Annotated in this window: 107 protein-coding genes and 1 tRNA gene (2 of these 108 cut by a window edge); 68 read left to right on the top strand and 40 right to left on the bottom strand. The window is 58.1% G+C overall.

Annotated elements, in window-relative coordinates:
- A protein-coding gene (locus ACTG2U_RS09930; RefSeq protein WP_439974419.1) for a YggS family pyridoxal phosphate-dependent enzyme crosses the window boundary here: on the bottom strand, positions 1-479 show its 5' portion. 223 nt of this gene lie to the left of the window's left edge; only the first 479 of its 702 coding nucleotides appear in the window; the start codon lies at positions 477-479; its stop codon lies beyond the left edge, outside the window.
- A 39-nt stretch (positions 480-518) separates the two neighbouring features.
- Here ACTG2U_RS09930 and tapT point away from each other — a divergent pair, with 39 nt between their 5' ends.
- The 4 genes from tapT to ACTG2U_RS09910 all read left to right on the top strand — a co-directional run bounded on the left by tapT (position 519) and on the right by ACTG2U_RS09910 (position 4,131).
- Complete coding sequence (gene tapT / locus ACTG2U_RS09925) at positions 519-1,553, top strand: type IVa pilus ATPase TapT (RefSeq protein ID WP_005340354.1); 1,035 nt, start codon at positions 519-521, stop codon at positions 1,551-1,553.
- 28 nt (positions 1,554-1,581) lie between these two features.
- Positions 1,582-2,691, top strand: a complete 1,110-nt coding sequence (gene tapU / locus ACTG2U_RS09920) for a type IVa pilus ATPase TapU (RefSeq protein ID WP_005340356.1) — start codon at positions 1,582-1,584, stop codon at positions 2,689-2,691.
- Positions 2,692-2,737: 46 nt separating this feature from the next.
- On the top strand, positions 2,738-3,511 hold the full coding sequence (yaaA, locus tag ACTG2U_RS09915; protein ID WP_040067414.1) for a peroxide stress protein YaaA: 774 nt from the start codon (positions 2,738-2,740) through the stop codon (positions 3,509-3,511).
- 194 nt (positions 3,512-3,705) lie between these two features.
- Positions 3,706-4,131: a hypothetical protein gene (locus ACTG2U_RS09910; RefSeq protein WP_005340360.1), complete on the top strand. Its 426-nt coding sequence runs from the start codon at positions 3,706-3,708 to the stop codon at positions 4,129-4,131.
- A 359-nt stretch (positions 4,132-4,490) separates the two neighbouring features.
- On the opposite strand, the gene ACTG2U_RS09905 is transcribed toward ACTG2U_RS09910, so the two are convergent.
- Both ACTG2U_RS09905 and arfB read right to left on the bottom strand, forming a co-directional pair.
- Positions 4,491-4,982 carry a methylated-DNA--[protein]-cysteine S-methyltransferase gene (locus ACTG2U_RS09905; protein WP_042084317.1) on the bottom strand — a complete coding sequence of 164 codons (492 nt, stop codon included), beginning with the start codon at positions 4,980-4,982 and terminating at the stop codon, positions 4,491-4,493.
- Between the two features lie 25 nt (positions 4,983-5,007).
- A complete protein-coding gene (gene arfB, locus ACTG2U_RS09900; protein WP_139430011.1) occupies positions 5,008-5,424 on the bottom strand; it encodes an alternative ribosome rescue aminoacyl-tRNA hydrolase ArfB in 417 nt (138 codons plus the stop codon).
- Positions 5,425-5,625: 201 nt separating this feature from the next.
- On the opposite strand from arfB, the gene glnK reads away from it, so the two are divergent.
- Positions 5,626-5,964: a P-II family nitrogen regulator gene (glnK, locus tag ACTG2U_RS09895; RefSeq protein ID WP_005341406.1), complete on the top strand. Its 339-nt coding sequence runs from the start codon at positions 5,626-5,628 to the stop codon at positions 5,962-5,964.
- A 271-nt stretch (positions 5,965-6,235) separates the two neighbouring features.
- On the opposite strand, the gene ACTG2U_RS09890 is transcribed toward glnK, so the two are convergent.
- Positions 6,236-6,649, bottom strand: coding sequence for a hypothetical protein (locus tag ACTG2U_RS09890; protein ID WP_069554472.1), 414 nt, complete (start codon positions 6,647-6,649; stop codon positions 6,236-6,238).
- Positions 6,650-6,911: 262 nt separating this feature from the next.
- Between ACTG2U_RS09890 and pulA the strand changes: the two genes are divergently transcribed.
- Positions 6,912-10,946 (top strand): pullulanase-type alpha-1,6-glucosidase, encoded by a 4,035-nt coding sequence (gene pulA, locus ACTG2U_RS09885; protein WP_439974418.1) that lies wholly within the window; start codon positions 6,912-6,914, stop codon positions 10,944-10,946.
- Between the two features lie 201 nt (positions 10,947-11,147).
- On the opposite strand, the gene ACTG2U_RS09880 is transcribed toward pulA, so the two are convergent.
- Positions 11,148-13,601: a zinc/cadmium/mercury/lead-transporting ATPase gene (locus tag ACTG2U_RS09880; protein ID WP_439974417.1), complete on the bottom strand. Its 2,454-nt coding sequence runs from the start codon at positions 13,599-13,601 to the stop codon at positions 11,148-11,150.
- A gap of 184 nt (positions 13,602-13,785) precedes the next feature.
- Here ACTG2U_RS09880 and tpx point away from each other — a divergent pair, with 184 nt between their 5' ends.
- The 5 genes from tpx (at position 13,786) to ACTG2U_RS09855 (ending at position 17,535) form a co-directional block, all read left to right on the top strand.
- Positions 13,786-14,286: a thiol peroxidase gene (gene tpx, locus ACTG2U_RS09875; protein ID WP_270819828.1), complete on the top strand. Its 501-nt coding sequence runs from the start codon at positions 13,786-13,788 to the stop codon at positions 14,284-14,286.
- A gap of 381 nt (positions 14,287-14,667) precedes the next feature.
- Positions 14,668-15,858 carry a Na+/H+ antiporter NhaA gene (gene nhaA / locus ACTG2U_RS09870; RefSeq protein WP_439974416.1) on the top strand — a complete coding sequence of 397 codons (1,191 nt, stop codon included), beginning with the start codon at positions 14,668-14,670 and terminating at the stop codon, positions 15,856-15,858.
- On the top strand, positions 15,855-16,262 hold the full coding sequence (locus ACTG2U_RS09865) for a hypothetical protein (protein WP_005348920.1): 408 nt from the start codon (positions 15,855-15,857) through the stop codon (positions 16,260-16,262). Before nhaA ends, ACTG2U_RS09865 begins: the two co-directional genes overlap by 4 nt.
- On the top strand, positions 16,249-17,181 hold the full coding sequence (gene nhaR, locus ACTG2U_RS09860) for a transcriptional activator NhaR (protein WP_005340434.1): 933 nt from the start codon (positions 16,249-16,251) through the stop codon (positions 17,179-17,181). The genes ACTG2U_RS09865 and nhaR overlap by 14 nt, the downstream gene beginning before the upstream one ends.
- Positions 17,182-17,232: 51 nt before the next feature.
- Positions 17,233-17,535, top strand: a complete 303-nt coding sequence (locus tag ACTG2U_RS09855; protein WP_429011809.1) for an ArsR/SmtB family transcription factor — start codon at positions 17,233-17,235, stop codon at positions 17,533-17,535.
- Between the two features lie 49 nt (positions 17,536-17,584).
- On the opposite strand, the gene rpsT is transcribed toward ACTG2U_RS09855, so the two are convergent.
- The gene (gene rpsT / locus ACTG2U_RS09850) at positions 17,585-17,848 is read right to left on the bottom strand and encodes a 30S ribosomal protein S20 (RefSeq protein ID WP_005308808.1); all 264 of its coding nucleotides are present in this window, start codon (positions 17,846-17,848) and stop codon (positions 17,585-17,587) included.
- A 191-nt stretch (positions 17,849-18,039) separates the two neighbouring features.
- Here rpsT and murJ point away from each other — a divergent pair, with 191 nt between their 5' ends.
- From murJ to tapY2, 12 genes are all read left to right on the top strand, one after another.
- On the top strand, positions 18,040-19,608 hold the full coding sequence (gene murJ / locus ACTG2U_RS09845; RefSeq protein WP_335812311.1) for a murein biosynthesis integral membrane protein MurJ: 1,569 nt from the start codon (positions 18,040-18,042) through the stop codon (positions 19,606-19,608).
- 99 nt (positions 19,609-19,707) lie between these two features.
- A complete protein-coding gene (gene ribF, locus ACTG2U_RS09840) occupies positions 19,708-20,682 on the top strand; it encodes a bifunctional riboflavin kinase/FAD synthetase (protein WP_181223287.1) in 975 nt (324 codons plus the stop codon).
- Positions 20,682-23,543, top strand: coding sequence for an isoleucine--tRNA ligase (gene ileS, locus ACTG2U_RS09835; protein ID WP_429011810.1), 2,862 nt, complete (start codon positions 20,682-20,684; stop codon positions 23,541-23,543). The genes ribF and ileS overlap by 1 nt, the downstream gene beginning before the upstream one ends.
- Positions 23,543-24,040 carry a signal peptidase II gene (gene lspA / locus ACTG2U_RS09830; protein ID WP_005340447.1) on the top strand — a complete coding sequence of 166 codons (498 nt, stop codon included), beginning with the start codon at positions 23,543-23,545 and terminating at the stop codon, positions 24,038-24,040. Before ileS ends, lspA begins: the two co-directional genes overlap by 1 nt.
- The gene (gene fkpB, locus ACTG2U_RS09825; RefSeq protein ID WP_335812313.1) at positions 24,037-24,489 is read left to right on the top strand and encodes an FKBP-type peptidyl-prolyl cis-trans isomerase; all 453 of its coding nucleotides are present in this window, start codon (positions 24,037-24,039) and stop codon (positions 24,487-24,489) included. Before lspA ends, fkpB begins: the two co-directional genes overlap by 4 nt.
- A complete protein-coding gene (gene ispH / locus ACTG2U_RS09820; RefSeq protein ID WP_335812314.1) occupies positions 24,489-25,424 on the top strand; it encodes a 4-hydroxy-3-methylbut-2-enyl diphosphate reductase in 936 nt (311 codons plus the stop codon). The genes fkpB and ispH overlap by 1 nt, the downstream gene beginning before the upstream one ends.
- 110 nt (positions 25,425-25,534) lie before the next feature.
- Positions 25,535-25,960, top strand: a complete 426-nt coding sequence (locus ACTG2U_RS09815; RefSeq protein WP_255912262.1) for a type IV pilin protein — start codon at positions 25,535-25,537, stop codon at positions 25,958-25,960.
- A gap of 2 nt (positions 25,961-25,962) precedes the next feature.
- Entirely contained in the window at positions 25,963-26,529 is a 567-nt protein-coding gene (gene pilV / locus ACTG2U_RS09810) for a type IV pilus modification protein PilV (RefSeq protein WP_255912261.1), read from the top strand.
- Positions 26,526-27,521 (top strand): PilW family protein, encoded by a 996-nt coding sequence (locus ACTG2U_RS09805; protein WP_439974415.1) that lies wholly within the window; start codon positions 26,526-26,528, stop codon positions 27,519-27,521. Before pilV ends, ACTG2U_RS09805 begins: the two co-directional genes overlap by 4 nt.
- Positions 27,518-27,955 carry a type IVa pilus pseudopilin TppD gene (gene tppD, locus ACTG2U_RS09800; RefSeq protein ID WP_075113927.1) on the top strand — a complete coding sequence of 146 codons (438 nt, stop codon included), beginning with the start codon at positions 27,518-27,520 and terminating at the stop codon, positions 27,953-27,955. Before ACTG2U_RS09805 ends, tppD begins: the two co-directional genes overlap by 4 nt.
- 10 nt (positions 27,956-27,965) lie before the next feature.
- A complete protein-coding gene (locus ACTG2U_RS09795; protein WP_439974413.1) occupies positions 27,966-31,619 on the top strand; it encodes a pilus assembly protein in 3,654 nt (1,217 codons plus the stop codon).
- Positions 31,616-31,897, top strand: coding sequence for a type IVa secretion system protein TapY2 (gene tapY2, locus ACTG2U_RS09790; RefSeq protein ID WP_058053944.1), 282 nt, complete (start codon positions 31,616-31,618; stop codon positions 31,895-31,897). Before ACTG2U_RS09795 ends, tapY2 begins: the two co-directional genes overlap by 4 nt.
- Before the next feature lie 27 nt (positions 31,898-31,924).
- Here tapY2 and ACTG2U_RS09785 read toward each other — a convergent pair whose 3' ends face one another.
- Both ACTG2U_RS09785 and ACTG2U_RS09780 read right to left on the bottom strand, forming a co-directional pair.
- The gene (locus ACTG2U_RS09785) at positions 31,925-32,452 is read right to left on the bottom strand and encodes a GspH/FimT family protein (protein WP_075113929.1); all 528 of its coding nucleotides are present in this window, start codon (positions 32,450-32,452) and stop codon (positions 31,925-31,927) included.
- Between the two features lie 98 nt (positions 32,453-32,550).
- Positions 32,551-33,210 carry a GspH/FimT family pseudopilin gene (locus ACTG2U_RS09780; RefSeq protein WP_232254377.1) on the bottom strand — a complete coding sequence of 220 codons (660 nt, stop codon included), beginning with the start codon at positions 33,208-33,210 and terminating at the stop codon, positions 32,551-32,553.
- A gap of 23 nt (positions 33,211-33,233) precedes the next feature.
- On the opposite strand from ACTG2U_RS09780, the gene ACTG2U_RS09775 reads away from it, so the two are divergent.
- The 4 genes from ACTG2U_RS09775 to luxS are packed head-to-tail and all read left to right on the top strand — an operon-like array spanning position 33,234 to position 36,385.
- Positions 33,234-34,856 carry an NAD+ synthase gene (locus ACTG2U_RS09775; protein WP_182933465.1) on the top strand — a complete coding sequence of 541 codons (1,623 nt, stop codon included), beginning with the start codon at positions 33,234-33,236 and terminating at the stop codon, positions 34,854-34,856.
- A gap of 9 nt (positions 34,857-34,865) precedes the next feature.
- Positions 34,866-35,204, top strand: a complete 339-nt coding sequence (gene glnB / locus ACTG2U_RS09770; protein WP_005308848.1) for a nitrogen regulatory protein P-II — start codon at positions 34,866-34,868, stop codon at positions 35,202-35,204.
- A gap of 59 nt (positions 35,205-35,263) precedes the next feature.
- A complete protein-coding gene (locus tag ACTG2U_RS09765) occupies positions 35,264-35,857 on the top strand; it encodes a transglycosylase SLT domain-containing protein (RefSeq protein WP_272951253.1) in 594 nt (197 codons plus the stop codon).
- 18 nt (positions 35,858-35,875) lie between these two features.
- Positions 35,876-36,385 carry an S-ribosylhomocysteine lyase gene (gene luxS / locus ACTG2U_RS09760; protein WP_005340462.1) on the top strand — a complete coding sequence of 170 codons (510 nt, stop codon included), beginning with the start codon at positions 35,876-35,878 and terminating at the stop codon, positions 36,383-36,385.
- Between the two features lie 326 nt (positions 36,386-36,711).
- Here luxS and ACTG2U_RS09755 read toward each other — a convergent pair whose 3' ends face one another.
- Positions 36,712-37,350, bottom strand: coding sequence for a type II secretion system protein (locus ACTG2U_RS09755; protein WP_201958703.1), 639 nt, complete (start codon positions 37,348-37,350; stop codon positions 36,712-36,714).
- 41 nt (positions 37,351-37,391) lie between these two features.
- On the opposite strand from ACTG2U_RS09755, the gene ACTG2U_RS09750 reads away from it, so the two are divergent.
- From ACTG2U_RS09750 to deoD, 7 genes are all read left to right on the top strand, one after another.
- Positions 37,392-38,165, top strand: coding sequence for a TatD family hydrolase (locus tag ACTG2U_RS09750; RefSeq protein ID WP_429011813.1), 774 nt, complete (start codon positions 37,392-37,394; stop codon positions 38,163-38,165).
- Positions 38,166-38,387: 222 nt separating this feature from the next.
- A complete protein-coding gene (locus ACTG2U_RS09745) occupies positions 38,388-39,662 on the top strand; it encodes a NupC/NupG family nucleoside CNT transporter (protein ID WP_005340466.1) in 1,275 nt (424 codons plus the stop codon).
- 125 nt (positions 39,663-39,787) lie between these two features.
- Positions 39,788-39,958 (top strand): XapX domain-containing protein, encoded by a 171-nt coding sequence (locus ACTG2U_RS09740; RefSeq protein ID WP_005340467.1) that lies wholly within the window; start codon positions 39,788-39,790, stop codon positions 39,956-39,958.
- Positions 39,959-40,382: 424 nt separating this feature from the next.
- Positions 40,383-41,156: a deoxyribose-phosphate aldolase gene (deoC, locus tag ACTG2U_RS09735; protein ID WP_439974412.1), complete on the top strand. Its 774-nt coding sequence runs from the start codon at positions 40,383-40,385 to the stop codon at positions 41,154-41,156.
- Positions 41,157-41,265: 109 nt separating this feature from the next.
- Positions 41,266-42,597 (top strand): thymidine phosphorylase, encoded by a 1,332-nt coding sequence (gene deoA, locus ACTG2U_RS09730; protein ID WP_439974410.1) that lies wholly within the window; start codon positions 41,266-41,268, stop codon positions 42,595-42,597.
- Positions 42,598-42,611: 14 nt separating this feature from the next.
- The gene (locus ACTG2U_RS09725; RefSeq protein WP_439974409.1) at positions 42,612-43,820 is read left to right on the top strand and encodes a phosphopentomutase; all 1,209 of its coding nucleotides are present in this window, start codon (positions 42,612-42,614) and stop codon (positions 43,818-43,820) included.
- 76 nt (positions 43,821-43,896) lie between these two features.
- Positions 43,897-44,613 (top strand): purine-nucleoside phosphorylase, encoded by a 717-nt coding sequence (gene deoD, locus ACTG2U_RS09720; protein WP_005340471.1) that lies wholly within the window; start codon positions 43,897-43,899, stop codon positions 44,611-44,613.
- Positions 44,614-44,674: 61 nt separating this feature from the next.
- Here deoD and ACTG2U_RS09715 read toward each other — a convergent pair whose 3' ends face one another.
- Complete coding sequence (locus tag ACTG2U_RS09715) at positions 44,675-46,540, bottom strand: diguanylate cyclase domain-containing protein (RefSeq protein WP_439974408.1); 1,866 nt, start codon at positions 46,538-46,540, stop codon at positions 44,675-44,677.
- A 65-nt stretch (positions 46,541-46,605) separates the two neighbouring features.
- Positions 46,606-47,217, bottom strand: a complete 612-nt coding sequence (locus tag ACTG2U_RS09710; RefSeq protein WP_139472980.1) for an AhpA/YtjB family protein — start codon at positions 47,215-47,217, stop codon at positions 46,606-46,608.
- A 119-nt stretch (positions 47,218-47,336) separates the two neighbouring features.
- Between ACTG2U_RS09710 and serB the strand changes: the two genes are divergently transcribed.
- Positions 47,337-48,347, top strand: a complete 1,011-nt coding sequence (serB, locus tag ACTG2U_RS09705; RefSeq protein WP_439974407.1) for a phosphoserine phosphatase SerB — start codon at positions 47,337-47,339, stop codon at positions 48,345-48,347.
- A gap of 28 nt (positions 48,348-48,375) precedes the next feature.
- Positions 48,376-49,281 (top strand): alpha/beta hydrolase family protein, encoded by a 906-nt coding sequence (locus ACTG2U_RS09700; RefSeq protein ID WP_429011816.1) that lies wholly within the window; start codon positions 48,376-48,378, stop codon positions 49,279-49,281.
- 54 nt (positions 49,282-49,335) lie between these two features.
- Here ACTG2U_RS09700 and ACTG2U_RS09695 read toward each other — a convergent pair whose 3' ends face one another.
- Positions 49,336-51,714 carry a PilZ domain-containing protein gene (locus ACTG2U_RS09695; protein ID WP_439974406.1) on the bottom strand — a complete coding sequence of 793 codons (2,379 nt, stop codon included), beginning with the start codon at positions 51,712-51,714 and terminating at the stop codon, positions 49,336-49,338.
- A gap of 100 nt (positions 51,715-51,814) precedes the next feature.
- On the opposite strand from ACTG2U_RS09695, the gene radA reads away from it, so the two are divergent.
- Entirely contained in the window at positions 51,815-53,182 is a 1,368-nt protein-coding gene (gene radA, locus ACTG2U_RS09690) for a DNA repair protein RadA (protein WP_005340481.1), read from the top strand.
- Positions 53,183-53,263: 81 nt separating this feature from the next.
- Here radA and ACTG2U_RS09685 read toward each other — a convergent pair whose 3' ends face one another.
- Together ACTG2U_RS09685 and ACTG2U_RS09680 are read right to left on the bottom strand one after the other, a co-directional pair.
- Complete coding sequence (locus ACTG2U_RS09685; RefSeq protein ID WP_005340482.1) at positions 53,264-53,644, bottom strand: PilZ domain-containing protein; 381 nt, start codon at positions 53,642-53,644, stop codon at positions 53,264-53,266.
- Positions 53,645-53,744: 100 nt separating this feature from the next.
- Positions 53,745-54,227, bottom strand: coding sequence for an Rsd/AlgQ family anti-sigma factor (locus ACTG2U_RS09680; protein ID WP_005348975.1), 483 nt, complete (start codon positions 54,225-54,227; stop codon positions 53,745-53,747).
- A gap of 337 nt (positions 54,228-54,564) precedes the next feature.
- Here ACTG2U_RS09680 and hupA point away from each other — a divergent pair, with 337 nt between their 5' ends.
- Positions 54,565-54,837 (top strand): nucleoid-associated protein HU-alpha, encoded by a 273-nt coding sequence (gene hupA, locus ACTG2U_RS09675; protein ID WP_005340484.1) that lies wholly within the window; start codon positions 54,565-54,567, stop codon positions 54,835-54,837.
- Between the two features lie 127 nt (positions 54,838-54,964).
- On the opposite strand, the gene ACTG2U_RS09670 is transcribed toward hupA, so the two are convergent.
- The 3 genes from ACTG2U_RS09670 to ACTG2U_RS09660 form a co-directional block, all read right to left on the bottom strand.
- A complete protein-coding gene (locus tag ACTG2U_RS09670; RefSeq protein ID WP_005358045.1) occupies positions 54,965-55,408 on the bottom strand; it encodes a PACE efflux transporter in 444 nt (147 codons plus the stop codon).
- 162 nt (positions 55,409-55,570) lie between these two features.
- Entirely contained in the window at positions 55,571-56,428 is an 858-nt protein-coding gene (locus tag ACTG2U_RS09665; protein ID WP_201953772.1) for a hypothetical protein, read from the bottom strand.
- A gap of 111 nt (positions 56,429-56,539) precedes the next feature.
- Positions 56,540-57,763 carry an Nramp family divalent metal transporter gene (locus ACTG2U_RS09660; RefSeq protein ID WP_439974405.1) on the bottom strand — a complete coding sequence of 408 codons (1,224 nt, stop codon included), beginning with the start codon at positions 57,761-57,763 and terminating at the stop codon, positions 56,540-56,542.
- 237 nt (positions 57,764-58,000) lie between these two features.
- Between ACTG2U_RS09660 and rpsF the strand changes: the two genes are divergently transcribed.
- The 4 genes from rpsF (at position 58,001) to ACTG2U_RS09640 (ending at position 59,989) form a co-directional block, all read left to right on the top strand.
- The gene (gene rpsF, locus ACTG2U_RS09655) at positions 58,001-58,387 is read left to right on the top strand and encodes a 30S ribosomal protein S6 (protein ID WP_005308887.1); all 387 of its coding nucleotides are present in this window, start codon (positions 58,001-58,003) and stop codon (positions 58,385-58,387) included.
- A gap of 30 nt (positions 58,388-58,417) precedes the next feature.
- Positions 58,418-58,648: a 30S ribosomal protein S18 gene (gene rpsR, locus ACTG2U_RS09650; protein ID WP_005308890.1), complete on the top strand. Its 231-nt coding sequence runs from the start codon at positions 58,418-58,420 to the stop codon at positions 58,646-58,648.
- 52 nt (positions 58,649-58,700) lie between these two features.
- Positions 58,701-59,147 (top strand): 50S ribosomal protein L9, encoded by a 447-nt coding sequence (gene rplI, locus ACTG2U_RS09645; RefSeq protein ID WP_005340490.1) that lies wholly within the window; start codon positions 58,701-58,703, stop codon positions 59,145-59,147.
- 101 nt (positions 59,148-59,248) lie between these two features.
- Positions 59,249-59,989: a ferredoxin--NADP reductase gene (locus tag ACTG2U_RS09640; RefSeq protein WP_042084396.1), complete on the top strand. Its 741-nt coding sequence runs from the start codon at positions 59,249-59,251 to the stop codon at positions 59,987-59,989.
- A 48-nt stretch (positions 59,990-60,037) separates the two neighbouring features.
- On the opposite strand, the gene ACTG2U_RS09635 is transcribed toward ACTG2U_RS09640, so the two are convergent.
- Both ACTG2U_RS09635 and ACTG2U_RS09630 read right to left on the bottom strand, forming a co-directional pair.
- Positions 60,038-60,388 (bottom strand): hypothetical protein, encoded by a 351-nt coding sequence (locus tag ACTG2U_RS09635; RefSeq protein ID WP_439974404.1) that lies wholly within the window; start codon positions 60,386-60,388, stop codon positions 60,038-60,040.
- A gap of 19 nt (positions 60,389-60,407) precedes the next feature.
- Positions 60,408-60,704, bottom strand: a complete 297-nt coding sequence (locus ACTG2U_RS09630) for a hypothetical protein (protein WP_021229026.1) — start codon at positions 60,702-60,704, stop codon at positions 60,408-60,410.
- A gap of 255 nt (positions 60,705-60,959) precedes the next feature.
- Between ACTG2U_RS09630 and ACTG2U_RS09625 the strand changes: the two genes are divergently transcribed.
- Positions 60,960-61,970: a Preprotein translocase subunit SecY gene (locus ACTG2U_RS09625; protein ID WP_224968787.1), complete on the top strand. Its 1,011-nt coding sequence runs from the start codon at positions 60,960-60,962 to the stop codon at positions 61,968-61,970.
- 54 nt (positions 61,971-62,024) lie between these two features.
- Here ACTG2U_RS09625 and ACTG2U_RS09620 read toward each other — a convergent pair whose 3' ends face one another.
- Entirely contained in the window at positions 62,025-62,192 is a 168-nt protein-coding gene (locus tag ACTG2U_RS09620) for a hypothetical protein (RefSeq protein ID WP_005308905.1), read from the bottom strand.
- Between the two features lie 56 nt (positions 62,193-62,248).
- Here ACTG2U_RS09620 and ACTG2U_RS09615 point away from each other — a divergent pair, with 56 nt between their 5' ends.
- The 4 genes from ACTG2U_RS09615 to gshA all read left to right on the top strand — a co-directional run bounded on the left by ACTG2U_RS09615 (position 62,249) and on the right by gshA (position 68,161).
- Positions 62,249-63,226, top strand: a complete 978-nt coding sequence (locus tag ACTG2U_RS09615; protein ID WP_439974403.1) for an NADP-dependent oxidoreductase — start codon at positions 62,249-62,251, stop codon at positions 63,224-63,226.
- Positions 63,223-63,660 (top strand): YqaA family protein, encoded by a 438-nt coding sequence (locus ACTG2U_RS09610; RefSeq protein WP_058058683.1) that lies wholly within the window; start codon positions 63,223-63,225, stop codon positions 63,658-63,660. Before ACTG2U_RS09615 ends, ACTG2U_RS09610 begins: the two co-directional genes overlap by 4 nt.
- A 27-nt stretch (positions 63,661-63,687) precedes the next feature.
- Positions 63,688-66,501: a M16 family metallopeptidase gene (locus ACTG2U_RS09605; RefSeq protein ID WP_429077390.1), complete on the top strand. Its 2,814-nt coding sequence runs from the start codon at positions 63,688-63,690 to the stop codon at positions 66,499-66,501.
- Positions 66,502-66,562: 61 nt separating this feature from the next.
- Positions 66,563-68,161 (top strand): glutamate--cysteine ligase, encoded by a 1,599-nt coding sequence (gene gshA / locus ACTG2U_RS09600; protein WP_439974402.1) that lies wholly within the window; start codon positions 66,563-66,565, stop codon positions 68,159-68,161.
- A gap of 81 nt (positions 68,162-68,242) precedes the next feature.
- Here gshA and ACTG2U_RS09595 read toward each other — a convergent pair whose 3' ends face one another.
- Positions 68,243-70,033, bottom strand: coding sequence for an AMP-dependent synthetase/ligase (locus ACTG2U_RS09595; protein WP_069528041.1), 1,791 nt, complete (start codon positions 70,031-70,033; stop codon positions 68,243-68,245).
- A 227-nt stretch (positions 70,034-70,260) separates the two neighbouring features.
- Here ACTG2U_RS09595 and ACTG2U_RS09590 point away from each other — a divergent pair, with 227 nt between their 5' ends.
- Positions 70,261-70,764 (top strand): hypothetical protein, encoded by a 504-nt coding sequence (locus tag ACTG2U_RS09590; protein WP_371155262.1) that lies wholly within the window; start codon positions 70,261-70,263, stop codon positions 70,762-70,764.
- A 37-nt stretch (positions 70,765-70,801) separates the two neighbouring features.
- Here the strand turns inward: ACTG2U_RS09590 and rimI are convergent, their stop codons facing one another.
- Positions 70,802-71,251, bottom strand: coding sequence for a ribosomal protein S18-alanine N-acetyltransferase (gene rimI, locus ACTG2U_RS09585; protein WP_047436349.1), 450 nt, complete (start codon positions 71,249-71,251; stop codon positions 70,802-70,804).
- Positions 71,252-71,369: 118 nt separating this feature from the next.
- Positions 71,370-71,804 (bottom strand): DNA polymerase III subunit psi, encoded by a 435-nt coding sequence (locus ACTG2U_RS09580; protein ID WP_047436345.1) that lies wholly within the window; start codon positions 71,802-71,804, stop codon positions 71,370-71,372.
- 314 nt (positions 71,805-72,118) lie between these two features.
- Between ACTG2U_RS09580 and ACTG2U_RS09575 the strand changes: the two genes are divergently transcribed.
- From ACTG2U_RS09575 to ACTG2U_RS09565, 3 genes are all read left to right on the top strand, one after another.
- Complete coding sequence (locus tag ACTG2U_RS09575) at positions 72,119-73,732, top strand: ATPase RavA domain-containing protein (RefSeq protein ID WP_047436342.1); 1,614 nt, start codon at positions 72,119-72,121, stop codon at positions 73,730-73,732.
- 9 nt (positions 73,733-73,741) lie between these two features.
- Positions 73,742-75,196 (top strand): ATPase RavA stimulator ViaA, encoded by a 1,455-nt coding sequence (gene viaA / locus ACTG2U_RS09570; RefSeq protein WP_047436339.1) that lies wholly within the window; start codon positions 73,742-73,744, stop codon positions 75,194-75,196.
- A 217-nt stretch (positions 75,197-75,413) separates the two neighbouring features.
- Positions 75,414-77,261, top strand: coding sequence for a GGDEF domain-containing protein (locus ACTG2U_RS09565; protein ID WP_047436336.1), 1,848 nt, complete (start codon positions 75,414-75,416; stop codon positions 77,259-77,261).
- 141 nt (positions 77,262-77,402) lie between these two features.
- Here the strand turns inward: ACTG2U_RS09565 and ACTG2U_RS09560 are convergent, their stop codons facing one another.
- Positions 77,403-78,125 carry an SDR family oxidoreductase gene (locus ACTG2U_RS09560; RefSeq protein WP_040067517.1) on the bottom strand — a complete coding sequence of 241 codons (723 nt, stop codon included), beginning with the start codon at positions 78,123-78,125 and terminating at the stop codon, positions 77,403-77,405.
- Positions 78,126-78,554: 429 nt separating this feature from the next.
- On the opposite strand from ACTG2U_RS09560, the gene prfC reads away from it, so the two are divergent.
- Positions 78,555-80,144 (top strand): peptide chain release factor 3, encoded by a 1,590-nt coding sequence (gene prfC, locus ACTG2U_RS09555; RefSeq protein WP_085942070.1) that lies wholly within the window; start codon positions 78,555-78,557, stop codon positions 80,142-80,144.
- Between the two features lie 237 nt (positions 80,145-80,381).
- On the opposite strand, the gene ACTG2U_RS09550 is transcribed toward prfC, so the two are convergent.
- Together ACTG2U_RS09550 and mdtH are read right to left on the bottom strand one after the other, a co-directional pair.
- A complete protein-coding gene (locus tag ACTG2U_RS09550) occupies positions 80,382-81,293 on the bottom strand; it encodes a bifunctional helix-turn-helix transcriptional regulator/GNAT family N-acetyltransferase (RefSeq protein WP_047436333.1) in 912 nt (303 codons plus the stop codon).
- A 139-nt stretch (positions 81,294-81,432) separates the two neighbouring features.
- Complete coding sequence (gene mdtH, locus ACTG2U_RS09545) at positions 81,433-82,629, bottom strand: multidrug efflux MFS transporter MdtH (RefSeq protein WP_439974401.1); 1,197 nt, start codon at positions 82,627-82,629, stop codon at positions 81,433-81,435.
- A gap of 92 nt (positions 82,630-82,721) precedes the next feature.
- Here mdtH and ACTG2U_RS09540 point away from each other — a divergent pair, with 92 nt between their 5' ends.
- Positions 82,722-83,615, top strand: coding sequence for a LysR family transcriptional regulator (locus tag ACTG2U_RS09540; protein WP_144715049.1), 894 nt, complete (start codon positions 82,722-82,724; stop codon positions 83,613-83,615).
- Between the two features lie 32 nt (positions 83,616-83,647).
- Here ACTG2U_RS09540 and ACTG2U_RS09535 read toward each other — a convergent pair whose 3' ends face one another.
- Positions 83,648-85,423, bottom strand: coding sequence for a M4 family metallopeptidase (locus ACTG2U_RS09535; RefSeq protein ID WP_439974400.1), 1,776 nt, complete (start codon positions 85,421-85,423; stop codon positions 83,648-83,650).
- Positions 85,424-85,769: 346 nt separating this feature from the next.
- Here ACTG2U_RS09535 and ACTG2U_RS09530 point away from each other — a divergent pair, with 346 nt between their 5' ends.
- The gene (locus tag ACTG2U_RS09530; protein WP_139436561.1) at positions 85,770-86,324 is read left to right on the top strand and encodes a GNAT family N-acetyltransferase; all 555 of its coding nucleotides are present in this window, start codon (positions 85,770-85,772) and stop codon (positions 86,322-86,324) included.
- Positions 86,324-86,875, top strand: a complete 552-nt coding sequence (gene rimJ, locus ACTG2U_RS09525) for a ribosomal protein S5-alanine N-acetyltransferase (RefSeq protein WP_439974399.1) — start codon at positions 86,324-86,326, stop codon at positions 86,873-86,875. The genes ACTG2U_RS09530 and rimJ overlap by 1 nt, the downstream gene beginning before the upstream one ends.
- A 62-nt stretch (positions 86,876-86,937) precedes the next feature.
- Here rimJ and ACTG2U_RS09520 read toward each other — a convergent pair whose 3' ends face one another.
- The 3 genes from ACTG2U_RS09520 to ACTG2U_RS09510 form a co-directional block, all read right to left on the bottom strand.
- On the bottom strand, positions 86,938-87,183 hold the full coding sequence (locus ACTG2U_RS09520) for a hypothetical protein (RefSeq protein WP_193860654.1): 246 nt from the start codon (positions 87,181-87,183) through the stop codon (positions 86,938-86,940).
- A gap of 309 nt (positions 87,184-87,492) precedes the next feature.
- Positions 87,493-88,542 carry an oxidoreductase gene (locus tag ACTG2U_RS09515; protein ID WP_439974398.1) on the bottom strand — a complete coding sequence of 350 codons (1,050 nt, stop codon included), beginning with the start codon at positions 88,540-88,542 and terminating at the stop codon, positions 87,493-87,495.
- 135 nt (positions 88,543-88,677) lie between these two features.
- Positions 88,678-89,841: a multidrug effflux MFS transporter gene (locus tag ACTG2U_RS09510; RefSeq protein ID WP_005340537.1), complete on the bottom strand. Its 1,164-nt coding sequence runs from the start codon at positions 89,839-89,841 to the stop codon at positions 88,678-88,680.
- A gap of 238 nt (positions 89,842-90,079) precedes the next feature.
- Between ACTG2U_RS09510 and rdgB the strand changes: the two genes are divergently transcribed.
- The 3 genes from rdgB to ACTG2U_RS09495 all read left to right on the top strand — a co-directional run bounded on the left by rdgB (position 90,080) and on the right by ACTG2U_RS09495 (position 92,437).
- Positions 90,080-90,676, top strand: coding sequence for an RdgB/HAM1 family non-canonical purine NTP pyrophosphatase (rdgB, locus tag ACTG2U_RS09505; RefSeq protein WP_005340539.1), 597 nt, complete (start codon positions 90,080-90,082; stop codon positions 90,674-90,676).
- A 90-nt stretch (positions 90,677-90,766) separates the two neighbouring features.
- Positions 90,767-91,912, top strand: a complete 1,146-nt coding sequence (hemW, locus tag ACTG2U_RS09500; protein ID WP_439974397.1) for a radical SAM family heme chaperone HemW — start codon at positions 90,767-90,769, stop codon at positions 91,910-91,912.
- A 93-nt stretch (positions 91,913-92,005) separates the two neighbouring features.
- On the top strand, positions 92,006-92,437 hold the full coding sequence (locus ACTG2U_RS09495; RefSeq protein WP_139410266.1) for a hypothetical protein: 432 nt from the start codon (positions 92,006-92,008) through the stop codon (positions 92,435-92,437).
- Between the two features lie 89 nt (positions 92,438-92,526).
- Here the strand turns inward: ACTG2U_RS09495 and ACTG2U_RS09490 are convergent, their stop codons facing one another.
- Complete coding sequence (locus tag ACTG2U_RS09490; protein ID WP_100654533.1) at positions 92,527-92,766, bottom strand: alternative ribosome-rescue factor A; 240 nt, start codon at positions 92,764-92,766, stop codon at positions 92,527-92,529.
- 214 nt (positions 92,767-92,980) lie between these two features.
- Complete coding sequence (zntR, locus tag ACTG2U_RS09485) at positions 92,981-93,436, bottom strand: Zn(2+)-responsive transcriptional regulator (protein ID WP_005340544.1); 456 nt, start codon at positions 93,434-93,436, stop codon at positions 92,981-92,983.
- Positions 93,437-93,850: 414 nt separating this feature from the next.
- On the opposite strand from zntR, the gene purH reads away from it, so the two are divergent.
- The 4 genes from purH to ACTG2U_RS09465 all read left to right on the top strand — a co-directional run bounded on the left by purH (position 93,851) and on the right by ACTG2U_RS09465 (position 98,034).
- Entirely contained in the window at positions 93,851-95,443 is a 1,593-nt protein-coding gene (gene purH, locus ACTG2U_RS09480) for a bifunctional phosphoribosylaminoimidazolecarboxamide formyltransferase/IMP cyclohydrolase (RefSeq protein ID WP_368173935.1), read from the top strand.
- A gap of 114 nt (positions 95,444-95,557) precedes the next feature.
- Positions 95,558-96,844 carry a phosphoribosylamine--glycine ligase gene (purD, locus tag ACTG2U_RS09475; RefSeq protein WP_439974396.1) on the top strand — a complete coding sequence of 429 codons (1,287 nt, stop codon included), beginning with the start codon at positions 95,558-95,560 and terminating at the stop codon, positions 96,842-96,844.
- A gap of 277 nt (positions 96,845-97,121) precedes the next feature.
- On the top strand, positions 97,122-97,496 hold the full coding sequence (locus ACTG2U_RS09470) for a cytochrome b562 (RefSeq protein WP_005349056.1): 375 nt from the start codon (positions 97,122-97,124) through the stop codon (positions 97,494-97,496).
- Positions 97,477-98,034 carry a cytochrome b/b6 domain-containing protein gene (locus tag ACTG2U_RS09465; RefSeq protein ID WP_439845836.1) on the top strand — a complete coding sequence of 186 codons (558 nt, stop codon included), beginning with the start codon at positions 97,477-97,479 and terminating at the stop codon, positions 98,032-98,034. Before ACTG2U_RS09470 ends, ACTG2U_RS09465 begins: the two co-directional genes overlap by 20 nt.
- 163 nt (positions 98,035-98,197) lie before the next feature.
- Here the strand turns inward: ACTG2U_RS09465 and ACTG2U_RS09460 are convergent.
- The 5 genes from ACTG2U_RS09460 to rpsU form a co-directional block, all read right to left on the bottom strand.
- Positions 98,198-98,274 (bottom strand) — tRNA-Ile (locus tag ACTG2U_RS09460).
- 187 nt (positions 98,275-98,461) lie between these two features.
- Positions 98,462-100,357, bottom strand: coding sequence for an RNA polymerase sigma factor RpoD (gene rpoD / locus ACTG2U_RS09455; protein ID WP_439975118.1), 1,896 nt, complete (start codon positions 100,355-100,357; stop codon positions 98,462-98,464).
- A 183-nt stretch (positions 100,358-100,540) separates the two neighbouring features.
- On the bottom strand, positions 100,541-102,328 hold the full coding sequence (dnaG, locus tag ACTG2U_RS09450; protein WP_021229053.1) for a DNA primase: 1,788 nt from the start codon (positions 102,326-102,328) through the stop codon (positions 100,541-100,543).
- Positions 102,329-102,416: 88 nt separating this feature from the next.
- Complete coding sequence (locus tag ACTG2U_RS09445) at positions 102,417-102,860, bottom strand: GatB/YqeY domain-containing protein (RefSeq protein ID WP_005349081.1); 444 nt, start codon at positions 102,858-102,860, stop codon at positions 102,417-102,419.
- Between the two features lie 15 nt (positions 102,861-102,875).
- Positions 102,876-103,091 (bottom strand): 30S ribosomal protein S21, encoded by a 216-nt coding sequence (gene rpsU, locus ACTG2U_RS09440; RefSeq protein ID WP_005309452.1) that lies wholly within the window; start codon positions 103,089-103,091, stop codon positions 102,876-102,878.
- Between the two features lie 179 nt (positions 103,092-103,270).
- Here rpsU and tsaD point away from each other — a divergent pair, with 179 nt between their 5' ends.
- Positions 103,271-104,284: a tRNA (adenosine(37)-N6)-threonylcarbamoyltransferase complex transferase subunit TsaD gene (gene tsaD / locus ACTG2U_RS09435; protein WP_005349085.1), complete on the top strand. Its 1,014-nt coding sequence runs from the start codon at positions 103,271-103,273 to the stop codon at positions 104,282-104,284.
- Positions 104,285-104,526: 242 nt separating this feature from the next.
- Here tsaD and ACTG2U_RS09430 read toward each other — a convergent pair whose 3' ends face one another.
- Together ACTG2U_RS09430 and aspA are read right to left on the bottom strand one after the other, a co-directional pair.
- The gene (locus ACTG2U_RS09430) at positions 104,527-105,846 is read right to left on the bottom strand and encodes an anaerobic C4-dicarboxylate transporter (RefSeq protein ID WP_021229055.1); all 1,320 of its coding nucleotides are present in this window, start codon (positions 105,844-105,846) and stop codon (positions 104,527-104,529) included.
- A 125-nt stretch (positions 105,847-105,971) separates the two neighbouring features.
- A complete protein-coding gene (gene aspA / locus ACTG2U_RS09425) occupies positions 105,972-107,414 on the bottom strand; it encodes an aspartate ammonia-lyase (RefSeq protein ID WP_005340569.1) in 1,443 nt (480 codons plus the stop codon).
- Positions 107,415-107,856: 442 nt separating this feature from the next.
- Between aspA and ACTG2U_RS09420 the strand changes: the two genes are divergently transcribed.
- Positions 107,857-108,333: an FxsA family protein gene (locus tag ACTG2U_RS09420; RefSeq protein ID WP_439974395.1), complete on the top strand. Its 477-nt coding sequence runs from the start codon at positions 107,857-107,859 to the stop codon at positions 108,331-108,333.
- 34 nt (positions 108,334-108,367) lie between these two features.
- Here ACTG2U_RS09420 and ACTG2U_RS09415 read toward each other — a convergent pair whose 3' ends face one another.
- The gene (locus ACTG2U_RS09415) at positions 108,368-109,702 is read right to left on the bottom strand and encodes an MATE family efflux transporter (RefSeq protein ID WP_429011841.1); all 1,335 of its coding nucleotides are present in this window, start codon (positions 109,700-109,702) and stop codon (positions 108,368-108,370) included.
- Positions 109,703-109,962: 260 nt separating this feature from the next.
- Here ACTG2U_RS09415 and ACTG2U_RS09410 point away from each other — a divergent pair, with 260 nt between their 5' ends.
- The 4 genes from ACTG2U_RS09410 to ACTG2U_RS09395 all read left to right on the top strand — a co-directional run.
- Positions 109,963-110,256: a co-chaperone GroES gene (locus ACTG2U_RS09410; protein WP_005340573.1), complete on the top strand. Its 294-nt coding sequence runs from the start codon at positions 109,963-109,965 to the stop codon at positions 110,254-110,256.
- Between the two features lie 43 nt (positions 110,257-110,299).
- Positions 110,300-111,934, top strand: coding sequence for a chaperonin GroEL (gene groL / locus ACTG2U_RS09405; RefSeq protein ID WP_005340575.1), 1,635 nt, complete (start codon positions 110,300-110,302; stop codon positions 111,932-111,934).
- 102 nt (positions 111,935-112,036) lie between these two features.
- The gene (locus ACTG2U_RS09400) at positions 112,037-112,537 is read left to right on the top strand and encodes a molybdopterin-binding oxidoreductase (RefSeq protein WP_005358155.1); all 501 of its coding nucleotides are present in this window, start codon (positions 112,037-112,039) and stop codon (positions 112,535-112,537) included.
- 23 nt (positions 112,538-112,560) lie between these two features.
- Positions 112,561-112,731, top strand: partial view of a putative bifunctional diguanylate cyclase/phosphodiesterase gene (locus ACTG2U_RS09395; protein ID WP_005358159.1) — the 5' end (the start) only. The gene runs 1,761 nt beyond the window's last position; 171 of the gene's 1,932 nt are visible here — the first part of the coding sequence; its start codon is at positions 112,561-112,563; its stop codon lies off the right edge, out of view.

Here is a 112,731-nt window from a genome sequence, read left to right as displayed (position 1 = left end):
ACCAGTCGCTCACTTTGAGAGACCTGCTCGGCAAGGCGGAAAATCTCTTGTTCCGACGTTCCGGATTTGCTGCTCTCTCCGCTAATATTGATTTGCAGACAAACATTTAGCGGTGCCATTGTAGTTGGGCGCTGGTTGTTGAGGCGGTCGATCAGCTTGTCCCGATCCACGCTCTGCACCCAGTCAAACCGTTCGGCGACCAGTTTGGATTTGTTCGATTGCAAAGGGCCGATAAAGTGCCACTCTATGTCGCTATATTCCGGCTGCTGGCGCAAGGTATCGATCTTGGCCGCTGCTTCCTGAGCGTAGGATTCGCCAAAGCAGCGCTGACCTGCGGCATGGGCGGCCATGATGGCCTCGACAGGTTTGGTCTTGCTCACGGCCAGCAGGCGGATCTGCTGCTGGTTGCGGCTCGCCCGTTCGGCGGCCTGGGCAATACGTTCCTTTACCTGAAACAGGTGCTGGGCAATCTGGTTCATATTTCGTTAGTGATCTTGTGATGGGAGAATGACAAGTCTATGGATATCACAGAGTTATTGGCTTTCAGTGTAAAGCATAAAGCCTCGGATCTACACCTCTCGGCCGGGGTTCCCCCGATGATCAGGGTTGATGGTGAGGTTCGCAAGATCAATTTGCCCGCCCTGGAACACCGGGAAGTGCATGCCCTCATTTACGACATCATGAACGACCATCAGCGCAAGGAGCTGGAGGAGAACTTCGAGGTCGACTTCTCGTTCGAGGTACCCAATCTGGCCCGTTTTCGGGTTAACGCCTTCCAGCAGGCGCGCGGTTCTGGCGCGGTATTTCGTACCATCCCCAGCACTGTGCTGAGCCTCGAGGATCTCGATGCGCCGGAGATCTTTCGCAAGATCGCCGAGTTCCCGCGGGGTCTGGTACTGGTGACCGGCCCTACCGGCTCGGGTAAATCGACCACCCTGGCGGCCATGGTCAATTACATCAACGAGAACTTCCATCACCACATCCTCACCATCGAGGATCCCATCGAGTTCGTCCACGAGAACAAGCGCTGTCTGGTGAACCAGCGGGAAGTTCATCGGGATACCAAGAGCTTCAGCAACGCCCTGCGCTCGGCACTGCGGGAAGACCCGGACATCATTCTGGTGGGCGAGATGCGCGACCTTGAGACCATTCGTCTGGCCATGACCGCCGCCGAAACCGGCCACCTGGTGTTTGGCACCCTGCACACCTCGTCGGCGGCCAAGACCATCGACCGTATCATCGACGTCTTCCCAGGCGCGGAGAAGGACATGGTGCGCTCCATGCTCTCCGAATCCCTGCGAGCGGTCATCTCCCAGACCCTGCTCAAGCGCATTGGCGGCGGCCGGGTGGCGGCCCACGAGATCATGATGGGCATTCCGGCGGTGCGTAACCTGATCCGGGAGGACAAGATTGCCCAGCTCTACTCGGTGATCCAGACCGGGATGACCCACGGCATGCAGACCATGGATCAGAGCCTCAAGCAGCTGGTTAGTCGTGGCGTGGTGGCATCCCTTGATGCCAAGGCCAAGGCCGTGGATCCCAACAGCATTTAAGAGACTCGCACCCAGGGAGGGATAGATGATGAATCTGGATGATCTGCTGAGCGAGCTGGTCGAGCGAAAGGGATCGGATCTGTTTGTGACGGTGGGCTCGCCGCCCACCCTCAAGGTAAATGGCCATCTGGTGTCGCTGGGGGGTGAGGCGCTCGACAAGAAGGGGGCACTGACGCTGGTCAGGGATACCCTCAGCAGCGATCACTTCGAGCGCTATATCCGCACCAAGGAGGCCAACTACGCGATCTATCGCGAGGCGCTTGGCCGTTTTCGGGTCAGCGCCTTCTGGCAGCAGGAGCTGCCCGGCATGGTGGTGCGGCGTATCGAGACCCGCATTCCCACCTTTGAAGATCTGCAGCTACCCAAGATCCTGCAAGAGGTGGCGATGGCCAAGCGGGGGCTGGTGCTGTTTGTCGGCGCCACCGGGGCGGGCAAATCGACCACCCAGGCGGCGATGATCGGCTATCGCAACCAGCATGCCGATGGTCATATTCTGACGGTGGAAGATCCGGTGGAGTTCGTCCATCAGCATGGTCGCAGTCTGGTGACCCAGCGAGAGGTGGGGATCGACACCGAGTCGTTCGATGTGGCGCTGAAAAGTTCGCTGCGTCAGGCACCGGACGTGATCCTGATCGGTGAGATCCGCAGTCAGGAGACCATGGAGTTTGCCCTGCAGTTCGCCGAGACGGGCCATCTTTGTCTCGCCACTTTGCATGCCAACAATGCCAACCAGGCGCTGGATCGCATCCTCCATCTGGTACCGCAAGACAAACACCGCCAGTTCCTGTTCGATCTCTCTTTCAACCTCAAGGCCATCGTCGCTCAGCAGCTGGTGCCGAGTATGGATGGCAAGCGGCGCTGCGCTGCGTTCGAGATCCTGCTCAATACCCCGCTCATCACCGACATTATCCGCAAGGGAGAGATGCATCGCCTCAAGGAGGTGATGACCAAATCGACCGAGCTGGGTATGCAAACCTTCGATCAGGCGCTCTTCAGCCTGTTCTGCGCCGGCCAGATTGGCTACAGTGAGGCCCTCGCCCACGCCGACTCGGCCAACGACCTGCGATTGCTGATCAAGCTCTCCGGTCGCGAGCGGCTCGGCACCGGCACGCTGGACAATGTGACGCTGGATGAATGAATCATGGGGCCGCTCTGCCGTTCGGCCCTCGCCATAAAGGAACGTTATGCTGATTGTGGTTTCCCCGGCCAAGACGCTGGATTACGAGTCACCGCTGGTGACACCCCGTTTCACCCAACCCGAGCTGCTGGATCACTCCGCCGAACTGATTAGCCGGGCCCGCCAACTGAGCCCTGACCAGATCGCCACTCTGATGAAGATCAGCGACAAGCTGGCCGGTCTCAATGCCGCCCGTTTTGCCGAGTGGCAGCCAGATTTCACCCCCGCCAACGCCCGTCAGGCACTGCTGGCCTTCAAAGGGGATGTCTACACCGGATTGGCGGTGGAGGATTTCAGCGAGGCCGATTTTGACTTTGCTCAGGCACACCTGCGGATGCTCTCCGGCCTCTACGGCGTGCTTCGCCCCCTCGACTTGATGATGCCCTATCGGCTGGAGATGGGGACCAAGCTCGACAATGATCGCGGTAAGGATCTCTACCAGTTCTGGGGCGAGGTGATCACTCACCATCTCAACGACGCGCTGGCAGCGCAGGGGGATGAAGTGCTGATCAATCTGGCCTCCGACGAGTATTTCAAGTCGGTACGACCCAAGAGCCTGAAAGGGCGGATTGTCACGCCGGTGTTCAAGGATGAGAAGAACGGCCAGTTCAAGATCATCAGCTTCTACGCCAAGAAGGCGCGCGGCATGATGGCTCGCCACATCATCAAGCACCGCCTAACCGAGGTGGAGCAGCTGACCGGTTTCAACGCCGAGGGCTACTACTTCGTGCCGGAAGAGTCGGACGCCAATACCCTGATGTTTAAACGCGCCGAAAATTAATTACAAAAAGAGGGAACCAATCTTTCGACCCGCGGGTCTGAATATGTGAATCCTCTGTTGTAAGCACTTTTTATTCGCCGACGTTTGATACGTCGGCTTTTTTATTGCCGTTTTTATTGTCCATCGATTGCCTTCGCCGGGACTATGTGGTTCAGATAGACTCAAGACAGGGAGCGAGTCGTTGCGAGGTGAATATGGAACAGAAAAATGCCATTCGGCAGGTTGCCGTCCCTTGGGCTCCGTCCCGCCAGCTACCGCCCGGTCTGGTTGTGGCCGAGCTGCATCAGGATCTCTGGAGCGACTCTCTGACCATCATGCTGGGGCGGGCACGCAGCATCGATCTGCCCCCGCAAATCCTCTGCCGGGTCTATTTTCGCCATATCTATGCCCTGCGGGTCATCGAAGATTGCGATCTGGCCGAGGGGAAGGATAGCCACGCTATCGAAGAGCAGATCCAGCTCATCACCCCATCCCGTTTTGCCAGCTGGTTCCATCAGGAGTCGGACGGCCTGCATCTGGATGAAGATCTGCAGCACTATCGCATCTCGACCTGGGATTATTGCGCCGATGTGCTGACCTCCTCGGCGCCGGAACTGCAATTCCTGCCCCAGAGCGAGTAGCCAGCTGTTACGTCAGAGGCGAAGGATGATCCTTCGCCTCTTGGTTTTTGGGCTGGTGCAGATTTTGTGGTGTTCAGGCCACTCAAGCCGGGTGGTGGCCTGTTGTGTCGGCACAAAAAAAGCGCCTCAGAGGAGGCGCGGGGAAAAAGACAGATTGGAAGCGTCACATGGGTGCTACTTGAATCAGCGAATGAGCCGTGCCATTCAAGTATGGAGCCATCATGCCAAGCTCAATCTGAAGTAGTTCTGAGGCGATTCTTCATTTTCTGTTCATCTTGTCAGCAAAGCGTGGTCACTGACTGAAAGCCTTTTCATTCTGGTCGCGATATTGTCCCGCCCTCTCCAAGGCGCTCATCGTCTCATGGGGCCAGCTCGAATGCTGTGCCTACCTGTTCCAGTGCCAGCAACCAGCGCTTGATGGGAATGCCGCCAGCATAGCCGGTCAGATCGCCGCTGCGTCCGATCACTCGATGGCAGGGTACTATGATGCTCAGCGGATTGCGGCCATTGGCAGCGCCCACCGCCCGCACTGCCTTGGGATTGCCTATCGCCTGGGCAATCTCGAGATAGCTCACGGTCTCGCCATAGGGGATATCGCACAAAGCGTTCCACACCGTTTGCTGGAACGGGGTGCCCTTCGCTGCCATGGGCAGATCGAACTGCTGCAACTTTCCGGCGAAATAGGCGTTGAACTGGGCAAGATAGGGCGCCAGCGCCTTGTCATCCCGTTGCCAGTCAGTTTGCGGCATGACGGGGCGCTCCCCGTGTATGAACTCCACGTGGCGCAGGCCATCCTGATCGATGGCGACCAGCAGGGGGCCGCGGGCGCTGTCGCAAAAACTGTATCTCATCGGCTGACATCCTTGGGGGGCTGGCTCAGTCCAGAACCGGTTTGCCGCGGGCGGACTTGATATCCCCCTTGCGCTTTTTGGCATCGACCCGTTTGCGCTGGGAGCTGCGGGTCGGCTTGGTGGCATGGCGAGCCTTGGGGCGCCAGGCTGCTTTCTTCAGCAACTCCACCAGACGGTTCATCGCCTCCTTGCGGTTCATGTCCTGGCTGCGATGGCTCTCGACCCGGATCAGGATAAAGCCATCGTGTACCCGGCTGTCGCTCAGCTTGTCGAGACCCTCCTTGTAGAGGGGCGTCAGGCTGGGAGAGTTGCGGTAATCGAAGCGCAACCAGACGGCGGAGTCGGTCTTGTTGACGTGCTGTCCACCGTTGCCCTGTGCCCGCATGGTCTGAAATTGCAGCTCATGCCAGGGAATCGTGACGCTGTTGGAGATAACTAACATGCTGTTTTGCTCTTGTTTGGTGCATACCCGCTGACCGCTGCAGCATGGTGCCTCATTATGGGGCGTGCTGGCCAGTTATGGGGATGTGCCTGGCGAATGGCGCCGACATTAAACTCTATCTATATGAAATAAAACAATAAAAATACTTGGCATAAGAATTGAAACCCGATTCATGACACACCATGGATTGGGAGCAACCAGATGAAGCTGATTAGTGCGATTATCAAACCGTTCAAGTTGGACGATGTCCGCGAGGCTATTGCCAACCTGGGGGTGGAAGGGCTGACCGTGTCCGAGGTCAAGGGATTTGGCCGCCAGAAGGGACACACCGAATTATACCGGGGAGCCGAGTATCAGGTCGACTTCCTGCCCAAGGTGAAGCTGGAGATTGCTACCGCCGATGATAACGTGGAAGGGGTGATCGAGGCGATCTGCAAGGCGGCCTATACCGGCAAGATCGGCGACGGCAAGATTTTTGTCTACGACTTGCTGCAAGCGGTGCGCATCCGCACCGGCGAGAGTGACGACGAGGCGCTGTGATGAACCGCATCAGTGACGTACAGATCTGTTGACCTCCCGACCTCGGGCATCCCGAGAGTGTGAGCGCTTATTGAAGCCTTATCAACATAACGTTTTGATCAGAAGAGGTCGAATGGGATTCCATTCGGCCTTTCTTTGTTGCTTTTAGCTATGTATTTGCTCACGCAAGCGGCAATACCTGATGACATGACTATCTTAATTTGGTAATAGGGCTGGATGAATCTGCCTATCTGAGAACGTAGTATGCACAAGCGTTCTACACTCGGCCGATTCAGTGCGGCTGCCCGATGATTTCATCCTGGGGCTTGTGTTGCCACACAGCGCCGAGCAGCAGCTTGAGCAGCAGTCCGGGCGGGTTGTCCAGCAGCTTGCCGGACTCCAGCAGCAGCTGACCATCTGCGCGAAACCCGAGGCTGGCATCTATGGTGCCATCCTCCGAGACCACCTGGATCAGGCCATTGAGGGCAGATCGCTCACCGGGCTGGCAGCGCAGCCGCAGTTCGCGGGGTTCCCCCAGCAGGGTGAAGGCGCGGCTCAGCGGGGGCGAGTCTTCATAATCGGGCCAGTTGAAGAAGTGATACTGTTCGGCCAGGGCGCCAGCCTGCTGGCAGAACTGGTCGAACAGCTGCCCGATCGCCTGATACTCCTGATCGAGTCGTCTTGCCTGCTCTTCAATCCGTTTCATTGTTTACTCCTTGTCTATCCACTTGATCAGACATTGCTTTTCTGACCCCGTGACTGCCATTTTCCAGATATGAGGCCAAATGGCCGCGAGGTCTGTGAGCCGGATCGAAGTTTCAATCTGAAAACGTTATCTTGTTGAAACTGGATGGTTTTTTTGCCCTTCCGCTCACATTTGAATCGATTGCCGCTGATTAATATGGCACCGCCTGGCAATGACCGGGTGCTCGACTATCGAGACTAACTACAGCGGGAATTATAAAAATATGGATATGAAAAAGACCAAAGTGGCGCTGGTAACAGCCTCACTGCTCGCGCTTTTGTCTGGCTGTAATGACAACAGCACATCTACTTCTACACCTGAACCTTCTGATGGACCTGTCGCTCGCTTGCCCAAGATGGATCCCCCCAAGGAGCTGCTGCAAGCAGGTCCCAACGAGGCAGTCATTGCGCTGGTGGATACCCAGTCGGCAGCCAAAGGGGCCAAGGCTCCGTTTGACAGCCACAGCCTGCACCTTTGGAACAACGACGCCTGTAATGCTACCGCTGATGGCGGCCTGAATACCGGGTGGGATGACAAGAGCAAAACTCCTGCCACCGCCGACAGCTTTGGTCCGGTCTGGGTCGTTCCTCTCAAAAATGTGGAAGGGTGCATCAACTTTATCGCCCGCAACGGCGATCTGGCCAACCTGACCGGCAGCGATATGAAGGTGATCTTCAGTGAGCACCCGGATCGCACCGTGGCCATCGTCGCGGGCAAGAAAGATCTGTTTGGCAGCCGTGCCGAAGCCTTTAGCGCCGCCTTTGGCGTGGCGGGGGCCAGCGCTCATTTGATCGATGGCAATACCCTGATCTGGCAAGGGGGCAAGGATAAGCCCCATGTTCGCCTCTATTACACCGACTCGGGCACCATCAAGGCCAATGCCGATGGGGTGTTCGATTTCCCCTATATCAGCCTGAGCGCGACCAGTCTGACTGCCGAGCAGCAGGCCAAATATCCGCATCTCAAGGATGCCGCCGCTTTTGCCTTGCCAGTCGGTAAAGATCTCAAGCCCCTGCTCAAGGGGGAACTGGTGGCTATCGGCACCGATGCCGACGGTATCCTGCAAGGAGCGACCCTGGTGCAGAGCGCCGGCGCCCTCGATGCGCTCTATGCTCCCGAGGCGACCAAGCTGAGCTATGGCGCCGTGGTAGAGGGCAACCGGGTGACCTTCCGCCTCTGGGCGCCGACCGCCAAGTCGGTCAAGCTGGCCCTCTACAACGCCAGCCATCAGAAGAGTGGTGAAGTGGCAATGACCTTCGACAGCGCCAGCGGCAGCTGGAGCTATGAGGGGGGCAGCGAGCTGATCGGTCAGTTCTACCGCTACGACATGGAGGTTTACCATCCGCTGAGCCGCAAGGTCGAGCGCTACGAGGTGACCGATCCCTACTCCCTGAGCCTCGCGATGAACTCCGAGTTCAGTCAGGTAGTGGATCTCGACGATCCGGCCCTGAAACCGGAAGGATGGGACAGCCTCAAGGCGCCCCACAGCCAGCAGAACCCTGCCGACATCACCATCTATGAGGCCCATGTTCGTGACCTGACCGGTAACGATGCCTCCACCGATGAAGAGAAGCGCGGCAAGTTTGTCGGCCTGACCCAGCCCGACTCTGTACCGGTCAACCATCTGAAAGCGCTGGCAAAAAGCGGCGTCAGCCACCTGCACCTGCTGCCGGTGTTCGATATCGCCACCGTCAACGAGGATCCGGCCAAGGTGGCCAATCTCGGCGATGACTTCAGCAAGCTCTGTCAGGTCAATCCGGATGTGAAAACATCCAAATTTGGCGGCTATTGCGGTGGCGGTCAGACCGTGGGAGATGTGCTGGCCGACCTGCAAGGGGGCGACAGCAAGGATAATCCGCAGGTGCAGGAGCTCTCCGGCTATCTGCGCGGCGTCGACTCCTTCAACTGGGGTTATGACCCCTACCACTACTCCACGCCGGAAGGCTCTTACGCCACCAACGCCGAGGGTACCAAACGTATTCTGGAGTTCCGCGAGATGGTCAAGGCCATCAAGCAGAACATCGGCATGAACGTGGTGATGGATGTGGTCTACAACCATACCAACGAATCCGGGCTCGGTCCCAAGTCGGTGCTCGACAAGATAGTGCCCTGGTACTATCAGCGCCTCAATCCGGAGACCGGCTCGGTGGAGAACTCCACCTGCTGCTCCAACACGGCGCCGGAACACGCCATGTTCGCCAAGCTGATGGATGACTCTCTGGTCACCTGGGCGCGCGACTACAAGATCGACGCCTTCCGCTTCGACCTGATGGGCCACCATCCGAAAGATCAGATGGTGCAGGCGCTGGCCGCGGTGAAGAAGGTCAATCCCGAGATGTACTTCTACGGCGAGGGGTGGAACTTCGGCGAAGTGCAGGATGACAAGCGCTTCGTGCAGGCGACCCAGAAGCATCTGGGTGGTACTGGCATCGGCTCCTTCTCCGACCGCTTGCGCGATGCGGTGCGCGGCGGCAGTCCGTTTGACGGTGGCGATACCATTCGCAAGACCCAGGGCTTTGGCAACGGTGCTTTCGTCGATCCTAACGAAATGAGCAAGGTGGATCTGGCGACGGCCTTGCACCAGTCCGATCTGGTGCGGCTCGGCATGGCGGGCAACCTCAAGGAGTTCGTGCTGACCGACAAGGATGGCATACCGAAGAAAGGCGCCGAGATCGACTACAACGGCCAGAGCGCCGGTTATGCCCAGGATCCGGTGGAAGTGCAGAACTATGTCGACAAGCACGACAACCAGACCCTGTTCGACAACCTGATCTACAAGGCGCCTGCCGGAGCCGATCTGGTGCGGATGCAGGGGGTCTCGCTGGCGACAGCCATGCTGGGTCAGGGCATTCCCTTCACCCACGCCGGTGTCGAGCTGCTGCGTTCCAAATCCATGGAGCGGGACAGCTATGACTCGGGCGACTGGTACAACAAGGTCGACTACACCCTGGGCGACAACAACTTCGACAAAGGGTTGCCGCGCAAGGACAAGGATGGCGACAACTATCCGCTGATTGAGCAGGTGCTCGGCAAGCATGCCAAGCCGGGCTCGGCCGAGATGGCGCAGATGGTGAGCTTCTATCAGGAGCTGGCGGAGCTGCGCAACTCTTCCCGTCTGTTGCGTCTGGGCAGTGGCGCCGAGGTGATCAAGCGGGTTGATTTTCGCAATACCGGCCCGGATCAGGTGCCCGGCCTTATCGTCATGACGGTGGATGATGGCGTCAGTGCCGGGACGGATCTGGATCCGGCCATCGACGGTCTGGTGGTGATGATCAACGCCAGCAACCAGAGCCAGAGCATCGGCGACTTCCGTGACGGCAACGATCAGCCGATCGATCTGAGCGGTATGGTGCTAAGCAGCAAGCATCGCGCAGTCGACAGCATCGCCAGCGGCGCCGCCTATGATAATGGCCAGCTGACGCTGGGGGCCTGGTCTGCCGCCGTGTTCGTCAAGCCGCAGAATGGCGCCCAGGGCGCGGGCCTGCCGGTCAGCAAGAAGACCGACCTGAGTACCCTGCCACCGTTTGGCAACACCGATGTTTATCTGAAGGGGTTCCTCGATGAGTGGGGCAACACCAACCAGATGACCTTCAGCGGCAACTTTATGTATGAGTTCACTACCGAGGTGAGCACCGACAAGCTGGGTACCACCAACGTCAAGATCGCTGACGCCAGCTGGGGGCCGGTCAACTACGGCAGTTGCAACGCCGGTGACAAGCTGGTGGTCGGCACTCCGCTGACCCTTTGCAAGGGGGGAGAAACCGGCAATATCGGTGTCGATCTGGCCAAGGCAGGCAGCTACAAGTTTGTCTTTACCGCCATGAACAAGGACAAACCGACCCTGAGCGTCAGCTTCACCGAGCCGGTGCAGAGCTGCAAGGTGCTGGATACGGTGGCGGGCAATCCGCTCGGCTACAACCTGTTCGTCAAGGGTGAGCTCTCCAGCTGGGGAGCCCAACCTCAGTACCAGCTGAGCTACAAGGGGATGGACGGTGATCTTGCCATCTATCAGGCGGCGTTCAACTATGCCGGCAGCACCGAGTTCAAGGTCGCCAACGAGGACTGGAGCAAGGAGTATCTGCTCAACGGTGGCGGCGCGTTGAACGCTGAAACCGGCTATTCGTTCGCCTTCTCCAAGGGTGGCAGTGCCAATAACAGCATCACCCTGCCGCAGGGGCTGTGGAGTGTGCTGGTGAAGGTTGACCCGGCTGGCGTCAAGGCGGGTACTGCCGTCATTCAGGAGTGCAGCGTCAAGTAAGCAAGCCATTGAGTCCGGGGGATGGCTCGGCACCCCCGGGTTGAATTCCACCTTGCCAAGGGTGGGATAACTCCGAGAGAGTAAGCAAAGCGCGACTGCCGACCGGCAGGCGCGCTTTTTCTTTTACGGGGTGCCGTGAGAGGAAAAAGAAAAGCCGTCCCGGTTGGGGGACGGCTTTTGGCTGGGATACCATTGGCTGGCTTAACGCTTGCGCAGCAGCCGCAAGGCGTTGGCGGTTACCAGCGCGGTGGCGCCGGTATCGGCCAGCACCGCAATCCACAGTCCGGTGATGCCGAGCAGGCTGGTGACCAGGAAGATGGCCTTCAGTCCCAGTGCCAGCGCGATATTCTGGTGAATATTGGCCAGTGCCGCCCGCGACAGCCGGATCATCGCGGCAATACCGCCGAGCTGGTTGTGGGTCAGCGCCGCATCGGCGGTCTCCAGCGCCACATCGGTGCCGCCCCCCATGGCGATGCCGATACTGGCCCGCTTCATGGCGGGGGCATCGTTGATACCATCGCCGATCATGGCAACCTTCCGAGTGCTGGCCAGCTTGGCGATCTCTTCTACCTTGTTCTCCGGCAGCAGACCGGCACGCCAGCCCATCCCAAGTTCACCGGCGATGGCCTCGGCGGCGCGGGGGTTATCCCCGGTTAACATGATGCTGTTGAGCCCGAGCCGGTTGAGCTCTTGCAGCGCCCCTGCCGCTTCCGGCCGGATCTGATCCCGCAGCGCCAGCAAGGCGACTGGCTGCGCTTGGTCGCCGCTGCTTTGGCAGAGCACCACGACAGTCTTGCCCTGCCGCTCCAGCGAAGCAATCCGGGTCTGCTGTTCCACATTCAGGGTCGCCACCCGGCTCGGTGCCAGCAGTTGCCACAGTTCGCCGTTGATGCGTCCCTCAACTCCCATGCCCGGCAGGGCTCGCAGGTCGCGGGCCTCAGCCAGCGTCAGCCCCTGTTCGGTCGCGTTGGCGACCACGGCGCGGGCCAGCGGGTGGTGAGAGCCCTGCTCGATGGCAGCCGCCAGTGCCAGCAGTTCGGTTTCCGGCTGGCCATTGAGGCTCACCAGTTCGGTCAGTTGCGGCTTGCCCAGCGTCAGGGTGCCAGTCTTGTCAAAGGCGACAGTGTCGATATGGGCCAGTCGCTCCAGTGCGGCACCACCCTTTATCAGGGCCCCCTGACGGGTTGCCGCGGCCAGCGCCGAAGTAACCGCTGCCGGGGTGGAGATGACCAGCGCACAGGGGCAACCAATGAGCAGCAGCGCCAGCCCGCGATAGATCCACTCGTCCCAGCTCTGGCCGAAGGCAAGGGGCGGCACCAGCACCACCAGCAGGGCGACCAGCATCATGGCTGGGGTGTACCAGCGGCTGAAGCGGTCGATAAAGCGCTCGATGGGGGCGCGCTGGCTTTCGGCCTCCTCGATGAGGTGCAGAATGCGATCGATGGCGTTGTTGCCGGGCTCGGAGACGACTTCAAGACGCAGCACCCGATCCGCCGCCAGACTGCCGGCTGGCACCTTGTCACCCTGGCGGCGTTCCACCGGAATGGATTCACCGGTCAGGGCGCTCTCGTCAAAGGCACCGAGGGCATCGAGCAGGCGGGCATCGGCAGGTAGACGGGCTCCCGGAGCGATTTCGATAATGTCGCCGGGACGCAGCTCATCGGCAGCTACCTCTTCCCGCACCTCGCCCTCGGCAGTGGTACGGATCCGCAGCGCCTTGTCAGGCACCAGCGCCATCAGGGCGGTCACCCCGGCACGGGCGCGTCCGGCGGCGTAGGCCTCCAGATGCTCACCCAGCATAAAGAGCAGCAGCACCATGCCTGCTTCGGCGGTTTCGCCGAGGAACAGGGCGCCCACGGCGGCCACCGTCATCAGGGTCTCGATGGCGAAGGGGGAGCCGCTCTTGGTCAGCGCCCACGCCTTGCGGGAGATGGGCCACAGACCCCAGAGGGTCGCCAGGGTAAAGAGCGGCTGACCGAACTCTTTCGGCAGCAGGGCGGCAACCAGCATCAGACCGGCCAGTGACAGGGGCTGCCAATATTTGCCCAAAAAGTTATCGAATAGATTGCCCTGCAGGGGCTGTTGTGAAGCTTGCTTGCGGCCAGCTGCCTGCTTGTCAGCGCTTTCCCCTTTGAGCTGGAAACCGGCGGCCAGCACGGCGGCGGTGACGGGATCGGGGGAGAGACCGGGGGCCAGATCCACTACCAGCTTCTCGGTGGCAAACAACACGCGCGCCTGTTGCACGCCGCTCACCCGGCTGACGGCTGTCTCGATCTTGCGGGCGCAGCTGGGGCAATCCATCCCCAACACCTGCCAGCTGTGGCGACTGTTACCTTGCTCCGGCGCAACCAGCGGGTCGGCAGGGGGCATATCGTGCCCATGCTCATGCTCATGCTTATGATCGTGAGCTGGCGATAAGGGGGCGCTGCAGCACGCTTGATCGTGACAGCTTCCTCGGGGAGGCTCTTCATCCCCGGGGGATTCATTGCCGTCACGGGATGCGTGCTCATGAGGCGTCGGGGTTGTACAGCAACTGACGGGCGTGGTGTTGTCGCAGCAGTGGCTATCGTGGTTATGCTCACTCTGGCCGGGGGCCGCCTTGCTGACGGCCTTGATGGGGGCGGCGTGCTGATGATTGCAGCAGAATTTGCTCATGATGAGTCCCTCTTGATGGATCCCGCCCCTGCGAGATCCCTGATTACCGAGAAGGAGTCTAAACCTTGGTGTTAAGTCCAAGGTCAACCCCTTTATATCCCTTGTCTTCGCGGGTGTTTGTCTGGTCTCGCCGCCCCTATACTGATCACCCGGATTTTTACTACACCAATAAAGGACATAACACATGAGCAACTCAGTCACTCTGCAAGGCAACCCGGTTTCCGTCGCTGGTCACTTCCCGGTCGCCGGTGAGCAAGCCAAGCCCTTCTCTCTGGTGGCCAAGGATCTCTCCGACGTGACCCTGGCAAGCTTTGCCGGTCAGCGCAAAATCCTGAACATCTTCCCGAGCGTCGATACCCCAACCTGCGCGACCTCTGTGCGCAAGTTCAACGAGCAGGCCAGCGCGCTGGAGAACACAGTTGTACTGTGCATCTCCGCCGATCTGCCGTTCGCCCAGTCCCGCTTCTGCGGCGCCGAAGGTCTGGACAAGGTAGTGACTCTCTCCACCTTGCGCGGTGCGGCCTTTATGGAAGATTACGGCGTTGCCTTCTCTTCCGGCCCGCTGGTCGGTCTGACCGCTCGCGCCATCGTGGTGCTGGATGGTGACAACAAGGTGCTGCACAGCGAGCTGGTCGCCGAAGTGGCCGACGAGCCGAACTACGCTGCGGCGCTGACCGTGCTGTAAGGCTGCAAGCCATAAAAAAATCCCGCTTCGGCGGGATTTTTTATGGCTATGATTTGTGCCATCTAGTAACCGCGGGGCTATGTTTGTTTTGCATGTCATACAGAACAGGCCACCTAGATATGAGTTTTAATGCGTTACGTAATAAAGTCTCGTGACCTTATGGCCATTATCTAACGTTGTATTTTTATGCAGATAAATAATTGAAAATTCATTTTATTGATTAATCAGACGGTAGCCAGAGACGAAGAAAAACCTGCTTATAGCAGGTATGTTCTATTTTGCCTTCGGTTTTTTCGTTGTATTTAGCAGCAAGAAACGATTTTCCATTGGTTGTTGCAGGAGATAGACTCAAACCAAAGCAATACGGTGGAAAATTTAACCATGAGTGACGTAATCAAAAAGTTCCTGAAGCTGGAGGCCGCCTCCGGAATTATTCTGATCATGGCTGCCATGCTGGCAATGATTTTAGCCAATACCGCGCTGGCTGGCGGGTATCAGGCGTTTCTCGACACGCCGGTGCAGGTACGCATCGCGGCTCTCGACATCAACAAGCCGCTGCTGCTCTGGATCAACGATGGCTTTATGGCGATCTTCTTCCTGCTGGTTGGTCTGGAAGTGAAGCGTGAAATGCTGGAAGGGGCGCTCTCGACCCGGGTTCAGGCGACCTTCCCGGCTATTGCGGCGGTGGGCGGCATGCTGGCTCCGGCCTTGATCTACGCCTTTTTCAACTATTCGGATGAAGTGGCGCGCGCTGGCTGGGCAATTCCGGCTGCGACCGATATTGCCTTTGCCCTCGGGGTGATGGCGCTGCTCGGCAAGCGGGTACCGGTGAGCCTCAAGGTATTCCTGTTGGCGCTGGCCATCATGGATGACCTCGGCGTCATCATCATCATCGCGCTCTTCTATACCCAGCAGTTGTCGCTGGAGGCGCTGGCCATCGGTATTCTGGCAACCCTCACTCTGCTTTGGATGAATCGCCGTGGTGAGGACAGGATCAGCCTCTACATGCTGGTTGGTCTGGTGCTCTGGGTTGCGGTGCTCAAGTCTGGTGTCCATGCGACTCTGGCGGGTGTGGTGGTGGGCTTTATGGTTCCGCTTAACGGCAAGCGTTACGCATCGCCGCTCAAGTATCTGGAGCATCAGCTGCACCCCTGGAGTGCCTATCTGATCCTGCCGCTGTTTGCCTTTGCCAACGCAGGGGTATCGCTGGAGGGGATTGGTCTCTCCTCCCTGCTGAGTCCGGTGCCTATGGGGATCATGCTGGGGCTGTTTATTGGCAAGCCGCTCGGGGTGTTCACCATCAGCTGGCTGTCGGTCAAGCTGGGCATCGCCCAGTTGCCGCCCGGGGTCAACTTCAAGCAGACTTTTGCGGTCAGCATCCTCTGTGGCATCGGGTTCACCATGTCGATGTTTATCGCGTCTCTCGCCTTCGAGCACGGTGGGCTGGATTACGGCAGCTACTCTCGCCTCGGGATCCTGGTGGGCTCCACCATGGCGGCGGTAGTCGGCTATCTGGCCTTGCGCATGGCCCTTCCCAAGGGTGAAGGGGAACAGAGTACGGAGGGACTATGAAGCTGCATACAGGGTTGTTGATGCTGTTGTTGAGCCCCGCGGCCTGGGCCGGCGGGCTGGAGGATTGCAAGCAGGACGCCACTTCGGCGAACTGCTCTGCCTATCTGAACGGGGTGGTAGACAGCGCCCTGCTGCTGGGGGACAAGCAGGCCAAGGCGCGCTTTGGCGAGACCTTCTCCGAGCGGGCGCTAAGCAGCCGGGCTGGCGAGATGGTAAAGCGTTCCAACAAGCGTTATTGTGCTGACCGGATGCCTGACAAGGCGCGCCTCAAGGCCAGTCTGATGGAGCAGTTTGGCGCGAACAAGGTTGACTCGGTTAGCGACATGTATGACATTCTGGCGGTTGAACTCAGCTGCTACCGGAGTCCGCGTCAAGCGGGAACCCCATCGGATGTCACACCTTAACTACAACCATCTCTACTATTTCTGGATGACTCAGAAGAAGGGCTCCGTTACCCAGGCAGCGGAAGCCCTTTTTTTGACCCCGCAAACCGTCACCGGTCAGATCAAGCTGCTGGAGCAGCGCCTCGGGGGCAAGCTGCTCAAACGCAAGGGGCGCTCTCTTGAGGCGACCGAGCTGGGCCAGCTGGTGTTTCGCTATGCCGACAAGATGTTCAGCCTCTCCTACGAGATGCTCGATATCGTCAACTACCGCAAGGAGAGCCAGATCCTGTTCGACGTTGGCATCGCAGATGCCCTCTCCAAGCGCCTTGCCAGCCGCGTGCTGCTCTCTGTCATCCCCAATGATGGTTCCATCCATCTGCGCTGTTTCGAATCGACCCACGAACTGCTGCTGGAGCAGCTGAGCGAGCACAAGCTCGATATGATCCTCTCCGACTGTCCAGTGGACTCCAGCCAGCATGCGGGGCTACTTTCCAAGCGGTTGGGCGGCTGTGGTGTCAGCTTCTTCTGCAAGGCGCCGCTGCCCGAAAAGCCCTTTCCCGCTTGTCTGGAGGAGCGCAAGCTGCTGATCCCCGGTCGCCGTACCGCCATGGGGCGTCAGCTGACCCAGTGGTTCGAGCAGCAAGGTGTCTCCCCCAGCATTCTTGGCGAGTTTGATGATGCCGCCTTGATGAAGGCGTTTGGCTTCTTCAATCAGGGCATCTTCATGGCCCCGACTATCTATCGGGAGGAGATCCTTGAGGGGGAGGGGGTGATGCTGATCGGGGAAACCCAGGATCTGATGGAGGAGTATTACGTCATCTTCGCCGAACGGATGATCCAGCATCCGGCGGTGAAGCGGGTCTGCGAGAGCGATTTTACCTTTCTCTTTTCCGGCCAGGAGAACTTCTCCGCTATCCAGCCGGCCACCCTGTCGTTTTAAAACGACCCGTCACCACGTATCATCGGCGATGAGTGGTAGAGGAGAGATGTGATGCAACTTGAAGAGATGGAAGCCAATGCGAGTAAAGCAGTGGCCTTGCTCAAGGCGCTAGCCAACGAACGGCGGCTGTTTATTCTGTGCCAGTTGCTGGAGCGCGAACTGTCGGTGGGGGAGCTCAACGAGCGATTGGAATTGAGTCAGTCGGCCTTGTCACAGCATCTTGCGCTGCTGCGGCGGGATGAGCTGGTGACGACGCGTAAAGAGGCCCAGACGGTCTACTATTCGCTGCGCAGCCATGAGGTGCGTGAAATGATCAGTTTGCTGCATCGACTTTATTGCAGCGCAGATAAATAAAAAACCGGCACTAAGGCCGGTTTTTTCAGCTTTGATCAGCAGACGCTGATTAAGCCATAGCTTTGATCTGGGCAGACAGGCGGCTCTTGTGACGAGCAGCTTTGTTCTTGTGGATCAGGCCTTTGGTCGCCATACGATCCATGATCGGCTGAGCAACAGCGAAAGCGGCAGTCGCGGCAGCTTTGTCGCCAGAGGCGATAGCAGCAATGACTTTCTTCAGGTAGGTACGGGTCATGGAACGACGGCTGGCGTTGTGCTGACGGCGTTTTTCTGACTGAAGAGCGCGCTTCTTAGCAGATTTGATGTTAGCCAAGGTAAAACTCCTAAAACTGTCTTAGCGAGTGTATTGAAAAGGCCCGGAAATATGCCCTTCCAACCACATATTGTCAAATGATTTGTGCAAATAAACACCGCCTCCCGGTGGTGTGTCAGTAGGGAGACGGTTAAACTGTCGGCCGATTCTAGCAGCATTCTTTTCATTCTGACAGTTCCAGAGGCCTCGTCTTGAGTAAGAAATTGATCAAATCCGGCATGATAGTGTCCGGAATGACGCTGGCATCCCGCGTAATGGGCTTGGTTCGCGATGTGGTCATCGCAAATCTGCTCGGTGCCGGGGTGGCCGCCGACGTCTTCTTTTTTGCCAATCGCATTCCCAACTTTCTGCGTCGCCTGTTCGCCGAAGGTGCCTTCAACCAGGCCTTTGTTCCCGTGATGACGGAGTACAAGAAAAATGGCGACGAGGGGGAAGTGCGTGAATTGCTGGCGGCGGTTGCGGGCACGCTGGGGGGCATAGTGACTGTGGTCACCCTGCTCGGTGTGCTGGGGTCTGGTGTGCTGACCGCGCTGTTTGGCTGGGGCTGGTTCTGGGACTGGCTGCACGGCGGCCCTGCGGCCGAGAAGTTCGAGCTCGCCAGTCTGATGCTCAAAATCACCTTCCCCTACCTCTGGTTTATCACTTTTACCGCCATGGCGGGGGCCATCCTCAACACCTTCGGCCGCTTTGCGGTCTCGTCGTTTACGCCGGTGTTTCTCAACATCACCATGATTGCGGCGGCCTGGTGGATTGCGCCACTGATGGACAAACCTGAGATCTCGCTGGCGATTGGTGTCTTTTTGGGCGGTTTGGTGCAGTTTCTGTTCCAGTACCCCTTTTTGCGCCAAATCAACATGCTGGTATGGCCCAAGTGGGGATGGAATCACCCTGGGGTGGTGAAGATCCGCACCCTGATGATCCCGGCCCTGTTCGGGGTCTCGGTCAGCCAGATCAACCTGCTGGTCAACACCATGCTGGCTTCCTTCCTGGCGACTGGTGCCATCAGCTATCTCTACTACTCGGATCGCCTGCTGGAGTTCCCCCTCGGGCTGTTTGCGGTGGCCATCAGTACCGTGATCCTGCCAGCGCTGGCCAAGAAGCATGTGGATGCCGATCCGGCGGACTTTTCCCGCACCATGGATTGGGGCGTGCGGATGGTGATGCTGCTCGGCCTGCCCGCCATGATAGGCATTGCGGTGATGCGCGAGCCCATTTTGCGAGTGCTGTTCATGCGCGGCGAGTTCGGCCTGCATGAAGTGAGCATGTCGAGCGCCAGCCTGCTGGCTTCCACTACCGGTCTGCTCTCCCTGATGCTGATCAAGGTGCTGGCGCCCGGTTACTACGCCCGTCAGGATACCAAGACGCCGGTGCGGATCGGGGTGATGTCGATGATTGCCAACATGGTCTGCAACCTCATCTTCATCTACCCGCTTGGTTACGTGGGGCTGGCGCTCTCGACCGCCTGCTCGGGCACTCTGAATGCGGCCTTGCTGTTCAAGGGGTTGTACCAGCAGAGCGTCTATCGTCCCTCCCGCCATACCGGCGTGTTCTGCCTCAAGCTGCTGGTCGCCAGTGTGCTGATGGGGGGCGTGCTCGCCTATCTGTCGCCAGATTTGGCCCAGTGGGGCGCATGGAGTATGGGCAAGGCCAGTTTGCAGCTGACCATGCTGCTGTCGCTGGGGGCTGCGGTCTATGCCGTGGTGTTGCTGCTGTTGGGCATTCGGCCGCGTCACCTTAAATCGGGGCAGCAGGGGGCGTGATTGGGCCCGGATAGTTGAAATCAGGCTATGAGGGCTGACCCTGCCTGCTGCCTGATATATAATCCGCCGATTTCCATGGCAGCAACGCACAAGGCACTGATGGAGCTTATTCGCGGCATTCACAATCTCAAGCCCCGTCACCGGGGATGTGTATTAACCATTGGCAACTTTGATGGGGTTCATCAGGGTCACCATGCGGTATTGGCACGTCTCAAGGAGAAAGCGGCCCAGCTGGGATTGCCCGCCTGCGTCATGCTGTTCGAACCGCAGCCGCTGGAGTTGTTTGCCGGCACGGCAGCGCCCGCCCGGCTGAGCCGGTTGCGGGAAAAGTACGAAGCGCTGCAGGCGCTGCATATCGATCGCATGCTCTGCGTGCGCTTCAGCCACCGTTTTGCCGAGCAGGCGGCCTCGACCTTCATCGAGCAGTTGCTGGTGGAGAGGCTCGGGGTGCGCTATCTGGTGGTCGGCGATGATTTTCGCTTCGGCAAGGGGCGGGAAGGGGATTTCCACCTGCTGGAGGAGGCGGGCCATCGCTTCGGCTTCGAGGTGATCAGTACCCAGAGCTTCCAGCTCGAACGGCAGCGGGTCAGCAGCACCCTGGTGCGTGAAGCCCTTAAGGCGGGCCGGATGGCGGAAGTGGAGCTGATGCTTGGCCGCCCCTATACCATCAGTGGCCGGGTGGCCCACGGCGACAAGTTGGGGCGCACCATAGGTTTTCCCACCGCCAATCTGGCCCTCAAGCGCCAGGTGATCCCGGTCGGTGGCGTGTTTGCGGTGGAAGTGATATGTTCCGGCAAGACCTTCCCCGGTGTAGCCAATGTGGGTGTACGGCCGACCTTGAGCGGTACACAAGCCAGATTGGAAGTACATCTATTTGATTTTTCTGGTGATCTATATGGTCAACAGGTCAAGGTGCTGCTTCGCCACAAGCTGCGCGAAGAGCAGAAGTTTGCCTCTTTCACTGCCTTGAAAGAGCAGATCGAACGAGATGCCCTGGCGGCCCGAGCCTGGTTCGGGCTGCCACAATTCAATTTACCCAGCACTCTTTTAGAAAAGAAGGGAACCCAGGACTGATGAGCGACTATAAACACACCCTGAATCTTCCGGAAACCGAGTTTCCGATGCGTGGCGATCTGGCCAAGCGCGAACCCAACATGCTGAAACGTTGGTACGATCAGGATCTCTACGGCGCTATTCGCCGCGCCAAAGCGGGCAAGCCTTCTTTCATTCTGCATGATGGCCCCCCCTATGCGAACGGCAACATTCACATCGGTCACTCGGTCAACAAGATCCTCAAAGACATCATCATCAAGTCCAAGGGCCTCTCCGGTTTCGATTCCCCCTATGTGCCGGGTTGGGATTGCCACGGTCTGCCTATCGAACTGAAAGTGGAAGGCATGGTCGGCAAGCCGGGCGAGAAGGTTTCCGCTGCCGAATTCCGCGCCGAGTGCCGCAAATACGCCAAGACCCAGATCGAAGCGCAGAAGACCGACTTCATCCGTCTGGGTGTGCTGGGCGACTGGGAACACCCCTACCTGACCATGGATTTTGGCACCGAAGCCAACATCATCCGCTCCATGGCCAAGATCGTTGAAAACGGCCACCTGCACAAAGGCTCCAAACCGGTGCACTGGTGTACCGATTGTGGCTCCGCGCTGGCTGAAGCCGAAGTGGAGTACTACGACAAGAACTCCCCCTCCATCGATGTGCGCTTCAAGGCCGTTGATGAGGCGACCGTTGCCGCCAAGTTTGACTGCGCCGAAGGCCACACTGGCAAGGGCCCGATCTCTGCGGTGATCTGGACCACCACTCCGTGGACCCTGCCAGCCAACCGCGCCATCGCCATGCACGCCGATCTGGATTACGCACTGGTGCAGGTTGAAGGTGAGCATCCCGAGCGTCTGATCCTGGCCGCCGAGCTGGTCAAGGATGTGATGGATCGCGCCGGTATCGAGAAGTTCCACAATCTGGGTTACGCCAAGGGCGCCGCGCTTGAGCTGCTGCGCTTCAACCACCCCTTCTACAGCTTCGACGTGCCGGTGGTACTGGGTGATCACGTCACCCTGGATGCCGGTACCGGTGCCGTTCACACCGCACCTGGCCACGGTCAGGAAGACTTCGTGGTCGGTCAGAAGTACGGTCTGGAAGTGGCCAACCCGGTTGGCAGCAACGGTGTTTACCTGCCGGATACCGAACTGTTTGCCGGCCAGCATGTGTTCAAGGCCAATGCCTCCGTGATCGAAGTGCTGACCGAGCGCGGCGCCCTGCTGCACCACAAGGTGTTCAACCACTCCTATCCGCACTGCTGGCGTCACAAGACCCCGATCATCTTCCGTGCTACTCCACAGTGGTTCATCAGCATGGAGCAGAAGGGTCTGCGCAAGCGCGCACTGGAAGAGATCGAGCGCATCGAGAAGGACGGCATTGCCCAGCAAGGCCAGAGCGGCTGGGTACCGGCCTGGGGTAAAAACCGCATTCAGGCGATGGTCGAGAACCGTCCTGACTGGTGTATCTCCCGTCAGCGCACCTGGGGTGTGCCTATCTCCCTGTTCGTCCATAAAGAGACCCAGGAACTGCACCCGGAATCCGTGCGCCTGATGCACGAGGTCGCCAAGCGGGTCGAGCAGTCCGGCATTCAGGCATGGTGGGATCTGGACAAGGCCGAGCTGCTGGGTGCCGATGCCGACATGTACGACAAGGTGCCTGACACTCTGGATGTCTGGTTTGACTCCGGTTCTACCCACGCCTCCGTGGTCGATGCCCGTCCCGAGTTCAACGGCAAGCCGGCCGACATGTATCTGGAAGGTTCTGACCAGCACCGTGGCTGGTTCATGTCCTCCCTGATGATCGGTGTGGCCATGAAAGACAAGGCTCCCTACAACCAGGTACTGACTCACGGCTTCACTGTGGATGGTCAGGGTCGCAAGATGTCCAAGTCCATCGGCAACGTGGTCAGCCCGCAAGACGTAATGAACAAGCTGGGTGCCGACATCCTGCGTCTGTGGGTAGCGAGCACTGACTACACCGGCGAGATGACTGTCTCCGACGAGATCCTCAAGCGCTCTGCTGATGCTTATCGTCGTATTCGCAACACCGCCCGCTTCCTGCTGGCCAACCTGAACGGCTTCAATCCGGCGACCGACATGGTGGCGCCTGCCGACATGGTGGTGGTGGATCGCTGGGCCGTGGGCCGTGCCAAAGCGGTACAGGCCGAGATCATGGCGGCATTCGACGAGTACAACTTCCACGGTGTAACCCAGAAGCTGATGCAGTTCTGCTCCATCGAGATGGGCTCTTTCTATCTGGACGTCATCAAGGATCGCCAGTACACCGCCAAAGCTGACAGCCTGGCCCGTCGCTCCTGCCAGACAGCCCTCTATCACATTGCCGAGGCCATGGTGCGCTGGATGGCGCCGATCATGAGCTTCACCGCTGATGAAATCTGGGCCCTGCTGCCGGGTGAGCGCGGCGAGTTCGTCTTCACTGAAGAGTGGTACGACGGCCTGTTCGGGCTGGAAGCGGGTGAAACCCTCAACGACGAGTTCTGGGCCGAGATCCTCACCGTGCGCGGTGAAGTGAACAAGGCGCTGGAAGTGGCCCGTGGTGAGAAGCGCATCGGCGGCTCCCTGCAGGCCGAGCTGACCCTGTTCGCCAAGCCGGAGCTGGCTGCACGCCTGAATGCCCTGGCTGATGAGCTGCGCTTCGTGCTGCTCACCTCCAAAGCCAAGGTTGTGGAGGCTGACACTGCGCCGGAAGGCTCTGTGGCGACCGAGCGTGATGACCTGTGGCTGAGCGTGGCCCAGTCTGCCGCCGCCAAGTGCGACCGCTGCTGGCACCATGTGGAAGATGTGGGCACCATCGCGGATCACGAAGAGATCTGTGGTCGCTGTGTGACCAACGTCGAGGGTGACGGCGAAACGCGTCAATTTGCCTGATGAACATGACTCAACATAAAAGCGGCCTGCGTTGGCTGTGGCTGGCAGTGCTGGCCTTTGTACTGGACCAGGCGAGCAAGCTCGCCGTGGTCAAGTTGCTGCCATTTGGTTACCCGGGGGTGGAGATCACCCCCTTCTTCAATCTGGTTCACGTCTACAACAAGGGCGCCGCATTCAGCTTTCTGGCTGATCAGGGGGGCTGGCAGCGCTGGTTCTTCGCGGTGCTGGCTTTTGCCATCTGTGGATTGCTGATCCACTGGCTGCGCAAGCAGTCGGTGACCCAGCGTTGGAGCGGTATCGCCTATTCACTCATCATCGGCGGCGCGCTTGGCAACGTCTTTGATCGACTGGTGTTGGGCCATGTGGTCGATTTTCTCGACTTCTACTGGCAGCGTGCGCATTGGCCGGCATTCAATCTGGCCGACAGCTTTATCTTTATCGGGGCCGCCATGATTGTGCTGGACGGGTTCCGTGGTGAGAAAAAGGAGCAGGCATGAGCCAGCAGATCACCGCTAACAGCAGCGTGCTGTTCCACTTCTCCATCAAGCTGGAAGATGGCTCAGTTGCCGACAGCACGGCGCTGCACGGCAAACCTGCCCGCCTGCGGATGGGCGATGGCAGCCTGACCCCCACCTTCGAGCAGTGTCTGCTGGGGCTGAGCGAAGGGGAGTGCAAGAGTTTTACTCTGGCGCCGGAAGAGGCCTTTGGTCTCTCCAATCCCGACAATATCTACCATCTCGACCGTGCCAAATTTGGCGCCGATGTGGAGCCAAAAGTCGGCACCATCATCCTGTTCGATCAGCCCAATGGCAGCGAGCTGCCGGGCATTATCCGGGCGGTAGCCGGGATGTCGGTCACGGTCGATTTCAACCACCCGCTGGCCGGTCATACCGTCACCTTCGAGGTGGAGATCCTGGGCGTTGATGATGAGGAGAAGGTGCATTAATGGATATTCTGCTCGCTAACCCTCGCGGTTTTTGCGCCGGTGTCGATCGCGCCATCAGTATTGTCGAGAGCGCGCTGGAGAAGTTCGGTGCCCCCATCTATGTCCGCCACGAAGTGGTGCATAACCGGTATGTGGTGAACAAGTTGAAAGATGCGGGCGCTGTCTTCGTCGAGGAGCTGGACGAGGTGCCGGACGACAGCATCGTCATCTTTTCTGCTCACGGCGTGGCCAAGACAGTGCGCGAGATGGCAAAGTCCCGCGCCCTCAAGGTATTCGATGCCACCTGTCCGCTGGTGACCAAGGTGCACATGGAGGTTCATCGCGCCAGCCGCAAGGGCTCCGAGGCTGTGCTCATCGGCCACGCCGGTCACCCCGAGGTGATCGGGACCATGGGGCAGTACGAGAATCGCGAAGGCGGCATGTATCTGGTAGAAACACCGGAAGATGTGGCCAAGCTCAAGGTAAAGAATCCGGATGACCTCTGCTTCGTCACCCAAACCACCCTGAGCGTGGATGAGACCTCTGACGTCATCGATGCGCTGCGCCAGTACTTCCCCAAGATCCAGGGGCCGCGCAAGGACGATATCTGCTACGCCACCCAAAACCGTCAGGATGCGGTGCGGGAGATGGCGGGGCTGGTGGACGCCATGCTGGTGGTGGGGTCTCGCAACTCTTCCAACTCCAACCGTCTGCGCGAGTTGGCCGAGAAGGTGGGTGCCAGAGCCTATCTTATCGACGATGCGTCGATGATCGAGGCGAGCTGGCTGGAAGGGGTGAAGGCGATCGGCGTCACTGCAGGTGCATCCGCCCCCGAGGTGCTGGTGCAAAACGTGATTGCCCGTCTGCGGGAGCTGGGTGGCAAGGTGGTCGCCGAGCATCCTGGCCGTGAAGAGAACGTAGTCTTTGAGGTTCCTCCCGAACTTAGAATAATTTGAGTGCAGCCAGGAAGGCTTAAGAATAAAGTGTGTTGATAATGACGCCGGGTTTGTTCAAGAGACAGGCTCGGCGTTAAACTTATGAAGCAGTCTGTCACCAAGGATGGGATATGATTGGATACTTTCGTGGCTTTTCTCTTATTGAGTTGATGATTGTCATCGCCATCGTGGCGATTCTTGGCACCATCGCTTATCCCGCCTATCAGCAATATGTGCTGACCAGTCATCGTGTCGAAGCCAAGAGCATGCTGCTCAATGCGGCCAATCGGCAAGAAACCTATTTTATGGATTTCAATCAGTATGCTTCGTCGATTACCGACCTAGGCATCGTGCTTGAGCCCGATGCCCGTTATAGCTTAGATATTAGTATTTCCGCAGGAGTCCCTAGCCCTAACTTTACTTTGACAGCAACCGCTTCGGGAGCTCAGGAGGCTGATAGTCGCTGTTTTAAATTCATGATTAATCAAGGAAATAAGCAAAAAGAAAAAGATGCCGAAGATAAGGTCGGTAATAAAGTTGATGGGTGTTGGGAGTGAATATGAAATCATCGATTATTTCATCTGCCGGATTTAGCCTATTAGAGGTGATGATCACTGCGGTGATCCTGTCGCTGGGGCTGCTCGGTCTGGTTGCCTTGCAAACCCATTCCAAATTTGCCAGTTATGAAGCTCGCCAGCGTACCATCGCCAGCTGGCTGGCTAACGATATGGTCGAGCGGGTGCGGATCAACAGGGACAGCTGGAGTGAAGAAAGCTCTGCAGCGGTAAGTCTTGCCTCTAATTTAACTCGACCGACTTGCGCATCGGAAGATGGCACTATCAGTAATTGCAGTGCTGCAGATTTACGTAATGCCGACCTGCACTACTGGCAACAAGCCTTGCTTGGGACCAGTGTTTCGGGTGCGGCATCTTCCTTGAATTCACCTATAGGCTGCGTGGTGCGGCGGGCCAATAATGTGCTGGCGGTCGGGATATTCTGGGCTGGCAAACAAGAGATATCTGATGGGGGGGCTGCCGCTGCGGCAGTGACGCTGATCAACGAGTGTAAGTTATCTAAAACAAGCGATGCAGCGAGGCGTCAGTTTATTTTGACGACAACCTTATGAAATCTCATGGATTTACTCTGGTTGAATGGCTTATCTCCATGACGATGGGACTGTTCTTATTGGCGGGAGTTTTTTCGGTCTTTGTAATGTCTCGCTCCAGCTCTGAAGATGCCTTTGATCAAAGTGAATTACAGGAAAATGGTCGATTGGCCATTCGACTGATTAGCCAAGATATCAAATGGGCTGGTTTTTTTGGAGCTTATACCGGCCAGTCAACACAAGTTGGCTCCTCACTGTCGCTCAGCACTGGCAGTACCATTTTATCAGCCAGTGATTGTCTGGATGAGCGCTCTGTCGGTAGTTTGCCATCACCTCTTGGGCCAATTCGCGGGCTTTGGGTTTCACGGGTTTCCGCAAGTAAGGGATTGAGTGGTTTTACTTGTATTGATGCCAACGACCGAGTGGCAAACTCGGATGTAATCAGTATCAAGCGACTGGTAGGGCGTCCTATACCAGCATCAGAGGGATTGGATACAAACCGCTTTTATATGGCAGCCAATAGTCAGGAGGCGAGAGTCATCAAGGGAAGCGAAACCAGACCACTCTTTGGTGCCAATAATGAGAGCCAGGTCTGGGAATACCAGCACTATATTTATTACCTGTCACAAGAAGATGGTATTCCTGTCTTACGCAAGCGCTATTTGACCGTCAATGGTGGTTCTTCTCTGATTGGTGGTGCTATGGCCGAAGGCGTTGAACATATGGTTCTGATGTATGGAGTTGACGATACCTTGATCCCTGATGGACGTATAGACAGATATATGTCAACGGACCAAATGACAACACAGCGCTGGAATGAGGGGCGAGTATTGGGGGCTAGGCTTTTCTTGCTGATTAGAGCTGCTCGGGAGTCAAGTCGCTATAAGAATAACAATAGCTATCAACTCGGTAATATTACGGTCAATGGTGGAGGTGATGGTTATCGCCGTCTGTTATTGGAAAGTAGTATTGCACTACGTAATCAACAAATAGCTACCCGAGGTGGAACATGAGATCGGTTAAAAAACATCAGGGAGTTGCGTTGATAGTCGCACTGGTCATTCTGGTTCCTTTGACTCTGATTGCCGTAGTCGTCATGCAGTCCAGCGGTATGAGTCTGAAAATGGCCAGTTCTAGCGCCAGTTTGCAACGAGCAGAACACGAAGTTGAAGGCACCCTGGAGTCTGCATTGGGTGACACTTCTCTCTCAACACAAATTGCAACGCAGGCTATTGGCACTTCAGCTGCAATCGGTACGACCACTCCTGCGACCACCCTGACTATCAATACCGAAAGTGTATGCAAACGCAAATTTGAAGCCAGTAGCCAGAATGTAACACCAGCCTGTCGTTATGCTGAAGCCACTACATCCAGTGCTTATGGCAAAGTTAATAGCCAAATGGCCTTTACCGCCGGGGTAGAACAACCCCTGCTCAGTGCCAATTAGGGAGCAAGTTATGAACATAAGGATCTGTTTGCTAACAAGCTTGCTGGTGTTATGTAGCAGTATCTCCAGCACATCCATGGCGGTAGGGACTGGTTATTCCGATGATACCGAGTTGTTTATTTATGACTTTGCTAAAGCGGGTGATTTTAGACCGAAGGTTCTATTTATATTTGATAACTCAGGGAGTATGAAGAATACGACTGAAGTAGCCAAAGAACCTTATAACCCATCTTTTAATTATCCATCCTTACCTAATGATCCTGATGTTAATAACAGTCGTCGCTTCATTTATTTTTCTACTGATGGAAAAGTGCCTGCTATCAACAGTATCAAGAGATTCCGCGAGGTATTAAATGCTTGTGCGACATCTAAGAATACTCTAAATAGCATTGGTCGGTTTCAGTCAAGGGTGTGGGGGTACGAGGTAACATCAGGAAGCCCACCTGGTGATGGGAAAGGTAGTTGGCTTTCACTGAATGATGTCACTGATGGCAAACTATCAGTTGTTGACTGCCAACAGGATATTGATGAAGGGGTTCTGATTAATACGCAGGGTTTTATAGAAGGATTACCAGTAAATAAAACTAGATCGACAAAAGGAAGTTGGTATTACACCAAAAGCTATGACAATTCCGATAACAAGCCCTTAAATGGTAGTACCACACAGATTTCAATTTTTACTGCAAACTATGTACGTTGGTACTATGGCGCTACAGGGGTATCTATGCAGACCCGTTTAAAAGTTGCCCAGGATGCGGTAAAAGAGCTGGTACTGGCAACGCCTGCTGTTGATTTCGGTCTGGCGGTATTTAATTACAATGATGGTAATGCATCAAATAGTAAAAATGGCGGCAGGATAATTAGAGATATTATTGGTAATGATGCAATATTGTCCTCAGGAAAAACAGGTGCGCAAGATCTAATCGATAAAGTGAATGCTCTGAGTTCGGATACCTGGACACCTTTGTGTGAGACATTATATGAAGCCTATCGTTATTTCGGTGGTTTGAGTGTCAATTTTGGCGATGATGATACCAACCGTAACCCCAAGCGTGATTCCAATGCTGAGTCACCAGCCGGGACCTATAAATCCCCGTATGATAAATGCTCCAACAATGGCTATATCATCTATATGACAGATGGTGAACCAACCTATGACACTGCTGCCGATACCCTGATTTCAAATATGATTAATAGCTTGCCCGCTGCTGATAAAACTGCAGTTGGTTATGGTTCGTCAGGGGAAAAAAGCTATCTGGCGGCGTTGGCTGCTTATATGAAGAAAAGTGATGTCAATACATCTGCAGATGGTATTCAAACAGTCACAACATTTACTGTTGGTTTTGGGGATGAAGCAATTAATGGTGCGGGAGCTTTGTTGGCAGAAACCGCTCGTCGTGGCGGTGGAAAATATTATCCTGCCACTGATGCAACCCAACTTAACGAAGCATTAAAATCATCATTGCTGGCTATCTTGAAGATGAATACCTCGCTGGTCTCACCCGCCATTGCCACCAATAACTTTGATCGCACTCGCAGTCTTAATAATATTTACTACGCCATGTTTGAACCGGGGGCAGGCCCGCGATGGAAGGGTAATCTTAAAAAATTGGTGCTCGACCCTAAAAATGGATATGTGGTGGATCAGCGTGGCTTACCTGCTATCTCTGGTAACGGAACTATCCTTGAGGCAGCTAAAACATATTGGTCTTCAACCCGTGATGGTAACAAGGTTGCCGAGGGTGGAGTACAGGAGATGCTGGCAGCTAAAACCAATCGCAATATTTCTGTGATTCCCCCTTCCACCAATACATTAAGTGTATTTAGCAAGTCAGCGCTTGAAAATATGGCTGGTGGGGTTGAGCAACTTCGCACAGTGATGGGGCTGGGCAGTAATGATAATATCGATAGCATTATTGGTTGGGCGAAAGGTCTGGATGCATTTAATGAGGATAGTGATAGCACAACGACAATTCGTGAGGATATTCTTGGGGATCCTCTTCATTCAAGGCCGCTGGTGATAAATTATGGTTGCACGGTATTGACCGGACAAACGTCGTGTAACCCTGACCTGCGAATCGTGATGGGGACCAATACGGGTTTCTTGCATATGTTCAAAGACAGCATAACCTCAGTTGATGAGAGCTGGGCAATCATGCCATATCAATTTATCGCCAATCAGAAAGCCTTGCAGGAAAATCGTGAATCATCGGTACATCTATATGGTGTAGATTCATCACCCACTGTGCTGGTCAATGAGCAAGTCAAAGATGGTCATATCAAGTCGTCACAAGGTGATAAAGTATGGTTATTTACCGGGCTGCGGGGCGGTGGCAAGGCATATTATGCTTTGAATATATCCAATCCGGATTCCCCCTCGCTAATGTGGCGGCTGGATAAAAATAACGCTGGCTTTGGCAAGCTAGGTGAAACCTGGTCTATCCCCGAGGTCGCATTTATTCCAGGCTATTCCATAGTAGTCAATGGTAAAAAGTCCTATAAGCCTGTCTTGATTTTCTCGGGGGGGTACGATCAGGCCAAAAGCTATTTGGGGCAGGGGGATGAGGATAGTGAGGGACTGGGGGTCTATATCGTTGATGCTGAAACAGGGGGTCTGTTATTCAGCTTTACCCCGGATGAAACCAGTGCAAAGAATAAGCAAGTCGCGGGCATGGTTTACAGCATGCCAGGCTCGGTCTCCGTGCTGGACAGTGATGGGGATGGTATTACAGATCGGATCTATGCGGGTGATACCGGCGGCCAGATCTGGCGTATCGATATGAAAGGAGAAGATAAATCAAAATGGACGGCCATCAAGTTTGCCAGTTTGGGTAATGCCCATTTAAGTGGGAATGATAAGAAGCTGGCAGACGACCGTCGCTTCTTTACTCAGCCCGTATTGGTGCGCACCATCAACAAGGGCTGGAAATATGATGGCACCAATTATCTCTACAGTGAGCGCCCGTTTGATGCTGTATTGATAGGCAGTGGTGATAGAAATCGTCCTTCCTCGGAAGCGACAACCCAAAATGTGTATGTGATGCTACGTGACTACAATGTCAATCCGACCCTGTTTGGCATAGACCCAGATACTAATGAAAATCCTTCTGTCATTACGTTAGATGATCTTTATGATGTGACCAGCGATCCATTTATTGGTTTGAATGAAGATCAGATCGTAAATACAACCAAGGTTTTGACCAGCAAGTTGGGATGGAAATTCTGGCTCAATGAAAGCGGTGAAAAATCAATGGGGGCTGGTTTGGTGTTGCAAGGCAAGCTCTATTTCACCTCTTTCCTGCCTCAGGTTCAGGATTTCCAGCAATGTACGATTCAATCAATCGGTGCCATGCGCCAGTATATGATTGATATGCACTACGGTACTTCGTTCAAATATGTGCTGGATAGCAACAATCAGGAAGTTATTCAGCGTTACGTAGAGGTGCAAAATAAAGTTGCTGATGATCTGGTTATTCATGGTGGGGATGATGGCCGGATTAGAATTATAGGTGGTGCTCCGGGCAAGGAGGTCATCCTTAAAGATGAGGGGCAGGGAGAGCCTGAACGTTGTACCGGTGAAGGTGAGTGCTCTCAAGGTGCGGAGGAGGCAAAAATGGATATGTCTCCCAAGAAAATCTATCTCTATGAAGGAGAACAGGGATGAAACGCATGCTGCTCTGGTGTGTGGGCTTGCCCTTGTTGGTTCAGGCTCAAACTGAAGACATAAAATGTTATGTCACTCTGGAAGGTGGCGTGCAGATGGTGTTGCAGCAACCGGTCGCTGATACCAGCAAGGCAAATCTGGTCAGGGTGTTTAAACAGAAAGGTTATGAGATTGATGGAGTGGTGCATCTTGTCACAGAGGTAATCGAGTGTGTTCCTTTGGCCGCCACCTTTTCGCTGGCTGATGCAAAAAAGCAAGATGAAATCCAACCCAGATAATGCTGCTGGGAGAGTAGGGTATAGGGGCTAAGAACAACTCAGCCCCTTTTTTTCGCTTCTGTTTCTACCGGATGGCGAGATGATGATATCGATTCGGGGTGCCTGGTCGCTACAAAACCGGAGCGTCATGTTGGTGCCAATCGCTGTGCCATCCGGGCTAAAACGTACAAATTGTCGATTGGCAGTGACGGTATGTTTTTCAAGAAAGGGTTCTGTTGCTGATAACAAGACATCGCCATTTGCAATATCGAATTGGCGATCCTGATTGGTGTCGATAAAGACAAGCATTCGCTGGGCGCCAGCATGATTTGCGAGTACGCAGCTTTCTTTTGTGGAGTTCCTGACAGGCATGGCAAGACATGCTGTGACTGGTTGCTGCAGTGTGATGGCTTGTCGTTGGCCGAAGATCAGGTGGTCCTGCAGGTTTCTTGTGTAGATGTCGCTGTCGGTAGATGTCAGCAGATTTGCCAATGACGGCAGTCCCAAGGTCAGCAGGATGGTTGTCAGGCTTGCAGATATCAAAAACTCAAGCAGGGTAAATCCATTTCGTGCCATAGCGTATGAGTCCTTGTTCAAAAGAGACTCTAAGCATAGTTATTGGATTGAAATGGATCCTTTTGTGATCGTGTGTGTTTCGCTGTAGTTAACGCTGGTCATGGACATACAGCACCACTTGCCTGGCTATGGGCACGTCCAGCATGCATTACATCAATCGTCACACTATTTTCACCGCTAATACAAAGCGAAAATATAACTTCAATATTGGCTTCATCAGGCGGGACTTCCGTTATGGTGCCGACCGGGTTGAAGCGCAGCGCCTGTGCATCGGCGGAAATGGTCAGTTCTGCAGGAAATTCGGGACTGGCAGCAATAGTTGCTTCGTTACCATTAAGCTTCAGGTCGCCATTAGTATCGATAAAGGCGAGTAGCCGATTCGCACCATGTTGAGCTGCTGGTATGCACTCCTCAGTAGCATTGTTGAGAGTGGTCAGGCAAAGAGTGACGGTCTGCTGGTTGGAGATGGCTTGTTGTCTGGCGTAGTTTAAGTGGTTGAGAAGGCTCTTTTCTTGGGTCGCCAAATTATTGCTGCCAAGCAGGTTAGAGAGGGACGGAATACCAATCCCCAGCAGAATGACGCCCAGCGCAATGGCTATCATCAATTCCATAAGGGTAAATCCGGCGTTTTTCATATCTGCGAAGGCCTGTCGTTCCGTGACTACATACAGCTTATCTCTCCCGCTGATTGCTGTCACATGGTTACGCCCGTCTTGAACTGGCAGATTGCCCCCCTTTTCTTTATCATTCCCCATCATTTTTGATTTTAAGATGCATCGCCATGGCAAAAGCCCTCTCTCTGATGCTTGCCCAGTTGAATCTGACGGTAGGCGCCATCGAAGATAACACTGACAAAGTGCTCGCTGCGGCGGCTCAGGCCGAGCAGCAAGGCGCTGATCTGCTGGTCTGCTCCGAGCTGGCCCTGACCGGCTATCCGCCGGAAGATCTGCTGCTGCGTGCCGATCTGATGATCCGGGTCGATGCCGCGCTGGCTCGCGTTGCCGCATGGCAGGGTAACTGTGCCATTTTGGTGGGTCATCCCTGGCGTGAAGGGGAGGCGCTTTACAATGCGGCTTCCCTCTATGAGCACGGCAAGCTGATTGCCCGCTACTTCAAGCAGGATTTGCCCAACTACGGCGTGTTTGATGAGAAGCGCTATTTCACCGCGGCGACCGAGACCTGTGTGGTCCCCTTCCGTGGTCATCAGCTGGGGCTGCTCATCTGCGAAGACCTGTGGCAGCCGGGCCCGGTGCTGGCCGCCAAGGCGGCTGGGGCAGAGTTGCTGCTCACCATCAATGCGTCGCCCTACGATCAGGAGAAACCCTGGATCCGCCGCGAGCTGATGGCTGAGCGCTGCGATCAGACCGGTCTGCCGCTGGTCTACCTCAATCAGGTCTGTGGCCAGGATGAGCTGATCTTCGACGGCTGCTCCAAGGTGTTCAGCAGTCAGGGTGAGTTAACCCACAAGCTCGCCCCGTTTGCCGAAGAGCTGGCGCTGGTGCGCTTTGTCGATGGTCAGCCGGTGAAAGAGTGTGAACCGGCTGCGCCGCTGGAGCCGCTGGCCGAGACCTATCAGGCGCTGGTGCTGGCGGTGCGCGACTATGTCACCAAGAACGGCTTCCACGGCGCAGTGCTGGGCCTCTCCGGCGGCATTGACTCGGCACTGACCCTGGCCATCGCGGCCGATGCCATCGGCGCCGACAAGGTGCAGGCGGTGATGATGCCGTTCCGCTACACCGCCCAGATGAGTGTGGAAGATGCCAAAGAGCAGGCCGAGCGGATGGGGGTTGAATTCAACATCATCTCCATCGAGCCTATGTTCGAAGGGTTTATGACCCAGCTGGCGCCGCTGTTTGAAGGCACGGCCCGTGATACTACCGAAGAGAACCTGCAGGCGCGCTGCCGCGGTGTGCTGCTGATGGCACTCTCCAACAAGCGTCGTCGCATCGTGCTGACCACCGGCAACAAGAGCGAGATGGCGGTCGGTTATGCCACGCTGTACGGTGACATGGCGGGCGGTTTCGATGTGCTGAAAGATGTGCCCAAGACGCTGGTATTCAAGTTGTGCGAATATCGCAACTCGGTCGACTACGTGATCCCACAGCGGGTTATCGACCGTCCTCCTTCAGCGGAGCTGGCACCGGATCAGGTGGATCAGGACAGCCTGCCGCCATACGACATCCTGGATGCCATCCTCAAGCGTTACGTGGAAGAGGATGCCTCGGTCGCCGACATGGTGGCAGAAGGGTTCGAGGAAGCGGTGGTGCGCAAGGTGATCCGCTTGGTGGATCTCAACGAATACAAGCGCCGTCAGGCGGCGGTCGGGCCCCGCATTACGGCTCGCAACTTTGGTAAGGATCGCCGTTACCCCATTACATCCGGGTTCGGCAAACAGAACTGGTAAGGAGTCACCATGAAGAAGATTGAAGCCATCATCAAACCGTTCAAGCTGGACGATGTGCGCGAGGCCCTGGCCGAGATCGGCATCAACGGCATGACCGTATCCGAAGTCAAAGGCTTCGGCCGCCAGAAGGGCCATACCGAGCTCTATCGCGGCGCCGAATATATGGTCGACTTCCTGCCGAAAGTGAAGGTGGAGCTGGTGGTGCAGGATGAGGATCTCGATGCCTGTCTGGAAGCGATCCAGAACACCGCTCGTACTGGCAAGATTGGTGATGGCAAGATCTTCGTCTGCGAGGTGGAGCGTGTCATTCGTATCCGTACCGGCGAAGAGAACGAAGACGCGATCTGACCTTGGCTATCTCTTTACCTGACCAGAGGCGTGAAGCGCGACCTCATTTGATGGGGTGGATGCGTTTTGCTGTGGTCGCCAGCCTGTTGGCGGGCCTGACCGCCTGTAGTACCCGTCCACCGGCTCAGCCGGAGAATCTGTGCCAGATCTTTCGCGAGAAGCCTGATTGGCACAAGGCCGCGCTCAAGATGAACGAGAAGTGGGGGACGCCGATCCATGTGGTGATGGCCATGATGTATCAGGAGTCCTCGTACGTACATGATGCTCAGCCGCCGATGCAGTATTTCCTCTTCATCCCGACCGGGCGGGCCAGTTCGGCATATGGTTATGCCCAGGTGAAAGACGAGACCTGGGCCGATTACCAGCGAGAGACCGGCAATAGCTGGAGTGATCGCGATGACTTTGCCGACGCCATCGATTTTATGGGTTGGTACACTAACAAAGCTCAGCGGCTCAATGGCACCTCCAAGTGGGATGCCTATGGCCAGTACCTCAACTATCACGAAGGGTGGGGTGGCTACCGGCGTGGCAGCTATCGCAGCAAGGGGTGGTTGATGAAGACCTCTCGCAAGGTAGAGGCTCGCGCCCAGCGCTACGGCGCCCAGTACCGTCAATGCAAGGATCAGCTCTCCCGCGGGGGCTGGTTCTGGTAACCAAATCAGGAGTCAGAAATGCCGTTATTGGACAGTTTTACCGTTGACCACACCCGTATGGAAGCGCCAGCGGTGCGTGTGGCCAAGACCATGCAGACCCCGAACAAGGACACCATTACCGTGTTCGACCTGCGTTTCTGTGTGCCGAACCAGGAGATCCTCTCCGAGCGCGGTATCCATACTCTGGAGCACCTGTTCGCCGGCTTTATGCGTGATCACCTGAACGGCAACGGCGTGGAGATCATCGATATCTCCCCCATGGGTTGCCGTACCGGTTTCTACATGAGCCTGATCGGCGCGCCGGACGAAGCCCGTGTTGGCGCAGCCTGGCAGGCGGCCATGAGCGACGTGCTGACCGTGCAGGATCAGGCCAAGATCCCCGAGCTGAACGAGTATCAGTGCGGCACCTACAGCATGCACTCGCTGGAAGAGGCGCACGCCATCGCCCGTCATGTGCTGGAGCGCGGGATCGGCGTTAACCACAACGACGAGCTGGCACTGCCGGAAGAAAAACTGAAGAGCCTGTGAGGCGGATGATCTGTTGCTCATCGGATAGCCTCTTCAGGGAATGTTAAAAGAGCCGGTCAGCCATGCTGACCGGCTCTTTTAACATTCCGCCCGATCGCGGTTATGGGGATGACTTGCTCCCCTTGCCGACTCTGATTAGGATGGTTTTTGACCTGAACCTGTTGGTGGAGGTGTGACGATGAAAGGGGTATTGCTGCGTTGGCTGGCCCGTTACGACGCGTGGTGCGAGGAGTGGGGGCTCACGCAGGAGAACCGGCGCTGCTGCACGCCGGTTCGTTATGATGATGATTCAAGCAAAGAGCGAGCTTGCGCAGAAGAGGCTGAGCTCAATCAAAATTGCGGGTCACGGCACCGGTAACGCTGTTGTACTCGAAGCCGAGGCCATTTCGATAATCCGAGCTGGTCTGGAAGCGGCCAATTGAGTCGCGCAGGATATAGCGGCAGTTGTTGTGATTTATATTGGGCTCATCTTCGTCTGCATAGCCTGTCGTAATTATGGTGGATAGGTAATCAACACCGTCTGGAATAACAACGTCAGTAGGGTCTATGCGGGCAGCGGTTTGGCCGCCATCAAGCAGATCGGTCAAGAGCAGTTTACAGTCTGACGGGTTGCTAACCGATATATGGTTACCAGAGCCAGGCTGATAAGGGGTGTCTACCGGTTTGTTGTAATCTTCTTCGGAACCCACCGGCCAACCATAGCGATTGATATCCAATTTGCCTTTACCAAAGCTGCTCAGATTGTAGAGCGCGATTGCTTGTCCCTGCATTTTCACCGCCCACCCAGCATGAGCCAGCTGAACTGCACTGGCAAAGCTGCCTGCGGTCGCCGAGACCGTGCTTTTCAGGGCATCATCCTTGATATTGATAAAGCGGGGCAGGGCGGTGACGGCCAGGATCCCCAGCACTATGATCACCAGCACCAGTTCAATCAGGGTAAAGCCGTTGTTTCTGTTGTTCATCATGTTCAATGACCCATTAAATACCGCAAACAGGTGTGAGTGATATGCAGCTGATAGATACCCATTGCCATCTCGACTTTCCGGTGTTCGACCAGGACAGGGAGGCGCTGCTGGCCCGTTGTCGGGCATTGGGGGTGACGGAGTATATCATTCCTGCCATCGCAGAAGATAACTGGACTCGTGTGATGGCACTGGCAGAGCAACATGACGGCCTCTTTTATGGTCTGGGCGTTCATCCCTGGTATGCCGGTGAACAGCGTGAGGGGGTGATGGAGCGGCTGCGAACGCTGGTGATGAGCCAGCCTGTCGGGCTGGTGGCCATAGGCGAGTGTGGGCTGGACCTCCGTTCTCACGTGCCTCAGGAGGGGCAGCTTGCGCTGTTTGAGGCTCAGATCCGGCTGGCTGCCGATGTCGGGCTTCCCCTGATGATCCACTCGGTGCGTGCCAATGACACTGTGGCCAAGCTGTTGCGCCGTTTCAAGCCGCCTCGTGGCGGGGTGATCCATGCTTTCAGCGGTTCGTTGCAGCAGGCGGAGGCTTTCTGGCAACTGGGCTTTCGACTCGGGGTGGGCGGGGTGATCAGTTTTGAACGGGCGAACAAGACGCGAGAGGTATTTCGGGCCATGCCGCTCGAGGCCCTGGTGCTGGAAACCGATTCGCCCGATATGCCCTTACAAGGTGAGCAAGGCACCCGGAATACCCCGGAAGCGCTGCCGCAAATAGCGGAAATATTGATGACATTGCGGGATGAATCATCGGCAGATGTTGCCAAGGTGTTATTTGAAACTGCCCGGCATATTTTCCATCACGACCAATAGCCATGAAACAAATTCGCAACACCTGATTTAGTTATCAGGAAAAAAAATGAGCGTAAAAATCGTTTGCTGTCTAATTTTGTGACACTTGGACATTTTGATAACGATAAAATGTGACCAGCATTCTATTTTATCAGACTTTAATTAGTATAATGCGCTCCCCTTGATTAGTTGGGTTTAATAACAACTCGCTAACAAGCCAGGTGCTACTAGAGGAAGATAATAATGAATTTGTTCATGGGTCTGGTAGGGATGGCGACGCTCGTCCTTATCGCGGTGCTGTTCTCCAGCAATCGCAAGGCAATCAACGTCCGTACCGTTGTCGGTGCGTTCGCAATTCAAGCCGGTCTGGGGGCGTTTGTTCTCTATGTTCCGGTTGGTCGCGATATCCTGGTCGGCGTGTCCGACGCGGTATCCAGCGTGATCAGCTACGGCCAGAACGGGATCGACTTCCTGTTTGGCGGTCTGGTCAGCAACAAGATGTTTGAAGTGTTCGGTGGCGGCGGCTTTGTCTTTGCCTTCCGTGTTCTGCCGGTCATCATCTTCTTCTCTTCCCTGATTGCAGTGCTCTACTACCTGGGCATCATGCAGATGGTCATCAAGTTGCTGGGCGGCGGCCTGCAGAAAGTACTGGGTACTTCCCGCACCGAATCCCTCTCTGCAACTGCCAACATCTTCGTCGGTCAGACAGAAGCGCCGCTGGTGGTTCGTCCTTACATCGCCAAGATGACTGACTCCGAGCTGTTCGCCGTCATGTGTGGTGGTCTGGCTTCCGTTGCCGGTTCCGTACTGGCCGGTTACGCCTCCATGGGCGTGAAGATGGAGTACCTGATTGCTGCCTCCTTCATGGCTGCACCGGGTGGTCTGCTGTTCGCCAAGCTGCTGGTTCCCGAAACCGAGACCCCGAACTACGACGAAAGCTCTGCCGATGCCGAGCTGGATGACAAGCCTGCCAACGTCATTGACGCTGCTGCTGCTGGCGCTTCTGCCGGTATGCAACTGGCCCTGAACGTCGGCGCCATGCTGCTGGCCTTCATCGGTCTGATCGCCATGATCAACGGCATCTTCTCCGGTGTGGGTGGCTGGTTCGGTTATCCGCAACTCTCTCTGGAACTGCTGCTGGGCTGGATCTTCTCCCCGCTGGCCTTCCTGATCGGTGTGCCTTGGAATGAAGCAGTGGTTGCCGGTTCCTTCATCGGTCAGAAGCTGGTAGTGAACGAGTTCGTGGCTTACCTGAACTTCGCTCCGTACCTGAAAGACGAAGTGCTGATCAACGGTGTGGCCATGTCCGATCACACCAAGGCGATCATCTCCTTCGCGCTGTGTGGTTTTGCCAACCTCTCCTCTGTTGCCATCCTGCTGGGTGGTCTGGGGTCCATGGCGCCGAACCGCCGCGGCACCATTGCACGCTTTGGTCTGAAAGCCGTACTCGCTGGCTCTCTGTCCAACCTGATGTCTGCCACTATCGCAGGCTTCTTCCTGGCACTGTCCGGCATGTAATCGCCGCCTGACTGACAGGGTATAAACACGAACGCCACGGCATCTGCCGTGGCGTTCGCGTATGGAGCGGTGACAACCGTTTTCCTATCTAAACTAATAATAAAATGAGTCAAATCGGAGGTTATATGAATGAAGTGCTACTGGCGATGGTGGCCGGCTTTATAGTTGGTTTGTTGTTTTCTTTCCTCAAATTGCCGATCCCGGCGCCTCCCGTTTTGTCCGGGGTAATGGGGATCGTCGGGGTCTATCTGGGGGGATTGGCCTACTCCTGGATCCTGACTCGTTTCTTTTCGTAAGGCTTTTTTAGACCTGGATTTGCCAGATGTGAGGTACCTCTGAAATTGGCAAATCCGGCTTGCAAACAGGGGGTATCTCGGCTGAAATAGGCGTTGCCAGCAGGGTGCTGGCAATGACTAATACTCGATGAAATCGGGTGTTGGCGGTCAAATGGAATTGATTGGGAAGTCGGGTCAGATGTTGTCGGCCTTTCTCAAGTCTTCATGGAACCAAGTCCGCACTTTTGTAAGAAAGTGACAGGGCTCTTGCCTTATTTACAGTCGCAGTGCCTGCAGGGTGTTTTGAATAGCATCCCGATAGTGCCGGTGCCTTCGCACTGTAATTCCATTCCCGTATAGCTGGGGATTACTGCCTGTGCATCCATTGCTGGATGGTATGGTGGTGCCCGGTTATCTGGATTAAATCGAGACTTTGGAGAACAGAATGACTGATCTGAAAGTGGCCGCTCAGCGCGCCCTGAACCTGATGGACCTGACCACCCTGAACGATGACGACACCGATCAGAAGGTGATCGACCTGTGCCATAAGGCCAAGTCACCGGCTGGCCTGACCGCCGCCGTCTGCATCTACCCCCGTTTTATCCCTATCGCTCGCAAGACTCTGCGTGAGATCGGCGCTGCCGACGTACGCATTGCGACCGTGACCAACTTCCCCCACGGCAACGACGACATCGAGATCGCCGTGGCCGAAACCCGTGCCGCTGTCGCCTACGGTGCTGACGAAGTGGACGTGGTGTTCCCGTATCGCGCCTTCATGGCTGGCAATGAACAGATCGGTTTTGATCTGGTCAAAGCCTGTAAAGAGACCTGCGGTGCCAACGTGCTGCTGAAAGTGATCATCGAAACCGGCGAGCTGAAAGAAGAGGCGCTGATCCGTCGCGCTTCCGAAATCTGTATCGATGCCGGTGCCGACTTCATCAAGACCTCCACCGGCAAGGTGCCGGTCAATGCGACCCCGGAAGCGGCACGCATCATGATGGAAGTGATCAAGGCCAAGAATCCGAAAGTCGGCTTCAAGCCTGCTGGTGGCGTGAAAGATGCCGCCGTTGCCGGTCAGTATCTGGCCATGGCCGAAGAGATCCTCGGCAACGACTGGGTATCCGCCCGAACCTTCCGCTTTGGTGCATCCAGCCTGCTGGCCAGTCTGCTGGCCACTCTGGGGCATGGCGACAAGCCAGCCAACACCAGCGGTTACTAATAGGTTGATGAGAGGGCGGACGGCTGTCCGCCCTGTTAGCCCCCACCATGCGGTGTGCGGGCAAGGATTCAGGCTTGTGTAACGCCAGCAATGGCGGAGGGAATGAAAGATGTTTTTGCCTCAAGAAATTATTCGCAAGAAGCGCAACGGTGAAGCGCTCAGTACCCAAGAAATTCAATTCTTCGTTCAGGGCATTACCAACAACACCATCGGCGAGGGGCAGATTGCCGCGCTGGCGATGGCGGTCTACTTCAAAGACATGACCATGGATGAGCGGGTCGCCCTGACCTGCGCCATGCGCGACTCCGGCATGGTGCTGACCTGGGATCACCTCAATCTGGGTGGCCCGATTGTCGACAAACACTCCACCGGCGGTGTGGGTGATGTGGTCTCTCTGATGCTTGGCCCGATGGTCGCTGCCTGTGGCGGTTTCGTGCCGATGATCTCCGGTCGTGGCCTGGGCCACACTGGCGGCACCCTCGACAAACTGGATGCCATTCCCGGCTACCAGACCTCGGTCGACAACGACCGTTTCCTGAAAGTGGTGAAAGAGGCGGGTGTCGCCATCATCGGCCAGACCGGCGATCTTGCCCCCGCTGACAAGCGTATCTATGCAGTACGTGACATCACCGCCACCGTTGAATCCATCGCGATGATCACCGGCTCCATCCTCTCCAAGAAGCTCGCCTCCGGGCTCGAAGCGCTGGTGATGGATGTGAAAGTGGGCTCCGGCGCCTTTATGCCGACTTTTAAAGCCTCCGAAGAGCTGGCCAAGAGCATTGTGGCCGTGGCCAACGGTGCCGGTTGCCGCACCTCTGCGCTCTTGACCGATATGAACCAGGTGCTGGCCTCCAGCGCCGGTAACGCGGTGGAAGTACGTGAAGCTGTGCGCTACCTGACCGGTGAATACCGTAACCCGCGCATCCACGAAGTGACCATGGCGCTGTGCGCCGAGATGCTTATCTCTGCAGGCTTGGCCAGCGACGAGCGCGATGCCCGCACCAAGCTGCAGGCGGTGCTGGATAACGGCAAGGCTGCCGAGATCTTCGGTCGCATGGTGACAGGTCTCGGTGGCCCGGCCGATTTTATGGAGCGTTATGACGCTTACCTGCCCAAGGCTGCCATCGAGCGCCCGGTCTTCGCGGCCAACAGCGGTTTTGTGACCGCCATGGATACCCGCGAACTGGGTCTGGCTGTGGTCGCCATGGGCGGTGGTCGGCGCGCTGCCGGTGACAAACTTGATTATGCGGTCGGTCTGACCGACTTTATCCGCCTGGGTCAAAGCGTCGATGCTGACAAGCCGATCGCGATGATCCACGCTCAGACTGAAGAGCAATATGCTCAGGCTGCCAGCATGGTGCAGGCGGCTGTCCGGATTGGTGGCGAGCGGCCGGAGGCACTGCCTGAAGTGTACCGCCGTATCACCCTGGCCGATTTGTAACAAGGGGAAGACCCATGAAACGTACCTTTATTCTGATGATGGACTCTTTCGGTATTGGCGCTGCTGCCGACGCCGACAAGTTCGGAGATGTGGGTGCCAACACCCTTGGCCATATCGCCAAGGCGTGTGCGGCAGGTGAAATTGAAGGCCGTGGCGCCCTCAATCTACCCAACCTCAACAAGCTGGGCCTGGGCCACGCTTGCGAGCAGGCTTCCGGCTACTTCCCGGAAGGGCTGAAAAAAGATATCGAGGTGGTCGGTGCCTACGGCTTTGCTCAGGAGCTCTCCTCCGGCAAGGATACCCCGTCCGGTCACTGGGAGATCGCCGGCGTGCCCGTGCTGTTCGAGTGGGGCTACTTCAAGGATCACCACAACAGCTTCCCGCAGGAGCTGCTGGACGCCATCGTCGAGAAGGCTGGTCTGCCGGGCTATCTGGGCAACTGCCACGCTTCCGGTACCCAGGTGCTGGACGATCTGGGCGAAGAGCACATGCGCACCGGCAAGCCGATCCTCTACACCTCTGCCGACTCCGTGTTCCAGATTGCCTGCCACGAAGAGACCTACGGCCTCGAGAAGCTCTATGAGCTGTGCCACATAGTGCGCGAGCTGCTGGAGCCCTACAACATCGGCCGCGTGATTGCGCGTCCGTTCGTAGGTGCAGGCAAGGGCAACTTCAAGCGCACCGGCAACCGTCACGACTACTCAGTGCTGCCGCCGGCGCCGACCGTGCTGGATTACATGAAAGATGCGGGCGGTCAGGTGGTCTCCATCGGCAAGATTGCCGACATCTATGCCCAACAGGGCATCACCAAGCAGGTGAAAGGGACCGGTCTGACCGAGCTGTGGGATCGCACGCTGGAAGAGGTGAAAGCGGCCGGTGACAACACCATCGTCTTCACCAACTTTGTGGACTTCGACTCCTCCTACGGCCACCGCCGTGATGTTGCCGGTTATGCCGGTGCGCTGGAGTATTTCGATTCCCGCCTGCCGGAGCTGTTTGAGCTGCTGCAAGATGGCGACGTGGTGGTGCTGACTGCCGACCACGGCTGCGACCCGACCTGGGGTGGCACCGACCACACCCGCGAATACATTCCGGTGCTGTTCTTCGGCAAGCCGGTCAAGGCCGGCTCCGTCGGTCGTCGCGAGACCTTTGCCGATATCGGCCAGAGCATCGCGGCTTACCACGGCCTGCCGAAACTGGCATACGGTACCAGCTTCCTGTAATTTACCCGCCCGCCACTTCGGCGGCGGGCAATTTATAAAACAATAAAACTCAACCTAGTGTGAAGGAATCAAGAGAATGGCAACTCCTCATATCAATGCGAAAGATGGCGCCTTTGCTGATACCGTGCTGATGCCGGGCGACCCCCTGCGTGCCAAGTACATCGCTGAAACTTTCCTGGAGAACGTCGAGCAGATCTGCGACGTGCGCAACATGTTCGGTTTCACCGGTACCTACAAGGGCCGTCGTATCTCCGTCATGGGTCACGGCATGGGTATCCCGTCCTGCTCCATCTACGCAAAAGAGCTGATCACCGATTACGGTGTGAAGACCCTGATCCGCGTGGGCTCCTGTGGCGCTGTGCGTGAAGACGTGAAACTGCGTGACGTGGTGATCGGTATGGGTGCCTGCACCGATTCCAAAGTAAACCGTCTGCGCTTCAAGGATCACGACTTCGCTGCCATCGCCGACTTCGACCTGGTTGCCAATGCCGTGCAGGCCGCCAAGAACAAGGGCGTTGCCGTGCGCGTCGGTAACATCTTCTCCGCCGACCTGTTCTACACCCCGGACCCCTCCATGTTCGACGTCATGGAAAAATACGGCATCCTGGGTGTCGAGATGGAAGCCGCCGGTATCTACGGCGTGGCCGCAGAGTACGGTGCCAAGGCACTGACCATCTGCACCGTCTCCGACCATATCCGTACCGGTGAGCAGACCACCTCTGAAGAGCGTCAGCTGACCTTCAACGACATGATCGAAATCGCACTGGATTCCGTCCTGCTGGGCGACAAGTAATTCCTTCGCGAATAAGAAACGGCGGCCTTCTGGCCGCCGTTTTGCATTTCTGAGGCTGGAATCAGAGGTCAAGGGCGAAGCGCCCCTTACCCGCCATTTTGGCCCGATACATAGCGGCATCCCCCCGGTGTAACAGTTCGTCTATGTTGCAGTGTTGACCATGACGACAGATCGCGCCGCCAATGCTGCCAGCAAGCGGCAACTGGTGGCCGGCCACATTCCACGGTTTGGCCATGGCGTCCAGCAGCCGTTGGCAAAGGGCTGGCAGCTCCTGCTCCGGGTAGCGTAAGGCGGGCAATATGATGGTGAACTCGTCGCCTGCGAGACGGGCCACCATGTCGCCGGGACGCACTTCAGCACAGAGCACGCTGGCGAAGCAGTGCAGCAGGGCATCCCCCACATGGTGTCCCAGCTGGTCGTTGATCTCCTTGAAACCATCCAGATCGAGAAACAGCAGGCCGAGCGCCTCCCCGTCATGGTGTACACGCTCCAACTCGCGGGTCAGACGTAGGGTGAACGCTCGTCGGTTGGGCAGGGTGGTGAGCGGGTCGTGGCTGGCGTCATGTTCAAGCTGGCTCTGCAGTGCCTTGAAATGGGTGATATCGGCACCCAAGATATAGACCCCGGGCTCGTCACCGACACTCGGGATCATCGTGATCTTGAGATCGCGTGGGCCGATGGGCAGCTCGAAGCGGTATTCGAAGCTTACCTGCTCCCCCGCCTGTGCCCGGGCCAGATAGGTCATGGCATTGGCGTAGGCGGCTTCACCGATCACATCTCGTGCGCTCATCTCCAGCATGCGTTCTGGATCGAGCCCGAAGTAGCGGCAGTAAGCCTGATTGGCAAACAGGTAGCGCCCCTCTGGCGAGAGCATGCTGATGGTGACCGGCAGGCCATCGGTGATGGCACGTAGCCGGGCTCGGTTTCGCTCGACCTCGGCCATTGCAATGTGCAGTTGCTCGACGGTGGCCGACAGCTCGCGGGTGCGATCCCTCACTTGCATCGCTAGTCCCAACTGCAACTGCATCAACTTATCTTCGGCCACCTTGCGCTCCGTGAGGTCGGCAAACACCGCGATCAGATGTGGTGCAGCAGTGCGGCTTTTACAGAGTGTCACGCTCAGCTGTACCCAGCAGAGGGTACCATCGGCGCGCAACATCCGCTTCTCCAGCAGGTAATGTTGGCGCTGACCATCGAGCAGTTCTTGATACAGCGGCAGTTCCCGTGGCAGATCCTCGGGATGGGTCATGGTCTGCCAAGTGCACCCCAGCATCTCGGGTTCGCGATAACCGAGCAGCTGTTGCAGACCCGTATTGGCTTTAAGCCATACCCCTTCCAGTGAGGAGAGCGCCATGCCCACCGCCGACTGGTTAAAGGTCTGGGTAAAGAGATGCTCCTGATCTTCCAGCACATTGCTGAGGCTGCGCACCTGATGGCGCCGCTCGAGATCGTGCAGGGTGTTCTCCACCAACAGGCCGAAATCATTGAGATCCTGCCATTCTTTCTCGTCAAGCTGACGCGGCTTGTTATCCACCAAGCAGAGGGTGCCGAGCACCACCCCATCCAGTGCCCGTAGGGGGCGCCCTGCATAGAAGACCACGTGGGGTGGTCCGATCACCAGCGGGTTGTCGGCAAAGCGGGGGTCGAGTCGGGCATCGGGCACTTGCATGATGTCGGGCTGCAAAATAGCGTGACCGCAGAAGGAGATATCCCGACCAATCTCGCACAGGGCGATGCCGGTGCGGGCCAGAAACCACTGGCGATCCACATCAGTGAGTGAGACCAGCGTCACGGGCAGATTGAAATGGCGGCTGATGAGGCGGGTCAGGCGATCCAGATGGTCAATGGGGTCGCGATCGAGCAGCCCGAGGACCCGCAGTCGCGCCAATCGACTCTCTTCATCCACGGGCAAAGTGGGGGCAATCATGCAGCTCTCCTACTGGTTATACACTCTCATGAGTATACAAGGTGGCAGGGGGGAGTGGCTCCGGTCTAAGGCTGATCGGCCGGTTTGCTCTTTTTCTTGTGCTTGCGCACCCGCATGTAGTTGCGGCGCACGCCGTAGGAGATGAGCACCCCGGCCAGCAGGGCGACCAGCAGCATCAGCCGCTGTTTCTCCTGCACCACCTTGAGCCGGGTGTCCTTGTCTGCCAGCATCTGCTGCTCTTCCAGGGTGATGCGCAGGAAGCCGATGGTCTGCTCGCCATCCCGGATCTCCTGCACGAACTGGATCCGTCCTTTGCCCTGCTCCGGCAGTGACTTGTTATCGCTGCCGATGGGCAGCAGGCTCTCCAGCGGCACCGCCTGCTCCGATTGGGCGAGGGGAATGCCGCGTCCGTCGTAGAGGGTGGCATCGAGGATCTCCGGCTCCGCCGCCAGATCCCGCGCCAGCCGCTCCAGCTCGCTGCTCTTCTCCTCCTTGATCCAGCGTTTCATATCGCGGGCGGCATAGGCGACCAGCGCCTGTGCCCGGTTGCGCGCTTCGCTGTGCAGCGAGGCCTGGCTTTCACCCTGCATATGAATGAGTACACCGAGCACCCAGCATCCGAGCAGGATACCGGCACCCAGGCTGAGAACACGTTTAATGGGAAGATGACGCTGCAAGCGTGAGACCTCTGGTAACAAGGAGTGGCGGGATCTTGGCGCTTGCCTGTACAAAAAGCAATACGCTACTCTGGGCCAGCATTGTTAACCCCCTGATCACCAAGGAAGGCGTACCTCTTATGTTGTTGTCCCGGCTCCCCCCTCTGTTATCCGATTGGCCCGCGTTGTTGTCCGGCTCACCTTGTTGGCAGCTCAACGTAGATGCGTTGCAACCGACAGAGACTCCGCAGGCTGGCGGCTGGTTGGTGCTGTTTGGCAAGGGGCTGGGCGCCTCCCATCTGGCGCGTCTGTCGCCACTGTTGGCTGCACAGAAGTTGGCGGCCACCCTCTATCCTCCCACCGAGGTGGCGGGCGTGCCGTTGCTACTGCTTGGCTGCGATAGATTTTCTGCCGAGCTGGTGGCCGAGCTCAAGTGCGGTGAGTGGGAGATCGATCTCTGCCATCTGCCCGCCCTGCCGACCCTGAACGAGCCCGGCCTGCTGGTGATGGATATGGATTCCACCGCGATCCGCATCGAGTGTATAGACGAGATTGCCCGACTTGCCGGGGTTGGCGAGCAGGTGGCGGCAGTGACGGCCGCGGCGATGCAGGGCAAGCTGGAGTTTTCCGACAGCCTGCGCAATCGGGTGGCCCTGCTGGCAGGCGCGCCGGTCACCATTCTCGACGAGGTGGCGGTATGGATGCCCTGGATGCCGGGATTGCAGCTGATGGTCGATACCCTCAAAGGGGCGGGTTGGAAGGTGGCCATCGCCTCCGGCGGTTTTACCCGTTTTGCTGGCCAGTTGCAGCGCGATCTGGGGCTCGATGCCATCTTCGCCAACGAGCTGGCGGTGGAAGGGGAGCAACTGACGGGCAAGGTGAGCGGGCGCATCGTCGATGCCAGCGTCAAGGCAGAGGTGTTGCAGCAGCTTGCTCAGGAGTACGGCATTGCTGCTGCCCAGACCGTGGCCATCGGCGATGGTGCCAACGATCTCAAGATGATGGGGGTCGCTGGCCTTGGCATCGCCATTCACGCCAAACCACTGGTGCGGGCGCAGGCGGCGGCCACCCTCAATCATCACGATCTGGAGGGGGTGATTTGCCTGCTGGCGGCGCGGGCCTGCAGCGAGCAACGTTGGGACAAGCGCTGACAGTGTTTCAAGGAGGAAACCAATAAAAATGGAATTGTTGCAGCAGTCTCTGTTTATCCCCTGTGGTGGCCATCAATTGCATGTGCGCCACATCAAACCCCGGGTCGCCGTGCATGGAGAGCCGATCCTGATGGTGCATGGCGCCATCGAGAACGGGCGGATCTTCTATACCGAATCGGGCAAGGGGCTGGCCTGCTTTCTGGCCCGTCACGGCTATCAGGTCTATGTGGCTGATTTGCGGGGGCGGGGGCTCAGCACTCCTGCCATCGCCGAGCAGGCAGAGCACGGTCAGCATGAGCTGATCACCGAGGATCTGCCCGCCCTGCAGCGCTGGATTGCCGAGCGCCATCATGGCTTCAAAGTGCATTGGGTGGCCCACTCCTGGGGCGGTGTCATCATGGCCTCGACCCTGGTGCGCTTCCCCGAGCTGGCTGATCAGGTGGCCAGCCTGCTGTTTTTTGGCACCAAGCGCGGTGTGTCGGTGCACAATCCCGAGCGCTGGCTGAAGGTGGATCTGATCTGGAATCGGCTGGCCCCCTGGCTGGCTCGCCGCCGTGGTTTTCTGGCGGCTCGCACTCTGAAGATCGGTGCTGACGACGAGCCGCTGCGCTATCTGCAGGAGACCATCCCCTGGGTCAAGTGCGGCCCCTGGCAGGATCCTCACGACGGTTTTGCCTATGACGAGGCGGCGGCACGGGTCAACTGGCCACCGCTCTGGATGATCTCGGCCAAATCGGACAAGGTGCTGGGTCACCCGACCGATGTGCGCCGCTTCAGCGACGAGATGGGTTCGGCAACTCGTCACACCCGATTGGGGCGGGACAACGGCAACCGCCTCGATTATGACCACATCAATATGCTGACCGCCCCGCAGGCGCAGGAGGATCACTTCCCCCAGATCCTCGACTGGCTGCTCAACCCGCAGGCGGCATGACAAAAAACAGGGCGCCTCGAGCGCCCTGTTTCATTTTTGTCTGTTTCCGGATCATCAGTTCAGCGGCGGCGTGATGCCAAAGCGGAACAGGGTGGCCTGGGTGGTATCGGTCAGTTCGCCCACCCCCACCACGCTCCAGAGCTCCTCTTCCAGCTTGCGTGCCTTGTGGATGGCGAACTTGGCGATGTAGTCCAGCTCGTTGGCGATGAAGTTGGTGTCGGGCCGTCCGGTACGGGAGATACCGACCAGCACCGAGTAGAACTCCCCCTGTTGCTGCGCCAGCTCGATGAACTGACGCTTCTCTTTGACGTTGGCAAAGCTGCTGGCCAGCCGGCTGCTGAAGATGGGCAGGCCGGCCTTGGTCTGGATGCTGGCGATATAGACCTCGTCCTCTCTCGGTTTGTCCTCCCGCTCGATGGCACGCAGCGGGTTCATCAGCAGCTCCTTGAGCAGCTCCCCCTGAAACAGCGGGTAGAGGTTCTCCTGCTCCGGCAGCTCGGCACAGGCTTGCAGCAGCCGCTGCAGACTGCGTGGTTGCAGGGATTTGCCGATGGAGGCCGGTTTGGGCGCGCCTTTCAGCTTGTTGACGTAGACCGGCGAGTTGAACAGGTGGTGGGTATAGATGTTGCGCAGTGCCCGCGCCAGCCCACGATAGCGGCGCTGCTCCTGCGCCGCCTTGAGCTTGTTCTGGTTGCTCTCGATCAGCAGGCTGAAGAACTGGCGGCCGGTATGGCGATCCGAATCCCCTTCGATGCAGAGGTGCAGCACGGTGCGGGTCATGTTGAGGCTGACCAGCCGGTAGGAGAGGCGCTGCAGATCTATGCTCTTGGAAAGCTCCTGCAAGCGGGGCAGGGCGATGGTCACCACATCGTTTTTCTCGCCGATAAAGGCATCTTCCAGCTCGATTTGCAGGCCGTGAGTCGAGATGTCGCGGGTCCAGCCGATCCAGGATTTGCCGTTGTGATGGATGGCGACCGCGGTCTTGTGGATGTAGCGCGACTCCTTGCGCAGCTGAACATAGTGCAGGGTCTCGATCTCGAACGGGGCAACCCCCTGCTCGTGACCAAAGCGTTGCAGCTCGTTGGCGTTGTTGCTGACGCCTTCCTGATGGAACTCTTCCCGCTGGGACTCCAGGCCGATCTCCTGCAGCAGACCGCAGTAGCCGACCTGTTTGAGCCGCTCGAGCAGCAAGATATCTTGCAACTGCGGGTTGTCCTGCCCCTGCAGTTGCCCCACATCCGCCTCGACCAGATCGCATGCCTCCAGCGTGAACTTGTAGACACGCCAGCTGGGCCGGCGTGAGCCCACCTGGAAGAAGAGGGCGGTGAGGCCACTCTGGCGCAGCTCCTCGGCGGTGGCGGAGAAGAAGTAGATGTGGCTGCGCACCGTGTGGGTAAAGCAGTAGATGATGGTCTCGGTGGTGGTGCCGGGGGCTGGGCAGAGCCGTTTCATCCGCTCCGCGCTGAAAAGCCCCGCCAGGGCATCGCGGTTTTTCTCATCGCGCCAATACTCCAGCAGGTGTTGGTTGTTCTCGGTACGCAGGGCAATCTCGAGATTGGGGCTGTCGCCAGTGCCGAAGAAGAGCGGCATACCGGTCATCCGTGGCAGATAGAACTGCTCATACCCCTTGATGATGGCGGCGGAGAGCAGATAGTCGACGCTGACCCGATAGCGGATCTTGTTGGCATCGATAAAGTCGCTGAGGAAGGCATCAAAGGCTGGCTGTTCGCCGGAGCGTACCAGCCGCAGCCAGTATTTCCCCTCTTTACTCTCTTCGCCAAGGATCTGATAGCCGACCGGCTGGTGCAGCACTGGATTAGGGGTGTCCCGCTCCAGTCCGGTAAAGAAGACCTCCACCTGGGCGCCGGTGTGATAGTTCGGCAGATAGGGAACCGAGACCCGCATGCCACCCAGCGAGAGATCGGAACTCTTGGCGAACAGCTTCTCACCATCCTGAAACTTGATCAGCACCGGCGAGCTGAAGTGCATCCGCTCCTGGCGGCGGCCATAGTAGCTGGCAAAGGCAATGGTATTGACATCATATTGCCGGAAGGGGCTGGCCGGTGGCGACAGCTGACCATCCACGCGGGCGTTGTGGTGCTGTTTTTGCCACTGTTGCAGCGCCTCGTAGACACCGAGGGTATAGATATCGCGGTAGAGATAGCACTGGGACTGGAACAGGGCAATCGCATCGGCGGGCATGAAGTGAGTGATGCCGTCAAACTCATGCACCAGGCACTCATCCTCCAGCTCATCGCGCATATCGATGACCCTGCGGCAGGGGGAGCACTTGCGCTTGAGCTCCATCTTGATCAGAAAACGGCTGTTGCTGTTTTCCTCCTGAGTCATGCGGTTGAAGATCTCCTCGAAATCTTTCTCCCGCAGCAAGGGGACGAGTTGTTCAATCAGATGTTGCTGGTGTTCTGAATCCATTTGTTCCTGCCACGGAAAGTCACTTTTCCGATTCTGGGTTTGATCTGTCGGTCGCAAACAAGTATATCAAGCAGGAATTCATCCTGTCCCCGAGTTATCAATGGCCAAAAATAAAACTGCTTATGTTTGTTCCGAATGTGGTGCCGACTTCACACGCTGGCAAGGTCAATGCAGCGAGTGCAAGGAGTGGAATACCATCACCGAGGTGCGCCTCGGCTCGGTGAGCCCCGCTGGCAAGAGTGCCCGTTACACCGGTTATGCTGGCGCGGTCGGCAGTCAGGTACAGACACTGGCAGAGATCGCCACTACCGAAATTCCCCGTTTTACCTCAGGTTTCAAGGAGCTGGATCGGGTGCTTGGTGGCGGTGTGGTGCCCGGCTCGGCCATTCTGATCGGCGGCAACCCGGGGGCGGGCAAGTCGACCCTGCTGCTGCAGACCATGTGTGGTCTCGCTGAGCGGATGAAAACCCTCTATGTCACCGGCGAGGAGTCGCTCCAGCAGGTGGCGATGCGGGCCAACCGCCTTGGGCTGCCCACCGACAAGCTGCGGATGCTCTCCGAGACCAGCGTCGAGCAGATCTGCCTGATTGCCCAGCAGGAGCAGCCGCAAATCATGGTGATCGACTCCATTCAGGTTATGCATGTGGCGGATGTGCAATCGTCCCCCGGTTCTGTCTCGCAGGTGCGCGAAGCGGCGGCGCTGCTGACCCGCTATGCCAAGCAGAATCATGTGGCCATCTTCATGGTGGGCCATGTGACCAAGGATGGCAGTCTGGCGGGCCCCAAGGTGCTGGAACACTGCATCGACTGCTCTGTGCTGCTCGATGGCGGTCATGACTCCCGTTTTCGGACTCTGCGCTCCCACAAGAACCGCTTCGGCGCGGTCAACGAGCTGGGGGTTTTTGCCATGACCGAGCAGGGGATGCGCGAGGTGAGTAACCCCTCCGCTATCTTCCTCAGCCGAGGGCAGGAGCAGGCGCCCGGTTCCATCGTCATGGTTATCTGGGAGGGCACCCGGCCGCTGCTGGTGGAGCTGCAGGCGCTGGTGGACTACTCCCAGCTCTCCAACCCGCGCAGGGTGGCGGTGGGGATGGATCACAACAGGCTCGCCATGTTGCTGGCGGTGCTGCACCGTCACGGCGGGTTGCAGATGGCGGATCAGGATGTCTTCATCAACGTGGTTGGCGGGGTCAAGGTCGAGGAGACCAGTGCGGATCTGGCGCTGCTGCTGGCGATGGTCTCCAGCTTCCGGGATCAGGCGCTGCCCAAGGATCTGGTGGTGTTCGGTGAAGTGGGTCTTTCTGGTGAAATTCGCCCGGTGCCGTCCGGTCAGGAGCGGTTGCAGGAGGCGGCCAAACACGGTTTTCGTCGTGCAATCGTGCCGCACGCCAATGCCCCCAAGCATCCCATCGAAGGGATGGAAGTGGTGCCGGTCAAGAAGCTGTCTGAGGCACTCGAGGCGCTGTAATCCCTCAGCATTGCAATCGAGACAACCGCACAACGAAAAAAGAGCGCCTCGGCGCTCTTTTTTATGGGCTGGCACCTGCCATTAGGGCTGGCTGTGTTCCAGATGCTCGCTCAGCAGTTGTTCCAGCTCGCGGTGGAGCAGCTCTTCGTCGCCGACGTTAAGCTCGATCATCCGCTTGAGATGGGTGGCACTGTCGATATCGATGTGGTGGCAGTAGAAACCCAGCTTCTTGCTGGCTTCGTGGGTCAGCTCGACCTGCATTTTGATCTCGATATCGCTACCGCTCAGGATAAAGCTGAGCTGGTACTCCTTGTTGTCACGGCTCTCCCAGTCGTCGGGGCGGATCAGCAGGGCCCCCTGCAAGGAGACGTCGACAAGCTGGGTCTGCCACTTCTGTTCCCCCTGGGTGAGTTCTGCCATGGTCAAGTAGAGGATCCGTGCAAAACGGCGGCGCTCAGACATGCTCATCTCCTGTATGCAATAAGTGTGGACGCTAGGGTCATTGCTCTGAGTGTAATCCACCTTGGTTGCCAGTATCTTGAACTTGCTCCGAAAATGGCATTCAGGCTTGCTGGGTACTCAAGGATTCCACCACATGAAGCGCCTTGACCAGGCGATCTTCCTGTTTGAACCGCTCTTCCAGAACCGGACCCAACTCGTTGAGATCATCATCCAGTAGCAGCAATTGGGCCTCGTCGGCATCACTGTATTTGTCGTTGAACTCGAGGGCGAATTCCGTGCTGTTACGAATATGGGGATAGATGCGCTTGGCCAGCTCCAGTGTTTCGCCGCTGGCTTGCTCGAAGGCGGTGACGACGTGGTGGTAGATCTCGAAATGGCCTGCACTGACATAGTCGACCAGCCGGTCGCAAAACTGATGCAGCTCTTCTGTTTTGGGCAGGCTGCGTTGCTTGGTCCGCGCCGGAGTGAGGCCTGCCAGCTGCATGTATCCAACCAGCAACGCTTGCCTTGCATCCAGCCAGTCGTCGATAGCCTTATGCTTGCCTGCCAGCGCCTGCTTGGTCTGTTCCAGTTTCGTCAACATAATCCCTATCCCTCCGTGGGGCAAAGGCTGGCCGATTGTTCGGTATTCCGAGCCGTTTGAGCAGTGACACAAACTATAACTAGGGAAAATCTGGTCAAGCGTCAATAGCCATGGGGGGATAATGTTAAGTGGCGAAGAAATAGTCAGCGGATTGTGTCTGCGTGCTAGCAGGTTTCAGGCCTGCCCACGGTTTTTCGCGTGTGGAATGTGACTATTTCCGCAGATCTTGATGAAAACCCCAGCGTTTGACGCGTTCGGCTCGATAAAGGCTTTGCCTGTGCGTTTTTTTTTGCATAGAGTGACCCAGCGCTAAATGCCCGATCATAAAGGAAATGTTATGAACAAAGCTCAACTTGTCGATGCGATTGCCGCCAAAGCAGATCTGAGCAAAGCTCAGGCCAAAGTGGCTCTGGAAGAGATCATCAATGGTATTACCCAGAGCTTGAAAGAAGGCGATGCTGTGCAACTGGTCGGTTTTGGCACCTTCAAGGTCACCCACCGCGCAGGCCGCACCGGTCGTAACCCGCAAACTGGTAAAGAGATCCAGATTGCTGCTGCCAACGTGCCTTCATTCGTGGCTGGCAAGGCTCTGAAAGACGCCGTCAAGTAAGTCCGAAAGTCTGTTTTGTCCAATGCCAGTCAGCTTGCTGACTGGCATTGTTTTTATGGGATTCTCCCATCCTTCCTATTAGTCCTTCCTGACTTTTCCTTCTGTCAGCCTCGTTGCGGCTGAGGCCTTATGCCGTTTGCGGGTTGGATGGCAGCGGCCAGATCCGCTCATAGGCCCAGGTAAAGACCATGATGTAGACGAGGTAGAAGGCGACGAAGCCGAGATCCAGCATCAGGGCGTCCCACACTCCCAAATCGAGCCAGAACATGACGCAGGGGAGGGAGAGCATCATAAAGCTCGCCTCATAGCCAAACGCGTGCAGGAAGCGGTCCAGTGGTCGTTTGTTGGTGCGCCCGCACAGTTTGAGCAACCCCTTGTCGAACAACAGGTTCCAGCCGTAGGTCCAGGCAGTGGCGACGATGGAGAAGAAGATGGCCAGCGAACCGACCTCGGCGACGCCCTGACCGAACAGCTGGCTGATCAGCGGTGCGACCAGTGCCAGCCCGATGCCTTCGTAGAGAACCAGATAACGAAGTCGATCAGGGGTGGTGCGAAGTTGAGTACTACTCATGGGGATATGCCTCCTGTGGGAGGCGCATTCTAATCAGGGAGTGGTTAAAAGAGAAGCATCGGCCCGTCGTGACTGGCGTTGAGGGGCATGATGATGCCCCCTCTTTGCGATACGTCTGTATTGCCAACTTGGGCGTTAGCCCTGAGTGGTCAAGTCTGCGACTCAGGCGCCGGTTGGCGTGACCCGGGTCAGCATGGCAAAGCCCTCTTCCACTTGGGTGAGCTCTACCTTGACCTCTCCCAACTCGGCGAGCGAGGCAACATGGGTGCCACCACAGGGAATGGTCACCTCCTGGCCTTCCAGCATGCAGTGCCAGTAACGGGAATCGATGATCGCCTCGCCAGCGCGGCTACGGCGGATCTCGCCTCCGGCTGCGATCCAGTCGGCCAGTTGCTGGTTGACCTTCTCTTCAATCAGCGCCAGATCTGCCAGCAGCGCCTCGCTGTTGACCCCTTTCTTGCGCAGGCTCTTGCCGATGCGGTACTGCTCTCGCGATCCACAAGGCTCGACCCGAGAGCTTTGAATAGCCAGACGGTCGAAGTCGGACTGGCCCAGTGCATCACGCTCGCTTACCTCCTTGCGCCAGTAGGGGATGAGTACCCGGTTGAGGGCTAGTGCCGCCAGATGGCAGCCGCTATGGCCCAGACTCAGGGCGTGGCGGGCGGCGCTATCTACTTGCAATTCGACCTGGCTGCCAACGGCCAGCTCATGGTCACCGGTCAGCGGGTGGACCACCACGAAACGCCACCCCTCTGCGCCCCGCTTGACCGGAATGGCAGTATCGACGAACAGCTCGCCATCCGGGCTAATGGCCCCCATTCGGCAAGGGCCAATGGTGGCTTCGCCCCCTTCCCAGCGAGCATGGCCCACATCCCCCGGCTGATCGGGCCAGAGGTGGCTCTGGGGATGAAAGGGGGTGAGGTCGGTGACCAGCAGCGTGGTGTCACCGCGCTGGCAGCAGACCACGCAGGCCTGCTCTTGATGATGGCCCAGTACGAAGCTGGCTCGGGTATGTTCCATGGCAAGGCTCCCGCAACGATAAATGAGAAGAGAAAGCGGCAGCATACGCCAAAGTGCGAAGAGGCTCATTAACCAGAGTTAATGAGCCTCTCTTCTCGGTTTTACGGTTCGCTAGATCATGGCGACCAGCAGATAGGCGTTGAGCCCGATCACCAGCGCAACGATAAGGCGGCCGATGGCTTGTGTGACCGGATGGTTACGATGTTGCCCCATCAGTGCCCGATCGCCGGTCAGCATCAACAGCGGGATCAGGGCCAGCGCGATGCCAAAGCTCAGGATCACCTGACTCAACACCAGAATTTCGGTGGTGTTGAGCCCCATGGCGATCACCACGAAGGCGGGAGCCATGGTGATGGCGCGACGCAGCCAGAGCGGGATGGTAAAGCGGACAAAGCCCTGCATCACCACTTGCCCGGCCAGGGTGCCCACCACGGTAGAGCTGATACCGGAGGCAACCAGCGAGAGGCCAAACAGAGTGGCTGCCGCCTGACCCAGCAGTGGAGTGAGGGTCTGGTAGGTGGATTCCAGCTCGGCCACCTGTTGGTGGCCCGAGCTGTGGAACGCAGCGGCCGCCATCGCCATCATCGCCAGATTGACGAAGCCGGCGATGGTCATGGCAATCGCCACATCGACCCGGGTGGTGTGCAGCCGCTGGCTGACTGAACCCTGATCCTGCGTGTGCTGGGTCAGTGCCGAGTGCAGGTAGATAACGTGGGGCATCACGGTAGCACCGAGCACACCGGCGGCCAGATAGACGGCATCGCTGTTGGGCAAACCGGGGAAGAGGGCGCCCTCCAGCAGGCTGGGCAGATGGGGGCGGGAGAAGATCAGCTCGACGATGTAGGCCGCCGCGACAAACAACAGCAGGCCGCCGACCACGAACTCCAGCGGTTTCTGGCCACGGGATTGCAACATCAGGATCCCCCAGGTCACCACGGCGGTGATGCAGGCCCCTTCAAGCAAGGTCACGCCAAGCAGCAGCTTGAAGCCGACTGCGGCGCCGATAAATTCGGCGAGATCGGTGGCCATGGCGATGATCTCTGCCTGCACCCAGTAGGCCCAGACCGCCGGTTTTGGCAGTCGGTCGCGGATGTGCTCCGCCAGATTCTTGCCGGTGACGATACCGAGTTTGGCCGAGAGTGTTTGCACCAGCATGGCCATCAGGTTGGCCCATACCACCACCCAGAGCAGTTGGTAGCCAAAGGTAGAGCCCGCCTGAATATTGGTGGCGAAGTTGCCCGGGTCGATATAGCCGATGGCGGCGATAAAGGCAGGCCCGAGCAGGGTCAGTTTGAATTTGCGGGCTGGAATCGTAGTCGTCAGTGCGGGTTGCATGGCATCACCCTCCATAAGGATATGGAGAGAGAATAGATCTAAGTGATAATCATTATCAATTGTTGTTTCTGATGATTTCCATCGGGAAAAACATTTAAGGCGGTCAGTTGCAGTGAGGGATGTGATTTCGTACAATACGCCGCCCTAGAAAAGCAGCGACTAAACACCTTTATGTTCCTTGCCTCCGAGGTCTGGCTGCACCTGGGCGGAGGCTGAATTAATCCGTAAGGAGCTAAAATGCGTCATTACGAAATCGTCTTCATGGTTCATCCGGACCAGAGCGAGCAAGTTCCCGGCATGATCGAGCGTTACACCGGCGCCATCACCACCTCCGGTGGTACCATTCATCGCCTGGAAGATTGGGGCCGTCGTCAGCTGGCTTACCCGATCGACAAACTGCACAAAGCCCACTACGTTCTGATGAACGTAGAAGCAGAGCAAGCCGTTATCGATGAGCTGGAAACCAACTTCCGCTTCAACGATGCCGTTATCCGCAACATGATCATGCGCACCAAGCACGCCGTGACTGAAGTTTCTCCGATGGCCAAGGCCAAAGAAGAGCGCTTCACCCGTCGTGACGACGAGCGCCGCGAAGAAGCTACTGAAGCTGCTTCCGAAGAGTAATTCTGGATCACTGACTAGAGGATAAAGGCCATGGCACGTTATTTCCGTCGTCGTAAGTTCTGCCGCTTCACCGCCGAGAACGTTACCGAGATCGACTACAAAGATATCGTTACTCTGAAAAACTACATCACTGAATCTGGCAAGATCGTACCGAGCCGTATCACCGGTACCCGCGCCAAGTATCAGCGTCAGCTGGCACGCGCCATCAAGCGTGCTCGTTACCTGGCTCTGCTGCCGTACACCGATCTGCACAACAAGTAAGAATCGGCCCGGCACTTAAGCCTAACTCAACGAAATTTATAGAGGAAAGGTAATGCAAGTTATCCTGCTCGACAAAATCGCCAAACTGGGCGGTCTGGGTGACCAAGTTTCCGTGAAATCTGGTTATGCCCGTAACTACCTGATCCCGCAAGGCAAAGCTGTTATGGCCACCAAGGCCAACATCGAAGCTTTCGGTGCTCGTCGCGCTGAGCTGGAAGCCAAACTGGCTGCCAACAAAGCTGCTGCTGAAGAGCGTGCTGCCAAGCTGGCCGAACTGGCTACCGTGGTTATCGCTTCCAAGTCTGGCGACGAAGGCAAGCTGTTCGGTTCCATCGGTACCCGTGACGTGGCTGAAGCCATCACTGCTGCTGGCGTAGCCGTTGCCAAGAGCGAAGTCCGCATGGGCAACGTTCTGCGTAACACCGGTGACTACGAAGTTGCTGTTCAGCTGCACGCTGACGTTAAAGCAACCGTACAGATCCAGGTTGTTGCTCTGTAATAGCGATTCGCTTTTGCAGAAAAAACCCGCGCACTTGCGCGGGTTTTTTATTTTCCGGCCCGGGGGTAGAGTGAAGCTCTGTTCCACTGGAGGAGATCCCTATGGCTTGGGTCGAAGGTCGCGTCATCGAACGCATCGAATGGACACCCACTCTGTTCTCCCTGCGGGTAGCGGCCGAGCTGGCTCCCTACAAGGCAGGCCAATTCACCAAGCTGGCCCTCGAGCAGGGCGATCGCCGCATTCAGCGCGCCTACTCCTTCGTCAATCCCCCCTCTGCGCCATACCACGAGTTCTATCTGGTCGAGATCCCGAGCGGTGAGCTGACTCCGTCCCTCGGCTCGCTGCAAGCAGGCGATACCCTGCTGGTGCAATCCCAGGCCACCGGCTTTCTGACGCTGGATGAGGTGCCCGCCGGGCGCGATCTTTGGCTGCTCTCGACCGGCACTGCCATCGGCCCCTTCCTCTCCATGCTGGCCGATGGCGAGGCCTTCAACCGTTTCGAGAATCTGGTGCTGGTGCATGGGGTACGCAAAGGCGAAGAGCTGAGCTATCAGGATTTGATCGCCAGCTTTGCCGAGCAATATGGCGCGCGCTTTCGCTATGTCCCCTTTGTCAGCCGCGAGCCCTGGCCCGATGCAATGGCAGGGCGGATCCCGGCGGCGATTGCCAATGGTCAGTTGCAGGATCGAGTGGGGTTGGAGTTCTCACCCGAGCTGAGTCAGGTGCTGATCTGCGGCAATCCGGAGATGGTGAAAGAGACCCAGCAGACCTTGCTGGCGCTGGGGTTGGCCAAGAATCTGCGGCGGGCGCCGGGCAATATCAGTGCGGAGAATTATTGGTAAACAATCAGCACAGGGGCGCCAGGCCCCTGTTGCATCAGGAGAGGGCGTTCAGTTCTTCTTGCCGTTGCCCTTGTTTTTATCTTTCTGTTTGTCGTGACCTTGCCCGGGGTTATTGCCGCTGTGGATGCTGCGGTTGTAGTGATCCCGGTACTTGCCATCCATCTTGTCGCAGTTGAGTTTGATCCGGCTGTCGCCAATACCAAGATCCAGGCAGTTGTCCTGCCACCAGTCGTACTCTTTGTCATCCCAGTCGAGATTGATCTTGATGTCATCACCGGAGATCTTGATGCCATCGCTATTTTTGCCTGGCGGCGCCGCAACCGCGGTGCCATGTGCCATCAGCAGGGAGAGCAGCAGGGCGCCGCGCCGGATAACAGGGTTGTGTTTGGCTTGGGTCATCGCAAGGGGACTCCTGTCGTTATTGGCCACTCTGCGAGTTGGCAGGGATCTGGTTGGTTTGCGGCGGCTGGTTGCGGTTTTCTTCATCTTCCAGATTGAATTTGACCGCCCTGCAGTCGGCCGGGGCGGTTTCGCCGACCCCCAAGTCGAGACAGTCGTTCTGGGTCCAGCCGAACTGCTTGTCATCCCAGTCCAGGTTGAATTTAAGCTCATCGACGGAGAATTCGGAGCCACTGCTCTCTTGATATTGCTGTGTCGCTGCGGCGCTGCCGGTAACCAGAAGAAGGGAGAGTAGCAAAGTGGTCTTACTGTTCATGATGGCCTCGGATAATTGCAACGGTGGATGAGTGTACAGACCGGAGCTGAACCCGGGCGGAACTGTTCCCCATCTCACTACATGATCAAGTCAGGGAGGGATTGTATCGCTTTTCTGCTGCCGATTTGTCCGTTTTGGTCGCACTCTGGGCAGCTGGTTGCCAATCTCAAGGAATTCAGTCATTTGCCCTTCTCTGGGCGAGTCTGGCGACTATAATCGGCAGCCAACTTTTCCTGCACAGCACACCCCTTCATCATGACCACACAGGACTCCTCCACACTGCGCTACCCCAAGGGGTGGTTTGCTCTGACGACGGTATACAGTTTCACCGGGTTGGCCATTCTGGCTTCCATTATCTTCTCCCTGCTGCTGTTCCTCTCCATCGACGACAACCCGCTGATGAAGTGGCTGTTCGGCGGCTTGGCCATCATCTTCGAGCTGGGCAAGTTTTACGTCTGGTACGAGTACGGCGAGCGCAAGGCGCGACGGGATTTGAGTGGTGCTTTCTGGTCGCTGCTGTTTTACAGCGTGCTGGCGGCCATCTCCATCGGCGGCAGTATTGGTGGCATCAACAGCGCCACCAATACGGTACTGAGCCAGCAGGCGCGCCACGAGCGGGAGCTTGCCCGTTTCGACGAGCAGATCGCCAGCATCGAGCGGCAGATCCAGCTCAACGAGGAGGCGGCCCGCAAATATATCGAGCTGGAGCGGATCTCCAGCGGCGTTTCCTCGTTGCAGCACGCCAACACTAAGCTGCGCTTGCAGCAGGATGAGCTGCGTCAGCAGCGCGATGCCAAGCCGGTCAACGAACAATCTTCCATGCTGGGGCTGATGAGCAGTCTGGCGGACGGGGTAGGGATGAGCATCAGTCAGGTGCAGTTCCTGCTGGTCTGCTTCCTCTCGGTGCTGCTCGACGTGTTCGGCGCTTTCTTCGTCAGCCTGATCGGCGAGGAGAACCGCTTTCGCCGGATGTGGCGCTGGCAGCAGGATCAAGCTCGCGAAGAGGCACAGGCAGCGTTGGCGATGGCTGCTCAGCCCGAGCCCATCATGCCCCCCGAGCCAGCCCCCGAAGTGCTGGCACAGGTGCGCGGTGCGCTGGTGAGCGGTGAGCTCAAGTGCAGCAAGCGTTCGGTGGCACAGGCGCTGTCACTCTCGCTGGAGGAGGTGGATCGGGTGTTCCACCATCTGCTGTCGCAGGGGGTGCTGGGGCAGGGGAGCAATCGACACTACTACCTCAATCCGGCGCTGGAGCAGCAAGCCGGATAGTGAGAAGGCCACCGAAACTCGGTGGCCTTTTTCGTTATCGAGTGGCTGTGGCACTCAGTGAGTCAGCACCATCATCAGGCTGAGGAAGGCGGCCAGTCCGCCACCGATGCCGATGATCCAGTAAAACCCCTTGGCCCCCTGTTTGAGCGGGATGCGGAAGTAGAGCAGAAACGCCCACCACCCCAGTGCCAGCAACAGAGGAATAAGAAACATTCGAGCCATGGTGTCCTCGCTGTTATTCTGTTGACCCTTGATCAATCAACAGGATGGATTGTGCAATGACGCAACTACAGATTACCGCATTCGGTGACCCCTCGGTACTCAAGCTCAACCCTTCCCTCGATAAGGTGCCAGCCGATGGCGAAGTGCGGGTGCGCATCTGCTTTGCGGGGGTGAACCCCATCGATGCCAAAACCCGCGCCGGTCTTGGCTGGGCGGCGGCCCAGAACGAGGACAAGTTGCCCTGGACACCGGGTTATGACATCTCCGGCGTGGTGGAGAAGGTAGGCCCCGGCGTGACCTCACTGGTCGAGGGGGATCGGGTGTGCGGCATGGTCGGTTTTCCCCTTACCGCAGGTGGCTACGGGGAGTCTGTGGTGGCAAGCGAGAGCGAGCTGGTCAAGCTCGACGGGGTTAGCCTGCAGCAGGGGGCGGCGCTGCCGCTGGCCGGTCTTACCGCCTGGCAGGGGCTGCTTGAGCACGGTGGCCTCCAGAGCGGTCAGCGGGTATTGATCCTCGCCGGTGCCGGTGGTGTCGGCCATCTGGCGGTGCAGTTTGCCAGCGCTTATGGCGCCGAGGTGGTAGCCACCGCCAGCCCCGACAACCATGGCTTCCTCCATGCTTTGGGGGCGCGCTGGATGGTGAATTACCACGATGCGAACTGGCCAGCACGAGTGGTGGCAGAGGCCGGTCAGGTCGATCTGGTGCTGGATCTGGTGGGCGGAGAGAGCGGCAAGGCGGCGCTCGCCTGCGTCAAGTCGGGTGGCCGTCAGGTGACGGTGCCCACCATTACCGCCCAGCAGATCAAGGATGCAGGGGCTGCGGCGGGTATCGAGGTGGTCGGCATGCTGGTTCACCCTGACCAGAAGCAGCTGGGTCAGATGTTGATGCTGCTGCGTCAGGGGGAGGTGAAGGTCATCCTAGCCGGTGAATTCCCCCTGGCCGAGGGGGCGCTGGCTCATCAGGCCATCGAAGGGGGCCATGTGCGCGGCAAGCTGCTGCTGCGGATGCCTGCGGCCGATGGCTATCCCGGATGAGCGAGATGATGGATATGGGGCTGGGGTGGCTCTTTTTAAGTGCATTCACCTCTGCCACCCTGCTGCCCGGTAGCTCCGAAGTGCTGCTGGGGGCCATGGCGGCCAAGGGGGAGTGGAGCATGGCGAGTCTGCTGCTGTGGGCGACGCTGGGCAATACCCTCGGTTCCATGACTACCTGGTGGCTCGGCTGGCTCGCCACCTTCAAGAAAAAACCGGAAGATTTTCAAGGCCGTGGGGAACAAAAAGCCTTAGGCTGGCTCAAACAACATGGTCACTGGTGTCTGCTGCTTGCCTGGACGCCGGTGGTCGGTGATGGTCTCTGTCTGTTGGCCGGTTGGCTGCGCCTCTCCTTCTGGCGCTCTCTCATTCTGATCGGGCTCGGCAAATTGTTCCGTTATGCCCTGGTTTTTCTGCTGGCCAGTCACATTTTCTAGCCTGTTTTTGTCACTCACGAGGTTACCGTGAACAAAGTCATACCTTTAACGATTCTGCTGGGCTTCACCCTGCCGGTGCTGGCGGCACCGACCCTGATCGCCGAACAGGGCAAGGAGGAGGGCAAGCTCGCCATCCCCTACCAGATGTACAAGCTGGACAACGGCCTGACCGTGATCCTGGCCCCCGATCGCTCCGATCCGCTGGTGCACCTCGATGTGACCTATCACGTCGGCTCATCCCGCGAGACGGTCGGCAAGTCCGGTTTCGCCCACTTCTTCGAGCACATGATGTTCCAGGGCTCGAAACACGTCGGTGATCAGGAGCATATGCGGATCATCAACGAGGCCGGTGGCGACATGAACGGCACCACCAACAAGGACCGCACCAACTACTACGAGACTGTGCCAGCCAACCAGCTGGAAAAAGTGCTCTGGCTGGAGGCGGATCGGATGGGCTTCCTGCTCGATGCGGTGAGCCAGAAGAAGTTCGAGATCCAGCGCGCCACCGTCAAGAACGAGCGGGCTCAGCGGGTCGATAACCAGCCGTACGGGCTGGTGAGCGAGAAGGTAGGGGAGGCGCTCTATCCGCGCACTCACCCCTACTCCTGGCAGCCTATCGGTTACGTGGAAGATCTCGACCGGGTCGATGTGAACGACCTCAAGCAGTTCTTCCTGCGCTGGTATGGCCCCAACAACGCCACCCTGACTCTGGGCGGCGACTTTGACAGCAAGCAGGCCCTCGAATGGATCGAGAAGTACTTCGGCTCCATCCCGCGCGGCCCGGACGTGGCCGCGCCGACGCCAAAGCCGGTGACCCTGCCCGAGACTCGCTATGTGACGCTGCAGGACAAGGTGCACCTGCCGCTGCTCTATATCAGCTACCCCACCGTCTCCCTTGGTGATCCGCAGGAGCCGGCACTCGACATGTTTGCCGACGTGCTGGGCGGTTCCGCCAGCTCCATGCTCTACCAGTCGCTGGTGAAAACCGGCAAGGCGATCGATGTGGGGGCGTCTCACTACTGCGAAGAGCTGGCCTGTACCCTGACCGTCTACGCCTACCCCAATCCGTCGCAGGATGGCAGCCTCAAGACCCTCAAGGGGGAGGTGGACAAGGTGATCGGCGAGTTCGCCCAGCGCGGCCTCAAGCCGGAAGATCTGGAGAAGGCGATCGCCAAGTACCGCGCCTCCGCCATCTGGGGTCTGGACAGCGTCTCCGGCAAGGTGAGCCAGCTCGCCATGGGTCAGGTGTTTGCCCAGGATCCCAACTATGTGTTCAAGACTCTCGATGCCATCGGCAAGGTGACACCGGAGCAGGTGAAGGCCGCCTACGACAAGTTCATCGCCGACAAGCCTGCGGTGGTGCTGAGCGTGGTGCCCAAGGGCAAGACCGAGTGGCAGGTTGCCACCCCGAACTTTACCCCCGCCAAGCGCGAGCTGCCGGATTACAGCAAGCATGACGAGGCGCTGGCCGAACGACCGGTAAAAGACAATTTCGATCGCAGCGTGCAGCCCAAGGCGAGCGAGGCGGTGAGCGTCAAGGTGCCCGCCATCTGGCACGGCAAGCTCGACAAGAACATCGAGATCATCGGCACCAAGAGTGACGAGATCCCGGCCGTCTCCATCATGATTGCCCTGCCGGGCGGCATTCGTGCCGAAGATAAGGGGCAACTTGGGCTGGCCAATCTGACTGCCGCCATGATGGGGCAGGGCACGGTGCGCCTGACCGAGGCTCAGCTGAGCGACGAGCTGCAAAAGCTGGGATCTTCCATCGATGTCTCCAGCGCCCAGTACAACAACCTCATCACCGTTAGCTCGCTGGCGGATAAGTTGCCCCAGACCCTGGCGCTGGTGCGCGAGGTGCTGGAGCGCCCGGGCATGCGGGAGGCTGACTTCGAGCGGGTCAAGGCGCAGCTGCTGCAAGGGATGCAGCAGGCCCAGCAGCAGCCCGAGTGGCTGGCCGGGCAGGCGTTCCGTGAGCTGGTCTACGGCAAGCAAAACCGCCTCGGTCAACCTACCGACGGGGTAGCGGCCGATGTGGCCAAGCTGACCCTAGCGGACGTGAAGCACTTCTATCAGGCGTACTACAACCCCACCAACGCCAAAGTGGTGGTGGTCGGTGATGTGGGCCAGAAGCAGATCGAGGAGCAACTTGGCTTCCTGACCGAGTGGAAGGGGGCCACGCCGACTCTGGGGGATCTCAAGCTCAAGGGTGAGCAGGCCAAGCCAGGCATCTATCTGGTCGACAAGCCGGGGGCTCCCCAGTCGGTGATCCGCATTGGTCGTCGCGCCATGCCGTTCGATACCACGGGGGATTACTTCACCGCCGGGCTGATGAACTTCAACCTGGGTGGTAACTTCAACAGCCGCATCAATCTCAACCTGCGGGAAGACAAGGGCTACACCTACGGCGCCAGCTCGGGTTTCTCCGCCAACCGCGAGGTGGGCACCTTCGCCACCGGCGCCAATGTGCGGGCCGATGCGACTGTGGATGCCATCCGCCAGTTCCTCAAGGAGATGGACAACTACCGCAAGAGCGGCCCGACCCCGGTCGAGCTGGCCTATATGCGCAGCGCGGTCTCCCAGCAGGATGCCCTCTCTTACGAGACCTTGGGCCAGAAGGCGGGCTTCCTGCTGCAGATGGTGATGTATGACCTGAAGCCGGACTATGTGCAGGCCCAGAACAACCTGATCAAAACGGTGTCGCCCGAGGCGCTGAAGGCCAGTGCCGCCCGTTGGCTCAATCCGGCCGACATGGTGATCGTGGTGGTGGGAGACAAGCAAAAGCTTGAAAAACCCCTGAAGGAGCTTCATCTTCCCATCTATCCGCTGCAGTTGCCGTAACTGACGCTTTATAAAAATCAAGAGCCGCCCCGGATGGGGCGGCCTCACATGAGCCGTGAATATGACTACAACAAGCTTGTCGCTCACCGAGTTGCTGAATGCGTTGGGATCACCGGAGCGCCTCACCGCGCTCAAGGGGATCCGGCGCGGGATCGAACGTGAATGCCTGCGCATCACGCCGGATGGCCGACTCGCCCAGAGTGACCATCCCCGGGCGCTGGGCTCGGCCCTGACCCATCCCAATATCACCACCGACTACTCGGAGAGCCTGCTGGAGTTCATCACCCCGGCCACCGACTCCATCGACAGCCTGATGGAACAGCTCGGCGACATCCATCACCATGTGATTCAGCATCTGGGTGACGAGCGGATTTGGCCGCTCTCCATGCCCTGCTTCGTCGGTGGGGAAGAGAGCATCCGACTGGCCCAGTACGGCAGCTCCAACATCGGCAAAATGAAGACCCTCTACCGTCAGGGTTTGAAGAACCGCTACGGCAGCCTGATGCAGGTGATCGCCGGGGTGCACTTCAATTTCTCCATGCCAGACAGCTTCTGGAGCGAGTGGCAGGATCTGGTGTGCGAAGGGTGCTGCAGCCAGCGCTTTATCTCCGACAAGTACATGGGGCTTATTCGCAACGTCTACCGCTTCGGCTGGCTGGTACCCTATCTGTTTGGTGCCTCCCCGGCCATCTGCGAATCCTTCCTCAAAGGGCGCAAGAGCAACCTGCCGTTCGAGAAGACCGGCAAGGGTACCCTCTATCTGCCTTACGCCACCGCGCTGCGTCTCTCCGATCTCGGTTACACCAACAGTGCCCAGGCTGGGCTCAAGATCAGCCACGACAATCTGCCGGCCTATGTCAGCAGCCTGCGCCGCGCCATCAACACCCACAATCCCGACTTTGCCAAGATCGGGGTCAAGGTGGATGGGCAGTATCGTCAGCTCAACGACAACGTGTTGCAGCTGGAGAATGAGCTCTACGCCCCAATCCGCCCCAAGCGTACCCCGCGCAGCGGCGAGAAGCCCTCGGATGCGCTGGATCAGCGCGGCATCGAATACATCGAGCTGCGCACCGTGGACGTCAACCCTTTCACCCCGCTCGGCATCGATGCCGACCAGATCCGCTTCTTCGATCTGTTCCTGGTCTGGTGCCTGCTGCGTCCCTCTCCGGTGCTGAGTGACGAGGAGATTGCCCGCAACCGCCGCAACCAGAACAAGGTGGTGCTGGAAGGACGTCGTCCCGGCCTGACGCTGGAAGATGAGCAGGGCAATGCCATTGGCCTCAAAGAGTACGGCCTCAAACTGTTCGACGAGCTGGCTCAGGTGGCCGACCTGCTGGATCGCTGCTGCGGCCGCAATCGCTATCGCGAGACGCTGGCGATGCACCGCGAGAAGCTGCTCAACCCCGAGCTCACCTACTCCGCCCGCATGCTCAAGGAGCTGCTGGAGAGCGGCAAGGACAACGGCTGCTATGGTGACAAGCTGGCGACCCGCTATCGCGAGGAGCTGCTGGCAGGGGAGCTGCAGTACTGGGATGAGGCCTACTTTGCCGGTGAGGCGAAGGATTCGCTGGCCAAGCAGCGCGAACGCGAGCGCAGTGATAGCCTGTCGTTCGATGACTTCCTGGCCGACTACTTCGGTACCAGTACCACCACGGCCTGAAGGCGGGTTCGTACCAACCAAAGTGCCAACAAAAAGCCGCTCGAGTGAGCGGCTTTTTGATTTCTCTGAACCTGAGCGATATCAGACGTGGTTGTACATGGCCTCGATTTCGCTCTGGTATTTTGCCTCGATGATCTTGCGGCGCAGCTTCATGGTGGGGGTGAGCTCACCCAGCTCCATTGAGAAGGCGCTCGGCAGCAGGGTGAACTTCTTCACCTGCTCGAACTTGGCCAGCTCTTTTTGCAAGTCGGCGATGCGGGCTTCGAAGAACTCCATCACCCGGGAGTGGCGCAGCAGCTCGGTCTTGCACTGGTACTGCAGGTTGATGGAGCGGGCGTACTCCTCCAGCGACTCGAAGCAGGGCACGATCAGCGCCGAGACGAAGTGGCGGGCATCGGCGACGATGGCGATCTGCTCGATAAAGCGATCCTTGCCGATGGTCCCTTCCACCAGTTGCGGGGCCACGTACTTGCCGTTTGAGGTCTTCATCAGCTCCTTGAGGCGCTCGGTGAAGTAGATATTACCCTGGCTGTCGAGCTCACCGGCATCGCCGGTACGCAGGAAGCCATCCTCGGTCATCACTTCTGCGGTGGCGTCCGGCTTGTTGTAGTAGCCGCGCATCACGGTGGGGGAGCGCACCAGCAGTTCGTTGTTCTCACCCAGCTTCACCTCGATGCCGTTCAGTGCCGTACCGATGGAGCCGAGCTTGAATTGGCTATCCTCGTAGCAGCAGACGGTGGCGGTGGTCTCGGTCATGCCGTAGCCGTACTTGAGGTTAAGCCCCATCGCCTGGAAGAAGAGGTTCACATCGTCGGCCAGACGGGCGCCCGCCACCGGCAGGAAGCGGGTGCGGCCGCCAAAGCGGGCGCGCAGCTTGCGAAACACCAGTCGCTCGGCGAGCCAGAGCTGGCCGTAGAGCAGCGGGGAAGCGGACTTGCCCGCCTGACGGGTGGCAACCATCTGCTTGCCGACCTTGGTCGCCCAGCCAAACAGGGCGCGGCGCAGAGCCGGAGCCTGAGCGACTTTGGCCTGGATCATGGCGTAGGCCTTCTCGTAGAGGCGCGGCACGGCACACATCACGGTCGGCTGCACCTCGCCAATCACATCCATCACCTTCTGCGGATCGCGGATATAGACGTTCTCGGCACCGCAGTAGAGCACGTAGTAGCTCCATGCCCGCTCGAACACGTGGCTGAGCGGCAGCATGCAGAGCGACACATCCTGCTGATTGAGGTCGAGGCGGCTGTTGTGCATCTCGAAACAGGCGGCGATGTTGCTGAAGTCGAGCATGACCCCCTTGGGCTCGCCTGTGGTGCCGGAGGTGTAGATCAGGGTCAGCAGATCATCCATCCGGTACTGGGTTTCCCGCTCGCGCAGCTCCTGCTCGCTGGGCTGATGGTTGCCGGAGACCAGAAATGTCTGGAAGTGGCTCGCCTGCTCGCAGCCGCGCAGATTGACGTTGCCATCGAGGGCGATGAGCTGGCGGATCTCGCCGCTTTCAATCAGTTGTAGCGCCTGATCGAACTGGGGTTGTTCGCCAACGAACAGTACCTTGATGCCGGCATCTTTGACGATGTAGCGCAGCTGATCGAGCGTGCTGGTGGGATAGATAGGGACGCTGACACCGCGGGCGGCAAGGATGCCGAGATCGGCCTGGGTCCACTCCGGCATGTTGCGGGCATAGATGCCGACCATTTCGGTTGGCTGGTGGCCGGCCCGGATCAGCGCCTGTGCGCAGTAGTCCATGGCCTGGCCCAGAGTACGCCAGCCGATGGCGCGCCACTGGCCATCTTGCTGAACCCGCAGGGCAGCCTTGTTGCCAAGCTGGGCAATACGTTCACGCATCAGTCGAACCAGATGAAGCTTCGGCATCAGTTAAACATCCTTTAATTACAGTTGTACGCCCGCGAGGGCACTAAAAATCGGGCTAGAGTTTAAACTCCAACATTACGGCTTACAAGTGTTCGCTGTTTGTCTTGGATCACAAAGAGCGCAAATAGCTCTCCCTTTGCGCAGACTGGCCGATACTGCTAGGAGGCAGAGAGAGGGTTAACGATATGAATCTGTGGGTGAAAGGGGCGTTGGCCGCGGTCGGGCTGATGGTGGTGGGGGGCGCTGCGTTTTGGTTCTTTGCCGGAACGTCATCACAGGGGCCCGCCAATCCCTGGTATCAGGGGGCCGAGGGGTATCAGCAGGCGCAGCAACAGGCGCTGGCGTTGGGCTATCCGCTGCTCTATGTGCTGGAGACCCCCAAGTGCCGCCGCTGCGGCGATCTGGAGAAGAAATTCTGGCAGAGCAAGGAGATGGCTGGCCCGCTTGCCCGGCTGGTGAAGGTGCGGCTCAACCCGGGCAAGGGGGATGGCAGCGAGCAGATCCTGCGCCGCTTTCCCAAGGTTGCCACGCCGCCCGGCATCTATATCCAGCAGCCGGGCCAGCCTCTCAGGCCCATCAAGATAGTGGTGGATATCGACCAGATCTGGATGCCGGGAAAAACCTGGCAGCGTGGCTTCTATATGCCGCTCTCCGGTGCCGGATTCGAGGCGGTGGTGCATACCACCCTGGCCTTGCAGGATCCCGCGCTGGACAATGCCCCCCTCGATTGAGGGGGACAAAAGGCTTGGGCGCGACGAACAGGCTGGATCAGCCGAAATCGAAAAGTCGCGACATCAGCACCGCATCTTCCCTGTCGTTGCCGGTGCCGTAGTAGTCGGCGCGGCGGCAATACTCGGCAAAACCGGCGCTCTCGTAGAGGTTGATGGCGGTCTGGTTACCGGCCCGTACCTCGAGAAACCAGGCCTCTGCCCCGGCTTGTTTGCTGCGCGCCAGATAGGCCTGCAACAGCACCCGCCCCAACCCCTTGCCCTGAAACGCCGGATGCACGCAGATATTCATCAGCGAGCTGTCACCGGCCACCAGATCCGAGATATAGAAGCCCGCCGGGCGGCCATCGACCAGCATCAAACCGTTGAGATAGCGAGGACCGAAGCAGGAGAGCAGGTTGGCCTCACTCCACGGCTCCTTGTGAGCGGCTTGCTCGATGGGGTAGACAAGGTCGAAATCGCTCTCGAGCAGGGGACGAAACTCAGGCATGGGGGCTCCGGATGGCAAGATGTTGGGCGCTGGGGTTAGCAGAGGTTGCAGAGGCGGCATTTGTAAAATCAGGTAAAAAGAGCGGCATCACAGTGGGTCTTGGCGACATGATGCAGGATCACGCCGTGTTGGCCGCAAGGTGCTGGCGCAGCTGTTGCCACAGGGCGCGCTTTTGCGCGGCGCTGGGGGCGAGCGGGCAGATCAGCGCATTTGGCCGCGCGGGGTTGGCCTCCGTCAGCCAGAGCAGAGGGGAGGCGCCCGCCGTTTGCAGATCGGCAGGTGGCAGCTCGCTGAGCAGTGAGACCTCGTCGGGGGTCATGCCGAGCAACTGGCAGATATCCGCCAGCAGCGTGGTGGCAGGCAGCTGAGGCGCCAGCAACCAGAGTTTGCCGCTGGGCAGCGGAGCGCGGGTGGCCGGTGCTGTCTGGTCGGGCTGCACGGCATCTTGCGCAAGCTCGGGAGCGGGTGCTGCACCCAGCAATGCCGGACGACGCAGTTGCCAGCTTTGAATGCCCATGCGGGCCAACATGCTCTGACGAACGGGATCTTGCATTTGAGGCGACTCACTCTTGATCTGCATTGGGGAAAATTGTGTTGCGCAGGGTACACTCGAACCGCTTTTGCTGCACCCTTTGCAACGCATCATCTGGCGCATGCGGGCATGGTGCTCATCACGACACTGGCTATGCATGGGCGCAGCACGCTGCCGATACGGTATCACGCCGACCTTGCGTTTTTCCCTGCCAGAGGCGGGTATTGTGCGGCAAGAGATACCAGAATAAACATCATAACAAGACAAAACCCAAGGTCGAGCAAATGGATATCGCGCCTTGGGGCTAACATCATCCCAGCTTCGGAACACTCTCTATGTCGTCTTTAGCTCAAGCCCAGAATCCTGCGCGTCTTATTCCCATCCAGGAGCGGCTGCCCCGGCTGCTGGCCGCCCTCGGTGAGGGGCTCTACGAACGGCAGGATGCCCTGCGCCTCGGTCTGCTGGCGGCCCTCAGTGGCGAGAGTGTCTTCTTGCTGGGGCCACCCGGTATTGCCAAGAGCCTGATTGCCCGCCGCCTCAAGCTGGCCTTTCACGACGCCCGCCACTTTGAATACCTGATGACCCGTTTCAGTACGCCGGAGGAGGTGTTTGGCCCCCTCTCCATTCAGGCGCTGAAAGAGGATGGCAAATACCTGCGCCTCACCACAGGTTATCTGCCGGAGGCCGAAGTGGTGTTCCTCGACGAGATCTGGAAGGCGGGCCCTGCCATCCTCAACACCCTGCTCACCGCCATCAACGAGCGGCAGTTTCGCAACGGAGACAGCCAGCACCCCATCCCGATGCGCTTGCTGGTGACTGCCTCCAACGAGCTGCCGGCGCCGGACAGCGGGCTGGAAGCGCTCTACGACCGGATGCTGGTGCGGATCTGGATGGACCGGGTGCAGGAGAAAGCCAACTTTCAATCCATGCTGGCCAGCGATGGTCACGCCCACCAGAACTTGCCGGAATCCCTGCAGATCCGGGGGGATGAGTATGAGCAGTGGCAGAGCCAGATTGAACAGGTGCGCCTGCCGGATGCCTGTTTCGAGCTTATCTATCAGCTGCGCCAGCAGCTCGACAGTCAGCTGGCCCATCGCTGCTATGTGTCGGATCGCCGCTGGAAGAAGGCGGTTCGGCTCATCAAGGCGAGTGCCTTCTTCAATGGCCGCGATGAGGTCGCGCCGGTAGATCTGCTGCTGTTCAAGGATTGTCTCTGGCATGACGAGGAGTCCCGCACCGCCCTGCTGGAGATGATGACCGAGTTTTCCCGCCTTTACGGCTATCAGCAACTGGCGATGACCCGTCAGCTTCTCGCCCTTCGGGATCAGTTCAAACAGCTCAAACAGAGCGTGGCCCAGCGCCTGTGCACAAAGGCCCGGCAACGCAAGCAGTGGTTTGGCCGGCGGGCCCGGGGTATCGAGATCCCGCTTGCCAATGCCAGACCCTTTGGCAAGCAAGTGCACTTCCATCTGCTCACCCCGGCGCCGCTGGATGGCGGCGATCCCGAGCGTCTTACTCGCACCCTGGTGTTCGATCGCACCTTGCTCTCCCATTGGCATCCCACCGGTGAGGCGCTGGTGGGTTATGAGTTCGGCAACCCGAAAGAAGGCCATTACGAGCTGGTGCTGGACGATGAGCTACGGCTGCAGGTGCTCGATATCCAGCGCCAGCAGATCCCGCTGGTTTTGATGGAGCGCAACGCCATCCCCGAGGTGGTGCTGGCGCCCTGGTTGCAGTCGCTCGACGAGCAGCTGGTTCAGGTCGGCAAGGTGATGCAGATGCTCAAGCAGCAGCGCAGCCTGTTCGAGCGTCACCAACAACACCTCTTTATCGACTCACGCTGGTTGCAGCAGGTGGAGGACAGCTTCTTCGTGCTGAACCGGGATCTCGAACTGCTGCGTAGCGAGCTGACCCAGTGGCGCGAGCGGTTGCCAAGGCTGGACGAGTAAGGAGCGCTCATGCTTGAGATCGGCATGCTGGATCTGGGGCTCCTGATTGGCGAAGGGGAGCTTGCGGGTGAGGTGGCGCTCCTGCTGGCGGCCTCGCCCAAGATTTCCGAATTTATCAAACGCTCCCCGCTACAAGGCAAGCTGCTGAAAAAGCGCCTGCAGAGTTGGGGCGAGCAGCTTGGTGAGGAGATCCGTCACAAGCCGGTGCCGGTGGCGCTGGAGCAGGAGTACCAGCTCTATCAGGCGCATCGGCAACTGCCGATGACCGAGCTGATTGGTCGCCTGCCCGGCTTGCTGGAGTCGCTGGAGCAGTACAGCCCCTTCGCCGGTGAGGCCCGCTCCTTGGTGCGCCAGCTGACGGCCCACCCCACCGAGGGGCTGCGCCAGCTCTTTATCGACAAGTGGCGCGCCAGTCTGGTGGGGAGCCTGCTGCAACTGCAGCAGCAGATCGCCGAAGCGGAGCGGGAGAAGCAGCGTCAGGAGATTGAAGATCAGCTGCTGGCGAGCCGCACCCTGGCCGATGCCCTCGACTCCAACCAGATCTCCGCTGGTGGTTTGTGGGATCTGGCGCAGGGGCACTGGCACAAGCGCAGTCTGGTGCTGGTCAAGCAGTACGCCCGCATGTTGCAGCGCGAGCCCTTGCTGGCGGAGATTGCCGGTCTGCTCGGGCGCAGCGAGCGGGATCGGCGGGCGCAGGAGCAACCTGTGCCGCCGGTTCAGGTGCTGGAGCTGGAGCCCGCTCCCAGCGACGATGTGCCGGACGATCTGGTGGGGATCCATCAGGCCAGCGATCTGATGCGGTTATTGCCAAGTGAAGCTGTGATGCTGGGGCTGCCGGAGCTGGAGCTGGAGTTCTATCGCCGCTATCTGGAGCGGCGCCTGCTCAGCTACCAGTCACGTGGCACCTTGCCGCGTCAGCGCATCATGCTGCGCACTCCGGAGCAGGGGGGGCAGCAGTTGCAGCAGCGAGGCCCCTTTATCGTCTGCGTCGATACTTCCGGCTCCATGGGGGGATATCCCGAGGAGTGTGCCAAGGCGCTGTTTCTGGCGCTGCTCAAGGTGGCGATGGATGAGAAGCGCGGCTGCTACCTGATGCTCTTCTCCACCGAGGTGGCGACCCTCGAGATCACCGCGGATACCGGTCTGGACAAGGCGGAGCGCTTCCTCTCCATGAGTTTTCACGGCGGTACCGATCTGGTGCCTTGTCTGGAGAAGGCGCTGGCCAAGCTCGATGATCCCGCTTTTGCCAAGGCGGATGTGCTGGTCATCTCCGACTTTATCGCCCAGAGTCTGCCTCATTCCCTGCTCGATCAGATGAACCGCTATCGCCAGCGCCAGACCCGTTTTCACGCCGTCGCCATGTCCCGCCACGCCAAGCAGGCGCTGCTGCGGGTATTTGACAACAGCTGGCTGCTCGATTGCGGCCTGCGTGGTCGGCTGCTGCGGCGCTGGCAGCATCTGTGACGATATAGAGGACACAAGTTGGGCATCTGATTGCGATTTTCCCCCTCCCTGATTCGGCCGGCGCTCACCCTGACTCGACGATGATTCGCTACTGTGGGTCCGGTGGACATATCTTTGGGCTTCCTGCGGTGGCGCTTCCCTTTACAACGGTGGTGGCAGAAGGGAACAATAACAATAGTCATGTAGTATCGGATTGCCCCTTTTATCCGGAGAGTTTATGCGTCATCTCGCTGTACTGCTTTTGTTGGCAGCGTTCAGGCTTGCGGCTTATCCTTTGGCTCCTGCCCAGCTGGAAGGGGTGCTTGATGAGATGGAGCGAACCTACCAGCTTATAGAGTTACAGAGCGAGCGACTTAACCAGTTATTGCAGGAGGGGGATTCTTATTCACAATCGCAGCTGATGCGGATCCGGCGTCTGACCTGTTGGGCACAATCTGCCGATGACATGCAGAAGTCCAGTGCGGCTGTTACCTATGCCAATGCCCAATTGTTGCTGGCGTACCAGCAGCAGGATGGCGTTGCTATGGCAGACCTGACCATCTGTCGTGGTTGGTTCAATCAGCTACTGGGTGATGTGGCACATGCCCGTAAGGACTACGATGAGGGGTTGCAACGGGCAAGGGTGGCCCACGAGCCAAAGCTGGAAGCTCAGGCTCTCTCTCTCCGTGGCGCTATGTTGTCGTTTCACGGCGCGGCAGGCCAAGGGTTGGTTGATCTTACCAGGGCGCACACCATTTATGAACGGCTCGGATTGATATCATGGTCTCAGCACGTCCAGCTGGAGATTGCAGCAGCATTTCGTCGTATGGGCCTTTATACTGATGCATTTACTGCTTTGGCGCCGCTTCGTCCGTACTTTATCGCCAGCAGTGATCGCTTCGGCATGGCCAGACTTAGCGATCAACTTGCTCTTATCTACCTGCGGACCGAACGTTATCAGGATGCCTTGGCAGAACTTGAGCTCAGCTCTGCATACTACCGTCAGATCCGGTATCGGATTGAGCATGCTGCTCGTCAGATAATGAAGGCCGAGGCCCTGCTCGGGCTGGGTAACCCCGATGAAGCAAAGAGCTTGTTGGATGCGGCTAGCAAAGTCTTGTTGGCAGATGTGGATCCCGTGCTTTATGGCCGTGTAGAGTTGGTGAGAGCCAAGTGGCAGCTGCAGGCTGGGCAACCGGAACAAGCGCTGCAGTCGCTGGAGCGAGTTGAGCCCATTCTCAAGGCGAAGGGCTATGTACTGTTTCTTACCACGTTGTATGCATTGCGTGCTGAGGCACAGGAGGCGTTGCATAACTATCCTGCGGCGTTGGCTGCCCAGCGGGATAACCTGACGCAAGAACAGCTCCTCGCTCAACTGTTACGAGAGCAAAGCATTGCCTGGGTTCGCGGTGAGTTCGAACTGGCCCGTCAAGAAGGGGATAATGCACGACTGAGAATCGAGCAGCAGTTGCAGCAGCAGGAGCTGGAGCAGGTCAAGGAGCGTCGCTTCTGGCTGCTGGTGGTGATGGTGCTCTGCGGGGTACTGGCGCTGCTGACGATGGGGTGGCTGCTGGATCGCAACCGTCGGATGCGTCGTCTGGCCTTTACCGATGAACTGACCGGCATCAACAACCGCCGTCGGGTGCTGCGGCAGGGCAGCGATATGTTGGCGCTGGCTCGCAGGCAGGGCACGCCATTTTGTCTGCTGGTGTTCGATATCGATCACTTCAAGCGGATCAACGATACCCTGGGCCATCACCAAGGAGACAGGGTGCTGCAATGGGTCTCTCGGGCGGCAGATCGTCAGCTGCGGCACCAGGATCAGTTGGGACGTACCGGCGGAGAGGAGTTCTTGATCCTGCTGCCGGATACCAGCCTTGAAGAGGCGTGCCGGGTGGCTGAGCGGATCCGTCACACGGCGGCCAACCGAGCGCTGCCCGGCATGTCGTACCCGGTAACCATCAGTATCGGATGTGCCTCTCTGCGAGACGATGATCAGGATCTGGCGGCCTTGATCCAGCGTGCTGACAATGCGCTGTATCGTGCGAAAGAGGCGGGGCGCAACCGGGTGGAGACAGACGAGTGACGGGCTGGGTGTTGTCACTCACCAGGGTGTCATCGCTATTGGGGAGCACACTGATACGGCGATGATGCTCGTCCCCTGCGCTCATTCTTGCCTGCGATGACAGATTGGCAAGCGCGAGCGCAGAAGACCGTCAGAAGGGCGTTATGCCCAGGCGCTCCCACCATTGAGGTGAAGCACTTCACCATTCATGTTGTTGTTGCTCATCAGGAACAGCGCGGCCTGCGCATAATCCTCTCCCTCTCCCAAGCGCTTCAACGGCAGGCTTTGCGCCACGGCTGCCACTTTTTGTGGGTCATTGCCTAGTGCTTTAAGCAGCATGGGAGTGCGCATGGGGCCCGGGTTGATGACGTTGATCCGACGGGGGGTCAGCTCGGTAACCAGACTGTGAGCCAGCGTTTCAACCGCGCCAGCTGCAACGGCAGGGAGTGCCTTACCCAGTTGTGGGCGGCGCGTCACCATCCCGGACGTGAGCACGATGGAGCCGCGTTCGGACAGTTTGGGTGCTGCGGCGCGGATCGCATGAACACTTCCCCAGAAGCGGCTGTCCATGTTGATTTTCAAATCCTCGATGGCAGCGGTGAGAAAGCTGCCTGGTCGCATGACGGCGGCGGTGATGACGAGATGATCCAGCGAATCCAGCTGGTTGAAAAAGTGATTGACGGAGTCGACGTCGAGAATATCCAGTTGATGGCCACTGGCACTTGGGCCCAGTTCAGCCAGTGCAGTGGCAAGCTGCTCACGGCTGGAACCGCCGATAATGACCTTGGCGCCTTGCTCGATCGCTTGTTGGGCGGTGGCCAGGCCAAGACCCGAGGTACCACCGATAATGACGATCTGTTGATTGTGCAGGGTGGAATGTTTCATGTAATGACCTCTCCATTATGTAGATACGATTTACATATTTGTAGCTGGATAGGGAAAGTCCAAGTATGAAAATTTATCAAGAGTGGTTGTTGCTGGCATGGGGAGGGGGCCAACTCCACGTGGTCCGGATGCTGCCATCCGATTCGGAGTGTTTGATTTTCTGTTCAGTTGGAACCTGTGGAACAGATGTGCGGCCAAATTATCATCTCTTGTCAGGCTGGGTATTTTTCACTCGCGCGGGTATAATGTCGCGCAATTTTGCTTTGACTCAGGCGAGAAGACCCATGTAACGCAACCCTCCTCCCTCTCTCCACCAGGTTGGCAACACGCCAGCTGGCGTGGCTTTCGTTGCGTATACATGTGCCGTGAGCGGCATTCCGGATTTATTCCCACGGTGGCTGATGCCACCGCTCAATAGAAGAACGTTGAATTATGTCAGCTGAATTTCTGAGTGAAGTCTCCAAGAGACGCACTTTTGCGATCATTTCGCACCCGGATGCGGGTAAAACCACCATCACCGAGAAAGTCCTGCTGTTCGGACAGGCCATTCAGCGCGCCGGTACCGTCAAGGGCCGTGGCTCGGGCCAGCACGCCAAATCCGACTGGATGGAGATGGAGAAGCAGCGTGGTATCTCCATCACCACCTCGGTGATGCAGTTCCCCTATGCCGATTGTCTGGTCAACCTGCTCGATACCCCGGGTCACGAGGACTTCTCTGAAGATACCTACCGTACCCTGACGGCGGTCGACTGCTGCCTGATGGTCATCGATGCCGCCAAGGGTGTTGAAGACCGGACCCGCAAGCTGATGGAAGTCACCCGTCTGCGTGATACCCCCATCCTCACCTTCATGAACAAGCTGGACCGCGAAGTGCGCGATCCGATGGAAGTGATGGACGAGGTGGAGCGCGAGCTGAAGATCATGTGTGCCCCCATCACCTGGCCTATCGGCTGCGGTAAATCCTTCAAGGGTGTCTATCACCTCTACAAGGATGAGACCTATCTCTATCAGAGCGGTCAGGGCCACACCATCCAGGAGAAGCGGGTGGTCAAGGGGCTGAACAACCCGGATCTGGATGCCGCCGTCGGCGAAGATCTGGCCCGGCAACTGCGCGACGAGCTGGAGCTGGTGCAGGGCGCCTCTCCCGAGTTCGATCACGATGCCTTTATCGCTGGCGAGATGACCCCGGTCTTCTTCGGTACCGCGCTTGGTAACTTCGGTGTTGACCACATGCTGGACGGCCTGACCGACTGGGCGCCGTCTCCCATGCCACGCAAGGCCGAGAGCCGCGAAGTGGTGGCGACCGAGGAGAAGTTCTCCGGTTTCGTATTCAAGATCCAGGCGAACATGGATCCGAAGCACCGTGACCGTATCGCTTTTATGCGTATCGTGTCAGGTACTTACAGCAAGGGCATGAAGATGCGCCATGTGCGTATCGGCAAGGATGTGAACATCTCCGACGCCGTGACCTTTATGGCCGGTGACCGTGAGCAGGCGGAAGACGCCTTCGCCGGTGACATTATCGGTCTGCACAACCACGGCACCATCCAGATCGGCGACACCTTCACCCAGGGTGAAGATCTCAAGTTCACCGGCATCCCGAACTTTGCACCGGAACTGTTCCGCCGCATCCGCCTGCGCGACCCGCTCAAGCAGAAGCAGCTGCTCAAGGGGTTGGTCCAGCTCTCCGAAGAGGGGGCGGTGCAGGTGTTCCGTCCGCTGATCAGCAACGATCTCATCGTCGGTGCGGTCGGTGTGCTGCAGTTTGATGTGGTGGTTTCGCGCCTCAAGAGCGAGTACAACGTTGAGGCCATCTACGAGGCGGTCAACGTCTCCACCGCCCGCTGGGTGGAAGGCACCGACGTCAAGAAGTTCGAAGAGTTCAAGCGCAAGAACGAGGTCAACCTGGCCCTCGATGGCGGTGACAACCTCACCTATATCGCACCGACCATGGTCAACCTGCGCCTGGCCCAGGAGCGTCACCCCGACGTGGAGTTCCGCCAGACTCGCGAGCACTGATAACGGTTTGTTTGCCTGTTGGCAGATAATCAAAGAGACCCCGCTTCGGCGGGGTCTCTTGTTTTGTGCCGTTGTGCCTGTTTAAGGAGGGATGCAGGGGGTAATGGTTCAGCATCTTCCAGTCGCAAGCAGCCCTCTCCCAGAGGGAGAGGGAACCATCAGCGGTCTGCCTGAAAGATCGCGGAAGTGTTTTTGCCCCCTTCTCCCCTTGCGGGAGAAGGGTTGGGGATGAGGGGGCTACCCCAGTGTCAGCACCATACAGATCTCGCAATCCCCGTGGCCGGTGCAGCCAAGGGGGCTGGGCAGGTGTTCAAAGCCCAGTGATTCATAGAGGCTGGTGGCTTCGCGCAAGACCTCGGTCGTTTCCAGATAGCAGCGCTGATAACCAAGCGCGCGCGCCTCGTCCAGAGCCTGCAATACCAGCCGTTTGCCAAGGCCCAGTCCGCGCAGGGCGGGCATAAAGTACATCTTCTGCAGCTCGCAGACACCCTCTTCTCCCGCCAATGGCGCAATACCGCCACCGCCGAGGATGGAACCGTCCGGCCCTTCGATAACCCAATAGCGGCTCTTCTCCCCCTGATAGCTCTGGGAGAGGGTGTCGAGATTGGGATCCGAGACCCCATACCCCTTGTCGGCGGTGAGGCCATATTCGGCCGAGACGGCGCGGATCACCAAGGCGATCTGGGCATTGTCCGCCGCCGTGATGGGGCGGATCTGGTAACCCCGCTGGCGACGGGCGCGGGAGAGGGCGCTGCGATAGAGCCGCAGCCCTTGCCACAGCTGCTCCCGCTCGGGCAGGCTCAACTGTGCCAGCATCTCTTCCATCGCCCCGTCCATCTCCCGGTGCAACTCCAGCAGCATCCCCTGACCGTTGACGGTGAGGCGGGCCTCCTTGCTGCGCCCGTCGGAGGGGTGCGGGTGCCAGCTGATGAGCTCCCGTTCGGCGAGGCGCGCCAGCGGACGGCTGGCGTTGGATTTGTCGATGTGCAGCTTTTCTGCCAGCTGCTGGTTGGTGGCCGGGGCGTTTTCCAGCTCGATCAGCAGGTGAGCCTCGATGGGGGTGAGGGCCAGATTGCCGCACTGCTGGGAGAGCATGCCGAGTTCGCGAACCAGATCGCGCGACAGAGCGCGCAGGGGACGGGGATCCATATCGTGGTTTCCTTTTTAGTTGTGCATGACAACTAAAATAGCGTAAAAGTTGTAATTCGCAACCTTTTGCTGTGATGACTTGCAGAATATGAGGTGAGCGGCAGCACCGTTGGCGGGGCTGCCGTAGGCAGGGGGGTCGTCAGGCGGCGGCTCTGATAGCCAGCTCCGGGCGGCGGGAGAAGCAGCGGGCGAGCAGCAACATGGTGGCGACGCCTATGGTGCCCAACACCAGCCAGGGGAGGGCAGGTTGTCCCTGTTGCAGCGAGAAGTCATAGAGGGAGCCACCGCCCACATAGCCGGTCATGCCCCCCAGCGCCAGTCCGAGGCGGCTGAAGCCCATGTAGCTGCCGCGGGCTGTGGGGTTGGCCAGCCGGGTCATCAGGGTCTCCCGGGCCGGTTCACAGATGATGATCCCCAGATAGAAGCAGGCCAGCAGTACGAAGATGCCGGAGAGGGTACTGACGAAGGCGACCAGTCCGATCCCCACCGTCATCAGCAGGATACCCGCCATCAGCCGGCTCTCCAGCCGATAGCGCCGCTCGCTGAAACGGGCGATAGGGTAGAGCAGCGCCAGTGACAGCGCCGTTTCCAGGCTGTACATCCAGCCCACTGCCGTGGTGGTGCCGGAGAGCTGCTTGACCAGAATGGGGAAAATCAGCATCACCTGTACCCACAGCATGTAGTAGCCGCTCAGGATCAGTACCAGTCGGCAGAAGGCGCGATCCGCCAGCACCTGTCCCAACCCTTCCCGCATCGGGGTCGGTTTGACCGAGAGGCGGTAGGCGGGCAGCAGGGTCCAGTTGCATATAGCCGCCAGGGTGAAGAGCCCGGCGCCCAGCAGGCAGACGTAGGTGAAGTCAAAGCGCAGCAGCCAGCTGCCGAGCAGGGCACCGGTGACGGCGCCTGCGCTCTCCAGCATCATCAGCAGGGAGATAAAGCGGCCCCGCTCATGGGGACGGGTAAATTTGATCACCAGTGCCGCCCGTGGCGGGTCGAACAGGCAACCGCCCAGTCCGGAGAGGAAGCAGGAGAAAATCAGCATGGCGCCGCTGTCGGCCCAGGCCAGGGTGGCAAAGCCGACGGCGCGCAACAGCATGCCGGTGACGATGAGCGGGCGGGCGCCAAAGCGGTCAGCGAGGGAGCCGCCGAAGATCCCCAGTCCCTGCTGGGTCAGCTGGCGCAGGCCGAGGGCCAGCCCCACCAGAGCGGCCGCCCAGCCGAGTTGATCGACGAAGCGCAGGCTGATCATCGGCATCACCACAAAGAAACCCAGGATCACCAGTGTGGTATCCAGCGCCAGAAACCAGCGTCCCCAAAACCTCGCCCTATCGACCATAACGCCCTCTCATTCACAGATACCTTCATTCTGGAGAGGGTTTAGATATAGTGGTAGACGACAACTACCTATATTTCATATCAGGATTATTTATGTCTATGGATCTGGACGATCTGCAACTGCTGCTGGATGTGGCCGAGCTGGGCAGCTTCAGTCAGGCGGCGGCCATTCGTGGCTGGTCACAGCCGCTGGTGAGCCAGCGGATTGCCCAGCTGGAGGAGAGCCTCGGGGCGCCGCTGTTTCAGCGTCATCGACGCGGGGTGACGCCGACCCGTGCCTGCGAGGAGTTTCTGCCATCGGCCCGCTCTGCGCTGTCGATCCTGAGCGAAGGGCGGCTGGCAATGCAGGGGGCGCCTGCGCTGCCTTGTATCCGTCTCTCCAGTCTGCCATCCCTCACTTCGGTGGTGTTTGGCTCGTTATTGATGGAGCTGGTGGACGAGCCGTTCGAGATCCGCTGCACCACGGATCACTCCGGCGAGATCATGCAGTCGCTGCTGACCGGCGAGGCCGATATCGGCTTTGTGCTCAAGCGTCCGCCGGTTGCGGGCCTGCAGATGGAGCTGCTCTGCTGCTCCCCCATTATCGCTATCGCCTCGCCATTGCATCCGCTGGCCGGTTGTCACGGCCTCACCCTGGAGGATATTGCCGACCAGCGGCTGGCACCTCAGGTCTGGGGGCCTGGGTGTGACGTCTTTATCCAGCAGTTGCGGCGGTTGCGACGGGCCGCCAGCCCCCTGCATGCGGTGCAACCCGCCAGCGCGGCGCGGGATCTGGCGCTGGAACACGGGTTTATCACCCTGATGCCGGAGCTGGCCATCAAGCGGGATCTGGAGGTGGGGCGGCTGGTCAGGCTCGATGTGCGCAATCTGCCGCAGGAGCATTGGGATGTGATGATGGCGTGGCGCGGTGGCAAGCGGCCCAATCCGGCCCGGGAAACCGTGTTGGCCACCGCCCGCACGCTGGCGAAACGGTGGCGCAATGAGTAGAGCGATGCGGGACAAGGCCCGCATCGAGTGGATCAGTAGCTGGCCTTGAGGGTCACGCCACTGAACGCGGAAAACCCTGACAGCTGCACATGCCAGGTGCCCGCCTTGGGATTGGTGAACGAGCAGCTTTCGTTATTGCCCCCCTTGTAGGGGCGGCAGTCGTAACTGCTGCTGGTGGGGGCGCTGCCAAAGCGGACGTAGAGGTCGGCATCTCCGGTGCCGCCACTGCTGCTGATCTGCAGCGACCTGGTGCCCGCCGGTACGTTCAGGGTGTAGTTGAGCTTGCCACCCTTGCTGGCGGCGAGGTTGCTCACCGGCACGCCGTTTTGCAGCACGTTGTCGCTTGGTGGCGGCGTGGTGCCGCAGCTGGCATCGACCCCGACGGTCTGGAAGGCCCGTGCCACATCCGCCTGACTGTAACCCAGGTCGGCGCTCGCCCGGCTGACGCCGCAGGCCCCTTGCTGGTAGTTGGTGTTGGCGCCCCAGTAGAGGCGGTTGGCCAGCAAGAACACTTCAAATGCCTTGCGGGTGTTCCAGCCGCTGCTGGTGGCGAGCAGGTAGAAGGCGCGGTTGTAGACCCCGGAGCTGTGGTGTACATCCATCCCCTCCTGATAATCCGCGGCATGGCCGATGGATCTGCCATCCCGGGTCGGATCCTCGAAGTAGCGCAGGGAGCCGTTGCCCTTGAAGATCTGGGCGCCGACCAGCCAGTCGTTGCTCCCCTTCATGTAGAACTCGGCCGCTTCACCCGCCATATCGGAGAAGGCCTCGTTGATGCCGCCGGATTGTCCTGAATAGATCAGCCCGGAGTTCTGTTCGGTAAAGCCGTGGCTTACCTCATGGGCCGCCACATCGAGGCTCACCAGCGGGTGGAAGGTGGTAGCGCCGTCACCAAAGGTCATCTGGCTGCCATCCCAGAAGGCGTTCTCGTAATTCTTGCTGTAGTGAACCCGCATCTTCAGTTTGAAGGTGAGGGGCGCCGTGTTGTACCAGTTGCGGTACATGTCGAACACCACGTTGCCGAAGTAGTGGGCGTCGTTGAGGGGCGAGTAGGCGCCGTTGATCTCCTTGACCCGGTTCTCCGGGCAGGTGAACTGGTGGATGGCCCCGCCTGAGGTGGCGTGGTTGAGGTTGATGGTATCGACGTTGGGGCTGGTCATCCGGCAGTTGTCATCGACGATGAGCGGGCCAAAGTCGGTGCCGTAAAAGTATTTGCCGGTCTTGATGTTGCCCCCCGGGCCGGTGGCGTCCTTGTGGTTGATCCCCTCCCAGCGTTTGAGCTCCTCACCGCTCTGGGCATCAAGAATGACGAAGGGGCGGCTTGGCTTGTCACCTTCCGCAACGAAGGAGACCTGATAGACCAGTCGGGCCAGACCGTTCTCGTCCTGCATCACGTAAAGCTTGATCTGCTCGTTGCTCCCCTTGCTGCCCGCCTTGGCCTTGCTGGCGGCATCCTGTGGCGAAAGGGTGGCGACCGGGCTTGCCACATCCTGATCGATCTGGCGCAGCATGCGTCCGCTGGCCTGTTGCAACTGGCCGTTCAGGCTCTTGTCAGCCACCACCACCTGACCCATTACCGGGATGCCGTTCCAGACCTGCTCGTAGCGGATCCGCTGCTGGCCGTTGGGCAGCTTGACCACCCGCACCTGACGAAACTCGCCATCTTCCAGCTGCAAGGTACCACTCGCGGCACTGAGGCCTGTCATGGCCCGGATGCCGTTTGCCGTTACGTTGATCTCTACCTCTTGCGCCGCCAGTGCGGCGCTTCCCCAGCAGGCCAGCGCAACGGCCAGATAAATTTTATTCATCTCTTCTTTCCTTAAATCGATGAGGTTGATAAACCGACCGAAGGTCGGGCGTTTTGAAGCTAGTGCCGGTGGGGGAAAGTGCCCCCTGTCAAAAGTGACAGCGCAGCACAAAGGGGTAGCAGGATCTGCCAAAGTGCCGTTTGGGGGGATTAATCGGCGTCATGTGGAGAGCATTATCCGGTTTCAGACACCCCCCCTCCTCTTTTGAGGGAGGAGAGAGCGTGCGCCGTCACCCTCTGCGACGCCTGCCGGAGGGGGGCCGTAAAAGTGGCTGGCGCGGCCAGTGGCGATTGGCTACATTGGGTGCTGATTCGCTATTTGATCACTGATTTGAAAGGAGAATCCCATGTTTTCATGGCAGTTGGACGACGAGCTTGCGCTGCTCTTCTTGCAGCCCGATATGGCGAGCGAACTGTTTGCCCTCTGCAATGACAACCGGGAGTACCTCTCACAGTGGCTACCCTGGCCGCCACTGATCCAGCGCCCTGTTGACAGCGCCCTCTTCATTCGCAGTGCCATCGAGAAGTTCGCCCGGGGCGAGGGGCTCACCACCGCCATCGAGTATCAGGGGGAGGTGGTGGGGGTTATCGGTTACAACAGCATCGATCACGACCTTGGCAAGGTGGTCATTGGTTACTGGCTGGCGGAGCGCTGGCAGGGTAACGGCATCATCACCCGGGCCTGTCAGGCCCTGATCCACCACGCCTTCGAGGAGATGGGGATGGAGAAGGTGGAGATCAGCGCCGCCACCGATAACGAGCCCAGCAGGGCTGTTTGTGAACGGCTCGGGATGCAGCTTGAGGGGGTGACCCGGCGCGCAGAGCGGCTGGGCAACCGGATTGTGGACCATGTCCACTACAGCCTGCTGCGTGACGAGTGGCTAAGACAGAGGGAGTCCTGATGGCGCTGCCACATATCAAGACGGCCCGCACCCACCTGACCATACTGTCGCCGGATCGGGCCCCCATGATGCTCGACTTCTACCGGCGCAACCGCGTCCATCTCGCCCCCTGGGAGCCGCTTCGGGACGAGCAGTTTTACACTCTCTCTTACTGGCATGCCCGGCTGCAGGACAGCTACAGCCAGTTCTTCAACGGCACCGGCGTCAATCTGGTGGCCCTCGATCCGGCTGGCGAGCGGGTGATCGCCACCTGCAACTTCAGCAATATCCTGATGGGGGTCTTCAAGGCGTGTCATCTGGGCTATGCCATCGACCAGCAGCATCAGGGGCAGGGGGTGATGGGAGAGGTGCTGTCAGCCGCCATCGACTACCTGTTTCGGGAGCACGATCTGCATCGCATCATGGCTTGCTATATGCCTGCCAATCAGCGCAGTGGCGCCCTGCTGGAGCGGCTTGGCTTCGAGCGGGAGGGATTCGCGCGGGCGTATCTGATGATCAATGGTCGCTGGGAGGATCACATCCTTACCTCGCTGATTAATCCGGCCCCCTGAGCGACAGATAAAAAAACGAGCCCGAAGTTGCCTTCGGACCCGTCTTCGAATGAGGTGCAGGCTTAGTTGGCCTTGGCATCGCTCACTGCAGCTTCAACCTTGGTAGCGGCTTCGGTAGCAGCTTTTTCTACGGTTGCAGTCGCTTCGGAGGTGGCCTTCTCTACGGTAGAGGTGGCTTCGCTAGCGGCTTTTTCTACAGTGGCAGCAACTTCGGCGGCCGGAGCAGCAGGAGCGGCAGCTTTTTCTTCTTTCTGACCGCAAGCAGTCAACATCAGACCCAGGATACCGGCTACCAGTACTTTGTTCATGTGCATTCCCTCAAAAAAAGATGGAGAGATGGTCTGTGCAACCATCACAGCGCCCACCGTTGCCCGGTATTGAAACAAGAAGCCGGGAGGCAGCAGGCGGGCGCAATATAGCCCCATTAGTTACCGATGAAAACGGATATCACAATGACATTTTTTCGTGCCGTTGATAAAAAGCTCCACTGCAACGACTGATATCAATACAAGATGCCGTCAAATAGCGCTGATTGCACAATAAAACACCGCTTTGCTGCCATCTTGTGGCGGTTTAACAAGGTCAAGGTTGCTCAAGCGCGGCCGATGACCCGCACCTTAGTCAGACAGCTTCTGACAGGGCAGCCGTTTTCCCTCAAGGTGGCTCTGACGGGCCAGATCCAGCAGCGCCATCACCGCCAGCGCTTCACTTGCTGGCACAGGATTGCTTCCCTCACCCTTGATGGCGGCGCAGACACCGCGATAGTAGGCGCCATAATCCCCCGCCTCACCCACCACGCTCTGCTGCTGTAACTGACCATCGACAATACTGCTGAGCAGACCGGGTTCGCTATCCATGCCCCAATCCGCCGCCGGTGGCCGCTTGCCCAGCTTGAGCTGATCTTCCTGCACATCCATACCGAATTTCACGAACGATCCCTGGCTGCCGTGAATGACAAAGCGCGGCATGGTGGCCGAGACCAGACAGCTGCCATGCAGAATAACCCGCAGAGCACCGTAACCCAGCACCACATGGAAGTAGTCGTCCGCCAGTGCGCCGGGGCGCTGCTCGGCCAGATCGGCCTGCAGCCAGTCCGGCTGGCCGAACAGCTGCAGCGCCTGATCCAGTACATGGGGGCCGAGATCGAACCAGAGGCCGGAACCCGGGCCACCCGCTTCGCGCCAGCGCTGGCGCACTTCGGGGCGATAGCGATCGAAGTGGGATTCGAACTGGGCGATCTGCCCCAGCGTCCCTTCGGCAATCAAACGGCGCACGGTAAGGAAATCCCCGTCCCAACGACGGTTGTGGAAGATACTGAGCAGCCGCTGCTGCTTTTCGGCCAGCTCGACCAGCGCTTGCGCCTCTGCCAGATCCAAAGCAAAGGGCTTGTCGATCACCACATGTTTGCCTGCCAGCAGCGCCTGGCGGGCGAGGGGGGCATGGGTGTCGTTGGGGGTGGCGATCACCACCAGATCGACGGTCTCATCGCTTAGCACCTCCTCCAGTGAGCCGACCCGGCAGTCGGGCAGATCGGCCTGCACCTTGGCGGCATCGCGGCTTACCACCCAGCTCAGGGACAAGCCCGAGGTGGTGGAGAGGAAGGGGGCGTGGAAGGTCTTGCCTGCAAAGCCATAGCCCACCAGGGCTGCGTTGAGAGTGTGGCTCATCGAGGGTTCTCCGCTGACATCGAGTGAGTGGGGTCGCCATCACAGGCTCTCTGCCGGATGGCCATTCGTTGTAAAGGCGATACAAACGAGAAGGGGGCCGATGGCCCCCTGAGTGTGCCCATCAGAGCACAGGATTTATTGCAAACACAAGCGGCGACCGCGCCGGGTCATCAGCATCACCAGAGGCGGCAGCAGCAGCCACATATGCAGCGCCAGCTGGCTGAGCGGATCGTGCATCAGGGCACCGGTCAAGCCAACGAGGGCGCCGGAGCCGCTCATCTGGAACAGGCCGAGCAGAGCGGCGGCGGTACCGGCGCAGTGGCCGAACGGTGCCAGCGCCATCCCGGCAGCCGAGCCCAGAATCATGGCAAAGCCGATGCTGGAGAGGAACACCGGCCCCATCATCGCCAGCGGATGCTCGATGTGCATGGCCAAAGTCAGGGTGATGGCCGAGAGCATCAACACCAGCAGCCCGATGCGCAGGGTGCGTCTTGGCCCCACCTTGGCGATAAAGCGCGGCGCCATGAAGCAGGCCAGAATGTTGAGCGCGGCGTTGGCGGTAAACCAGTAGCTAAAGCCGCTCATGTCCAGCCCCAGTTTCACCATCAGCTGCACCGGTGCGGCGGTGACATAAGCGAGGATCACCGCCATCGCCAGCATGCACAGCGCCGCGTTGAACAGGAAGCTGGGGGAGCGCAGCACCGGGCTGTAGCGGGACCAGCTGATGAGGGCCCCTTCGCTGCGGGTCTCCTCCGGGCGGGTCTCCGGCATCCGCCACATCAGCCAGCTGCCGACGATGAGCGCATAACCGGCCATAAACCAGAAGTTGGCAGACCAACCCGCCTTGGCGGTGAGCCAGCCACCGAGCAGGGGGGCCAGCGCAGGAATAAAGCAGATGGCGCCATTGAGATAGGAGATCATCTGGCCGCTCTTTTTCGGGCCGTAGCTGTCACGTACCACCGAGAAGGCGGCGACCGAGGTGGCGCAGGCGCCGAAGCCTTGCAGCACTCGCGCCAGCATCAATTCGCCGAGGCTGGCGGCAAAACCGGCCCCCAGCGCGCTCAGGCCATAGAGCAGCACGCCGCCCAGCGCGATGGGCTTGCGACCGTAGCGATCGGCCAGCGGGCCAACAAGCAGTTGCCCCAGCCCCATGCTGAACAGGAACCAGGTGATGGTGCCCTGCATCAGGGTTACTTCGGCGCCCAGCTGCTCGGCCATCTGCGGAATGGCGGGCAGGTAGATGTCGATAGCCAGCGGACTGAACAGCACCAGTAGTACGAGTAAAAGTATCAATGGCATCTGTCACCTCTTTAGTCAGCCAGGTTAATGAATTGGGGCGCGAGTCTACTGACTCACAGTAATGAATAGAAATGGTATTTAATCACTTTGGTTATTCCATTATGGAAACATGTATTAAAAAGCTGGTTATTCGATGGCGGCAAATCCCCCGTAACCCCATCACAGCGGGTGTAATTGACGCTTTTACTAAACGCTTGCGCCGCATAGAATGCGCAGATTATTTTTGCGGAGGTGCTCGATGAACAAGCTTGTCCTGGCAACAGGTAACCAGAAAAAGGTGAAGGAATTGGCCGCCATGCTGGCCGATATGAAGATCCAGGTGATCCCACAGAGCGAGTTTGCGGTCTCCGATGCCGATGAGACCGGCACCACCTTCGTCGAGAATGCCATCATCAAGGCCCGCCACGCCGCCCGCATTACCGGTCTGCCCGCCGTGGCCGATGACTCCGGTCTGGAAGTCGATCTGCTGCAAGGGCGCCCCGGCGTCTACTCCGCCCGCTTTGCCGGTGTGGGTGCCGGCGACAAGGCCAACATCGAGAAGCTGCTCGGCGAGCTGCAAGGTGCCCCCGAGTACCTGAAGAGCGCCCGCTTCTGGTGTGTGCTGGTCTATATGCGCCACGCTGACGATCCCACTCCCATCATCTGTCAGGCGAGCTGGGAAGGGATGATCATCGACGAGCCGCGCGGTCAGCACGGTTTCGGCTATGACCCGGTCTTCTTCGTGCCGGATCACGACTGCACCGCCGCCCAGATGCCCGCCGAGCTGAAAAACCAGCTGAGTCATCGCGGTCAGGCGCTGGCCAAGTTAAAAGCGGCGCTGGCTGCGGCGCACTAAGCCACTTCGCCACCTTGTCGGTTACACACGGTCAATTACACATAGTCATCTACAATGGGGGCCTTGAGCCCCCGTTTTATTGGAAGTCCCATGCTGCAACTGCCGCCGCTCTCTCTCTATATTCATGTGCCCTGGTGCGTCCAGAAGTGCCCTTACTGTGACTTCAACTCCCATGCCCAGAAGGGGGAGTTGCCTCACCTCGAATATGTCGCCGCCCTGCTGGAGGATCTGGATCAGGATCGGAAGTGGGCGCAGGGACGGCCGCTCTCCTCGATCTTTATCGGCGGTGGCACTCCCAGCCTGTTGACGGTGGAGGCGATGCAAACCTTGCTGGACGGGGTGCGGGCCCGCATTCCGCTCACCGCGGATTGCGAGATCACCATGGAAGCGAATCCGGGCACGGTGGAGGCGGACAAGTTCGCCGGTTTCCAGCGCGCCGGCATCAACCGTATCTCCATCGGGGTGCAGAGCTTCCAGCAGGAGAAGCTGACCCGCCTCGGCCGCATTCACGGCCCGGAAGAGGCGCGCAAGGCCGCCGCTCTGGCCCACGCCATCAAGTTGCCCACCTTCAATCTGGATCTGATGCACGGTCTGCCGGATCAGAGTCTGGATGACGCCCTTTATGACCTGCAGCAGGCTATCGACTGTGCACCACCGCACCTCTCCTGGTATCAGCTCACCATAGAGCCGAATACGGCATTTGCCTCCAAACCGCCCAAACTGCCGGAAGATGACACCCTGTGGGACATCTACGAGCAGGGCCACGCCATGCTCACCGCCAGCGGTTATCGCCAGTACGAGATCTCGGCTTATGCCAAAGAGGGCTACCAGTGCCATCACAATCTCAACTACTGGCGCTTTGGTGACTATCTGGGGATCGGCTGTGGCGCCCACGGCAAGGTGACCGATCTCGTGAATCAGCAGATCCTGCGCACCGCCAAGGTGAAGCATCCGAAAGGGTATCTGGACAAGAGTCGCCCCTATCTGGACGAGCAGTGGCAGGTGACGGCAGACGATCTGCCGCTCGAATACTTTATGAACCGCTTCCGCCTGTTTGAACCGGCCCCCAAGGCGGAGTTCGAGGCATACACAGGTCTGGAGTTGGAGCGGGTGGAGACGGTGCTCGCCATCGCCCAGAGCAAGGAGCTGATCGAGGATCTGGGGGATAGCTGGCAGCTCACTTCTCTCGGCCATCGCTATCTGAACGTATTGCTCGAACTGTTTATGGATGAGTGAGCGGTGGTTGGCGAACCTTCTTTTATTTGAGGCTGATATGTGTCATTACCTTGAGGGCAGTACACCAGTGAGTTACAGCAAAAGAGAGCGGAGATGACAAAGATAAACGGCTTTGGTTGGGCTGTATTGGGGGTGATCGCGCTAGTTGGTAGCGGTGTTGCCTATTTAGCTATGCCGACCAAGCAGCAGGTTAATATCAGCCTGCGTGGCAATAATGACGGAGTCGATCGTACTGATGCAGTTAAGCAGAGGTTTGGCCAACTGGCCCGGCTATGTCCAGCGATAACCAAGGCCAAGTCAGTGACAGTTACCTATGAGCAAGGAGAGTTCCTTCTGTGGCGTAACGAGCAGCTCGGCTGGCAAAGTGACTATTACTTTCAAGCAGTGGACCGTGGTGGCGAAAACCACCATTTCTACCTGCGCGATGATGGTAAGGACGAGCTGATTATCAACGGCAAACAGTCTAGCCTCGATTGGTGTGGCATTCAGCAGAAGATGAATGGTTACTATCTGGCTGCCTTCTAGCCCCAGTATTGTGGGCTATAACCCCAGAGATCCACAAACAATCAGGGCACCTATGGAGCCCTGATTGTTTATGGTCGGAAGGAACCCGCTCAGCAGCAGACGCGGATCATCTGCTGTTGGCCGGGCTCCCACCGCTTGCCAAATTTGGCCTTGCGCTGGTAACTCCCCTTGCCCTTCTTGTTGCGCTCGACCCGGCTGCGAAACAGGGGATCGGAGAGCAGGGCGTGCAGATGGTTATCCTTTATCTCGCCGCGCTGATGGGCATAGTGGCCCCCTTGCGCATTTTCCTCACGGGGGAGGGCGGGTTGGTCGACCCGAATTTTGGCCATGATGGCTCCTCTTCTTTTCTCTTGGTGTGTTGATACTTGTGTCTGGATGGCGGTTTTCACTGCAAGCGCCTGTGCAGGCTAGCGCCCGGCAACAGGATGCACCTGCACCGGTTAAAAACGCGGCGATTTTGTCACCAAATCGCCGCCGGAGCAATGCGTCGGGTGCACCGAGTCAGTCACACTGAGCCAGGCACGCTCAGTCAGGCATACCATGTCAGCCGTGAACAGTGTCATGCTGGTCGTGGCTATGATGCTCGTGATGGGCCGGGGCGCCAGATTCCAGCGTCTCGAGGATGGCGCAGTGCTCGGCCGAGCGCGGCCCGCCGCAGCAGATATTGGAGAGCTCGCGCAGATTGTCGCGAAAGCGGGTCAGTTCGATGATCTTCTGCTCCACCTGGGCCAGCTTGGTGTCGGCCACTGCTTTCACCTCCTGACAGGTGACTTTGGCCTTGTTGGTATCGAGGTCGAGCAGCTCGCCAATATCGGCCAGCGAGAATCCGACCGACTTGGCGCGGATAATAAACTCCAGCCGCCGCTTGTCCTGTTCGCTGTAGAGACGGTAGCCGGATTCGTTGCGGATCCCCGGTGAGATAAGCCCGTTCTTCTCGTAAAAACGCAGGGTATCTGCCTTGACCCCGCACGCCTTGGCCAGTTCACCGATCCGATACATGCTCTCTCTCCCCTTGAATGTATGCCGCCACAAAAACCGGAATCCACTATCACCCCTTTGCCCATGGATTGCCAGCCAAGGGCATAAAAGGGGCAGATAAACATCTCCTGGCGACTCTTTTTCCCATAAAACACTGAAAGTGCAAACGTTTCGAGAAAATCAAGTGGAAAACGTTTAACGCCGCGCCAAATAAGGCTTTGCTGTTTCAAAAAATCCACCACAGGTCACATTTTTTGTGTAGAATACGCGCCCATAACAGAGCGCCGCACCAAGCGGGCATTTCCTAAAACGCTTTTGCCGGATGTCGGGCGAGAGTGGTTTGCGAAATCCCCCACTTCCATTTATTTGGGGACTCTCTGTGTTGAGCCTCGCCTCCCATGGAACGGTCCCCGTTATGTTGAGGACGATAGTGTGATGGAACAAGCTCGACCCATTCGCCGTGCACTGCTGAGTGTGTCTGACAAAACTGGCATTCTGGAATTTGCCAAGGCACTCAACGAGCGTGGTGTTGCCCTGCTCTCCACGGGCGGTACCGCCAAGCTGCTTGGCGAGGCGGGTCTGCCGGTGACCGAGGTCTCCGACTACACGGGTTTCCCTGAAATGATGGATGGCCGGGTCAAGACCCTGCATCCCAAGGTTCATGGCGGCATCCTCGGCCGTCGGGATCAGGATGACGCCATCATGGCCCAGCACGCTATCTCCCCCATCGACATGGTTGTCGTCAACCTCTACCCCTTTGCTGCCACCGTGGCCAAAGCGGGCTGCACCCTGGCGGATGCGGTCGAGAACATCGACATCGGCGGCCCAACCATGGTGCGTTCTGCTGCCAAAAACCACAAAGATGTTGCTATCGTCGTCAAAGCTGCTGACTATGATCGGGTTATTCGCGAGATGGATGCCAACGGCAACAGCCTGAAACTGGCGACCCGTTTCGATCTGGCCATCGCAGCCTTCGAGCACACCGCCGCCTACGACGGCATGATCGCCAACTACTTCGGCACCATGGTTCCTTCCTACGGTGACAACAAGGAGGGTGACGAGGAGTCCCGTTTCCCGCGCACCTTCAACAGCCAGTTCATCAAGAAGCAGGACATGCGTTACGGCGAAAACAGCCATCAGGCAGCCGCCTTCTACGCCGAAGAGCATGCCGCTCCGGGTTCTGTCTCCAGCGCTACCCAGTTGCAGGGCAAGGCGCTCTCCTACAACAACATCGCCGATACCGATGCGGCGCTGGAGTGTGTTAAGGAGTTCGACGAGCCGGCCTGCGTCATCGTTAAGCATGCCAACCCCTGCGGTGTGGCCATCGGTAGCGACCTGCTGAGTGCCTACGATCGCGCCTACCAGACCGACCCCACCTCCGCCTTCGGCGGCATCATCGCCTTCAACCGTGAGCTGGATGGTGCCACTGCGGCAGCCATCGTGGCCCGCCAGTTTGTCGAAGTGATCATCGCCCCGACCGTCAGCCAAGCAGCCCGTGATGCGGTCGCCGCCAAGCAGAACGTGCGTCTGCTCGAATGCGGTCAGTGGACGGCACCGGCGCAAGGCTTTGACCTCAAGCGCGTCAACGGCGGCCTGCTGGTACAGGAGCGGGATCTCGGCATGGTGACGCTGGGTGACCTGACCGTGGTCAGCAAGCGCCAGCCGACCGAGGCCGAGCTGCAGGATCTGCTGTTCTGCTGGAAAGTGGCCAAGTTCGTCAAATCCAACGCCATTGTCTACGCCAAAGATGGCCAGACCATCGGCGTCGGTGCAGGCCAGATGAGCCGTGTTTATTCGGCCAAAATCGCCGGTATCAAGGCGGCGGACGAAGGGCTGACCGTGGCGGGCTCCGTGATGGCCTCCGATGCCTTCTTCCCGTTCCGCGACGGTATCGATGCTGCCGCTCAGGCTGGTATCTCCTGCGTGATCCAGCCGGGTGGCTCGATGCGCGATCAGGAGGTAATCGACGCCGCCGACGAGCACGGCATGTGCATGGTGTTCACCAACATGCGCCATTTCCGTCATTGATGGGTCAGGGGCTGCCGATGGCGGCCCTTTTGTTGTCTCTTTTCAACTGACTATTTCCGCTGACTGACGGCCCGGGTGGCCGTCCAGTGACCACAAATAGAAGCGAGCGATACGATGAAAGTACTGATCATTGGCAACGGTGGCCGCGAACACGCCCTGGCCTGGAAGGTCAAACACTCCCCACTGGTACGTCACGTTTTTGTGGCGCCGGGCAATGCGGGCACCCAGCTTGAGCCGGGTGTCGAGAACGTTGCCATCGACGCGACCGATATCGAAGGGCTGCTGGCCTTTGCCAAAGAGAAGCAGGTCGGCCTCACCATCGTCGGGCCGGAAGCGCCGCTGGTGAAAGGGGTGGTGGATGCCTTCCGCGCTGCCGGTCAGCCGATCTTTGGCCCGACCGCTGCCGCTGCCCAGCTGGAAGGCTCCAAGGCTTTCACCAAGGATTTCTTGGCCCGTCACGCCATTCCGACCGCCGAGTACCAGAACTTCACCGAAGTGGAGCCTGCGCTCGCCTACTTGCGCGAGAAGGGGGCCCCCATCGTCATCAAGGCCGATGGTCTGGCGGCAGGCAAGGGGGTGATTGTCGCCATGACCTTGCAGGAAGCGGAAGACGCGGTGCGCGACATGCTCTCCGGCAATGCCTTTGGCGAAGCGGGCTCCCGGGTGGTGATTGAGGAGTTTCTGGAGGGTGAAGAGGCGAGTTTCATCGTCATGGTCGATGGCGAGCACGTGCTGCCGATGGCCACCAGTCAGGATCACAAGCGGGTTGGCGACGGTGATACCGGCCTCAACACCGGCGGTATGGGGGCTTACTCCCCGGCGCCTGTGGTGACCGCCGAGGTACATCAGAAGGTGATGGAGCAGGTGATCATGCCGACCGTGCGCGGCATGGCGGCCGAGGGCAACGTCTACACCGGTTTCCTCTATGCCGGTCTGATGATCGACGGTGCAGGCAATCCCAAGGTGATCGAGTTCAACTGCCGTTTCGGCGATCCCGAGACCCAGCCCATCATGCTGCGGATGCAATCCGATCTGGTGGAGCTCTGCCTGGCCGCTTGCGCAGGCAAGCTGGATCAGAAAGAGGCCATCTATGATCCCCGCGCCGCTATCGGCGTGGTGTTGGCGGCGGGTGGCTATCCCGGCGATTACAGCACCAACCACCCCATCAGCGGCTTGCCGGTGGATGAAGTGGCGGGCGAGAAGGTGTTCCATGCCGGTACCCGCCTGGAGGGCGATACCAGCCTGACTGCTGGCGGCCGCGTGTTGTGCGCCACCGCCCTCGGCCACACTGTGGCTGAAGCCCAGCAGCGTGCCTATCAGCTCGCTGGCCGCATCAAGTGGGATGGCGTCTTCTACCGCAAGGATATCGGCTGGCGCGCCATTGCTCGCGAACAGGAGTAACTGACGCCCGCAAATGGCCAGCTGATTCAGACCCCGCTACGGCGGGGTTTTTTGTCCCTGTTTACCGCTTTCAACCATCCTCATGCTGCGCGTCACCGGCGTTCAGTCAGTTACCAAGCGCAAACAAGCGCGGCATATCTGTCACTATTTGCCACAAAAAACAGCATTTTTCACAAACGTTTCACCATGAGTCATGGCATCATGCTGGTGATGAATTCTTGTTTGGATTCATAAGTACCCCTAACAATTCGAGCATGTCGTTATATAAGGAAATCCCATGTTGAAAACCGTCCGCCCCCTGCTGCTGCCCCTGATGTTTGGCCTGATGACCCTGCCTGCCGTGGCGGGTGATCTGGAACAGCCGATGAAGAAGATTGGCTTCAACTACAAGCAGGCCGTCAAGGCTGATGATGCAGCCACCATGGAGAAGCACATCAACGAGATGAAGGCCCAGCTGGACGTGGCCAAGCAGAAGAACATGCCGGCAGCCAAGAAAGAGAAATTCCTTGAAGGGATGAATGAGGTACAGACCGAGCTGGACGCCAGCCTGGCCGCACTCAAGGCGGGTGATGAGGCAAAGGCGCGCGAACATCTGGCCAAGGTCAACGACCTGAAGAAGGAGTACCACAAATATGCCAAGCAAAAAGGGTGAGCCCTTTCGCTGGGATCCGCTGGTTCGCCTGACCCACTGGGGCTTGGCGGCGGTGTGCATCGGCAACCTCTGGGTTAACGAAGCGGGCGAGGAGTGGCACGAGTGGCTGGGTTACGGCGCCATTGGGCTGGTCTCCTTGCGTTTGCTCTGGGGGCTCACTTTTGCCCGTGGCTACGCCCGCCTTGGATCCCTCATCCCCAGTGGTGAGGATTTTCGCCAGCAAGCGCGCGAGATGCGTGAGCGGCAGCCTCCGGCACCGGGTCATCACGGTAGCGGCAAGCTGGCCGTGTGGGCACTCTGGCTGGTTGTGCTGGCCACTGCTGGCAGCGGCTGGTTTCAAAATACCGAGACGGGATTTGAACTGGGGGCTGACGAGTGGCATGAGTGGTGCGTGGTGGCGCTGCAGGGGTTGATTGGTCTGCATCTGCTGGCCATCGTCTTCACCTCCTGGCGTCAGCGCAGCAATCTGGTTACCCGGATGCTGCCAGCCATCGGGCGTCGCTCATCCATCCAGAGCGGCAGCAACGAGCAAACCTGAGGCTCAGCATTAGGCGCCTTGTCTCTGAGTGAGGCGCCTGATCCGGACCCTGCCCAGACCCGCCCATGGCGGGTCTTTTCTATGACCTCATAGAGCTATCACGGGACATTGCCCGACCACCAAATTGAAAAAGGCCGCTCATGATGAGCGGCCTTTTTCAATTTGGTGGCCCCTGGGGGACTTGAACCCACGACCAATCGATTATGAGTCGACTGCTCTGACCAACTGAGCTAAGGGGCCAAATTGTGCGTTTAGCGGCGTGGATTATAGGGGAAGAGGAAAGGGCAGTCTATAGGTATATCAACCACTTGGCGACTAATTGTCCAGGTCGATAGAGGGTGCAAAGAGGGTCATAAGGGTAAATGCCAGACAAAACAAAGCCCCGCATGGCGGGGCTTTGGCAGAGCAGTTTGACACAGGGTCAGGACTATTCGTCCAGGAAGCTGCGCAGCACTTCCGAGCGGCTCGGGTGGCGCAGTTTGCGCAGTGCCTTGGCTTCGATCTGACGAATACGCTCACGGGTAACGTCGAACTGTTTGCCCACTTCCTCTAGGGTGTGGTCAGTGTTCATGTCGATACCGAAACGCATCCGCAGTACCTTGGCTTCACGGGCGGTCAGGCCAGCCAGCACTTCGCGGGTGGCATTGCGCAGGCTTTCGCTGGTCGCCGCATCCGCTGGCAGAGCCAGGGTGGTATCTTCGATAAAGTCGCCCAAGTGGGAATCTTCATCATCACCGATGGGCGTCTCCATGGAGATAGGCTCTTTGGCGATTTTCAGTACCTTGCGGATCTTGTCTTCCGGCATGCCCATGCGCATGGCCAGCTCTTCCGGGTTCGGTTCACGACCCATCTCCTGCAGCATCTGACGGGAGATTCGGTTGAGCTTGTTGATGGTCTCGATCATGTGTACCGGGATACGGATGGTACGGGCCTGATCCGCGATGGAGCGGGTAATGGCCTGACGGATCCACCAAGTTGCATAGGTCGAGAACTTGTAGCCACGACGGTATTCAAACTTGTCTACTGCCTTCATCAGACCGATGTTGCCCTCCTGGATCAGATCCAGGAACTGCAGACCGCGGTTGGTGTACTTCTTGGCGATAGAGATAACCAGACGCAAGTTGGCCTCAACCATCTCTTTCTTCGCACGGCGGGCTTTGGCCTCACCGATGCTCATACGACGGTTGATATCCTTGATCTGGGCAATCGACAGACCGGTCTCTTCTTCAATCTGCTGCAGCTTGCCGATGGCGCGCTGGATATCCTCGCCCATTTCAACCAGACGGGGAGACCAGGCTTTGCCAGCCTGCTTCTGGTATTCAAACCAGGCAGTTTCACACTCGTTGTTGGTGAAGGCCGCGACGAAGGTTTTCTTCGGCATCTTGGCCTGCTCAACGCAGAGCTTCATGATGATACGTTCCTGCACGCGGACGCGCTCCATCATTTCACGCATGTTGTTGACCAGGCGATCGAACTGCTTGGGCATCAGGCGGAATTGACGGAATACATCGGCCAGCTGTGCGATGGCGGCCTGGGTATCTTCGTGCGCGCGACCATTCTTCTGAATGGAGAGGCGGGTCACTTCATACTGGGCACGCAGTTCGCCGAACTTCTCGCGAGCAACTTCCGGATCCGGACCACCGTCACCGTCGTCGTCAGAGCTGTCGCCATCTTCGTCTTCGTCTTCTTCGTCTTCTTCATCTTCGTCGGCCAGATCGTCTTCGCCGAGCTCGGAACCGATATGCGTGGCGGTAGGCGCCATATCTTCGGTTTCGTTCGGGTCAATAAAGCCAGAGATAATGTCAGAGAGACGCAGCTGCTCGGCTTCGTACTTGTCGTACTGTTCGAGCAGGTAAGTAATTGCTTCAGGGTACTCGGCTACGGAGCTTTGTACCTGGTTGATACCGTCTTCGATCCGCTTGGCGATGTCGATTTCGCCTTCACGGGTCAGCAGTTCGACGGTACCCATTTCCCGCATGTACATGCGGACGGGATCGGTCGTGCGACCAATCTCAGATTCAACAGATGCCAGAGCCTGGGCCGCTGCTTCGGCAGCGTCCTCATCGGCGGTACCACCTTCAGCCATGATAAGGTCATCGGCATCCGGAGCGTTTTCAACCACTTGAATGCCCATATCGTTGATCATCTGAATGATGTCTTCGATCTGGTCTGAATCGACAATGTCTTGCGGGAGGTGATCGTTCACCTCGGCATAGGTCAGGTAGCCCTGTTCTTTACCTTTGGCAACGAGGAGTTTAAGCTGAGACTGCGGGGTTTGCTCCATAGAACTCATCCGGTTGGTGTTGCTAGGTTGCGCGTACAGTGCGCTGCTGCGCAAATAGCCAATTCTAATAGAAAACCGCCAGACATGCTATGTCTGGTTGCGGCGTCGGTCATGAGAAACCCCTGCCCGCAGTATTGTCGGGGCCAGGCGGTTATAAAAATTTTGCTTTTCATCCCGTCGATTCGGGCAACGCTATCCATATTGGGACTAATCACTCAAATATCAAGCCCCACTCTCATTTCTTTTCTCAATTTGCACCTCTCTTATCAGCATCATCAGCTCTTGGGTTTCTTCGGAGCTTAGTCCTTCCTGAGCCACTTTGGCCTGCAATTCTTCGATCCGCTGTTTCAGAAACTGGTTGATGAAGCCGACAAAGGTGTCCTGCAATTCTCCCAGAATATCCGGCTCCTGATCGAGTTTGATCTCCTCGAACAGGTCGTGCATGGCCAGCTGAGCAAGGATCTCTCCCTCCTTGGTACCACGCCAGTGTTCCAGTAGGATACCGGTTGTGATACCAGGCTGTGCCAGGATCTGCTGGTGCAGTTGCAGCAGGAACTTGATGCCCTGTACGCGTAGTCCGGCCAATTCCGGCATGGGGGGAAGCTCAGCCGTTACTGCCGGATATTGCACCATCAGTGCCAGCGCACGCCGCAGTGGCGTCAGCTTGGCTGCCTTGGGTTTGTTGACCTCGGCCTTGGGCTGACTGTTGCGGGCAAAGAGCTCGGCGATGCGCTGCTTGTTCTCGCCCCAGCGCATCATGCTGGAGAGACGAGTGATCAGCCCTTCGCGGGTAAACCCTTCCGGAACGCGACGAATAAGCTCGGCGGCCTTGTTGGCCACTTCGAACTTGCCTGCCTCACCGGAGAGCGCCGCATCGCGACCGAGACGCTCGAACATGAAGTCGGCGAACGGTTGGGCTTGATCGAGCAGGGCTTCAAAACCCTCCTTGCCGATCTGGCGTACCAGCGAGTCGGGATCCTCGCCATCGGGCAGGAACACGAACTTCAGCTCGCGGCCATCCTGCAGATGAGGGAGGGCATTATCCAGCGCGCGCCAGGCGGCTTCACGACCGGCGTTGTCACCGTCGTAGCAGCAGACTACCTCGGCGGTGGTGCGAAACAGGGTGTGGATATGGTCGCTGGTCGTTGCAGTACCCAGCGCCGCCACCGCATAGTCGATGTCGTACTGACCGAGTGCCACCACATCCATGTAGCCTTCCACCACCAGGATCCGGCGTGGATCCTTGTGTGCCTGCTTCACCTCGTAGAGACCGAACAGCTCCCGCCCTTTATGGAAGATGGGGGTCTCCGGCGAGTTCAGGTATTTGGGAGTGCCATCACCCAGCACCCGGCCACCGAAACCGATGACCCGGCCACGCTTGTCACGGATCGGGAACATGATGCGATCGCGGAAACGATCATAACTCCCCGGGCCATTGTCACGGGTGATCAGCATGCCGCCCGAGATAAGCAACTGCTCGTGATCCCGGCTGGTACCAAAGCGGCGGCGCACCTGATCCCAATCGCTGGGTGCATAGCCAATGTTGAATCGTTTGACCACTTCACCGGTCAGGCCGCGGCCTTTGAGGTACTCCACCGCATGAGGAGCACTCTTGAGGTTGCTCTCGTAGAAGCGGGCAATCTGGTTCATCAGCTCGAACAGATCCTTGCTGACGGCGGGCTGGCTATTGGCCGAGCCGCCGATGCTCTGCTCGCGAGGCACCTGCATGCCCTGCATGCTGGCGAGCTCTTCGATGGCATCGGGAAATTCGAGACCGTCGTACTCCATGACAAAGCCGATGGCGTTGCCGTGGGCGCCACAACCGAAACAGTGGTAGAACTGCTTCTCCTGGCTGACGGTAAAAGAGGGGCTTTTTTCGTTATGAAAAGGGCAGCAAGCCTGGTAGTTCTTACCGGCTTTTTTCAGCCGCACTCGCGAGTCGATCAGCTCGACTATGTCTGTGCGTACGAGCAGATCGTCGATAAAGGATTGGGGGATCCTGCCTGCCATAACCGTCCTGTTTCATTGCGGAGAAAATAAAAAAGCCGCGCATTCCAAGGGAAGCACGGCTTCTTCGACCAAACAAGAGAGTTGCCTGTTACGCCAAGCGGGTTTTCACCTGAGCACTGACGGCGCCGACATCGGCACGCCCCTGAATTTTCGGCTTCAAGACAGCCATGACCTTGCCCATATCAGCCATGACGGCAGCACCACTTTCAGTGATGGCTTGCTCGATCAGGGCAGCAATTTCATCTGCGGTCAGCTGTTGCGGCAGGAATTCCTGCAACACAACGATCTCGGCGGACTCTTTGTCGGCGAGATCCTGGCGACCGGCAGCTTCAAATTGGCTGATGGAATCGCGGCGCTGTTTGACCATTTTGGTCACGACAGCGAGGATATCCTCATCATTCAGCTCGATACGGGTATCGACTTCACGTTGCTTGATTTCTGCCATCAACAAGCGGATCGCTCCCAGACGTGCCTTATCTTTGGCAAGCATGGCGAGTTTTTGCTGATCCTTGAGTTGATCCTTCAGAGACACGGCAATATCTCCCGATTAGTACAGGCGGATACGACGTGCGTTTTCGCGAGACAGCTTCTTGGCGTGGCGCTTGACAGCAGACGCTTTGGCGCGCTTACGAATGGTAGTCGGCTTCTCGTAGAACTCACGGCTACGAACTTCGGACAGGATACCGGCTTTTTCGCAAGAACGCTTGAAACGACGCAGAGCAACGTCAAACGGCTCATTTTCACGGACTTTGATTACTGGCATGTGCCTTTCACCTCAGTGATAAATTGTTAGCTGACCTTCAATCGATCAGCATGTCTTAAAATGGTGCGAAATTATACTCTGGACAGGGAATGAAAGTAAACCCGCAGAGATCGCTCTGGTTTAAAAAACCCGCGAAGGTTACCATAGCCGTCTCATTTTAGCAGTGAAATTTTTTAGCAATGCGTGTATTGGGCATAGAGACATCCTGTGACGAAACCGGGATCGCGATCTTCGACGATCAAAAAGGGATCCTTTCCCATCAGTTATACAGCCAGGTCAAGCTGCATGCGGACTACGGTGGCGTCGTCCCCGAACTCGCCAGCCGGGATCATGTTCGCAAGACGATCCCGTTGATCCAGGCCGCATTGCAAGAGGCGGGACTGGGTAAAGATGACATCGACGGCATCGCGTATACCGCGGGTCCGGGTCTGGTTGGCGCCATTCTGGTGGGAGCCACTATTGGTCGTTCGCTGGCGATGGCATGGAACAAGCCTGCTATCGCCGTCCACCATATGGAAGGCCACCTGCTGGCCCCCATGCTGGAAGAGAAGGCCCCCGAGTTCCCCTTCGTAGCGCTGCTGGTCTCCGGTGGTCACTCCATGCTGGTACGGGTTGATGGCATCGGCAGTTATCAGCTGTTGGGCGAATCCATCGACGATGCCGCTGGCGAAGCGTTCGACAAGACCGCCAAGCTGATGGGGCTGGACTATCCGGGTGGCCCGCTGCTTTCCCGTCTGGCCGAGAAGGGCACCACCGGGCGCTTCCACTTCCCCCGTCCCATGACAGATCGTCCCGGGCTCGACATGAGCTTCTCTGGCCTCAAGACCTTCACCGCCAACACCATCGCCGCCAATGGTGATGATGAGCAGACCCGTGCCGATATCGCTCGGGCGTTTGAAGATGCGGTGGTCGATACCCTGGCCATCAAGTGCCGTCGTGCTTTGAAAGAGACCGGTCTTAAGCGCCTGGTGGTCGCCGGTGGCGTCAGTGCCAACCGTCATCTGCGTGCCCAGCTGGCGGAGCTGATGGAGAGCCTCAAGGGCGAGGTGTTCTATCCGCGCACTGAATATTGCACCGATAACGGCGCCATGATTGCCTATGCCGGTATGCAGCGCCTGAAAGCGGGCGTGTTTGAGCCGCTGGCGGTCAAAGCCGTGCCGCGCTGGCCGCTGGATACCCTGGATCCGGTCTGATCCGACGGATCCCGCCTTCTGGCGTGGTGGTGAGTACCATGGTGGCCTATCGCTCCTGCAATCCGGCAGCGGTGGTTATAGCGCCGCTGGCACGCTGTTGTGGTGTCTGCTGTCGCCGTGGTTGAGCCATCCGGATAAGACGTCAGGTCTCTTGCTGCCAGACAGCCAAGCACAGAGTAAAGAGATAAAAAAATCCCCGCCAACTGGCGGGGATTTTTATTTGGCGATCGGCAGGCGATGAATTACAGCAAGATGCCGCCGAAGAAGAAGCCCAGCGCCACGGCGATGGCGATGGTGGCGGTGCCCGGTACGAAGAAGGGGTGGTTGAAGACCGCCTTACCGATACGGGTGGAGCCGGTGTCGTCCATCTCTACCGCAGCCAGCAGGGTCGGGTAGGTCGGCAGTACAAACAGGGCGCTCACGGCTGCGAAAGAGGCAATCGCAGTCAGCGGGCTGACACCCAGTGCCAGTGCGGCCGGCATCAACGCTTTCGTGGTGGCACCTTGTGAATAGAGCAGCATGGCGGCGAAGAACAGCACCACGGCCAGCAGCCAGGAGTACTGGTTCAGCAGGTCGCCAGCGATCAGCTGGATGGTGTCCATGTTGCCTTTTACGAAGACGTTACCCAGCCAGGCCACACCCAGTACGCAGATACAGGCAGACATACCGGACTTGAAGGTCGGCATGTTGGTCACTTGAGTGGCGTCCAGTTTGCACACCAGAGTCATGATGGTGGCCGCGGCCAGCATGATGCCCATGATGGCGCCGTCACGGGGGATCGGCGGGTTGGTGATCAGACCCACTTTACCGGAGATGGCAGTGGCATAAGCCATGACAGCAACGATGGCGGCGATGAAGATCCAGACAGACAGTTTGGCGTACGGTTTGATCTCGAGCTTGGTAGTACCACGCAGTTTGATCAGGCCCTTGGCTTTACGCTCCAGATAGACTTCGTCCTGCTCCAGCGGCTTGCCCATCATGTTGGCAATGAAGGCGCCCAGGATACAGGCCAGGAAGGTAGAGGGGATACAGATGGCCAGCAGGGTCAGGTAGTCAACACCAAACGGCTCGAGCATGCCGGAGAAGGCAACCACAGCGGCAGAGATCGGGGAAGCTGTGATGGCGATCTGGGAGGCGACAACCGCGATGGAGAGCGGACGGGATGGGCGGATCCCTTGCTCTTTGGCCACTTCAGCGATCACCGGCAGGGTGGAGAAGGCGGTATGACCGGTACCGGCCAGCATGGTCATCAGGTAGGTGACCACCGGGGCGGCGAAGGTGATGTATTTGGGGTTCTTGCGCAGCGCTTTTTCTGCCAGGAAGACCAGGTAGTCCATCCCGCCAGCCAGTTGCATACAGGCGATGGCACAGATGACGGATGCGATGATCATGATCACATCCCAAGGGATGTAACTGACCAGTTGATCGCTCGGGATGGGCATGCCCAGACCCCACGTCAAGACCAGTACCCCCAGACCACCGGCAAAGCCGATGCCGATGCTGCCTATCCGGGCCCCCAGATAGATAGCGGCGAGCACGACAAGTAACTCGATTCCAATCATAGCGATAACTCCATTTTTTAGTTTTTGGTTTTTATTTGGCAAAAAGCCAATTCCCGATCGGGCTGGGGATAAAGACCAATCGGGAACTGACTTTATGGGCCGGGAAGATCCCGGCCCACACTCGCTTATACGGCAGCTTCGCGGGTGAAACGCTTGGCTTTGTATTGCGGGTTCATCAGGTTCTCGATGGAGAGAATTTCGTCCAGCTGCTCGGCGCTCAGCAGACCGCGCTCAAGAACGACTTCACGGACGTTCTTGCCGGTCTGGGCACAGATCTTGCCGACGATATCCCCTTCGTGGTGGCCGATGAAGGGGTTCAGGTAGGTCACGATACCGATGGAGTTCAGCACGTGATTCATGCAGATTTCCGGGTTGGCGGTGATACCTTCCACGCACTTCTCGCGCAGGGAAATACAGGCTTTTTCCATCAGGCTCAGGGATTCGAACATCGCCTGACCAATAACCGGCTCCATGACGTTCAGCTGCAGCTGACCGGCTTCGGCGGCGAAGGTGATGGTGATGTCGTTACCGAATACCTTGAAGCAGGATTGGTTGACCACTTCCGGGATAACCGGGTTGACCTTGGCCGGCATGATGGAAGAACCCGCCTGCATTTCTGGCAGGTTGATCTCTTTCAGTGCAGTGCGCGGGCCGGAGGAGAGCAGACGCAGGTCGTTACAGATCTTGGACAGCTTCATGGCCAGACGCTTGATGGCGCCGTGCAGCATGACGTAGGCGCCACAGTCGGAGGTCGCTTCGATCAGATCTTCTGCCGGCACATAGGCACGACCGGTGATCTCGGCCAGACGCTTGATGGCCAGTGCAGAGTACTCGGGCGGAGTGTTCAGACCGGTACCGATGGCGGTCGCGCCCAGGTTCACTTCCAGCAGCAGCTCCTGGCAACGCTTGATGGATTTGATCTCTTCACGCAGGGTCACGGCGAATGCGTGGAACTCCTGACCCAGGGTCATCGGAACCGCATCTTGCAGCTGGGTACGGCCCATCTTCAGGATGTTTTTGAACTCTTTCGCTTTGGCATCGAATGCCGCGATCAGGTGCTCCAGCGCGTGCAGAGTCACGTCAGTGCTGTTGACCACAGCAACGCGGAAACCGGTCGGGTAGGCATCGTTGGTGGACTGGCACTTGTTGACGTGGTCGTTCGGGTTGATGACGTCGTAGCGGCCTTTCTCCAGACCCATGATTTCCAAGGCGATGTTGGCCAGTACTTCGTTGGTGTTCATGTTGACGGAGGTGCCGGCACCACCCTGGTAAACGTCGACCGGGAACTGGTCGAAGCATTTGCCGGTGTTCAGCATCAGGTCGCAGGCTTCTACGATCTTGTCAGCAATTTCAGGACGGATGGTACCCAGTTCACCGTTTGCCAGCGCAGCGGCCTTCTTGGTCAGCACCATACCGCGGACGAATTCCGGAACGTCAGAAATCTTCTGAGAGCTGATCTTGAAGTTCTCGACAGCGCGCAGGGTGTGCACACCGTAGTAGAGATCATTGGAAACTTCTTTGGTGCCCAGCAGGTCTTCTTCAATGCGGACGTTCTTGATGTCGCTCATTGTAATGCCTCAGAAATCAGATAAATGGAAAAATCCTCACCGAGTGGTCGCGAGTTCCTTGCGCACAGCTCATCCTGAAGCACCACACATCGAGTGGGGCGGTTGGGAGAATGACCTCCCGAAAAACTAATCAATATACTACTCCAATTGAGGTATCGGTTATTAGAGGTGGATCACTAAATTTGCGACATTTTCAAATTACTTTGAGGAAAGTACACATATGTTATGAAGTTTTTATCATGATGATTTTTATAAGTTTTTGTGACTTTTTGCTGATTTTTTAGATTGCTGATGACGTAGGAGTCAGTTGACCAACTTGAAAAGAGGGGGGCTGCCCCCATTTATTCAGGGCAGAAAGTGGTGATGATGGGGTGGCAAAATCGTCTCTGACCATCGTTGGATGGGCGCCACTTTTTCTCAATTTACCGGTGCTGGAGTGGATATGGGCAAGTTGTTTTTGTTGTTGGTGGGTCTGGTTGTGCTGGAACTCACCGTGATGATCGAGGTCGGCTCGGTAATCGGGGCGCTGCCGACAGTCGGCTTGCTCATACTGACTGCGGTATTGGGCTCCTCGCTGGTACGCAGTGAAGGGATCAAGACCCTGTTCAGCGCCCAGCAAAAGATGAAGATGGGCGAGATGCCGGGCCGCGAGGTGATGGGAGGCATGATGCTGGCGTTGGCCGGTTTGCTGCTTATTATCCCGGGTTTCGTGACCGACATTTTCGGTGTGCTGTTGCTCCAACCCTGGCTGCGCAACAAACTGGCTGACAAGCTGATCGGCAGCAGCCAGTTCCGGATGCAGATGGGTGGCTTCCAGCGTACTCAATCGCCGTTTGGCAACGCACCGTCCGATGATCATCTGGGGAACGCCAAGCAGGGCGGCACCACCATCGAAGGCGAATTTGAGCGCAAAGAGTAATCGACGAGACGAAAACCCGAGGCGAGTGACTGAATCAGGGTTTGCCCTGATGGCACAAGGCCTCGAAGCGGTGTCGGGCATACCACCATGCGAGGGTGCCCGCCGCCAGATTGGCCAGCAGTATCCCTAGATAGATCCCTTGTTCTCCTCCCAGCTTTGCCCCCAGCCAGGCTCCTGGCAACAGAAAACCAAACAGCCGCAATCCGTTGAACAAAAACGAGATACTGGATGCTCTCACGCCATTAAGTGCCGAGGCCAACAGCATCACCATGCCCTGAAAGCCGTAACCGATCGGCACCAGATGCAGATAGAGAATGATGAGGCGAATGACCTGCGGATGATCGCTGAACAGGTTGGCGATGAGTGGCGCCAGTAGCCAGGTCAGGCCATAGATGGCGAGCTGGAACAGCAACGCAAACCTCATGCAGCTTTGCAGCGCAGCCTTGGCGCGGGCCGGATTGCCAGCGCCGCAGTTTTGCGAGATGAAAGGGGCCAGTACGGAGGCGAGGGCCATCATCACAATCAGCAACAGCGCCTCGACCCGCGACGCGGCGCCGTAAGCGGCCACCACCTCGGTACCCAGTCCTGCAAAGATCGTCATCAGCACCGCATTGGCCAGGGGGTTGAGCATATTGGTAAAAGAGGCGGGGACGGCGACATGGAGTAACGCCCGCCAGTGGTATAGCAACCGAGTCCGCGGCGAGAGGTGCCACAGCAGCAAGCCCTCCCGATGACGCAGGATATAGAGGCTGACCAGCATCGCCATCAACCAGGAGATAGAGGTGGCGATGGCTGCCCCGCGAATCCCCCATTCTGGAAAGGGGCCGATGCCGAAGATCAACAGAGGATCCAGCACCCCGTTGACCAACCCGGCTACGGCCATCACCAGACTGGGGGTTTTGGTATCGCCTGTCGCCCGTATGGCGGCATTGCCCACCATGGGCAGCACCAGCATGGGGACGGTGAGATACCAGATCAGCATGTAGTCATGGATGAGAGAGATAAGCTCGGCACTGGCCCCCAACAGGGTAAACAGGGGTTTGATGGTGAGAGCGCCCCCCGCGGAGAGCAGGGCTACCATGATCACCGCCAGAAACAGGCTGTCGGTGGCGAGATGGGCCGCCTCATCGTGTTTGCCCTGCCCCAGGGTATGACCGATCACCGCTGACAATCCGGCGCCCAATCCCATCGCCAGCGAGGTAACCACAAAAGTGACAGGAAAGGTAAAACTGATGGCAGCCAGAGCTTCGGTTCCCAGCATACCGATAAAAAAGGTATCGACCAGATTGAAGGCCAGAATGGCGATGATGCCGAAGATCATGGGGCCCGTCATCTGGCGCAGTACGACCGGAATAGGGGCTGTCAGCATGGGGTTGGTGCGGGTCAAGGGCTCGTCTCTACAGCTGGCTTTGAAGGTTCTGGCATGGAAACCGGGCGGCTTGAACCGACCTTGCTCCAGAGTGCGGACATGGCTGAACCATCGAAGATGTTTATAGTACGTGAAAAAATTTTTTTTGTATTTGCCCTTGAAGGGTTAGCAACTCTGCCCCACATCAGGGACATATCTAATTTGGCCTGGAACGGCCATTCCTCAAAGCAACAATGAGACTCATTTTGGGAGAGTTATCGATGAAAATTCGTCCACTGCACGACCGCGTCATCATCAAGCGCATCGAAGCTGAAGCCAAATCTGCCGGCGGTATCGTCTTGACTGGTACTGCGGCCCAGAAGTCCACCCGTGGTGAAGTGCTTGCCGTGGGGACTGGTCGCATCCTGGATAATGGCGAAGTCAAAGCGCTGGCCGTGAAGGTTGGTGACAAGGTTATCTTCAACGAAGGCTACGGTGTTAAGACCGAGAAGCTGGATGGTCAGGACGTCCTGATCCTCTCCGAAACCGACATCCTGGCGATTGTCGAAGAGTAATCCATCCTCCTTTTCCCCGAATTGATTTAAGGATTGAAGAAAAATGGCAGCTAAAGACGTTAAGTTTGGTAACGAAGCCCGCATCAAAATGCTGGAAGGCGTAAACATCCTGGCTGATGCCGTCAAGGTGACTCTGGGCCCGAAAGGCCGCAACGTGGTGCTGGACAAGTCCTTCGGCGCCCCGACCATCACTAAAGATGGTGTGTCTGTTGCGCGCGAAATCGAGCTGGAAGACAAGTTCCAGAACATGGGCGCCCAGATGGTCAAGGAAGTGGCTTCCAAGGCGAACGATGCCGCCGGTGACGGTACCACTACTGCAACCGTTCTGGCTCAGGCTATCGTCAACGAAGGTCTGAAAGCCGTTGCCGCCGGTATGAACCCGATGGATCTGAAGCGCGGTATCGACAAGGCCGTTGTGGCTGCTGTTGCCGAGCTGCAAGCACTGTCCCAGCCGTGCGCCGACAGCAATGCCATCGCTCAGGTGGGCACCATCTCCGCAAACTCCGACGAGAAAGTGGGCAAGCTGATTGCTGAAGCCATGGACAAAGTGGGTCGCGATGGCGTCATCACCGTTGAAGATGGTCAGGGTCTGGAAGATGAGCTGGCAGTTGTTGAAGGTATGCAGTTCGACCGCGGCTACCTGTCCCCCTACTTCATCAACAAGCAAGAGACCGGTTCTGTTGAACTGGACGACCCGTTCATCCTGCTGGTTGACAAGAAAGTCTCCAACATCCGCGAAATGCTGCCGGTGCTGGAAGGCGTTGCCAAAGCTGGCAAGCCGCTGCTGATTGTTGCTGAAGACGTAGAAGGCGAAGCCCTGGCGACTCTGGTGGTTAACACCATGCGCGGTATCGTGAAAGTGGCTGCCGTCAAGGCGCCTGGCTTCGGTGACCGTCGCAAGGCCATGCTGCAGGATATCGCCGTACTGACTGGCGGTACCGTCATCTCTGAAGAAGTTGGCATGGAGCTGGAAAAAGCGACTCTGGAAGATCTGGGTCGTGCCAAGCGCATCGTCATCACCAAAGAGAACACCACCATCATCGATGGCGTGGGCGATGCCGGTGTGATCGAAGGCCGTGTTGCCCAGATCCGTCAGCAGATCGAAGAGACCTCTTCCGACTACGATCGTGAGAAGCTGCAAGAGCGCGTAGCCAAGCTGGCTGGCGGTGTTGCCGTGATCAAGGTTGGCGCAGCCACCGAAGTCGAGATGAAAGAGAAGAAAGCACGCGTTGAAGATGCCCTGCACGCTACCCGCGCCGCGGTTGAAGAAGGTGTGGTTGCCGGTGGTGGTGTTGCGTTGGTTCGCGTTGCAGCCAAACTGGCTGGTCTGCGTGGTGACAACGAAGACCAGAACGTCGGTATCAAGGTTGCCCTGCGCGCCATGGAAGCCCCGCTGCGTCAAATCGTCATCAACGCCGGTGAAGAAGCCTCCGTCATTGCCAACGCAGTGAAGAACGGCGAAGGCAACTTCGGTTACAACGCTTACAGCGAACAGTATGGCGACATGCTGGCCATGGGCATCCTGGATCCGACCAAGGTAACCCGTTCCGCCCTGCAGTTTGCCTCTTCCATCGCCGGTCTGATGATCACCACCGAGTGCATGGTCACCGAACTGCCGAAGAAAGATACCCCTGCCATGCCTGACATGGGCGGCATGGGTGGCATGGGCATGATGTAATCATCCCCCCTTGCTCTGTTTGACAAACGGCTCGCTCAAGGCGAGCCGTTTTTTTATATCTGGCTAAACTGAGTCTGTTGAGACAGCAAATCTGGGGGCGATATGAAAATGTTTGGTTGGCTGACACTACTGTGTTCATTGGTCATCATGCCGGTGATGGCTGCTGAGGCACTGACTGGGCCGGTGATCCTGAAAGTGGGTGGTAACATCAGGTCGGCAGATGAAGTTGATGGCAAGGTGTTGTTTGATCTGGCCAAACTGCAGGCTCTGCCGCAACATGAGATAGTGACCGGCAACCCGTGGGTAGATAAGCCGCACACCTACAGAGGCCCAAAATTGGCCGATGTATTGACTGCAGTCGGTGCGGATGGCAAGACCATTACGTTGACGGCACTGAACAGCTTCCAGATCCGCATTGAATGGGACAAGGTTGCCAAATACGAGCCCATTCTCGCATGGGAAGACAATGGTGCTGTCATGCGGGTACGTGACAAGGGGCCGGTCTGGTTTATGCTGCCTCTTGATCAATATCCGGAATTGAAGCGATCCGAATATACCGACATGATGATCTGGCAGCTGGATTTGATAGACATTCAGCACTGATAAAAACAGCACGGGAGCATGGGGTGAAAGGAAAGACTAGGGCGTGGCCACTGCTCGTCATTCTGTATGTATCCATCCTGTTGTTTACCGGGAGCACCCTCTATTGCCTGATGCAGATTCAGAATGCGACCAGAGCGATGGAGAAATACACCTATGATGTCTCCTGGGCGCTGATGCAGTTGCAGCTGGAGCTC

The organism is Aeromonas sp. 95A (genome assembly GCF_051919235.1).
GTDB classification, from domain to species: domain Bacteria; phylum Pseudomonadota; class Gammaproteobacteria; order Enterobacterales; family Aeromonadaceae; genus Aeromonas; species Aeromonas veronii.
The sequence above is the reverse complement of the archived record's forward strand: the minus strand, read 5'-3'. Positions and strand labels throughout refer to the sequence as shown.

Coding starts and splice junctions, on each gene's coding strand:
- ACTG2U_RS09780 (WP_232254377.1), bottom strand. CDS start 33,210: ATGATGGGGAATGATAAAGAAAAGGGGGGCAATCTGCCAGTTCAAGAC.
- ACTG2U_RS09815 (WP_255912262.1), top strand. CDS start 25,535: ATGATTGGATACTTTCGTGGCTTTTCTCTTATTGAGTTGATGATTGTC.
- ACTG2U_RS09905 (WP_042084317.1), bottom strand. CDS start 4,982: ATGAGATACAGTTTTTGCGACAGCGCCCGCGGCCCCCTGCTGGTCGCC.
- ACTG2U_RS09515 (WP_439974398.1), bottom strand. CDS start 88,542: ATGAGCCACACTCTCAACGCAGCCCTGGTGGGCTATGGCTTTGCAGGC.
- ACTG2U_RS09625 (WP_224968787.1), top strand. CDS start 60,960: ATGACCACACAGGACTCCTCCACACTGCGCTACCCCAAGGGGTGGTTT.
- ACTG2U_RS09665 (WP_201953772.1), bottom strand. CDS start 56,428: ATGGAACATACCCGAGCCAGCTTCGTACTGGGCCATCATCAAGAGCAG.
- ACTG2U_RS09510 (WP_005340537.1), bottom strand. CDS start 89,841: ATGCCATTGATACTTTTACTCGTACTACTGGTGCTGTTCAGTCCGCTG.
- ispH (WP_335812314.1), top strand. CDS start 24,489: ATGGATATTCTGCTCGCTAACCCTCGCGGTTTTTGCGCCGGTGTCGAT.
- ACTG2U_RS09725 (WP_439974409.1), top strand. CDS start 42,612: ATGAAACGTACCTTTATTCTGATGATGGACTCTTTCGGTATTGGCGCT.
- ACTG2U_RS09685 (WP_005340482.1), bottom strand. CDS start 53,644: ATGTCTGAGCGCCGCCGTTTTGCACGGATCCTCTACTTGACCATGGCA.
- rimI (WP_047436349.1), bottom strand. CDS start 71,251: ATGCCTGAGTTTCGTCCCCTGCTCGAGAGCGATTTCGACCTTGTCTAC.
- gshA (WP_439974402.1), top strand. CDS start 66,563: ATGACTACAACAAGCTTGTCGCTCACCGAGTTGCTGAATGCGTTGGGA.
- ACTG2U_RS09775 (WP_182933465.1), top strand. CDS start 33,234: ATGGCAAAAGCCCTCTCTCTGATGCTTGCCCAGTTGAATCTGACGGTA.
- hupA (WP_005340484.1), top strand. CDS start 54,565: ATGAACAAAGCTCAACTTGTCGATGCGATTGCCGCCAAAGCAGATCTG.
- ACTG2U_RS09910 (WP_005340360.1), top strand. CDS start 3,706: ATGGAACAGAAAAATGCCATTCGGCAGGTTGCCGTCCCTTGGGCTCCG.
- glnB (WP_005308848.1), top strand. CDS start 34,866: ATGAAGAAGATTGAAGCCATCATCAAACCGTTCAAGCTGGACGATGTG.
- ACTG2U_RS09620 (WP_005308905.1), bottom strand. CDS start 62,192: ATGGCTCGAATGTTTCTTATTCCTCTGTTGCTGGCACTGGGGTGGTGG.
- ACTG2U_RS09530 (WP_139436561.1), top strand. CDS start 85,770: ATGTTTTCATGGCAGTTGGACGACGAGCTTGCGCTGCTCTTCTTGCAG.
- ACTG2U_RS09420 (WP_439974395.1), top strand. CDS start 107,857: ATGGGCAAGTTGTTTTTGTTGTTGGTGGGTCTGGTTGTGCTGGAACTC.
- ACTG2U_RS09595 (WP_069528041.1), bottom strand. CDS start 70,033: ATGCCGAAGCTTCATCTGGTTCGACTGATGCGTGAACGTATTGCCCAG.
- ACTG2U_RS09540 (WP_144715049.1), top strand. CDS start 82,722: ATGTCTATGGATCTGGACGATCTGCAACTGCTGCTGGATGTGGCCGAG.
- pulA (WP_439974418.1), top strand. CDS start 6,912: ATGGATATGAAAAAGACCAAAGTGGCGCTGGTAACAGCCTCACTGCTC.
- ACTG2U_RS09745 (WP_005340466.1), top strand. CDS start 38,388: ATGAATTTGTTCATGGGTCTGGTAGGGATGGCGACGCTCGTCCTTATC.
- ACTG2U_RS09615 (WP_439974403.1), top strand. CDS start 62,249: ATGACGCAACTACAGATTACCGCATTCGGTGACCCCTCGGTACTCAAG.
- tapT (WP_005340354.1), top strand. CDS start 519: ATGGATATCACAGAGTTATTGGCTTTCAGTGTAAAGCATAAAGCCTCG.
- ACTG2U_RS09805 (WP_439974415.1), top strand. CDS start 26,526: ATGAAATCTCATGGATTTACTCTGGTTGAATGGCTTATCTCCATGACG.
- arfB (WP_139430011.1), bottom strand. CDS start 5,424: ATGTTAGTTATCTCCAACAGCGTCACGATTCCCTGGCATGAGCTGCAA.
- ACTG2U_RS09755 (WP_201958703.1), bottom strand. CDS start 37,350: ATGATGAACAACAGAAACAACGGCTTTACCCTGATTGAACTGGTGCTG.
- ACTG2U_RS09430 (WP_021229055.1), bottom strand. CDS start 105,846: ATGATTGGAATCGAGTTACTTGTCGTGCTCGCCGCTATCTATCTGGGG.
- ACTG2U_RS09415 (WP_429011841.1), bottom strand. CDS start 109,702: ATGCTGACAGCCCCTATTCCGGTCGTACTGCGCCAGATGACGGGCCCC.
- hemW (WP_439974397.1), top strand. CDS start 90,767: ATGCTGCAACTGCCGCCGCTCTCTCTCTATATTCATGTGCCCTGGTGC.
- dnaG (WP_021229053.1), bottom strand. CDS start 102,328: ATGGCAGGCAGGATCCCCCAATCCTTTATCGACGATCTGCTCGTACGC.
- ACTG2U_RS09700 (WP_429011816.1), top strand. CDS start 48,376: ATGGAATTGTTGCAGCAGTCTCTGTTTATCCCCTGTGGTGGCCATCAA.
- radA (WP_005340481.1), top strand. CDS start 51,815: ATGGCCAAAAATAAAACTGCTTATGTTTGTTCCGAATGTGGTGCCGAC.
- groL (WP_005340575.1), top strand. CDS start 110,300: ATGGCAGCTAAAGACGTTAAGTTTGGTAACGAAGCCCGCATCAAAATG.
- ACTG2U_RS09495 (WP_139410266.1), top strand. CDS start 92,006: ATGACAAAGATAAACGGCTTTGGTTGGGCTGTATTGGGGGTGATCGCG.
- pilV (WP_255912261.1), top strand. CDS start 25,963: ATGAAATCATCGATTATTTCATCTGCCGGATTTAGCCTATTAGAGGTG.
- ACTG2U_RS09630 (WP_021229026.1), bottom strand. CDS start 60,704: ATGAACAGTAAGACCACTTTGCTACTCTCCCTTCTTCTGGTTACCGGC.
- ACTG2U_RS09590 (WP_371155262.1), top strand. CDS start 70,261: ATGGTGGTGGGGGGCGCTGCGTTTTGGTTCTTTGCCGGAACGTCATCA.
- tapY2 (WP_058053944.1), top strand. CDS start 31,616: ATGAAACGCATGCTGCTCTGGTGTGTGGGCTTGCCCTTGTTGGTTCAG.
- ACTG2U_RS09855 (WP_429011809.1), top strand. CDS start 17,233: ATGCAACTTGAAGAGATGGAAGCCAATGCGAGTAAAGCAGTGGCCTTG.
- rdgB (WP_005340539.1), top strand. CDS start 90,080: ATGAACAAGCTTGTCCTGGCAACAGGTAACCAGAAAAAGGTGAAGGAA.
- ACTG2U_RS09550 (WP_047436333.1), bottom strand. CDS start 81,293: ATGGATCCCCGTCCCCTGCGCGCTCTGTCGCGCGATCTGGTTCGCGAA.
- tsaD (WP_005349085.1), top strand. CDS start 103,271: ATGCGTGTATTGGGCATAGAGACATCCTGTGACGAAACCGGGATCGCG.
- ACTG2U_RS09470 (WP_005349056.1), top strand. CDS start 97,122: ATGTTGAAAACCGTCCGCCCCCTGCTGCTGCCCCTGATGTTTGGCCTG.
- tapU (WP_005340356.1), top strand. CDS start 1,582: ATGAATCTGGATGATCTGCTGAGCGAGCTGGTCGAGCGAAAGGGATCG.
- ACTG2U_RS09865 (WP_005348920.1), top strand. CDS start 15,855: ATGAAGCTGCATACAGGGTTGTTGATGCTGTTGTTGAGCCCCGCGGCC.
- ACTG2U_RS09765 (WP_272951253.1), top strand. CDS start 35,264: ATGCGTTTTGCTGTGGTCGCCAGCCTGTTGGCGGGCCTGACCGCCTGT.
- ACTG2U_RS09635 (WP_439974404.1), bottom strand. CDS start 60,388: ATGACCCAAGCCAAACACAACCCTGTTATCCGGCGCGGCGCCCTGCTG.
- ACTG2U_RS09750 (WP_429011813.1), top strand. CDS start 37,392: ATGCAGCTGATAGATACCCATTGCCATCTCGACTTTCCGGTGTTCGAC.
- rplI (WP_005340490.1), top strand. CDS start 58,701: ATGCAAGTTATCCTGCTCGACAAAATCGCCAAACTGGGCGGTCTGGGT.
- deoD (WP_005340471.1), top strand. CDS start 43,897: ATGGCAACTCCTCATATCAATGCGAAAGATGGCGCCTTTGCTGATACC.
- rpsR (WP_005308890.1), top strand. CDS start 58,418: ATGGCACGTTATTTCCGTCGTCGTAAGTTCTGCCGCTTCACCGCCGAG.
- rpsU (WP_005309452.1), bottom strand. CDS start 103,091: ATGCCAGTAATCAAAGTCCGTGAAAATGAGCCGTTTGACGTTGCTCTG.
- ACTG2U_RS09610 (WP_058058683.1), top strand. CDS start 63,223: ATGAGCGAGATGATGGATATGGGGCTGGGGTGGCTCTTTTTAAGTGCA.
- ACTG2U_RS09880 (WP_439974417.1), bottom strand. CDS start 13,601: ATGAGCAAATTCTGCTGCAATCATCAGCACGCCGCCCCCATCAAGGCC.
- aspA (WP_005340569.1), bottom strand. CDS start 107,414: ATGAGCGACATCAAGAACGTCCGCATTGAAGAAGACCTGCTGGGCACC.
- ACTG2U_RS09560 (WP_040067517.1), bottom strand. CDS start 78,125: ATGAAACATTCCACCCTGCACAATCAACAGATCGTCATTATCGGTGGT.
- ACTG2U_RS09680 (WP_005348975.1), bottom strand. CDS start 54,227: ATGTTGACGAAACTGGAACAGACCAAGCAGGCGCTGGCAGGCAAGCAT.
- ACTG2U_RS09410 (WP_005340573.1), top strand. CDS start 109,963: ATGAAAATTCGTCCACTGCACGACCGCGTCATCATCAAGCGCATCGAA.
- deoA (WP_439974410.1), top strand. CDS start 41,266: ATGTTTTTGCCTCAAGAAATTATTCGCAAGAAGCGCAACGGTGAAGCG.
- ACTG2U_RS09695 (WP_439974406.1), bottom strand. CDS start 51,714: ATGGATTCAGAACACCAGCAACATCTGATTGAACAACTCGTCCCCTTG.
- tppD (WP_075113927.1), top strand. CDS start 27,518: ATGAGATCGGTTAAAAAACATCAGGGAGTTGCGTTGATAGTCGCACTG.
- ACTG2U_RS09535 (WP_439974400.1), bottom strand. CDS start 85,423: ATGAATAAAATTTATCTGGCCGTTGCGCTGGCCTGCTGGGGAAGCGCC.
- ACTG2U_RS09580 (WP_047436345.1), bottom strand. CDS start 71,804: ATGCAAGATCCCGTTCGTCAGAGCATGTTGGCCCGCATGGGCATTCAA.
- ACTG2U_RS09575 (WP_047436342.1), top strand. CDS start 72,119: ATGTCGTCTTTAGCTCAAGCCCAGAATCCTGCGCGTCTTATTCCCATC.
- viaA (WP_047436339.1), top strand. CDS start 73,742: ATGCTTGAGATCGGCATGCTGGATCTGGGGCTCCTGATTGGCGAAGGG.
- tpx (WP_270819828.1), top strand. CDS start 13,786: ATGAGCAACTCAGTCACTCTGCAAGGCAACCCGGTTTCCGTCGCTGGT.
- ACTG2U_RS09565 (WP_047436336.1), top strand. CDS start 75,414: ATGCGTCATCTCGCTGTACTGCTTTTGTTGGCAGCGTTCAGGCTTGCG.
- ACTG2U_RS09740 (WP_005340467.1), top strand. CDS start 39,788: ATGAATGAAGTGCTACTGGCGATGGTGGCCGGCTTTATAGTTGGTTTG.
- ribF (WP_181223287.1), top strand. CDS start 19,708: ATGGAGCTTATTCGCGGCATTCACAATCTCAAGCCCCGTCACCGGGGA.
- ACTG2U_RS09785 (WP_075113929.1), bottom strand. CDS start 32,452: ATGGCACGAAATGGATTTACCCTGCTTGAGTTTTTGATATCTGCAAGC.
- deoC (WP_439974412.1), top strand. CDS start 40,383: ATGACTGATCTGAAAGTGGCCGCTCAGCGCGCCCTGAACCTGATGGAC.
- lspA (WP_005340447.1), top strand. CDS start 23,543: ATGAACATGACTCAACATAAAAGCGGCCTGCGTTGGCTGTGGCTGGCA.
- purD (WP_439974396.1), top strand. CDS start 95,558: ATGAAAGTACTGATCATTGGCAACGGTGGCCGCGAACACGCCCTGGCC.
- luxS (WP_005340462.1), top strand. CDS start 35,876: ATGCCGTTATTGGACAGTTTTACCGTTGACCACACCCGTATGGAAGCG.
- ACTG2U_RS09670 (WP_005358045.1), bottom strand. CDS start 55,408: ATGAGTAGTACTCAACTTCGCACCACCCCTGATCGACTTCGTTATCTG.
- nhaR (WP_005340434.1), top strand. CDS start 16,249: ATGTCACACCTTAACTACAACCATCTCTACTATTTCTGGATGACTCAG.
- ACTG2U_RS09660 (WP_439974405.1), bottom strand. CDS start 57,763: ATGCAACCCGCACTGACGACTACGATTCCAGCCCGCAAATTCAAACTG.
- ACTG2U_RS09520 (WP_193860654.1), bottom strand. CDS start 87,183: ATGAACAAAGTACTGGTAGCCGGTATCCTGGGTCTGATGTTGACTGCT.
- rimJ (WP_439974399.1), top strand. CDS start 86,324: ATGGCGCTGCCACATATCAAGACGGCCCGCACCCACCTGACCATACTG.
- glnK (WP_005341406.1), top strand. CDS start 5,626: ATGAAGCTGATTAGTGCGATTATCAAACCGTTCAAGTTGGACGATGTC.
- ACTG2U_RS09465 (WP_439845836.1), top strand. CDS start 97,477: ATGCCAAGCAAAAAGGGTGAGCCCTTTCGCTGGGATCCGCTGGTTCGC.
- yaaA (WP_040067414.1), top strand. CDS start 2,738: ATGCTGATTGTGGTTTCCCCGGCCAAGACGCTGGATTACGAGTCACCG.
- serB (WP_439974407.1), top strand. CDS start 47,337: ATGTTGTTGTCCCGGCTCCCCCCTCTGTTATCCGATTGGCCCGCGTTG.
- ACTG2U_RS09400 (WP_005358155.1), top strand. CDS start 112,037: ATGAAAATGTTTGGTTGGCTGACACTACTGTGTTCATTGGTCATCATG.
- ileS (WP_429011810.1), top strand. CDS start 20,682: ATGAGCGACTATAAACACACCCTGAATCTTCCGGAAACCGAGTTTCCG.
- ACTG2U_RS09715 (WP_439974408.1), bottom strand. CDS start 46,540: ATGATTGCCCCCACTTTGCCCGTGGATGAAGAGAGTCGATTGGCGCGA.
- rpsF (WP_005308887.1), top strand. CDS start 58,001: ATGCGTCATTACGAAATCGTCTTCATGGTTCATCCGGACCAGAGCGAG.
- fkpB (WP_335812313.1), top strand. CDS start 24,037: ATGAGCCAGCAGATCACCGCTAACAGCAGCGTGCTGTTCCACTTCTCC.
- purH (WP_368173935.1), top strand. CDS start 93,851: ATGGAACAAGCTCGACCCATTCGCCGTGCACTGCTGAGTGTGTCTGAC.
- ACTG2U_RS09890 (WP_069554472.1), bottom strand. CDS start 6,649: ATGAAACGGATTGAAGAGCAGGCAAGACGACTCGATCAGGAGTATCAG.
- ACTG2U_RS09640 (WP_042084396.1), top strand. CDS start 59,249: ATGGCTTGGGTCGAAGGTCGCGTCATCGAACGCATCGAATGGACACCC.
- mdtH (WP_439974401.1), bottom strand. CDS start 82,629: ATGGTCGATAGGGCGAGGTTTTGGGGACGCTGGTTTCTGGCGCTGGAT.
- nhaA (WP_439974416.1), top strand. CDS start 14,668: ATGAGTGACGTAATCAAAAAGTTCCTGAAGCTGGAGGCCGCCTCCGGA.
- ACTG2U_RS09490 (WP_100654533.1), bottom strand. CDS start 92,766: ATGGCCAAAATTCGGGTCGACCAACCCGCCCTCCCCCGTGAGGAAAAT.
- ACTG2U_RS09795 (WP_439974413.1), top strand. CDS start 27,966: ATGAACATAAGGATCTGTTTGCTAACAAGCTTGCTGGTGTTATGTAGC.
- zntR (WP_005340544.1), bottom strand. CDS start 93,436: ATGTATCGGATCGGTGAACTGGCCAAGGCGTGCGGGGTCAAGGCAGAT.